The organism is Streptomyces sp. WAC 01529 (genome assembly GCF_003945545.1).
Taxonomy (GTDB): domain Bacteria; phylum Actinomycetota; class Actinomycetes; order Streptomycetales; family Streptomycetaceae; genus Streptomyces; species Streptomyces anatolicus.
On sequence record NZ_CP029617.1, the window covers coordinates 1380911 to 1495002 of the forward strand.

Below are 114092 nucleotides of genomic sequence, written 5' to 3' on the forward strand. Positions count from 1 at the left end.
AGGTCCTGGGCGCGGACGGCGGCCCGCCGTACCGCGTCCGGTTCGAGGACGGCCACGAGACGCTGATGTCACCGGGCCCCGACACCGTCGTACAGCACCAGGACCCGGCGAACTAGCCAAGGCACTCAGCGCGGCGGCTTCGCCGGCTCCTGGTAGTGGTCGGCGACCACCCGCGCCATCGCGCCGATCTTGTCGACGCCGACCTCCTTCGCCGAGAAGTAGATGTGCCCGCGCACCTCTCGGAAGCCCTCGGCGTAGGTGAGGTGGCGGGACAGCTCCGCGGGGTCCTGCCAGGCCGCGGGCTGCGCCGGGTCGCCCGCCTTGTACAGCGCCTCACCGATGTACAGGCGTACGCCCGTGCCGCGCACGACGTCGTTCCACCACGGGATCAGCTTGGCGTAGTCCGCGGCGGGGAAGCCGATGTTCCAGTACACCTGCGGCACGATGTAGTCGAGCCAGCCCTTCTTCACCCAGCCGCGCGTGTCCGCGTACAGATCGTCGTACGTCTGCACGCCGGCCCGGGTGTCCGAGCCGGTCGGGTCGGTCGCGATGTTGCGCCAGACCGCGAAGGGGCTGATGCCGAACTGGGTGCGCCCCCGGGTCTTCTTGATCCGGGCGGACATCTCGCGCACCAGCCGGTCGATGTTGTCGCGCCGCCAGGACGCGCGGTCCGGGAAGCCGCCGCCGTAGCGCGCGAAGGCCTCGTCGTCGTCGAAGGTCTGGCCCGCGACGGGATACGGGTAGAAGTAGTCGTCCCAGTGCACCGCGTCGATCGGGTAGCGGCGGACCGCGTCGAGCATCGCGTCCTGCACGAAGCGCCGCACCTCGGGCAGGCCCGGGTTGTAGTAGAGCTTCCCGCCGTACGGCACGACCCAGTCGGGGTGCAGGCGCGCGGGGTGCGTGGCGATCAGCCGTGAGGGGTCGGTGTGGGTGGCGATCCGGAAGGGGTTGAACCACGCGTGCAGCTCCAGGCCCCTGCGGTGCGCCTCCTTCACCGCGGTGCCCAGCGGGTCCCAGCCCGGGTCCTTGCCCTGCACGCCGGTCAGGTACTCCGACCACGGCTCGTACCGCGAGGGCCACAGCGCGTCCGCGGTGGGCCGCACCTGGAAGACGACCGCGTTCAGTCTGCGGTTCACCGCGGAGTCCAGAAAGGTCATCAGCTCGCCGCGCTGCTGCTGCGCGGTCAGCCCCGGCTTGGAGGGCCAGTCGCGGTTGACCACCGTCGCCAGCCACATGCCCCGCAGCTCGCGCTCCTTCTTCCGGCGCCGGTCGGGTGCCGCCCCCGCGTCCCCCGCCGTCGCCAGCCCCGCGACCGTCGCCGCGGCCACCACCGAGAAACTCCGACGTGACATACGCCTCATCTGTACGCCCCTCAGCTCGCTGTGTCCGGCGCCCTTCGCCGGGTTGCCGTCAGCATGCCCGACCCGGCACGCCATGGACCCCCGGTTGCGGAGTAACGTTCACGGCCGAGGCAGGGACCGCATCCATACGGGGGACCCTGCCCGCCCTGTTGATCAGCGAAAGGCACGAGGTGACCGACTCCATGACCGATATCGCACGCGTCGGAGTGGTGGGCTGTGGCCAGATGGGCGCCGGAATCGCAGAGGTCTGCGCCCGCTCCGGACTGGATGTGAAGGTCGCGGAGACCACCGGCGAGGCCCTGGAGATCGGCCGCACGCGGCTGTACAACTCGCTCTCCAAGGCCGCCGAGCGCGGCAAGATCTCCGAGGAGGAGCGCGACGCGACGCTGGCCCGCCTGAGCTTCACCACCGACCTCGGCGAATTCGCCGACCGTGACCTGGTCATCGAGGCCGTGGTGGAGAACGAGCAGGTCAAGACCGAGATCTTCCAGGTTCTCGACCAGGTGGTGACCCGGCAGGACGCGATCCTCGCCTCCAACACCTCCTCCATCCCGCTGGTGAAGCTGGCCGTCGCGACCTCGCGTCCCGACCAGGTCATCGGCATCCACTTCTTCAACCCGGCGCCGGTGCAGCAGCTCGTCGAGCTGATCCCGGCGCTGACCACGTCCGAGGGCACCATCAGCCGGGCGCAGGTCATGGTCGAGAAGGTCCTCGGCAAGCACGCGATCCGCGCCCAGGACCGCTCGGGCTTCGTGGTCAACGCGCTGCTCATCCCGTATCTGCTCTCCGCCATCCGGATGTTCGAGTCGGGCATCGCGAGCCGCGAGGACATCGACAACGGCATGGAGATGGGCTGCGCCCACCCGATGGGTCCGCTCAAGCTCGCCGACCTCATCGGTCTGGACACCGTCGCCTCGGTCGCCGACTCCATGTACGCCGAGTACAAGGAGCCGCTGTACGCCGCTCCCCCGCTGCTCCAGCGGATGGTCGACGCGGGCCGCCTCGGCCGGAAGACCGGCTCGGGCTTCTACCCGTACTCCTGACGGGATTTCGCCCGTACGAAACGCTCCGCACGGCGGGCCCGGCACTCCTTCGAGTGCCGGGCCCGCGGCGTTCGCACACCGTGTGCGCGGGAGGCTCGCATATGCCCATCGCACACTCTCCCGCCTTGCCCACCAGGCGAGTTGACTGCCGGTGCGGAAGAAGGGGGGACGCGCCACTACAGAGAGGAGTGGACTCGTGACCACCGATGGCGAGAGTGCCGTGGTCCCGGAAGAACTCGCGGAGCTACGCCGTAGCCTGGACGTGGGCCTGGCCCGCGTCGACGGACGGCTGGCGTTGCTGACGCAGCACGACCAGCAGACCGCCAAGAACGTGGAGGCCCTGCAGACCCGGGTCACCGCCTTGGAACACACGCGCTGGCCACTGCCCACGATCGTCGCTCTCGCGGCGGTCGCGGCGCTCGCCGTGGCGGTCTGGCAGGCCCTCGGCCACTAGCGCGCGTCCTGGCCGAGGCGCAGATGGTGCAGGAGGAGGAGCGCCGCGGCCATGTTGGCGGCCGGGACCTCCCCGCGGGCCACCATGTCGGGGACGAGCTTGAGAGGGACCCACTCGCGGCGGTCCGACTCGAAGTCGTCCTCGGGATGGCCGACGTATTTCCCTTCGTCGGACCAGTAGATGTGGTGCCTGGCGTCGGTGAGCCCGTTGGAGGGCTCGACGCTCATCAGGTGCCGCAGCGGGCCCGGCCGCCAGCCGGTCTCCTCCTCCATCTCGCGTGCCGCCGCGTACGCGATGTCCTCGCCGTCCTCGACGACGCCCGCCGCGAGCTCCCAGCCCCAGCTGTCGGTGATGAAGCGGTGCCGCCACAGCAGCAGCACTTCGTTGGCGTCGTTGACGACGGTGGCCACGGCCACGGGCCGCATCCGTATGAGGAAGTGGTCCAGATGCCGGCCGTCGGGTAGTTCGACGTCTGCGAGATTGACGGTGAACCACCGATTTCCATACACAGTTTGTTCACTCTGTTTCGTCCACTGCACGGTTCTGCCACCTTCCGCCGAGTAGATGGCAATATCGCAGCAGGGCGAACCGCGGAGCAGTGGGCGTCAGGGGGTCACAGCGGCACGCGCAGCGCCCCGTCGATGAGTTCGGCCGCCTCGGCCGTGCCCGCGCAGTCGCTGCGGACCAGGTGCTCGCGCACCGCGCGCAGCCGGTCGCGCAGCCGCTGCGACTCCATCCCCCGTGCCTGCTCCGCCATCTCCACCGCGGTGGCCACCGCCTCGTCGGTGTTGCCCTGACGCAGGTCGATCTGGCTGAGCATGGCGAGCCGGTGGACCCGGCCCCGGTCGTGCGCCGGAGTGTCCACGGCCGCCGCCGCGTGCTCGCGAGCCCCGGCCAGATCGCCGAGGCTGAGCAGGGCCTCCGCCACTTGTACGTTGACGAGGCCGGGCTGGACATAACCCGTCTCGTCCGGCTCACGGCCCCGCAGGATCCGCTCGGCGGCGGCCTCCGCACGCCGGATGCAGGAGAGCGCGCTCCTGCCGTCGCCCAGGTGTGCGTACGCCTTGGCCTGCATCGCGTACAGATCGGACGCGAGCGCCGGGGTGAGGTCCCGGCCCGCGGCCCGCAGCGCCGCCTCGGCGAACGCCACGGCCTGGCGGTACTCGCGCATGAACAGCGACTGGTTGACGAGGAGAGCGATGACGTACGCCCCAAGTCCCCTGTCCCCACTGGCCTTCGCCAGCCGCAGCGCCTGGTGGAAGTAGCGCTGGGCGAGGCCGTGCGCGTCGGAGTCGTAGGCGCAGATCCCGGCTATGGCCACCAACCCGCCGGTGCAGCGGTGGAGTTGGCGGCCCAGCTCGTCGGTGTAGCTGCCCCGAAGCAGCGGCGCGGCCTCCGCGTTGAGGAAGCCGACGATGCGGGTGCGGGTCGCGATGCCCCCGGTCTTGCGGTACATCTGCTCGTAGTGCGCGCGGGCGGCGCGCATCATCTCCAGGTCGGCGGTGCTGACGGGGTGGCGTCCGCCGCGGGACACGTCCACGTCCTCGGGCGGGTTCTCCCACTCCCAGACCGGCATCACCGCGGGCGTGCCGGTGACCGCGGGCGCGCCCAGCAGATGGGGGCGTTGCTGTTCGTCCGAGCGCCACAGGGCGGTGGCCCGCTCCACGAAACCGGAGAGGGTCGAGGAGGCCGAGCCGACGTGGGCGGCGGGGACACCGGGCAGCCCGAGGCCGATGTCGTCGAGGGTGACGGGCCTCTGGAGCCGGGCTGCGAGCACCTCGCAGATCAGATCGGGCACCTGGCCGCGCGGGCGCTGGCCCTTCAACCAGCGGGAGACGGCGGTGTGTTCGTAGCGCAGCGCGAGGCCTCTGGACTTCCCGGCCTGGTTCACATGTGCGGCAAGTCCCGCGTGCGAGATGCCCGCTTCGTCGAGGATCGCGTCGAGCAAGGTGTTGGGCTGCATGAATGCCCTCCGGTGGCTCGGTGCTGTTCAGGGTAGTGGAGGTGCCTTCACACGGGGTGTGAACGGAGTGCTCGAATCCGGGGGGTGTGCGCTCTGCCGCGTACCGTGTGGGCTCGCTTGACTGGGGTGCCTCGCCAGTCGAGGAGGCCGGCGGGCCGCCGGCTCCCCCCTCATTCAGTGCGGCGGCCCTCGCCGGTGCCGCCCGTCCCGCCGTCTGCCCGACAACTCCATGGCGGGGCGGGCGGCGCGTACCGGTCCGCCCGCCGCGACGGGGCGTCAGCTCATGGTGCGGGCATGCCGCTCGGGCTCCGGTTCTGGCTCCGGCTCCGGGGTCTCCGACTCCGGGCGCTCCGGTTCCGGGTGCTGGGCGGGGACCCTCCTTCGGTCGTTGCGCAGGACGAGCAGCGCCGCGTCATCGGTCGGCAACCGCCCGGTGTGGCGCAGGAGTTCGGCGTAGACCACGCGGATGAGGTTCTGCGGTGACACCGGCTGGACGCGGGCGGCCTCGGTGAGCGTGGCCTGGAGCGGGAAGAACTCCCCCGCCGCGTCGCGGGCGTCCTCCATGCCGTCCGTGTGCAGGACGATCGACTCGCCGGGCAGCAGCCGTCCGCAGTGCAGCACGGGCAGTTCGGCGGGGAGCGGAAAGGGGCCGAGCGGCGGCAGCGGATCGGCGTCGGTCAGCGGCCGGGCCTGGCCGCTCAGCAGAAAGGGCCAGGGGTGGCCGCAGTTGACCGCGGAGAGCTGGCCCTCCTGGCCGATCTCCAGGAGCAGTACGGTGACGAACTCCTCGGCCAGCGGGCTCTCCGGGGCCGCCCCGCCGTTCGCGGGGTGCTCTGCGCGTGACCGCTCCCGCAGGTGCCGCGCCAGTGCCCGCTCCAACCGGCGCATGACCAGCGGCAGTTCGGGCTCGTCGTGGGCGGCCTCGCGGAAGCTGCCGAGGACGGCGGCGACGGTCGCGAGGGCGGCGAGGCCGTGGCCCCGGACGTCACCCATGACGACCCGGACGCCGTACTCGGTGGCGGCGACCTCGTACAGATCGCCGCCGACGGAGGCGCCGCGCGAGGCGGAGAGCCGTCCGGCGGCGACAGCGAGGCCTTCGGTGCGCGGCGGCAGCGGTCTCAGCAGGACGTTCTGAGCGGCGCCCGCGACCTCGCGGATCTGCCGCAGCTCCCGCAGCAGCGCCCTGCGGACGTGCACGACGAGCCCGGTCCCGACGGCGAAGAAGACCGCGCTGCTGACGATCCGCGCGCCCATGCCGTCCTGCTGGGCGAGCGGGCAGGCCAGTTTGTAGGTGATGGCGACGGCGCCCCACACCGTGGGCAGGCCCAGCGTCAGCGCGCGGCGGTAGGGCTTGCGCTCCAGGCGGGGAAGCGGCCGGGGCACGGCTCGGGCCGCTCTGAGACGGACGAGCCGCTGCCGACGGCGGTCTCTGGGACCGCCGCCCCGCAGCCTTGCCACGAACAATGTCCGGCGGGGAGCCCCAGCCTTGGTATGGATCATGCCGACGGCCCCCCTAAGGCCCCGTTCAGCGCGCAGGCCGACCCCTACGGCCGGATTGATTCTGTCGACCGAGTGACCCGATAGGGCCAGGGTGAAGCCAGTTGTCACCCTAACGAGTGAGGGGCTCATCCGATGATCCGGATGAGCCCCTCTGTGCGCCTCAAGGTGCGCCTGTTGTCGCCTGCGGACGGTGACTACGCTCCGCGGAGCACCGCGCCCGTGCGCTCGGCCGCCAGGGCGACGGCCGCGTCGCGGGCCGCCGAGGCCTCGTCGACGGTGAGCGTGCGATCGGCGGCGCGGAAGCGCAGCGCGTACGCCAGGGACTTCTTGCCGGCGCCGATCTGCTCGCCCTCGAAGACATCGAACAGCCGGATGGACTCCAGCAGGTCACCCGCGCCGCCGGTCAGGTAGTACTCGACCACGGCGGCCGGCACCTCCTTGTCGACGACGAGCGCGACGTCCTGGGTGGCCACCGGGAACGCCGAGATCCGGGGTGCTCGCAGCACGCCTTCGCCGGCCTGCTCGAGACGGTCGAGGTCGAGCTCCATCGCGCAGGTGCGGGCGGGCAGCCCGAACGCCTTGACGACGCGCGGGTGCAGCTCACCGGCGTGCCCGACGGAGACGATGTCGCCGTCGATGACGACCTTCAGCTCCGCGCAGCGGCCCGGGTGCCAGGGGCCGTACTGCCCCTGGTCGACGATGAGTTCGGCACCGGCCTCGCGGGCCAGGGTGCGCGCCGCCTCGACGGCGTCCGCCCAGTCGGCCGGGCGGCCCTTGCCCCACCAGCCGGCCTGCTCGCGGGCGCCCGCGAGGACGACGGCGGCGTGCCGGGGCTGGACGGGCAGCGCCTCGGTGAGGGAGGCGATCTCCTCGTCGGTGGGGCGCCGGTCGACGGGCAGCCGCACCGCGACCTTCAGCTCATCCCGCGGGTGGAAGACGAGGCCGGTCTCGAAGAGGGCCAGGTCGTGCGAGCCGCGTCCGTCGTTGCGACGCAGGGCCGAGAGCAGCCCCGGCAGCAGCGTCGTACGGAGGGCGGGCTCCTCGTCGGAGAGCGGGTTGACGAGCTCGACCACGCGGCGGTTCGGGTCGTCCGCCTCCAGGCCGAGCTGGTCGAAGACGTTCTCCCCGATGAAGGGGTAGCTCAGCGCCTCGACGTACCCGGCACCGGCCAGCGCCCGCCCGACCCGGCGGTGCAGGCGCTGCCGCTCGGTCAGGCCGCGGCCCGCGGGGGGCTTCGGCAGGGTCGAGGGGAGGTTCTCGTACCCCTCGAGGCGGATGACCTCTTCGGCGAGGTCGTTCGGCTCCGCGAGGTCGGGGCGCCACGACGGCACGGTGACCGTCAGGTCGTCCTGGCCGTACACGTCGCAGCCGACCTGCTGGAGGCGGCGTACGACGGTCTCGCGGCCGTAGGTCACACCGGCGACCTTGTCGGGGTGATCGGCGGGCATGGTGATCGTGCGCGGCGCGGTGGGGGCGATGATCTCCGTGACGCCGGCCTCGGCGGTGCCGCCCGCGAGCAGCACGAGCAGGTCGACGGTCCGCTGGGCGGCGGCCGACGCGGCCTGCGGGTCGACGCCGCGCTCGTAGCGCTTGGCGGCCTCGGAGCCCAGCTTGTGGCGGCGCGCGGTGCGGGCGACGGAGAGCGCGTCGAAGTGCGCGGCCTCGATCACGACGTCGGTGGTGCCGCTCTCGGCGTCGTGGTCGGCGATCTCGGTGTTGGCGCCGCCCATGACGCCCGCGAGGCCGATGGGCCCGCGGTCGTCGGTGATGACGAGGTCCTCGGCGTCGAGGACGCGCTTGGCGCCGTCGAGCGTCGTGAGCTTCTCGCCCTGCTCGGCCCGGCGCACGCCGATCGTCCCCTGGATCTGGGAGCGGTCGTACGTGTGCAGGGGCTGGCCCAGCTCCAGCATCACGTAGTTCGCGATGTCGACGGTGAGCGAGATGGGGCGCATCCCGGCCTTCTGGAGGCGCCGCTTGAGCCAGATCGGCGAGCGGGCCTCGGGCTGGAGGCCGGTGACGGTGCGCGCGGTGAAGCGGTCGCAGCCGAGCGGGTCGCTGATCTTGACGGGGTAGCCGAAGGAGTTCGGCGCGGGCACGTCGAGGAGCGCCGGGTCGCGCAGCGGCAGGCCGTACGCGATGGCGGTCTCGCGGGCGACGCCGCGCATCGACAGGGCGTAGCCGCGGTCGGGGGTGACGGCGATGTCCAGGACCTCGTCGACCAGTTCGAGCAGCTCGATGGCGTCGGTGCCGACCTCGTGCTCGGGCGGCAGCACGATGATGCCGCCGCTGCCGTCGTCGCCCATGCCCAGCTCGTCGCCGGAGCAGATCATGCCGTGCGAGGTCTTGCCGTACGTCTTGCGCGCGGCGATCGCGAAGTCGCCGGGCAGGACGGCGCCGGGCAGGACCACGACGACCTTGTCGCCGACGGCGAAGTTGCGGGCGCCGCAGACGATCTCCTGCGGTTCGCCGGTGCCGTTGGCGGTGCCGACGTCGACGGTGCAGAAGCGGATGGGCTTCTTGAAGCCCTCCAGCTCCTCGATGGTGAGGACCTTGCCCACGACGAGCGGGCCCTTGAGGCCCCCGCCGAGCTGTTCGACGGTCTCGACCTCGAGGCCGACCTCGATCAGCTTGGCCTGCACGTCACGGCCGGTCTCGGTGGCGGGGAGATCCACGTACTCCCGCAGCCAGGAAAGCGGGACCCGCATCAGATCTCCATCCCGAACGGCCGGGTGAACCGGACGTCACCCTCGACCATGTCTCGCATGTCTTCGACGTTGTGGCGGAACATCAGCATCCGCTCGATGCCGAACCCGAAGGCGAATCCGCTGTACTTCTGGGGGTCGACACCGCAGGCGGTCAGCACCTTGGGGTTGACCATGCCGCAGCCGCCCAGCTCAATCCAGCCCTCGCTGCCGCAGGTGCGGCAGGGGCGGTCGGGGTTGCCGACGGACTCGCCGCGGCAGACGTAGCACACCATGTCCATCTCGGCGGACGGCTCGGTGAACGGGAAGTAGTTCGGCCGCAGCCGCGTCTTCATGTCCGGGCCGAAGAGCGCCTGGACCATGTGGTCGAGGGTGCCCTTCAGGTCGGCCATGGTCAGGCCCTCGTCGACGGCGAGCAGCTCGATCTGGTGGAAGACCGGGGTGTGCGTCGCGTCCAGCTCGTCCGTGCGGTACACACGGCCGGGGCAGACGATGTAGACGGGCGGCTCGCGGCGCTCGAGCAGCGCGCGCGCCTGCACCGGGGAGGTGTGCGTACGCAGTACGACACCGGACTCGTCGCCCGTCTTGCCCTCGGGGCCCTGGACGAAGAACGTGTCCTGCATCTGCCGGGCCGGGTGGTCGGGCGTGAAGTTCAGGGCGTCGAAGTTGAACCACTCCGCCTCGACCTCGGGGCCCTCGGCGACCTCGTAGCCCATCGAGACGAAGACGTCGGCGACGCGCTCCATCATCGTGGTCAGCGGGTGGCGGGCGCCGGCGGCCGTGCGGTCGTACGGCAGCGTGACGTCCACCGCCTCCTCGACCAGGACACGGGCGTCGCGCTCGGCCTCCAGCTCGCTCTGGCGGGCGGCCAGCGCCTTGCTGACGGCGCCGCGCGCCATGCCGACGCGCTTGCCCGCCTCGGCCTTGGCCTGCGGGGGCAGCGCGCCGATCTCGCGGTTGGCGAGGGCCAGCGGCGAGGTGCCGCCGGTGTGCGCGACCTTGGCCTCCTGGAGCGCGTCGAGGGAGTCCGCGGCCGCGAAGGCGGCGAGCGCCTCGTCCCGCATGCGCTCGATCTCTTCAGGTTTCAGTGCCTCGACCTCGACAGGGTCGTACGACTTGTTCGGTGCCGACATCTCTTCCCGTGCTTCCGGTTGGCTGGCGGATGGTCCCCGTCGACGAATCGGAGACGGAGTGTCCCAAGGTTGGGGACGCAAAGTGCCAACGACCGAGTCTAACGGGGGTGCGGTGATCGAATGCGCCCGCGGGCTGCTCAGGGCGGACCGTGCGGAGTCGAAGGACTCACTGGAGATACGCCGGGGCCCCCACGGGCAGCGTAAATCGGAACTCGGCACCGCCACCGGGCGCGCGGCCGACCGTGATGGTCCCGCCGTGCGCCTCCACGATGCCCTTCACGATGTACAGCCCCAGTCCTGTCCCGCCGCGCTTGCTGCCCCGCCAGAAGCGGGTGAAGACGCGACCCATCGACTCCTCCGGAATGCCGGAACCCTCGTCGCTCACGGTCACGGCGGTCTCGGCGCCGCCCCGCTCCCGTGGGGACGCGGCGGGCGCCACATCGATGGTGACCGTTCCCTCGCCGTGCCGCACCGCATTTTCCAGCAGGTTGCTCAGCACCTGGTCGATCTTGTCGGGGTCCGCCCAGAGGTCGGGCAGCGGCTGCTGGAGCCGCACGAGGAAGCGGGCGGCGTCCTGGCCGGAGGCGACGTACGACTGGATGTGGCGGCCGACGGCCGCGCCGATGTCGACGGGCTGGCGGCGCAGTTCGAGCCGTCCGGAGTCGATGCGGGAGATGTCCAGGAGCTCCGCGATGAGCCGGGTGACGCGGTTGGCGTCGGCGTCGACGGTCTCCAGCATCAGCTTCTTCTGGTCGTCCGTGAACCGCTCCCACTTGGCGAGCAGCGTCGCCGTGAACCCCTTGACGGAGGTGAGGGGGGAGCGCAGCTCGTGGGCGACGGTGGCGATCAGCTCGGCGTGGCTGCGCTCGGTGCGGCGGCGGGCCTCGGTGTCGCGGAGGCAGACCACGACCCGGCGTACGGGTCCGGTGCGGGTGGTGCGCAGATAGCGGGCGGAGACCAGGACCTCGCGGCCGCCCGGCAGGAGCAGATTGCGCTCGGGCTGGCCGACGCGGATGGCGAGGCCGCCGTAGGGATCGGTCAGCTGCCACCAGCGGCGGCCTTCCAGGTCCTCTAACGGAAGGGCGCGCTCCAGGGGCGCGCCCAGGGCGTCGTCGGCGCGGACGGCGGTGATGCGCGCTGCGGCCGCGTTGAAGCAGATGATCCGGCCCGTCTCGTCCGCGACGACGAGCCCGTCGGGCAGTTCGTCGGGGTCGAGCCCGAGGCCGCATGGATCACCGGGACCGCCACGGTCCGTGCGAGCACGGGCGATGTCCCTTACTCCCGGTGCTCTGCTGGTGCCGACGCTCATTCCCCGTACCCCACCTCTCGGACTGGCCCGTCACCCTACTAGCTCGATGTGACGGAGCGGCACCCTCCGGCGGCGCGCTGTGCACGAGCGGAGGCATAGAGGCACACGGCCGCGGCCGTCGCGAGATTGAGGCTCTCGGCTCTGCCGTGGATCGGAACACGCACCACGGCGTCGGCGAGTGCGCGGGTCTCCTCCGGCAGGCCCCATGCCTCGTTGCCGAAGACCCAGGCGGTGGGGGTGCCCATGGTGCCCTTGTCGAGTTCCGTGTCGAGGTCGTCCTCGCCCGCCCCGTCGGCGGCGAGGATGCGTACGCCCGCGTCCTTCAGCCCCTGTACGGCCCGCTCCACGGGGACGCCGACGGCGACCGGCAGATGGAAGAGCGAGCCGACCGAGGCGCGCACCGACTTGGGGTTGTAGAGGTCGACGGAGGCGTCGGTGAGGATCACGGCCTCGGCGCCCGCGGCGTCGGCGCAGCGCAGCACGGTCCCGGCGTTGCCGGGGTCACGCACATGGGCGAGGACGGCGACGAGCCTGGGCCGCGCGGCCAGGATCTCCTCGAACGGCGTGTCGAGGAACCGGCAGACCCCGACGAGCCCCTGCGGGGTGACGGTCGTCGAGATGTCGGCGATGACGTCCTCGTCGGCGAGGTGCACCCGGGCCCCGGCGGCACGGGCCTCCCCCACGATGTCGGCGTAGCGCTCGGCGGCGTCGACGGTGGCGAACAGCTCGACGAGCGTCTCCGCGTGCCCGGCGGCCTCCCGCACGGCCTGCGGCCCCTCGGCGAGGAACAGCCGCTCCTTCCCCCGGAAATTCCGCTTGGCCAGCCGCCGAGCAGCGCTGACGCGCGGCGACTTGGAGGAGATCAACTCGGGAGCGGCGGTCATGAACTCACCTTCGGGTAACTATGCGGGCGCCCCGCAGAGGAGCCCCGTAGGGGCGCGGGGAACTGCGCGACCAGCCGGTCACGGCCCGCGGACGGCAGACAAGAGAAGAGGGCAGACGAGAGCCCGAACGCAAGCGGACCCGTAAGCCAAGCGGCTTACGGGTCCGAAACAACGCTCAGCTCAGCGCAGCGTCACGCGGCCTTGGGCGCGTTGACGTCCGACGGCAGCGCCTTCTGCGCGACCTCGACCAGCGCGGCGAACGCGTTCTGGTCGTTGACGGCCAGCTCCGCGAGGATCTTGCGGTCCACCTCGATGTTGGCGGCGTTCAGACCCTGGATGAAGCGGTTGTAGGTGATGCCGTTGGCGCGGGCAGCGGCGTTGATGCGCTGGATCCACAGCCGACGGAAGTCGCCCTTGCGCTTCTTGCGGTCGTTGTAGTTGTAGACCAGGGAGTGGGTGACCTGCTCCTTGGCCTTGCGGTACAGGCGCGAGCGCTGACCGCGGTAGCCGCTGGCGGCTTCGAGGATCGCCCGACGCTTCTTGTGGGCGTTGACTGCCCGCTTGACGCGTGCCACTTGTTAACTCCTTGCAGCGGGGCCGTGGGTTGGACTCACACGACCCGGTTTCGATTGGGTCCCGGTCAGAGCTCGGGCGCGCGGGGCGCGCCCCGGCTCACTTGCCGAGAAGCTTCTTGATCTTCTTGGCGTCGCCCGGGGCCATCTCGGCGTTGCCGGTGAGGCGACGCGTCAGGGTGGACGACTTGCGCTCGAGCAGGTGGCGCTTGCCGGCGCGCTCACGGAGCACCTTGCCGGAGCCGGTGATCTTGAAGCGCTTGCTGGCACCGCTGTGCGTCTTGTTCTTCGGCATAGCGCCGTTCTCTCCTCGTCAGTGGCACTCCGATGCCCGGTCGTGAAACCGGGCATCCGGGAACCATATGTGTCAGTTGGCACCCTCTGGGCTTGCGCCCGGAGGATCAGGCCTCGGCAGGAGCCTCGGCCGGGGCCTCGGCGGGAGCCTCGGAAGGCTCTTCGTCCCCCTCGGCGGAGTTCTGCGAGCGACCAGGGTTGGCCTTCGCGTCCGCCTTGCGGGCCGCCTGGGCCTCACGGGCCTCGGCCATCGCCTCGGTCTTCTTCTTGTGCGGACCGAGAACCATGATCATGTTTCGGCCGTCCTGCTTCGGGTTCGACTCGATGAACCCGAGGTCCTCGACGTCCGAAGCGAGGCGCTGCAGCAGTCGGAAACCCAGCTCGGGGCGGGACTGCTCGCGACCACGGAACATGATCGTGATCTTGACCTTGTCGCCCTGCTTGAGGAACCGGACGACGTGACCCTTCTTGGTGTCATAGTCGTGCGGGTCGATCTTCGGCCGGAGCTTCATCTCCTTGATGACCGTGTGCGCCTGGTTCTTGCGCGCTTCACGGGCCTTCATGGCCGACTCGTACTTGAACTTCCCGTAGTCCATGAGCTTGCACACGGGCGGACGGGCGGTAGCCGCCACCTCGACCAGGTCGAGGTCGTACTCCTGCGCAAGTTCCAGGGCCTTGGCAAGCGGAACAATTCCGACCTGCTCGCCGCTGGGTCCGACAAGTCGCACCTCGGGAACGCGAATCCGGTCGTTGATGCGGGGCTCGGCGCTGATGGATCCTCCTCGGTAGCACCACGCGACCGTCTGGCGGACAGCCGCGTTACGTCTGTTTCTGGACCAACCGAGCGAGGTCATAAAAAATGCCCCGACCGATCACAGAAGGGGCTCCACGTACTACCGGAGCACCTCCGCGGTGATCGCGGGGCGCACATCGGGCGACCCGAAGCCGCAGGGCTTCGGTCGCCTGACCGGTGACCCGCCGCTCCGGGGAGCGGCCAGGTGGGAGATCGGAGCCTCCACTTGTGGGCCGGATCCTTGCGTTGGCACGCGGGTCTCCGGCCGGTCGTTACACAAGGTTAGCAGCTCCCCCGGGGCGGGGCGAACCGGCGGGCCCACCGGCTCCCGGGGACCGGTGGCCGCGGTGCTCGGCTTATCGTGTGGGACATGAGCGACGCGACCCCCACCCCCGAGTCCCCCATGGGCGACTCCCCCGACTTCGACACCTTGACCCGTGACATCGCGGACGTGCCCGCGGTCGAGGTGATCACCACGGTGGCGGTCCACCTGATGAGCGCCGCCGCGGTCAACCTCGGCCTCGCCGAGGGCGGCGAGGGCCACAAGGACCTCGACGAGGCCCGCAAGCTGATCCACTCGCTGGCCGGTCTGATGGACGCGAGCGCCACGGAGATCAGCTCCTTCCACGCGGCGCCGCTGCGCGACGGCCTGAAGTCGCTGCAGCTGGCGTTCCGCGAGGCGTCGATCGTGGCGGACGAGCCGGGTCAGGGCCCGGGCGAGAAGTACACGGGCCCGGTCTTCGGCTGAGCCCGCACGGCGTGAGCGCGTACGGTCACGCCGTACGCACGTAGAGGGGCTCGCCCGGTGGCGTCGCCTCGGCCGGCAGAAGTGCCAGGTCGAGGCCGCGCACCAGGCGGGCCCTCAGTGTTTCGTCGGCGGCGATGCGGCGGGCCACGCGCTGGGCGGCCTCGGCGGGGTCGGCGGCCGGGTCGAGGACCAGGGCGAGGGTGCCGTCGGAGCTGCCAGGGCCGAGGTGGGCGCGGAGCACGGCGGGTTCGGCGGCGACGGCCGCGCGCACCGCGCCGGTGACGGCGGGGTCGGCGAGCGGGTCGGCGCTCGCGCGGCCCTCGGCGAGGGCGAGCAGCGCGGCCCTGCCCAGCTCGTAGGGGACCGGGCCCGCGAGGTCGAGGACGATCGTGTCGGCCTGCTCGTGGGCGGCGGCCTGGAGCGCCTGGTGCAGGGGGACGGCGACGGGACGGGCCGCCGGGTCCCACAGGGCGAGGGCCTCGATGGAGGTGAAGGCGGGCAGTGCCTTGCGGTGGCCCGCCTTCAGCGTGGGGACGGCCATGTCGCTGGTCTTCTCGCGGCGGAGGCCGTTCTCGTCCTCCTCGACCTCGCCGAGGACGGCGACGACGGGGACGAGCAGCCGGGCCTTGGCCAGAGCTTCGAGTACGGGGCCGTGGGCCGTCCGGTCCTGCGACCAGGCGGTGAGCGCCGCGGCGAGCCGGGGATCGGCGGTGCCGTCGTCGTCGGAGAAGCCGGGGTCGGGAATGTTCTTGTTCGCCATGTTCGCCACGGTGTCGACCCTACAGAGGGCCGCCGGGCCGCCTTTCTCGCGGGCCGCGCCTGCCCTCCAGGAGCTGGGTCACGGCCTCGGGCAGCGGGCCGCGCCGCCCGCGCCACAGATAGATGCCGGCCGCGAGCAGGGCCACGCCGAGGCCGCCCGCGAGGGGTCCGACCCAGGCGGCGGGGCCGCTGTGTGCCGCTGCCGTGTCGGGGCCCGGGCCGAAGTACTTCTCTCCGTACGCCGCCGGGCGGAGCTTGTCCTGCTTGAGCTTGCCGGCGCGGGCGAGGGCGGCCGCCGGGTCGATGAGGCCGAAGCCGCGGGAGTCGTCGTGGCCGCCGGGCGGGGCGTCGCGGGCGGTGTTCTCCAGGAGCTGCTTGATCTGCGCGGGCGTGAGCCGCGGGTGGGCGGCGCGGATCAGGGCGACGGCGCCGGAGACGAAGGCGGAGGCGGCGCTGGTGCCCCAGCCCTCGTAGTACTTGCGGTCGGGGTCGGCGATGACGATGTCGTCGCCGGGCGCGGCGACGGTGGCGTACCAGCGGCGGGTGGAGAAGGAGGCGCGGTCGCCGTTCTCGTCGACGGCCGTCGCGGCGATCACGCCGGGGTAGGCGGCCGGGTAGGAGACGTGGTCGCCGCGCTCGCCGCCGTTGCCCGCGGAGGCGACGACGGCGACGCCCTTCTTGAGCGCGTACTGGACCGCGGCGTCCTCGGCGGGTTCGGGGTGGGCGGACTTGGAGTCGTCGCCGAGGGAGAGGTTGATGACGTCGGCGCCGTGGTCGGCGGCCCAGCGGATGCCTTCGGCGAGCGCGTTGCCGCGGGTGTTGCGGGCCTTCTTGCGGGCGGGGTCGCCGTCTTCGAGGATCACGCGGATCGGCAGGATCTTCGCTTCGGGCGCGATGCCGAGTACGCCGTCGGCGCGGCCCACGCCGTGTCCGTGGCCCGCGATGATGCCGGCCATGGCGGTGCCGTGCCGGGCCCAGGGGCGGTCGCCGCGGCGGGCGCCGAAGCCGACCATGTCCTTGCCCTCCAGGACGCTGCCCGCGAGGTCCGGGTGCTGGTCGTCGATGCCGGTGTCCAGGACGGCGACGGTGATGCCGTTGCCCTTGGTGGTCTGCCAGACCTGGTCGGTGCGCATGGCGTCAAGGGCCCACTGCTGGGCGCGGATGCCGTCGTCGGCGTGGGCCGGGGCGGCGGCGACGAGGGTCAGCGCGGCGGCGACCGCGGCGGTGACCAGTGTCCGACGGGGCCTCGGCGGGCGGCGGTTCCTCATCACGCCTTCTCCGCCTTCGCGATGGTCTTGCGCAGGCCTCGCTCGACGCGGTCGGCGATGCCCTTCGCCTCGTGGCCGAGGCCTGACTGGGCGGGCGCCGAGGCGGTGTTGCTGCCCATCGCCTCGGTGGCGGGCTCGGGGTCCGTGACGGCGCGGCCGTCGGCGAAGCCGGATACGGCGTACGCGACGACGGGCGCGTCCGGCAGTACGGAGACCGTCCAGGAGGCGCGCTGGGCGTCCCCGAAGTGCTCGGCGGCCGTGCCCTTGGCCGCGTACGGCCTCGGCATGAGGTCGGGGCGCCGGTCGAGTCCCTCTTCCGTGAAACGGTTCCGCAGCGCTCGCATGGCGTCTGCGTCCGCCTTGGTGAACAGCAGGCCCACGGTGGTGACATGGCTGCGGGTGGCGTCGGTGTAGGTGGCGCGGAGCAGGCGCAGGCAGCCGGCCGGGGCGAGGGCCTTGGCCAGCAGCGGGTCGAAGGCGGCCGCGCAGCCGCTGTCGGGGGCGACGGCGACGCGGGTCCAGGAGCGGTCGGCGCCGCCGGGGCCCGCGCCCTCGCCCTTGAGGGTGGCCGGGAAGAGCCGGTCGACGGGGACGCTGTGCCAGAGCCGGCCGGTGACGGCGTACGCGCTGCGGGTGCCGCCGGTGGCGGACGACTCCCCGGTCAGCCAACTCCCGGTGACGGCGCCTCCGATGAGCCCGAGCCCGAGAACGACGCAGGCCGCGGCGGCGGCCACGCGGCCTGCGGGGCGCGGTCGGGTGGTGGCGGTGTCGTCGTACGCGGCGGGCCGCGCGAAGAACACGAGCCGCTCGGCGCGGGGCCGGGGCGGCTCGTCGGTGTCGGAGCCGCGCGGGGAGTCCGCGGTCGAAGGCGGGGCGTCGGGGAGACGGGCGGAAGCGGGCGGGGGCGGCGGGGCTCCGGTGTCGGTGTGACCGGCCTCGCCGTCCTCGGCGAGGTGCTGCGATACGTCATCCGCGCCGAGAACGCCCAGGGCACCCGTGTCCGAGGGCACGGTGGCGGACCCGCGCAGGGAGCCTGGCGACGAAGGCGGGGCGTCGGGGAGGCGGGCGGAAGCGGGTGGGGGCGGTGGGGCGTCACCGTCGGTGTGACCGGCCTCGCCGTCCTCGGCGGGGCGCACTGATACGTCACCCAAGTCCAGGGTGGGGGCGGGTGAGGGGTCCGCCGTGGGCTCGCCCGGTGCCGGAGCGGTGGTCGTGCGGCGCCTGCCGCGGGCCGCCTCGGTGAAGGGGGCCAGGAGGTCCGCCACTCGGGATGCCTGGTCGGGGTGGCCGGGGGATGCCGTGGGGCGGGGGACGTCGAGGAGCCAGTCGTCGTCCACCGGGGGGCGTACGTCGGGGAAGCGGGCGGACGGCGCGGGCGGCGGCTCGTCCGGAGGGGACGCGGGGCGGGGCGGCGCGGTGGGGCGCGGGGGGATCGGGGTGCGTCCCGCCTCCGTGGTCATGCTCCCCCGTCTCCTCGCGCTCCGGCTGCCGGAACGCTCGGCCCGGCGAGGCTCCGTGCGCGTCACTCTACGGGCAGACGCGGGGCGTACGAGAACCCAGTCCAGGCCACCGGGCGATCTGCCCGGATCATCCCCCTACCCTCGGGTAATCGTGTCTGGCAGGCTTCGGCCATGACCGCCCGTGCCGCAGACCGTGCCGCAGACAGGGCCCGTTACGACCGGGCCACCGCACACCTCGACGCGCCCCTCGCCCTCGTCGACCTGGCGGCTTTCGACGCCAACGCCGACGACCTCGTGCGCCGGGCCGGGGGCAAGCCGATCCGCGTCGCCAGCAAGTCCGTGCGCTGCCGGGCCCTGCTCGAACGGGTCCTGGCCCGCGACGGCTTCGCCGGGATCATGTCGTTCACCCTCGCCGAGTCGGTATGGCTCGCGCGCTCCGGCTTCGACGACGTCCTGCTCGCCTACCCCTCCGCCGACCGCGCCGGTTTCGCCGAGCTGACCGCCGACCCCAAGCTCGCCGCCGCCGTGACGGTGATGGTCGACGACCCGGCGCAGCTGCGGCTGATCGACGAGGCGAGGGACGGCGGCACGGAAGAGGTGCGGGTCTGTCTGGAGCTGGACACCTCCCTCCAGGTGCTTGGCGGACGCGTACGGATCGGTGCGCTCCGTTCGCCGCTGCACTCCCCCGCGCAGGTCGCCGCGCTGGCCCGCGCCATCGTCCGGCGGCCCGGGTTCAGACTCGTGGGCGTGATGGCGTACGAAGGCCATGTCGCGGGGGTGGGCGACGCGGTCGAGGGGCATCCGGCGCGCTCGCGGGCGATCCGGATGATGCAGGCCGCCGCCCGCAAGGAGCTTGCGGAGCGAAGGGCGCGGACGATCGCGGCGGTGCGGGCCCTCGCGCCGGACCTGGAGTTCGTGAACGGCGGCGGTACGGGCAGCGTGCAGCACACCGCGGCCGAGAGCGCGGTGACCGAGATCGCCGCGGGGTCGGGGCTCTTCGTGCCGCGGCTCTTCGACAACTACACGTCCTTCAGCGGGCGTCCGGCCGCGCTCTTCGCCCAGCCCGTGGTGCGCAGGCCGGGTCCGGGGACCGTGACGGTGCTGGGCGGCGGCTATCCGGCCTCGGGGGTCGCGGGTCCCGACCGCTCGCCGGTCCCGTATCTGCCCGAGGGGCTGCGGTACGACCCCCAGGAGGGCGCGGGCGAGGTGCAGACGCCGCTGCACGGTCCGCCCGCGGACGATCTGGCGATCGGCGACAAGGTGTGGTTCCGGCACGCCAAGGCCGGGGAGCTGTGCGAGCGGTTCGAGACGCTGCGTCTGGTGGAGGGCGACAAGGTGACGGGGAGCGTCCCGACGTACCGGGGCGAGGGCCGCACCTTCCTCTGAGCCCCCTCCGGAGGCCTGTTACGGCGTCGCGCCGACGTCCTCGCCCACGCCCCCGCCCGTGGCGCTGTCGTCGGTCGAGCGGATCCCCTTGATGATGCGTTCCATGTCGGAGAGGGGCGGCGCGCCCTTGGCGACGTTGACGGAGAGGCGCACGATGACCATCGGTTCGGAGCCGATGCTCGACTTGAACGCCACCGACTGCACGTACCCTCCGGAGGCCTTTTCGGTCCGGACCCGCCAGCGCACGTAGTAGCCGCTGCGGCCCGCGACGGCCACCGTGCCCTCCGCGACCTTCTCGTGCCCGGTGATGCGGCCGTAGTACTCGTTGTCGAGGACGTCCTTGCCGTAGACGCTCTTGGTCGCGTCCTCGATGTCGCCGCGCGCAAGCGCCTTGGGCGAGGTCTCGTCGGTGGAGGTCACGGTCTGCGAGGTGACCCGGCCGTGGCGGCACATGCCCGAGTCGCCGGGGCAGTCGAAGGTGTCCGGCGTCTGGAGAGTCGGCGCGTCGTGGATGGTGTCCTCGGCCTTCTCCCATCCGTCGATGACGGGCAGCGTGATGCCGTTGAGGTCGTCGACGAGGACGTTCGGATCGGACGTCGGGGAGGCGGACTTCGACTCCGAGGCGGTCGGCGTCGGGGAGGTCTCGGCCGACGTGCTGGGCGCGGGACCGCCGCGCGGTTCGCCGTCGTCCTTGCCGAGGACGACGACGCCGGTGACGATCGCCGCGACGAGCACGGCTCCGGCGGTGGCGAGCGCGATGAACTTGGCTCGGCCACCGCCGGAGGACGCCGGGGCGATCACCGCGGTCGCGGCGGGGTCCGGCGGGCCGAAGCCCTGCCGCACCGGCGCCGCTTGGGGCTGCTCGGGTGCGCGCCGGTGCTCGGTCCACGCGGTGCCGTCCCACCAGCGCTCGACGGCGGGCTGGTTCGGGTCCGGGTACCAGCCGGGCGGAGGCGTCATGCTCATCCCGGCACTCTAGGACGTGCCCCGCCGATCAGTACACCGAGGCCCTTCGGTCAGTACACCGAGTCCCGCTGGTCGGGCACGACCGAGCCGTCCTCGCGGAGCACCGGGCCCTTGTCGCCGTCGTGTTCGTTGTAGGCGCTCGTCGAGCACGGGTAGCGGCCGGACTTCTGCGGCATCGGCTCGATGAACATCGGGTTCACGACCCAGCGGCCGTCGGCGTTGTCGTAGGCGCGGCACATGAACTCGCTCTTGTTGCGGTTCAGCACGAGGTGCGCGCCGGTGGCGTCGCCGACGAACGTCACGTCCGTGTCCGCGTCGCCGCCGCCGAGTGCGATGCGGTGGTGCCGGTCCTGCTTCTCCCAGGCCGACTTGCCCTTGACCTTGAAGATCTCCTGGTTGATCCAGCAGCGCTTGCCGTCGATGTACGGGATGGCCTCGCCCTTGTTCACGGGCACGCCGCCGCACCCCTGGTTCCAGGGCGTGATGCGGCCCTCGCGGTCCAGGACCGAGCGGATGGCGATGGTGTGCGCGCGGTCGACGCCCACGCTCTTGGACCACACCTCGGCGACCGGTTCGGAGCCCGCCGAGACGATGTAGACGTCGAATCCGGCCTTCTTGAGGGTGCGGATCAGGTCGCGCTGCTGGTCGTAGTAGCGGACGTACCCCGGGATCTTGTGGGTGCCGACGGTCTGCGTGGCGCCGACGGGGGCGGCGAGCGCCTCCTCGCGGGCCTTGGCGGCGTACGACTCCAGCTCCGGGACGGTGTGCCCGGCGAAGAGCTGCGGCACCCAGGCGTACTGCGGGACGGTGTGGCGGTGGTCCCACTTCCCCGCGAAGGCGGGGGCGCCGCTCATGGTCCTCCCGTCCTCGCGGACCTCGAAGATCTCGTCCGCGCAGGCGGTGTCCTTGGAGGTCGGCAGCGGCTTGCCGACGGGCACGTCGGTGCCGCAGGCCTTGGTGAGGGCGCGGTCGGCGTCGTCGGTGAGCCACTTGCTGGTGGACTTCCAGCTCTTGGGGCGCAGGATCTTGTCGTGCCGCAGGGACCAGGCGATGGTCGCGTCGGTGACGTCGTTCTTGACGACCGTGTTGTCCCAGTCGAAGGCGGCGACCGGGCGCTTTCCGCCGTGTCCGAGGCGGGGGTTGGAGCAGCGGCCGCGCTCGTCGATCATCCGCTGGAGCTTGGCGCGGTTGGCGCCGTACCAGTCGAGCTTCTTCGAGAGCTGCGGGCAATCTCCGCCGGTGGTGCGGGAGTTCGAGGGGTGCGCGGCCGTGGCGGCGGCCGCGGGGAGAGCCGCCGGCACGGCTGCCAGGGTGGCGGCCGCGGCCAGGGTCAGCGCCAAAATGTTTCTGTTACGCATGTGAGTGGACCGTACATCCTGTCTACGGGTCTGGCGATGCCGATGATCTAGCGTGTCGTGGACGCCTACGGCGTCCCGAACACGGTGTCGTTCTGGTCGGGGATGACGGAGCCGTCCGGGCGGCGCACCGGGCCCTGTCCGCCGTCCCGTTCGGTGTAGCCGGTGGTGGCGCAGGGGTAGGGGTCGGCCTTCTCGCCCTTGGGTTCGATGAACATGGGGTTGATCAGCCAGCGGCCGTCGCCGTTGTCGTAGGCGCGGCACATGAGTTCGTTCTTGTTGCGGTTCAGTACGAGCCGCAGGCCGGTGGCGTCGCGCAGGAAGGAGATGTCGGTGTCGGAGTCGCCCGCGGCGAACACCTGCCGCCTGGAAGCCGGTTGGACCTTCTCGGCGGCGGCGCCGCGCACGCCGTAGATCTCCTGGTTGATCCAGCACCGCTTGCCGTCGATGTACGTGATCATCGAGTCGTCGCCGTCCTCGACCGTGCCGCAGCCCTTGAGGTGCGCGGTCAGCTTTCCGCGCGCGGTGACGTTGCGGATGCCGATCGTGTGCCGGGCGTCGATGCCCACGCCCCGCGCCCAGACCTCGGCGACCGGCTCGGGCGACGCCGAGACGACGTACACGTCGAAGCCCGCCTTCTTGAGGGTGCGGATCAGGTCGCGCTGCTGGTCGTAGTAGCGGGCCCAGCCGGTGACCTCGCCGGTGCCGACGCGCTGCTTCGCCCCGATCGGCGCGGCGAGGTTCTCCTCACGGGCAGCGGCCGCGAACCGCTGGACCTGAGGGGTGGACCAACCGCGGGTGAGCTGGGCGAGCCAGGCGTACTGCGGTTCCATGCGGCGGTGGTCGAAGCCGTCGAAGGCGGCCTTGCCGGAGGTGGTGGTGCCCTCGCTGTAGACGGCGAGGATCTCGTCGGCGCAGGCGGTGCCCCGGGCGGTGTCGCGGTGGGTGGGCAGCGTGGTGCCGGTGGCCGGGCAGGCCTTGGCCAGGGCTTTGGCCGCCGGGTCGGTCAGATAGCGGCTCGTGGTGTGCCAGTCGCCGTGCTGGGGCGTCCGCACCTTGCCGTGGCGCAGCATCCAGAACATGGTGGCGTCGCCGACGTCGTTCTTGATGACGGTGTTGTCCCAGTCGAAGGTGGCGACGGGTCTGGCGCCGCCCTTATGGCCCCGGTCACCGCAGTGGCCGTACTCGTCGATCATGCGCTGGAGGCGCGCCTTGTTCTCGCCGTACCAGCCGCGCGAGACGGTGAGGTCGGGGCAGGCCGCGGCCCGCTCAGGGGGCGTGGTCTGGGTGGCCTCCGCGGTGGCCTGGACGGCGAGGAGACCGGCCGAGGCGACGGCGAGCACGGCTGCGGCCGCGACGGCGCGGCGCTTGAAGTTCACGAACACACTCCCGTGTCTACGCAGGTCAGCCGGGCGTCACGCGACGCCCGGCTGACCTGCGGGTGGCCGCTGGGTGAACTGCGCGGAGGTGCGGCAGGGACTACACCGGGGTGACGTACGCCCCGGAGATACCGCCGTCGACGAGGAAGTCGGTGGCGTTCACGAACGAGGAGTCGTCGCTGGCGAGGAACGCCACCGCGGCGGCCATCTCCTCGGCCTCGGCGAAGCGGCCCACGGGGATGTGCACGAGGCGGCGGGCGGCGCGCTCGGGGTCCTTGGCGAACAGCTCCTGGAGGAGGGGGGTGTTGACCGGGCCGGGGCAGAGCGCGTTGACGCGGATGCCCTCGCGGGCGAACTGCACGCCCAGCTCGCGGGACATGGCGAGGACGCCGCCCTTGGACGCGGTGTAGGAGATCTGCGAGGTCGCCGCGCCCATCCGCGCCACGAAGGAGGCGGTGTTGATGATCGAGCCCTTGCCCTGGCGCCGCATGTAGGGGATGGCGGCCTTGCAGCAGAGGTAGACGGAGGTGAGGTTGACCTCCTGTACGCGCTTCCAGGCCTCCAGGCCCGTGTCCAGGATGGAGTCGTCGTCGGGCGGGGAGATGCCCGCGTTGTTGAAGGCGATGTCGACGGAGCCGTAGGTGTCGAAGGCCGTCTTGAAGAGCGCCTCGACCTCCTCGGCGTCGGTGACGTCGACCTTCACGAAGGTCCCGCCGACCTCGTCGGCGGCGGCCTTGCCCGCGCTCTCGTCGATGTCGCCGCAGACGACGTGGGCGCCCTCGGAGGCGAGGCGGCGCGCGGCGGCGAGGCCGATGCCGCTGCCGGCGCCGGTGATGACGGCGGTGCGGCCGACGAGGCGGCGGCAGATGTTCTCTGACATGGGGTTCAGGCCTCCGTGCTGATGAAGACGTTCTTGGTTTCCGTGAACGCGGCGAGCGCGTCCGGGCCCAGCTCACGGCCGAGGCCGGACTGCTTGTAACCGCCGAAGGGGGTCCAATAGCGCACGCTGGAGTGCGAGTTGACGGAGAGGTTCCCGGCCTGGACGGCCTCGGAGACCCGCAGCGCCCGGCCCACGTCCCGGGTCCAGATCGAGCCGGACAGGCCGTACGGCGAGGCGTTCGCGAGGCGGATCGCGTCCTGTTCGTCGGTGAAGGGCAGCAGCACCGCCACGGGGCCGAAGATCTCCTCGACGGCCGCGGGCGAGTCGGGCCGCTCACCGGTCAGGACGGTCGGCGGGAACCAGAAGCCGGGCCCGGTCGGGGCGGTGCCCCGGATGCCGGGCGCGTCGGCGGGCACCAGCTTCGTCACGTTCTCGAGCTGACGGCGGGAGATCAGCGGGCCCATCTGCGTCTTCTCGTCCCGCGGGTCGCCCACGACGACCTTGCCGAGCGCCTCGGTGAGCAGCGCCGCGACCTCGTCGTACACCGATTCCTGTACGAGGACGCGGGTGCGGGCGCAGCAGTCCTGGCCGGAGTTGTCGAGGAAGGAGAAGGGGTCGGCTGCCGCCTTCAGGTCGGCGTCGGCGAAGACGATGTTGGGGCTCTTGCCGCCGAGTTCGAGGGTGAGGCGCTTGACCTGTGCCGCGCAGCGCTCCATGATCTCGCGGCCGGTGCGCGTGGAGCCGGTGAAGACGATCTTCGCGACGTCGGGGTGGTCGACCAGGGCGCGGCCCGTGATGTGGCCGTGGCCCGGCAGCACCTGGAGGACGCCCTCGGGCAGTCCGGCCTCCAGGGCCAGCTCGGCGAGTCTGAGCGCGGTGAGCGGGGTGGTCTCGGCGGGCTTGAGCAGGACGGCGTTGCCCGCGGCGAGCGCGGGGGCGAACCCCCAGGCGGCGATGGGCATCGGGAAGTTCCAGGGGGCGATGACGCCGACCACGCCGAGCGGTTCGCGGAAGGTGACGTTCCAGCCGCCGGGTACGGGGATCTGCTGGCCGGTGAGGCGCTCGGCGCCGCCGGCCGCGTACAGGAGCAGGTCCCGGACGTTGCCCGCCTCCCAGCGGGCGTTGCCGGGCAGATGGCCGGCCTCGCGCACTTCGAGGTCGGCCAGTTCCTCGGTGTGGCCGTCGACCGTGTCGGCGAAGCGGCGCAGGAGCCGGGCGCGGTCCGCGGGGGCGACGGCCGCCCACGCCCGCTGGGCGCTCACGGCCCGCTCGACGGCGCGGCGCACGTCGTCCGCGTCCGCGGCGGGGACGGTGGCGATGACCTCTTCCGTCGCCGGGTTCAGTACGTCGAGGTTCGCTTCTTCGGGGTTCGGTTCTTCGAGCAAGGGTGCCTCACATGCGTTCGAAGGAGCGGCGCAGCTCCCAGTCGGTCACCGCGGAGTCGAAGGCTTCCAGCTCGACCCGCGCCATGTTGCGGTAGTGCGCGACCACCTCGTCGCCGAAGGCGGCCTTGGCGATGGGGCTGTTCTCCCACAGCTCGGCGGCCTCGCGCAGGGTGGTGGGGACGTGTTCGTACTCGCCGGTGTAGGCGTTTCCGGTGCACTCGTCCGGCAGTTCGAGCTTGTGCTCTATGCCGTACAGACCGGCGGCGACGAGGCCCGCGACGGCGAGGTAGGGGTTCACGTCGCCGCCCGGCAGCCGGTTCTCGAAGCGCATCGAGCGGCCGTGGCCGACGACGCGGAGCGCGCAGGTGCGGTTGTCCAGGCCCCACGCGGCGGCGGTCGGCGCGAACGAGCCGGGCACGAACCGCTTGTAGGAGTTGATGTGGGGCGCGTAGAGGAGGGAGAAGTCGCGCAGCGCGGCGAGCTGGCCCGCGAGGAAGTGCCGCATGACGGGCGACATGCCGTCGGGGTCGTCCGCGCCGCCGGCCATGACGTTGGTGCCGTCGGCGTCCTGGAGCGAGAGGTGGATGTGACAGGAGTTGCCCTCGCGCTCGTTGACCTTGGCCATGAAGGTGAGCGAGACGCCCTCCTGGGCCGCGATCTCCTTGGCGCCCGTCTTGTAGATGGCGTGCTGGTCGCAGGTGACGAGGGCCTCGTCGTAGCGGAACACGATCTCGTGCTGGCCGGGGTTGCACTCGCCCTTGGCCGACTCGACGACGAGTCCGGCGGCCGCCATGTCGTTGCGGATGCGGCGCAGGAGCGGTTCGACGCGGCCGGTCCCGAGGACCGAGTAGTCGATGTTGTACTGGTTGGCCGGGGTGAGGTTCTTGTACCCGGCGTCCCAGGCCTGCTCGTAGGTGTCCTTGAAGACAATGAACTCCAGCTCGGTGCCGACGTGGGCGGTGTAGCCCAGTTCGGCGAGGCGGTCGAGCTGGCGGCGCAGGATCTGCCGGGGGGCGGCGACCACGGGTGAGGCGTCGCTCCAGGCCAGGTCCGCGACGAGCATCGCGGTGCCCTCGTTCCACGGGACGCGGCGCAGGGTGGACAGGTCGGGGTGCATGGCGAAGTCGCCGTAGCCGCGGTCCCAGGAGGACATCGCGTAGCCGTCGACGGTGTTCATCTCCGCGTCGACGGCGAGGAGGTAGTTGCAGCCCTCCGTGCCGTGTTCGAGGACGTCGTCGAGGAAGAAGCGGGCGGCGAACCGCTTGCCCTGGAGCCGCCCTTGCATATCGGGGAAGGCCAGGACGACAGTGTCGATCTCGCCGCTCGCGACGAGGGCCTTCAGCTCCTCGACGGTGAGCGGGGGTGTGCGGTCTGCCACGGGAAATGCCTCCTTGGGTCAGCCGGGAGCCATAAGGTATTGCGGAGAACCTTTGCTTGGGAAGGGGGTACTGGCATGTCGCACACGGAAGAGGGTGCCGCCCAGGGCGCCTCACCCGCGCCGGACGACGACCGGCTGACGCCAGTGCTGCGTCCGGTGCGGGCGGGCAACGGCTTCGAGGAGGCGCTGGAGCAGATCCTCCAGGTCGTCCGCCTCGGCCTGGTGCCCGGCGGTGAACGCCTGCCGTCGGAACGGGAGTTGGCCGACCGCCTCGGCATCAGCCGGGTGACGCTGCGGGAGGTTCTGAAGGTGCTCCAGGACCAGGGCCTGGTCGAGTCGCGGCGCGGACGGTACGGCGGCACGTTCGTACGGCCGCGTCCCGAGGCGTCGGGCGAGGACGAGCTGCGCCGCAGGGTCGCCGGGGTGGACGTGGAGGACGCGCTGCGCTTCCGCGAGGTCCTGGAGGTGGGCGCGGCCGGGCTCTGCGCGGCGCACGGCCTGGACGGCGAGCAGGCGGACCGGCTGCGGGCGGCGCTGGCACACACGCACGACGCCCCGCTGTCGGAGTACCGCCGCCTGGACACCCTGCTGCACCTCACGCTCGCCGAGCTGTGCGGCTCCCCCACGCTGACGGCGCAGTACGCGGCGGTGCGGGCCACCGTGAACGACCTCCTGGACTGCATCCCGCTCCTGGTCCGCAATCTGGAACACTCGCAGCGCCAGCACGCCGTGATCGTCGAGGCGGTGCTCGACGGGGACGCGGACGGGGCGCGGGAGATGATGCGGGAGCACTGCGCGGGGACGGCGGCGCTGCTGCGGGGGTTCCTGAGCTGAGCACCGCTGACCTGAGCACCGCTGGGCCGTCGGCGCGGAGTCAGCCGGGGCCGGCGGCGTGAGGACCGCTTAACCATCGCGTAACGCAAGGGTCTTGCTTTCTCGCGCCCCACACGGCAAAGGTATGGATCCGTTCCATTGGTCACCCCGCCGCCGAGCCAGAGTGTCGCCGCCGCATAGGAGCCGTGCCATGCCCGAGGAGTCCACCAAGCCAGGCCCCGCCGAACCGGCGGACGACTATCTGGAGCGCAGGACGCTCCGCCGGGGCAGCGCGGGCTGGCTGCTGCTCACCGGGCTCGGCGTCGCCTACGTCGTCTCCGGCGACTTCTCCGGCTGGAACTACGGCCTCGCGGAGGGCGGCTTCGGCGGCCTGGGCATCGCCATGGTGCTCATGGGCGTGATGTACGCGTGCATGGTCTTCTCGCTGGCCGAACTGTCGTCCGTACTGCCCACGGCGGGCGGCGGCTACGGCTTCGCGCGCCGGGCGCTCGGGCCCTGGGGCGGCTTCCTGACCGGCACGGCCATCCTCATCGAGTACATCCTGGCGCCCGCCGCGATCTCCATCTTCATCGGCGACTACGTCGAATCGCTCGGCCTGTTCGGCCTGACCTCGGGCTGGCCGGTCTACCTCGCCTGCTTCGTCATCTTCATCGGCATCCATCTGTGGGGCGTCGGCGAGGCGCTGCGCTTCAGCTTCGTGGTGACCGGGATCGCCGTGGCGGCGCTGCTGGTCTTCGCGGTCGGCGCGTTCATGGACTTCGACGCGTCGAAGCTGAACGACATCCCCGTGGAGGCGGATTCCTTCGGCGCCAACTCCTGGCTGCCGATGGGCCTGTTGGGAATCTGGGCGGCGTTCCCCTTCGGCATGTGGTTCTTCCTCGGGGTCGAGGGCGTGCCGCTGGCCGCCGAGGAGACGAAGGACCCGGCGCGCACGCTGCCGCGGGCGATCCGCTGGTCGATGGCGATCCTCGTCGCCCTCGCGCTCCTCACCTTCTTCGCGTCGGCCGGCGCGCGCGGCGCCGACGCGATCCAGGACGCGGGCAATCCGCTGGTCGAGGCGTTGCAGCCGGACGGCGACGCGACCGGTCTGAGCCGGGTCATCAACTACGCGGGCCTGGCCGGCCTCGTCGCCTCCTTCTTCTCCCTCATCTACGCGGGCTCGCGCCAGCTCTTCGCGCTCTCCCGCGCCGGTTACCTCCCCCGCTTCCTCTCCCTCACCAGCAGCCGCAAGGCCCCCTACCTGGGCCTGCTCGTGCCCGGCGCGATCGGGTTCGGTCTGGCCGCGGCGACCGGGGACGGCGCCCGCATGCTGAACGTGGCGGTGTTCGGCGCGACCATCTCGTACGCCCTGATGTCGCTCTCGCACATCGTGCTGCGCCGCCGCGAGCCGGGCCTGGAGCGCCCCTACCGCACGCCCGGCGGCGTCCTGACCTCGTCCGTCGCGCTGGTCCTCGCCTGCTCGGCGCTGGTCGCGACCTTCCTGGTGGACGTGACGGCCGCGCTCATCGCGCTCGGGGTGTACGTGGTCGCGATCGCGTACTTCGGGCTGTACAGCCGCAAGCACCTCGTGGCGCGCGCGCCGGAGGAGGAGTTCGCGGCGCTCGCGGCGGCCGAGGCAGAGTTGGCCCGCGACTGATGACCGGATGACCACCGGACGACCCCCGGACGACCCCCGGATCGGCACGAAGAAGGAGAACAGATTGAGCGCCAGGCCGCTGATCGGTGTCAGCACCTACCTGGAGTCGAAGGCGAGCTGGGGCGTGTGGGAGCTGCCCGCGGCCCTGCTGCCGGTGGGGTATCCGCGCCTGGTGCAGGCGGCGGGCGGCATCGCCGCGATGCTTCCGCCGGATGATCCGTCGTACGCGCGTTCTGTCGTCGCCCGCCTTGACGGCGTGGTGATCGCGGGCGGGCCCGATGTCGAGCCCGTGCGGTACGGGGCGGAGCGCGAGGCGCGCACCGGGCCGCCGGCGCGGGAGCGGGACGCGTGGGAACTGTCCCTGATCGAGGCGGCGTTGGAGTCGGGGACGCCGCTGCTCGGCATCTGCCGGGGCATGCAGCTGCTGAACGTGGCGCTCGGCGGGACGCTGATCCAGCATCTGGACGGGCACGCGGTCCGGCCGGGCGTCGTGGGCACCCACGCGGTGAAGCCGGTGCCGGGCACGCTCTACGAGTCGATCGTGCCGGACGCGTCCACGGACGTACCGACGTACCACCACCAGGCGGTGGACCGCCTCGGCAGGAACCTCACGGTCTCGGCGTACGCGGAGGACGGCACGGTGGAGGCCATCGAACTGCCCTCGCCCGCCTGGGCGTTGGGCGTGCAGTGGCATCCGGAGATGGGAGAGGACACGCGCGTCATGGCCGCGCTGGTCGACTCCACGTCCTGAACGCGCCGGGACCGGGCGCCCGGCCCCCGGGTCACCCCTGCTCCGCCTCGCCCGCCGTGCGCGAGACGAGCCGCTCGTACCGCTGCCGGGCCGCCTGCGGCGTGCCGAGGCCGAGACCGAAGGCGATCTCCGGCCAGGTCATGCCGCGGCCCCGGGCCATCTGGAGCAGCCCGGTCTCCAGCTCGTCCATCTCGCCCCTGGCCATCGGCAGCAGGCTCAGCGCCGCCGTGATGTCGGCCCGGTCCACCTCGGGCTCGCCCTCGTCCGGCTTCGCGGCCCCACTGAGCAGAAACGCCACGAGCCGCACCGCTTCGTGCGGCCCGAGCACGGTGGGGTGCACCTGCCGCCGCCGCTGCCGGTCGTCGGCGGCATGGCGCTCGGCGATCCGCATGAGCGAGGCGTACGCACGGTGGGCGCGGGCCTCTTCGGGGTGCGGGGGTGTAAAGGGGTCGCCGCCGGTCCGCCCGGCGTCGTCGGTGGTAGCCATGACGCCAGCATGCCGCCGCGCACGACATGACGTCAACGCTCCGTTGTGAACACTTTGTTTGCTGCTCTGTCGAAGATCTGGGAGCACGATCGGCACTGAAGGGCTCGCCCGTGCCGTTGTGGACCCTGATCCGTCAGGTCACGCCCTGGTTCGCATCCGCCCGGAGCCGATCTCGGTCGACCGGAACCGGACCGGCTGCGCAAGCCCCCGCTCAGGGCACCAAAGTTCCCTGGTGGAAGTACAAGCGCCAGCCCGTCTCCGTCAGCCGCCACAGCGAGCTGCGCCATGCCCGGCGCCCTCCGTGGTCGGCGAAGTACGTCAAGTGGACGATGCCCGGAGCGAGTACGGTCCCGGACATCTCGCTGACCTCGACCGGCGGCTCGGGGTCCACTGAAGCGGCGCTGGTCACGGTGAGGATCGATGTCGCGTCCCAGCGCCTGCCGGACGCGCCGATCTCGGTGAAGTCCGGGTCCAGAAGCTCCGAGACCAGCTCGGGGGAGGCCCGCACCGCCGGGTCGAGAAGCCGCATCTCCGCCGCGATGGCCGCCTGCACGGCCCGCTCATCCTCGTCTGCCATGCATGAATGCTAGAAAACCCGGGCCCCGGGCCGGTCACCGCGTCAACCCCAGCAGGTCCCTCCCCGGCCCCGACGGCCGATGCCCCGTCGGCCAGACCGCGCGCAGGGCCCGGCGCAGGCGGACGTCCTTCAGGGGGATCTCCACCAGGCGGCGCGCCGCCAGTTCCTCGCCCACCGCCAGTTCGCTCAGGACCGCGGGGCCCGCGCCGCTGACCGCGGAGGCCTTGACCGCCGTCGTGGAGGAGAGTTCGATCAGCGGGCGCGCCAGACCGCCGAGTGCCGTGTCCAGGACCTGGCGCGTGCCCGAGCCCTCCTCGCGCAGGATCAGCGGCGTCGCCGCCAGCTCCGCCGCGGCCAGCGGTTTCCCGCGCCGCGCCCAGGGGTGCCCGGGTGACGTGACGACGACCAGGCGGTCGTGGGCGATGACCACGTCGTCGAGGCCGGCCGGCACGGTGAGCCCCTCGACGAAGCCGAGGTCCGCCTCACCGGCCAGCAACCGGGCCGCCACGGCCGCCGAGTTGCCCGCGAGCAGCGACACCGCCGTGTCCGGCCGCTGGGTGCGCAGCGCGATCAGCCAGCCCGGCAGCAGGTACTCGGCGATCGTCATGCTCGCCGCGACCCGCAGCCGCGAGTCCCGCCGGTCGCGCAGCGCCTGCGCCCCCGCGTCGAAGGCCTCCGCCGCCTCCACGATCCGCCCCGCCCAGTCGGTGACGAGCGCCCCCGCGCCGGTGAGGCGCGAGCCGCGCGGCGACCGGTCGACGAGCGCGACACCGAGCTGGCGCTCCATGGCACGGACCCTGCTGCTCGCCGCGGGCTGCGTGATGCCCAGCTCCCGCGCGGCCCGCCCGAGGCTGCCGAGCCTGGCGACGGCCAGCAGCAGCTGGAGCGCCCCGAGGTCGGGGACGCGGTGCGCGAGCGGCACCTCCGCCGGGGCGGGCGTGGGAGCGGGAGAGGAGGGCTGACTCATAAAGCCAGCTTATGTCCTCATAGGATCACGCTCCCTGGTGGGGAGCCTGTTCCCCTACGAGGGTGGACCCATGGTCACCGCCGCCCACCCAGTGCAGACACCCAGCCCCGCCCGGATACCCCACCCCGCCCGGGCCTCCCACGCCACCCCCTCGGCGCCCGGCACCCGCTTCCCCGCGCTCCGCCACCTCGGCCCCAACTGGTACGCGACCGTCATGGGCACCGCCATCATCGCCAACGCCGGCGCCACCCTCCCCTACCAGTTCACCGGGCTGCGCACGGCCTGCACCGCCGTCTGGGCGCTCTCCCTCGTGATGCTCGCCGCGCTGCTCACCGCCCGCGCCGCGCACTGGGTCCACCACCGCGACCAGGCCCGCGCCCACCTCCTCGACCCGGCAGTCGCACCCTTCTACGGCTGTCTGTCGATGGCGCTGCTCGCGGTCGGCGGCGGCGCGCTGCTCGTCGGCGCGGACTGGATCGGCACCGGCGCCGCCGTCGCGGTCGACGCCGTCCTGTTCACCCTCGGCACCGCCATCGGCCTCGCCGCGGCCGTCGTCATCCCGTATCTGATGGTGGTCCGCCACCGCATCACCGCCGACCAGGCCTCCCCCGTGTGGCTGCTGCCCGTGGTGGCCCCCATGGTGTCGGCCGCCCTCGGCCCGCTGCTCGTCCCGCACCTGCCCGCGGGCCAGGCCCGGCAGACGATGCTGTACGCGTGCTGCGCGATGTTCGGCCTGAGCCTGCTCGCCACCCTGGTCATGCTGCCGGTGATCTTCGCCCGCCTGCTGACCGCGGGCCCGCTGCCCACCGCGCTCACCCCCACCCTCTTCCTCGTGCTCGGCCCCCTCGGCCAGTCGACGACCGCCGCCAACAAGTTCGCGGACGTGGCGCCCGGCGTCGTACCCGCCCCGCTCGACCAGGGCTTTCTCGCCCTCGCCGTGCTCTACGGCGTACCGGTGACGGGCTTCGCCCTGCTGTGGCTGGCGCTGGCGCTCGCGATGGTGCGGCGCGCCCGGCGCGGTGGCATGGGTTTCGCGATGACCTGGTGGGCGTTCACCTTCCCCGTCGGCACCTGCGTGACGGGCGCCGAGGGCCTCGGCAAGCACACCGGCCTCCCGGCGTTCGACTGGCTCGCGGCCGGGCTCTACGCCTTCCTCGTCGCCGCCTGGGCCGTGGCGCTCGCCCACACCGTGCGCGGCCTCGTCACCGGCAGGCTGCTCGCAGCGCCGCGCTGAGCACCGCGGGGGCCTCCGCCAAGGACGGTCCGTACCAGGTCAGATGGCGGCCGCTGACCAGCGCGACCGGCGTACGCGCCGAAAACGCCTCGGGGCCGTCGTCGCGCGTGAAGCGGTAGGGCTCGTCGGGCAGGACCACCAGGTCGAGGCCGGCCGCGCGCAGTTCCTCGACGGGGACGCGGGGATAGCGCTCGGCGTGCGCGGCGTACGCGTTGTCCACGCCCAGGCGGGCAAGGACGTCTCCGGCGAACGTGTCACGGCCGAGGACCATCCACGGCCGCCGCCAGATCGGGATCGCCGCCCGCAGTCGGGCCGTCGGTGCGGGGAGGTCCCCCCACGCCGCCTCCGCCTCATCCAGCCAGCGCGGCGCCCCGGCCCCGCGCCCGCTTCGGGCCGCGCACGCCGCGAGGACCCGCCGCAGCTCACGGAAGGCCTGCTCCAGCGTCCGCACCTCCGTCACGAGGACCTCGACGCCCGCCGCGCGCAGCTCCGCCAGGTCGGGGGCGCGGTTCTCCTCCTCGTTGGCGACCACCAGGTCGGGCGCGAGGGCGACGATCCGGCGCACATCGGGGTTCTTGGTGCCGCCCACCCGGGTGACGCCGAGGTTCGCCGGGTGGCTGCACCAGTCCGTGGCTCCGACCAGCGCACCCGGCACGGTCACGGCGACCGCCTCGGTCAGCGACGGCACGAGCGAGACGACCCGCGGCGGGCCGGGCGCGGGCGGCACGTCAGCGCCCCCCGTCGTCCACCGCCTCGACGTGGTCCCCCACGGCGACCACCAGGACCCGCGTGTCCGGCACCGTGGCACGCCAGCGATGGCGCACCCCGCCGGTGAGGAAGAGGCTGTCGCCGCGCCCCAGGCGGTAGGCGCGGCCCTCCGCCTCCATCTCGACGGCGCCCTCGACGATGTACATCAACTCGTCGTTGCGGTGCTGGAATTCGCGGCCCTCGTCGTGGTCTCCGATGAATTCCAGGGCGTGGAGCTGATGGTGCCCGCGGGCCAGTTGGCGCACCCGCGCCTCGGGCGTCGAGGTGTCCAGATCCGTGTCGTCGTCGGCGCGCACCACGTCGACGGTCCGCGCGGGGTCGGCGGCGGCGAGCAGCTCCACGTCGGTGGTGCGCAGGGCGTCGGCGACGCGCAGGAGGGAGCGCCTGCTCGGCCGGGCGCGTTCGTTCTCGATCTGGCTGAGGAACGGCACGGACAGGCCGCTGCGCTCGGCGACGACGGCGAGGGTCAGCTCCAGCTGGCGGCGGCGCCGCCGCACGGCCGAGCCCACCCGGAGGGTCTCCTTGTGCTCGTCCAACGCCTCGGCTCCCTTCAGCGCGTCGGTCCACTCTCCACCCTGAGGGGTTCCCGAGGGTTTCCTGAGGGGTTCTCTGCACCCTACGCATGTTCGCCAAACGGTTCTGCCCCGTTGCCCCGATGGCCGGGCGCCCGGATGCGCGGATGGCCGGATCACCCCGGGTGCGCGGGAGGGAGGCTACAGCCTGTGCCAGTACAGCAGCTGCCCGGCCTCCCCGGGCGCGGAACCCTCGCGCGGGACGAACAGGCTGACGAGGAGCGCGGGGCGGCCCCGCGGATCGGTCAGCAGGGTCGCGGAGGGGTTGGCGAAGGCGCGGCTGCCGCCGTGGGTGCGGATGTCGAGGCTGTCGGCGCGGCCGCTCGCGGGGTCGTAGGCGTACGTCCCCCAGCTGCCGAAGTCCGACCGGCGCCCCTGGCCCTCGACGAGGACCACGCGCTCTCCGCCGAGGTCGACGGGTGCCCGGTCGCCGATGTTGCCGCCGGTGCCCCAGGCGCGCACGGCGTGGTCCAGGCGCGGGTCGGGCTCGGCGTGCCAGTGCCGGAAGCCGGTGAGCGTGGCGCGCAGCTGGCGGTCGGTGTCGCAGTTCGCGCGGTAGTGCCCGGTGAGGTGGATGGTGGCGCCGCGCACGGACGTGATGCCCGGGGTGCCCTCGGCGCAGCGCGAGAGGGTCAGCGGGGCGTCGAAGGCCCGGTGGGCGCGGCCGGCGAGCAGCGCCGCCAGGTCCCGGTAGGCGCGGACCCCGATGTGGTTGCGCGGGTCCTTCTCGTACGCGAGGACGTAGCCGCCGCGCCCGTCGTGCGCGAGCGAGGCCTGGTGGGTGCCGGGCCCGAAGTCGTGGCGGCGCTGCCAGTGGCGCAGATCGGTGGAGGTGGCGACGGCGGCGTGGAAGCGGCCGTCGGCCAGGAGCGTGTGGTAGACGGCGAGATAGCGGCCGTCGGGGGCCTGCTCGATCTGTGCGGCGTCCATGGTGCGGCCGGTGTGGTCCCGTGCGCCGTAGCGGTGGCCGTCGGCGGCCGTCACGTCCCCGGCGAGCGCGGCCAGGCGCGCGGTGCCCGCCGAGGCGGGGGCGCCGGCGTCGGCGCGGGCCAGCCGCGATAGGAGCAGGGCGGCGGCGAGGGCGAGCACGGTGGCGGTGAACAGCGCCGTTCTCGGCTGCCTTGCGGTCACGGGTGGGGTCTCACGTTCAGTTGTCCTTGAGAAGGTGCCCGGTCGAGGCTAAGGAGTCGAGGCCCCCGCGGGAACGCCAAAAGGGGTGGGCTTCGCCACAAGGCGAGGCCCACCCCTCGGGAGACACCGGCCGGCCACCGGCGGGCCGGGGTTACTTCGCGGCCGTCATCTTCTCCTCGAAGCCCGGGTTCTTCTTCAGCCAGGCGTCGACGGCCTCGGGTTCATTGCCCTTGCCCGCCTTGTTGATCTCGTTCTCCAGGCCGGCCAGTTCCTTCTCGCTCATCTTGAAGGCCTTGAGCCACTTGGTGAGCCGCGGGTACTGCTCCGGGAACTCCTTGCTGGAGATCGTGCGGATCGTGTCGCCCTTGCCGAAGGCGACCTTGGGGTCCTTGAGCTTGGTCAGCTCGTACTCGTTGTACGCCCAGTGCGGCGACCAGAGCAGGACCGCGACCGGCTCCTTCTTGGCGTACGCCGACTTCAGCTCGGAGAGCATCGCGGGCGTCGAACCGGAGACGATCTTGTACTCCTCGTCGAGGCCGTAGCCGGGCAGGACCTTGTCCTTGAGCGCCGTCATCACACCCGTGCCGGGCTCGATGCCGATGATCTTGCCCTTGAACCTGTCGCCCTTGCCCTTGAGGTCCGCGAGCGACTTCACGTCCTTGACGTAGGAGGGGACGGCGACCTCCAGGGACGTCGGGCTGTACCAGGAGCCCAGGTCCTTGAGGTTCGCCTTGTTCTTCTCCCAGTACTGCTTCTGGGCCGTCGGCAGCCAGGCGTCGAGGTCCAGATCGAGGTCGCCCTGCGCGAGCGCGGTGTAGACCGGGCCCACGTCGGACGGCGTCAGCTTCATCTTGTAGCCGCGCTTCTCCAGGACACGCTTCCAGAGATTGGTGACGGCGATGTTCTCGTCCCACGCGAAGTAGGCGGCGTTCAGCGGACGCTTGGCCTCGGCGGGGGTGGAGTCCTCCGGCAGCGGGGCCAGCTGGTCGACGACACCCGGGTTCTTCTTCAGCCAGGCGCGGACGGCTTCCTGCTGCTTGCCCTTGCCCGCCTTGTTGATCTCCGCCTCGAGACTCGTGAGCTGCTTCTCGCTCATCTTGAAGTCCTTCAGCCACTTGGCGACCCGCGGGTTCTCGGCGGAGAAGCCCTTGCGCGCCAGCGTGTGCACGCCGTCGCCCTTGCCCCAGGCGCCCTTCGGGTCCTTGAGCTTCTTCAGGTCGAAGTCGCTGTACGCCCAGTGCGGCGACCAGAGCGTGGTGACGATCGGCTCCTTCTTGGCGTACGCGCGCTTCAGCTCGGCCAGCATCGCGGGCGTGGAGCCGTCGACGACCTTGTACTCCTTGTCCAGGCCGTACTCGCCCAGCACCTTGTCCTTGAGCAGCCCCATCATTCCGGCGCTCGACTCGATGCCGACGATCTTGCCCTTGAAGGTGCCGCTCTTGCCCTTGAGGTCATCGAGCGAGTCGACGCCCTTCACATAGGAGGGCACGGACAGCTCCAGCGAGGTCGGGCCGAACCACGGGCCCAGGTCCTCCAGCTTGTCGCCGTACTTCTTCCAGTACGAGGCGTGCGTCGTCGGCAGCCAGGAGTCGGTCTGGAAGTCGACGCTGCCCTGCGCCAGCGAGGTGTAGAGCGGGCCCGCCTCCAGCTGCTTGGTCTGCGGCTTGAAGCCGCGCTGCTCCAGGATCTCCTTCCAGAGGAAGGTGGAGGCCACGCCCTCGTCCCAGGGGATGTAGCCGATGTTGATCCGCTTGCCCTGGCCGACGTTCTTGCCGCCCGTGGCCGCTTCCCCGGACTTCGAGCCGCCGAAGACGCCCATGCCGCCCGCGACGAGCGCGAGGACGACCACGCCGACGACCGCGACGGCGGCCTGCGGGCGGTAGGTCCAGATGTTCAGGCCCTGCGCGGCACGCAGCTTCGCGGCGGCGCGGCGGCCGAGCGGGGAGACCTGGGTGCCCAGCGAGCTGGTCATCCGGTCCAGGTAGATCGCCAGGATGACGATGGCGACGCCCGCCTCGGAGCCGAGGCCCACGTTGAGCTGGCCGATGGCCTCGTTGACGTCGGCGCCGAGGCCCTCGGTGCCGACCATGCCCGCGATGGCGGCCATGGACAGGCCCAGCATGATGACCTGGTTGACACCGGCCATGATCGTGGGGAGGGCGAGGGGCAGCTGGATGCGGAGCAGGATGTTGCGCGGCGTGGTGCCGAACGCGTCCGCGGCCTCGACCAGTTCCTTGTCGACCTGGCGGATGCCCAGCTCCGTCATGCGGACGCCGGGGGCGAGGGCGAAGATCAGGGTGGCGACGATGCCCGCGGGGGCGCCCATCCCGAAGAAGAGGATGGCGGGGATGAGGTAGATCATCGCCGGCAGCGTCTGCATGAAGTCGAGCACCGGGCGGACGATTCCGCTGACCGTGCTGGACCGTGCCGCCCAGATGCCCACGGGCACGGAGATGACGAGCGCGATGACCGTCGAGACGAGCACCAGGGACAGCGTCATCATCGCGTGGTCCCACAGCTCCAGCGAGACGATGAACGCGAAGCCCGCGAAGGTCAGCACACCGGCGACCACGCCACGCAGCCAGAACGCGATGACGGCGAAGATGCCCGCGAGGAGCAGCGGCTCGGGCGCCTGGAGCACGTCGGCTATGCCGTCGTACGCGCCCTGGAAGACGGTCTTGAAGAAGTCGAACAGCCAGGACATGTGACTGAGGAGCCAGTCGACGCTGTCGTTGACCCACTCGCCGAACGGGATCCTAGGCACCGCTGACCACCTTCTTGCTCTCCTGCGACGCGTCCTCGGGGGCCATCGGCTCGCCGAGTACGGCCAGCAGCCGCGCCCGTGGCACGACGCCGACGAGCTTGCCGTCCGCGTCGGTCACGGCGACCGGCACCACGCTGGTGGAGCAGGGCGTGAACAGTTCGATGATCGGGGTGTCCTCGGTGACCGTGGCGGGGGCGTCGGCCCGCACGAAGCCGCTCTCCGGCTCGGCCATGATCGCGCCCGCGGTCAGCACCCGGGAGCGGTCGACGTCCTGGGTGAACGCGGCGACGTAGTCGTTGGCCGGGGTGACCAGGATGTCCTCGGCGTTGCCGATCTGGACGATGCGGCCGTCGCGCATGACGGCGATCTGGTCGCCCAGGCGCATCGCCTCGTTCAGGTCGTGGGTGATGAAGACGATGGTCTTCTTCAGCCGCTTCTGGAGTTCGAGGAGCTGGTCCTGCATGTCGCGCCGGATCAGCGGGTCGAGCGCGCTGAACGACTCGTCCATCAGGAGCAGGTCGGCGTCGGTGGCGAGCGCGCGGGCCAGGCCGACGCGCTGCTGCATGCCGCCGGACAGCTCGTCGGGCCAGGACTTCTCCCAGCCCTTGAGGCCGGCCAGCTCCAGTGCCTCGGTGGCCCGCTTCTCGCGCTCGGCGCGTGGGACGCCCTGCACCTCAAGGCCGTACCCGGCGTTCTCCAGGACGCTGCGGTGCGGGAAGAGCGCGAAGTGCTGGAAGACCATGCTGATCTTCTTGGAGCGCACCTCCCGCATCTCGCGCGCGCTCAGCCGGGTGAGGTCCTGGCCGTCGAAGCGGACGTGACCGGCCGTCGGCTCCGACAGCCCGTTGAGCATGCGCAGCAACGTGGACTTGCCGGATCCGGAGAGACCCATGACGACGAAGATCTGGCCCGGTTCGACCTCGAAGGAGGCGTCGATCACGGCGGCGGTGGTGCCGTCGGCGCGCAGCTCCTCCCGGTCGGCTCCGTGGCGGAGTTTCTCCACCGCGTCGATGGGTCGTCTGCCGAACACTTTGTACAAGTGCTCGGCTTGCAGCCTGGACACATACACCTCTCGGGTTGAACCAAGACGGCCCGCCTCCCCCGCCGGCGGGCCGTGGAACGCGGTGGCCTCTGCCCACTTGCCCGATCGAAATGTTGAATCCTCGACCGGGTCGGTTCCGGCTGCGCGCCTGCCCTGACTCGCGGAACCCAAACCCAGGAGTGTCCCAGCTCACACGCGTTGCGCTCAGGGCGCCCCCGCGCCACGATGCGCAACGCCTCCCGCACGGCGGGCGCCGCCATACCGGCCCGCTGTCGGCGGGGTGCGGCATGATGCGCACCGTGACTCAGCGAACACGACGGCTCATGCTTCTCGACACGGCCTCCCTCTACTTCCGGGCGTATTTCGGGGTCCCGGATTCCGTGAAGGCCCCGGACGGCACCTCGGTCAACGCCGTGCGCGGACTGCTCGACTTCATCGCCCGGCTCGTCCAGGACCACCGCCCCGACGATCTGGTCGCGTGCATGGACGCGGACTGGCGCCCCCACTGGCGGGTGGAACTGATCCCCTCCTACAAGGCGCACCGCGTCGCCGAAGAGGTCGAGCGGGGCCCGGACGCCGAGGAGATCCCCGACACCCTCTCCCCGCAGGTGCCGGTGATCGAGGCGGTCCTCGACGCGCTCGGCATCGCACGCGTAGGCGTACAGGCGTACGAGGCCGACGATGTGATCGGCACCTTCGCGGGCCGCGCCACGGGCCCGGTGGACATCGTCACCGGCGACCGCGACCTCTACCAACTGGTCGACGACGCGCGCGGCATCCGCGTCCTCTACCCCTTGAAGGGCGTCGGCACCCTCCAGATCACCGACGAGGCCTGGCTGCGCGAGAAGTACGGCGTGGACGGCCCCGGCTACGTCGACCTGGCCCTGCTGCGCGGCGACCCGAGCGACGGCCTGCCCGGCGTGCCCGGCATCGGCGAGAAGACGGCGGCCAAGCTGCTCGACGCCTTCGGTGACCTCGCCGGGATCATGGCGGCGGTCGACGACCCGAGGTCGAAGCTCACCCCCTCGCAGCGCAAGCGGCTCGACGAGTCCAGGGCGTATGTGGCGGTCGCGCCGAAGGTGGTCCGGGTCGCCGGTGACGTGCCGCTGCCCGACGTCGACGTGGCGCTGCCCCGCGAGCCGCGCGATCCGGTGGCCCTGGAGGAGCTGGCCGAGCGGTGGAACCTGGGCGGTTCGCTTCAGCGACTTCTCTCCACCCTCCAGACCTGAGGTGTTAGCTTAGGTAAGCCTAACTAACTATGGATCAGGGGAGGCCGTCTCCGATGGCAGAACGTCCGGCTCGCAAAGCGCCGAAGACCCACGTGGCGCAGGTCCTGCGCACGGAGCAGCTGACCCCGCACATGCGGCGCGTGGTGCTGGGCGGCGAGGGGCTGTCCGAGTTCACGGCGGGCGAGTGCACCGACCACTACGTCAAGCTGCTCTTCGACGCCGAGGGCGTCACCTACCCGGAACCCTTCGACATCCAGCGGATCCGCGAGGAGTTCCCGCGCGAGCAGTGGCCGGTCACCCGGACGTACACGGTGCGCTGGTGGGACCCCGAGGCCCGGGAACTCGCCCTCGACTTCGTGATCCACGGCGACGAGGGCCTCGCCGGGCCCTGGGCCCGTGACGTCCGGCCGGGCGCCACGATCCGCTTCCTCGGCCCCGGCGGGGGTTACGCCCCGGACGCGGGCGCCGACTGGCACCTGCTGGCCGGCGACGAGAGCGCCCTGCCCGCGATCGCCGCGGCGGCCGAGGCGCTTCCCGAAGGCGCCGTGGCCCGTGTCTTCGTGGAGGTCGAGGGTCCCGAGGAGGAGCAGAAGATCGCGACCGACGCGGAAGTGGTGTGGCTGCACCGCGCGGGCCGCCCGGTAGGCGGGCCCCTGGTCGAGGCCGTACGTTCCCTGGAGTGGCCGGAGGGCGACGTACAGGCCTTCGTCCACGGCGAGGCGGGCTTTGTGAAGGAACTGCGCCGCTATCTGCGCGTGGAACGCGAGGTGCCGCGCGAGCGCCTCTCCGTCTCCGGCTACTGGCGCCTCGGCCACAACGAGGACGGCTGGCAGGCGTCGAAGCGGGAGTGGAACGCGCAGGTGGAGGCGGAGCAGGAGAACGCGTAGCGCTGCACGGCGGGGTTTGCCGTCACACCGTCGACGCCGGGCCCGTCGGTTCCGCGATCCGCGCGTGCAGATGCATGTCGTGCCAGCCGTCCGCGTGCAGCACCGCACTGCGCTTGGTGCCCTCCGCGGCGAAGCCGGTCTTCGCGGCGACGCGGCACGACGCCTCGTTCGCCGTCGCGTGCGTCAACTCAAGCCGGTGCAGGCCCACTTCCTCGAAGGCCCACCGTGAAAGCGCCTCCACGGCACGCGGGGCGACACCGCGCCCGCGCGCCAACGGCATTGTCCAGTAGGCGACTTCGGCCTGCCCCTCGGGGAGCGTGATCAGCCGCAGGGCAGCCCGTCCGACCACCGCGTCCGTGGCGGCGTCGGCGATCGCCCAGTACGCGTCGCGCTCGTCGGCCCAGGCCTTGCGCCAGCCCTCGATCCAGCCGAGCGCCTCGCTCTCGGATTCGGCCACGCGCGCGTGCCAGCGCTGGATCACGGGGTCCTGGAACGCCTCGTACACGGCCGAGGCGTCGGCGGCCTTCCAGGGGCGCAGGACGAGAGCGCCGGGGACGGGGAGCACGGGCTGCTCCCGGCGGGCGAGGGTGCCGGGCGCGACGACGTCGGAGATCTTGAAGGGCATGCCCTCAGCGTGGCAGCAGAGCGCACGTGACGGCACTGGTTTTCCGGACCCCGGCGGCCGGCGCCCCGCCCTGACCTGCGGCGCCCCGTACGCTGGCCTCCTGATGAGACGCAAGCCCCGCATCCCGCCCGCCCCGCTCCCCCAGCGCGACGGCGTCGACCCCGTCCGGGTCAAGCTGCCGCCGGAGGGTGCGTGGGCGACGGTCCGCGACCACCTGGTGGAGCGGCTCGCGGCCGGGGACGGCGTCATCGACGCGATGCTGCGCGGCGGCGAGATCGTCGGCGCGGACGGCACGCCGATCGCGCCGGACGCGCCCTACGCGCCCGGATCCTTCGTGTGGTTCCACCGCGATCCCCCCGCCGAGGTGCCCGTGCCGTTCGCCCTCGACGTCATCCACCGGGACGACCACATCGTGGTGGTGGACAAGCCGCACTTCCTCGCCACCATGCCGCGCGGCAGCCACGTCACCCAGACCGCCCTCGCCCGCCTGCGCACGGAACTCGGCATTCCCACGCTGGGCGCCGCGCACCGCCTCGACCGGCTCACCGCCGGCCTGCTCCTGTGCACCGTGCGGCCCGAGGAACGCGGCGCGTACCAGACGCTGTTCCGCGATCGCCGCGTCCACAAGGAGTACGAGGCGGTGGCGGCGTACGACCCCCAGGTGCCGTTCCCCCGCACGGTCCGCAGCCACATCGAGAAGGAGCGCGGCGTCATCGCGGCGTACGAGATCGAGGGCGCCGAACCGAACAGCGAGAGCCACGTCGAACTCATCGAGCACCGCGCCGGACTCGGCCGCTACCGCCTGACCCCGCACACCGGCCGCACCCACCAACTCCGCGTCCACATGAACGCGCTGGGCCTGCCGATCCTCGGCGACCCGGTCTACCCGGTGGTGACCGGACCCGCGCCGCCGGACGATTTCCGGCGGCCCCTGCAACTCCTCGCGCGCATACTGGAGTTCACGGATCCGATCACCGGCGTCGCGCACCGCTTCGTCAGCGGGCGGACGCTGGGCGCGTGGTCGGCGTACGACGACTGGAACCAGTAGGCGGCCGCACGGCCCCGCTCAGTAGCCGCGCCACCAGGTGACGAAGCGCCGCCAGGCCCCCTGGGCCGGAACGGGCTCGGGCGCCGGCGCGGCCGGGGCCGCACGCACCTCGGGCGCGGACGGGGCGGGCTGCTGCGGACGCGGCGGCGTGGAGACCTGCCAGTCCTGGCGGGGCCTCGGCAACTGCGCCGACGGCCGGGCCGTGACGTCCTGCGGCGGCCGCGGCGCGAACCGCACCGGCAGCTCCACCAGATGGCGCGACAGGATCGAGGACGTCCACCGCAACTCCCGCTCGTCGACGTCCAGTTCGACATCCGGAAGCCGCATCAGGAGCGCGTCGACACCGGTGTCGGCGATGGCGCGGCCGATGTCCTGACCGGGGCACTCGTGCGGCCCGCCGCTGAACGCGAGGTGCGAGCGGTTGCCCTTCATGCCGGCGGCGAGGTCGGGGCGTACGACGGGGTCGACGTTGCCCGGCGCGATACCGAGGATCAGACCGTCGCCCGCCCGGATCCGCCGACCGCCCAGCTCGGTGTCCTGCTTGGCGAAGTAGCCGACCATGGCGCTGAACGGCGGCTCGTCCCACAGGGACTGCTCGACCGCCTCCGGGACCGTCATCTGGCCGCCGCTGAGCTGGGCGCGGAAGCGGGGGTCGGTGAGGACCATCCGCAGGACGTTCGCGATGAGGTTGGCGGTGGCCTCGTACGCGGCGATGAGCACGAGGCGCAGATGCGCGCCGACCTCGTCGTCGGTGAGCTGCGCCGGGTGCGCGATGAGGTTGCTGGTGAAGTCCTCCTCGGGCTGCGCGCGGCGCCGTGCCACGAGGCCCATCAGGACCTCCATGACGTACGCGTTGCTCGCGATGGCGGTCTCGGTGCCCTTGATCATGTCGCGGGCCGACTGCACCATCTTCTCGTTGTACTCCTCGGGCATGCCGAGGACGTGGCACATCACCATCATCGGCAGGTGCTCGGCGAACTGGCTGACCAGGTCGGCCTCGCCGTTCTGGCAGAAGTCGTTGAGCAGGTGGTTCGTATAGCGGTTGATGTAGCGGCGGATGCCGCGGTGGTCGATGCCCGACATGGCGCCGGTGACCGCGCCGCGCAGCCGCTGGTGCTCGTCGCCCTCGACGAAGCTGCACATGGGCTGCCAGCTGAAGACGGGCGCGAGCGGATGGTCCGGCCCGGCGGTGCCGTCCCGTACGGCACGCCAGATGCGCGAGTCCCGGGAGAACTGCGAGGGCGTGCGGACCATGTGGAGGTTCTCGCTGTGGCCGAGCACCGCCCAGATGGGCACGTCGTTGTGGATCAGTACGGGCGCGACCGCGCCGTACTCGGCGCGCAGCTTCTCGTACAGGCCGGCCAGGTCGGCGTCCGCCTCGGGGCCGTAGAGGCGGCGCAGGCCGCCGGGGCCCAGGCCGTGGGCGGGGCAGCCGGGCGGCGGCGCGGCAGCGTCGTCGGTACCGGGCCAGGAGGGGGAGGGAGTCGTCACGTTCGTCGCTCCGGGTTGGCGGAAGGGGTGGCGGGAGGGGGCGGGGACGTCAGACGCGGGCGGCCGCCACGGTCAGCGAGTGGAGGTAGCGCATCAGCGTCATCAGGACATCCCTGCTGGACTCCCTGAGGCGGGCGTCGCAGGCCATGATCGGCACTCCGGGCCCCAGGTCCAGGGCCCTGCGCAGCGTCTCCACGGGGTGGTGGGGCGCGTCCGGGAAGTCGTTGACGGCGATGACGAACGGCACGCCGCGCTCCTCCAGGCGGCCGATCACGTCGAAGCTGACTTCGAGGCGGCGGGTGTCGATGAGCACGACCGCGCCGAGCGCGCCTTCGAAGAGCCCGTTCCACAGGAACCAGAAGCGCTCCTGGCCCGGGGTGCCGAAGAGGTAGAGGACCAGCTCGTCGGAGATGCTGATGCGGCCGAAGTCCATGGCCACGGTGGTGGCCGTCTTCGTCTCGGAGCCGTAGTTGTCGTCGACGCCGATGCCCGCCTCGGTCATCGTCTCCTCGGTGGTCAGCGGGCGGATCTCGCTGACCGAGCCGACCATCGTCGTCTTGCCGACCCCGAACCCGCCGACGATCACGACCTTCACGGCGGCCGACGCCGTGTGCGGCAGGACGTCCTCGCTGCGCGGGCCGGTGATCGTATCCGTGTTCTTAGAGTTTCTGAAGTCCATGCATCACCGCTTCGAGAAGGGATCGGTCGGGGAGCGCGGAGCGGACGATGGGGGCGCGCGCCTGGACGAGCCCGGTGGCGAGTAACTCCGTCAGGACGACGGTCACCACACTGAACGGCAGCGCCAGATACGCCGACAGTTCGGCGACGGAGAGCGGCGTCCCGCACAGCCGCAGCACCGCGGAGTGCTCCGGCTGTGCCATGGGGGACGCCTCGCCCTGGGCCACGATCAGCGTCACCAGGTCGAGCGGCGCCCGCTCCGAGTCCTCGCCCGTCAGGATGTACAGCCGCTCCGGGTTCTCGGGGCTGCGGCGTTCGCGCTGGGGAGGGGCGTCCGGGTCGGGGGCGTCTCTGGCGGGGGCGTCCCGCCGGGAGGGCAGCTCCCCGTTCGAAGGGCCGTGCGCAGGGCCTTGCGGAGGAGTCATACGGCCTGCCCGTCACGCCGTGGCGGGCTCGTCAGATGGGCCCCGATGCGTACGACGAGGTCGCGCATCCGGGTCCCGACGAGGCCCGCGTCGACGGTCTCGTCGGCGAGCACCGCGAGGTAGGCGCCCGTACCGGCGGCCATCATGTAGAAGTAGCCGCCGTCGATCTCGATGATGACCATCTTCATGCCGCCGTCGCTGTGCGGGATCTCGGTGGCGACGGCGGCGGCCAGGCTCTGCAGTCCGGCGCAGGCGGCGGCGATGCGGTCGGCGGCGTCCGGGTCGCCGCCGTAGCGGGCGATGCGCAGGCCGTCGGCGGAGAGCACCACGATCTGCCGGGTCTGCGGCACCCCGTCGGCCAGCTCTTTCAGCATCCAGTCGAAATTGGCGCGCTGCTGGATCACTGCCAGCCCTCCTCGTCGGCCTTGCCGTGGTCGTTCCGGGTGGTTCCCTGGGGGGCCGACGGATCGCCCGCGGGGTCGTTCGGGTCGCCCTTGACGCCCTTCATGAACGCCTCGATCCACAGGCCCGGTTCGGCGCCCTCCTTCTTGGGCGGCGCCGGGGGCTGTGCGGTCGCGGCCGCGTGGGCCTCGGCGGCCCGCTGGGCCTCCGCCTCCAGGGCGTACCGCTCCTTGAGCGACATCGTGACGCGGCTGCGGCGCTGCGGCAGGCCGTTCTCGGTCCACTCGGTGACCTCTGGGACGTCGTCCTCCATGGTCGCGGTGGGCTGGGAGCGCAGTGGCGGGCCCGCGGTGACGACGCGGGGCTTCTTGCGGCGGATGTTGCGGGCGGGCTCCTCGATGAGCCGTCCGCCGTTGTCCACGCGGGGCACGGCGGAGGCGCCGATGCCGTGGGCGAGGCCGGGCGCGGGCCCGGTGGTCATCATGTCGCGCGGCACGATGAGCACCGCGCGGACGCCTCCGTACGCGGACTGCCGCAGGGAGATCTGCATGTTGTACATCTGCGAGAGGCGCCCGACGACCGCCATGCCAAGGCGCGGGGTCTCCCCCAGGTCGTTGAGGTCGATGCCCGCCTGTGCCTGGGCGAGCATGCGCTCGGCACGGGCGCGGGCCTCCTCGCTGAGGCTGACGCCGCCGTCCTCGATCTCGACGGCGATGCCGGTCTGCACCTCGACGGCGGTGACGTGCACCTTGGTGTGCGGGGGCGAGTACCGGGTGGCGTTGTCGAGGAGTTCGGCGCAGGCGTGGATCAGCGGTTCGACGGAGGTGCCCTTGATCGCCACGTTGGCGATCGAGTGGAGCTCCACGCGCGGGTAGTCGAGGATCCGGGACATCGCGCCGCGCAACACGCTGTACAGCGGTACGGGCTTGGGCCACTGGCGGCCGGGCCGGGCGCCGCCGAGCACCGCGATGGAGTCGGCGAGGCGACCGATCAGGGCGGTGCCGTGGTCGATGCGCAGCAGGTCGTCGAAGACCTCGGGGTTGCGGCCGTGGAACTCCTCCATCTCGCGCAGTTCGGCGGCCTGTTGGTGGACGATCGACTGGACGCGCCGGGCGATGTTCACGAAGGCGCGCTGCGCGGACTCGCGCATCGATTCCTCGCGGTCCAGGGTGTCGAGGATCGAGCGGAGCAACTCGCGGTGGGCGTGGGGCAGGTCGCGGTACGCCTCGTCCTTGTCGACGACGTTGCGGATCACTTCGACGGGTGATTCGCCCTGCCGCAGCCGCCAGAAGGCCTCGGGCAGGATCTCCTGGCCCAGACGGATCGTCTCGTGGTCGTGGGATGCGATGCGCCCTTCGAGCTGGGCGAGCCGCTGTGCGTACTGTGCGCGCTGGCCCCTGATGGTCCGGCCGCGCCGCACGGCTTCCGCGCCGACCAGGATGACCATGAGGGTCGCGACGGCGCCGCACCAGCCGACGGCGGTCCTGGCCGGCTCCGTCACCGCGGCGACGGCGGCTCCGGTCGCCGCGGCCATCAGCATGGCGGGCAGCAACAGCACACGCGCGTAAGGAACTTCTCGGCCACCGGGAGGCGATTGAACACTCACCATGTATGCCCTCTGAACACTCGTCTTGGGGACTATCGAAAGATTTATGAACAAACGCGCGAATCCATCGCAACTCGTTTCAACTCGCCGCGCTCCGGGCGAGCTTAGTCCGCCGAAATCATCGCCGAGTCATATTCGGCAACCCCCTGCCGCGACCTCGCCGACAGGAATACACTCGCCCCATTTACACGCGCGGCGATCAATCGAACACGTGGTGTGACCCCCTCGAACGCACAGAACCCCGCCCCCCCGAAGGGGAGCGGGGTTGCTTCGCGCTGTCGGCTAGCCCACCGAGCTGTACGCCACCACTCCGCGCAGCAGCTGGTCGACCGCCTTGCGGGCGTTCTTCGCGACCGTGCTGTCGCCGTCGCGGGGCGCCGCCGCCGCGATCTGCCCGAGCACGTCGATGACCTGCTTGCACCAGCGCACGAAGTCACCGGCCGGCATCTCCGCCTCGCGCAGCACCTCGTCCAGGCCCTTGCCGCCCGCCCACATGAACGCCGCCCAGGCGAAGCCCAGGTCCGGCTCGCGCTGGCCGACGCCCTCCGTCTGGCTGATCTTGAACTCTTCCTCGAGGGCGTCCAGGTGGCCCCAGATCCGCACCATCTCGCCGAGCGCCGCCTTCGCGGCACCCGAAGGCAGCTTCGGCGCGAGCGCGTCGTCACCGACCCGCGACTCGTACACCAGCGCCGAGACGCATGCGGCCAGTTCGCCCGGGCTCAGCCCCTCCCAGACACCGGCGCGCAGGCACTCGCTGGCCAGCAGGTCCAGCTCGCCGTAGAGCCGGGCGAGGCGCTTGCCGTGTTCGGTGACCTCGTCGCCCCGCAGATAGTCCAGCTCGGTGAGGAGCGCGACGATGCGGTCGAAGGTGCGGGCGATCGTGTTCGTACGCCCCTCGATGCGGCGCTCCAGCTGCGAGGTGTCCCGCTTGAGGCGGTGGTACCGCTCGGCCCAGCGCGCGTGGTCCTCGCGCTCGTCGCAGCCGTGGCACGGGTGGGCGCGCAGCTCCAGGCGCAGCCGGGCGATCTCCTGGTCGTCGGCGGCCGCCGCGCGCCCCTTGCGGTGCCGGTCCGGCACGACGTGCCCGGCCTTGGTGCGCAGCGCGGACGCCAGGTCACGGCGGGACTGCGGCGAGCGGGCGTTGAAGGACTTCGGGATGCGCATCCGCTCCAGCGCCTCGACCGGCACCGGGAAGTCCATCGACGCGAGCCGCTTGACCTGCCGCTCGGCGGTGAGCACCAGCGGCCGCGGCCCGTCGACGTGGTCGAACCCTCGGTGGCCGTTGGCCCGCCCGGCGGGCAGCCCCGGGTCGAGGACGAGCGCGAGACCCGCGTACTTCCCCGTGGGTACGTGGATGACGTCACCCGGCTTGAGCTTCTCCAGCGCGGCCGCGGCGGCGACCCTGCGCTGGGCCGCGCCCTGCTTGGCCAGCTCGGTCTCGCGGTCCTTCAGCTGCCGCCGCAGGCGCGCGTACTCCTCGAAGTCGCCCAAGTGGCAGGTCATGGAGGCCTTGTAGCCCTCCAGGCCCTCCTCGTTCTTCTGTACCTGCCGGGAGATCCCGACGACCGACTTGTCGGCCTGGAACTGCGCGAAGGACGTCTCCAGAAGCTCGCGCGAGCGGTGCCTGCCGAACTGCTCGACGAGGTTCACCGCCATGTTGTACGACGGCTTGAAGCTGGAGCGCAGCGGATACGTGCGCGTGCCCGCCAGTCCCGCCAGGTGCTCGGGGCTCATGGCGCGCTGCCAGAGCACGACCGCGTGGCCCTCGACGTCGATGCCGCGCCGCCCGGCCCGGCCGGTCAGCTGGGTGTACTCGCCCGGCGTGATGTCGGCGTGCTGCTCGCCGTTCCACTTGACGAGCTTCTCCAGCACCACGCTGCGCGCGGGCATGTTGATGCCGAGGGCGAGGGTCTCGGTGGCGAAGACGGCCTTGACGAGGCCGCGGACGAACAGCTCTTCGACGACCTCCTTGAAGGTGGGCAGCATGCCCGCGTGGTGCGCCGCGATGCCGCGCTCCAGCCCCTCCAGCCATTCGTAGTACCCCAGGACATGGAGGTCCTCGTCCGGGATGGAGGCCGTGCGGTCCTCGACGATCTCGCGGACCTTCGCCCGCGCCTCGTCGTCGTTCAGCCTGAGGCCCGCGTACAGACACTGCTGCACGGCCGACTCGCAGCCCGCGCGGCTGAAGATGAACGTGATCGCGGGCAGCAGGCCCTCGGCGTCGAGCCGCTCGATGACCTCGGGGCGGCCCGGCGTCCAGATCCGCGACCGCTGCCTGCGCTCCCGCTCGCGGTCGGCCTCGCGGACCATCTTGCCCTTGCGGCGGTCGCGCGGGTTGTACGCACGGCTCGCCTCCATGCGCGCCATGCGCGTGAGGTCGGGGTTGACGGCCTTCTTGTGGCCCTCGCCCTCCTCGAAGAGGTCGTACATCCGGCGCCCGGCGAGCACGTGCTGGAAGAGCGGCACGGGGCGGTGCTCGGAGACGATCACCTCGGTGTCGCCGCGCACGGTGTCGAGCCAGTCGCCGAACTCCTCGGCGTTCGACACCGTGGCCGACAGGGAGACCAGCGTGACCGACTCCTGGAGATGGATGATCACTTCCTCCCAGACGGCGCCGCGGAAGCGGTCGGAGAGGTAGTGCACCTCGTCCATGACGACATAGCCGAGGTTCAGCAGCGACTGCGAGCCCGAATACAGCATGTTCCGCAGGACTTCGGTGGTCATGACGACCACCGGGGCGTCGCTGTTGACGCTGTTGTCGCCGGTGAGGAGGCCGACCTTGTCCGCGCCGTAGCGCTTGGAGAGGTCGGCGTACTTCTGGTTGGAGAGCGCCTTGATGGGCGTGGTGTAGAAGCACTTCTTGCCCTGGAGGAGCGCGAGGTGCACGGCGAACTCGCCGACGATCGTCTTGCCCGACCCCGTGGGGGCGGCCACGAGCACGCCCTTGCCCGCCTCCAGCGCCTGGCAGGCCTCGATCTGGAAGGGGTCGAGGCCGAATTCGTACATCTCGCGGAAGGACGCGAGTGCGGTGGCCTGCTCGGCAGCGCGCTTGCGCGCCGCCGCGTACCGCTCGGCCGGTGAGAGGTCCTCTGTCATCGTGCTTTCGAGACTACCGGCCACCACTGACAACGGACGATCATTATCGTCGGCTCACACGGCCAGGACCCGCACCGCTCCCGGCACGCACTCGGCGCTCAGCGGCAGCGCGCCGAGCGGCTCCCCGTCGGCATACCCGGTGACGCCAGGGGCGGACAGCTCCACCGCGGCGGCCCGGTACACGGTGACCTTCGGATGGTCGAGGTGCGTGCCCCGGTAGACCCGCGGGAAGACCCTCAGCAGCGTCGTACGGCTGCACTGGCCCACCACCGTGATGTCGAAGAGACCGTCGCCCATGTCGGCGCCGGCGCAGATCCGCATGCCGCCGCCGTACGACGATCCGTTGCCGACCGCGACCAGCGTGGCCTCGATCTCGTGGACGTCACCGCCGTCCAGGGTGACGCGGTACGGGATCGGCTTGAGGGCGGCCAGCTCCGAGACCATCGCGAGGTCGTACTTGAAGCGTCCCGTGGGCCACCGCATCCGGTTGCCCCGGTCATTGACCCGCGAGTCGAAACCGGACGCGAGTACGGTCCCGAACCATGTGCCGCCGACCCGGCCGAGGTCGATGTCCCGCGTACGCGCCCCTTTGAGGGCCTCGGCGACGACCTCCCCCGCGGCGGCGGCCTCGCGCACCGGAAGCCCGAGGGCCCGCGCGAAGTCGTTGCCGGTCCCCACGGCGATCACCCCGAGCGGGGTGCGCGTCCCGGCGACGGCCTGGAGCGCGAGGCTCGCCATGCCGTCGCCGCCGACGGCTATCAGCGCTCCCGTGCCGCCCTCGACGGCCTCCCTGGCCCGCCGCAGCGCGTCAGGGGCGTCCTCCCCGATGACCGTACGCACGGAGAAGCCACGGTCCCGCAACGCGGAAGCGGCCGGGCGCGCTGCCTGAGCGCCCCGGCCGCGGCCCGCGGTGGGATTGACGAAGAGGGTGATCTCGCTGGTCACGGCGGGACCCTACAAGGTCAGGTCACATCGTCGAAACCGTTGACGCGGTGGTCGGCGCGGCCGGTGCCCGCCTGCTCGGGCAGGGCCTTGGGCGCGGGGACGGGTTCGATGCCGCCGATGGCCTCGGGGGTGAGGTCGAGGACGGAGGCCTCGTCGTCGTCGAGTTCGGCGTCGGGGTCCTTGCGGCGGCGGCGCCTGTCGTTCAGGAGGGAGATGCCGACGGCCATGAAGTAGAGGACGACGATCGGTCCCGCGAGGGCGATCATGCCCACGGGGTCGGTGGTCGGGGTCGCCACCGCGCCGAAGATGAAGACGCCCATGACGACACCGCGCCACCAGGTCATCATGCGGCGGCCGGTCACCATGCCGGTCATGTTGAGCATCACGAGGAGCAGTGGCAGCTCGAACGAGATGCCGAAGACGAGGACCATCCGGACGGTGAAGTCGAGGATCGTGTCCATCGGCAGGAGGTTCTCGGCGCCGTCGGGCGTGATGCCGAGCAGCACGCGCATGCTGACCGGCAGGATCGTGTACGCCAGCCAGCCACCGCCGAAGAAGAGCGGCACGGCGGCGGCGACGAACCAGTACGTGTACTTGCGCTCGTGCTTGTGCAGGCCCGGTGCGATGAACGCCCACAGCTGGTACAGCCACACCGGGCTGGACACGATGATGCCGACCATGAGGCTGACCTTCACCGTGGTGGTGAAGGGCGACAGGAGGTCGTTGAACGTGACCGTGGCGCAGTGGCCGCCGGTCTCCTTCACGCCGGGCTTGCAGCGCGGCACCGGATCAGCCAGGAACTCCATGAGCTGCTGGCTGTAGAAAGCCGCCACGATCGATACGACCGTGATCGCGAGGAGTCCCTTGGCGAGCCGGTTGCGGAGCTCGCGCAGGTGCTCCGCGAGGGGCATCCGCCCCTCGGGGTCCTTCTCCTTCGTGCGGGCAGACTTGAGCAACCCACGTCCTCATCTCGTGCGGCAGGCCGGCCGTCGCCGGCCTTGGATCAGCGCTTCGTCGTGTCGGTCGGCTCGGTGACCGGGCGCGAGCTGGTCACGTCGCCGGGGGCCGCCTGGATGGTGCGCTGCTGGACGACGGGGTCGCTCGGCGGGTCGGCCGGAGCGGCGGCGTCGTCCTTGCTCTCGGACTTCATCGCCTTGGCCTCGCTCTTGAGGATGCGGGCCGACTTGCCGAGGGAGCGCGCCATGTCGGGCAGCTTCTTGGCTCCGAACAGCAGGACGATGACGACGAGGATGAGAATGATCTCGGTGGGGCCGAGCCTACCCATAGCTGTTTACCTTCTTCACCGAGGCGACAGGAGTCTGGTTGCTTGGCAGACCGGACATACATCCGATCTCCGCGCTGTCAGCGATCGTAACCCCCCGGGGTAAACGCTCGGCAATCCCCGCGCGTACTCCGGGTGCGGCCCCCGCCTCGATCCCGGGCCGCGTTCGCAGCGTACCCGCACGTCTCGGGGAGTTGACAGGTCGCGGAGGCCTCGGAGGCTAAACGGCCTCGCGCCCCGCACGGGCCGCACCGGCCGCGGCTTTCTCCAGGTCTTCCGCGGCCTGGTTGATCCGCCGTGTGGTCTCACTCACCTGACGGCCGAGGCGCTCGGCCTCCACGAAAACCTTGATCGCCATTACGCCGAGGACGGCGAGGCCCAAGAAGCCCGCCGCGATCGCGAGCATCGCCCAGAACATGCGCCGAGCCTAGACGGTCGAGTGCAGACGCAGTGTCCGCACCCCGCCGCCGGTGAGGAGTTCGACGATGCGCTCGCCCGCGGGCTTGCGGACCGCGACCTCGCACTCGGGGCAGGTGAAGGAGTAGAAGGTGGTGCGGGGGCTGGCACCGATCGCCAGGCGCAGCGCCCCCGCGGAGAGCTCGAAGCGGGCGCGGCAGTCGGGGCAGGCGGCCGTGAACAGGACGGGGGCGAGCCGCGGCTGTGCCGGCACTCCCGGCAGTCCGGACATGGTCGGTGTGCTCAACGCCCTTGCTCCTGCCTGTCGTAGGCCTGGTCCTCGTCGTACTGCCCGCCGTACGGCCGGTCGCCGCCGTCCTGGTCGTCGGCATAGGCGGCGAGCGCCTCGCGGGCCGCCTGGCGCGCGCTCTCCGCCAGCTGGACCGGGGAGACGATCCGGCCGTCCCCGCCGAGCCGCAGCGCGAGGCGGCGCAGCGAGGCGGGCTCGGGGGTGCGCAGCGTGATCCGCAGACCGCCGTCGGGCAGCTCCTCCGCGCTGTCGTGGGGGTAGTACTCGGCGACCCAGCGGCCGCCGGGGCCGACCTCGACGACGACCTCGGGGTCCTCGGCGGCGGGCTGCACGAGCCCTTCGGAGAGGTCGCGCAGCTCGACCTGGGGCGGCGCGGACGGCTCGTCGAGGATCTTGATCTCGGCGACGCGGTCGAGACGGAAGGTGCGCCGCGCCTCGGAGCGGCGGCACCACGCCTCTACGTACGTGTGTCCGACGCTCACCAGGCGGATCGGGTCGATCTCGCGCTCGGTGACCTCGTCGCGGGCCGGTGAGTAGTAGCGGATCCAGAGCCTGCGGCGCTCGGAGATGGCCCGGTCGACGTCGGCGAAGACGCCGCCCTCGGACTCGAAGGTCACCGAGAGCCGTGCGCTGGCGCCCGCCGCCTCGCCCGCCGCGGTCTCCAGCTTCGCGGTGGCGCGCAGCAGCGCGAGGCGGTCGCTCTCGCGCAGGCCCGGCAGGGTGGCGACCGCGCGGGCCGCCACGAGCAGGGCGGTCGCCTCGTCGGCGGCGAGCCGCAGCGGGGCCGCCACGTCGTCGGGGTTGTGCCACCAGATGCGGTCGCCGTCGGTGTCGATGTCGAGCAGGTCGCCGCCGCGGAAGCTGGTGCCGCACAGCGGCAGCACGTCGAGGTCGGAGATCAGCTCGTCCGGGGTGATGCCGAAGGCGCGGGCGACGTCCTCGACGTGGGCGCCGGGGCGCTCGCGCAGATAGGTCACCAGCGACAGCATCCGTCGCGTCTGGTCGATGGCGTTCGAGGCCATTGGTCTTCCGTCCCCTCAGCCCTTGGCCACGGCGCGCAGCCGGTCCACGACGTCGGCCCGCAGTTCGGCGGGCTCGATGACCACCACATCGGGCCCGAACTCCACCAGCCAGGCATCGAGACCGTGCCCGTAGGGGATCTCCAACTCGTCCCAGCCGTCGCCCAGTTCCCGCACGGCGGCGGCCTTGGCCCGCAGCGGGTAACCGGCGCCCTTCCGCAGCCGGATCCGGGCCGTGCGGTCGGCGCTCTCCCCCGCCCAGCTCGCCACGGTCTCCCGCACGGTGACGACGTCCGGCACCTCGGCGGTGTACTTCCCCGCGCGGGCGCGGACCTTGCCGGTGATCCGCGAGAGGCGGAAGACGCGCTCGGCGCCCCGGTCGCGGTCCCAGCCCGCGAGGTACCAGTGGCCGCGCCAGCACTCCAGGGCCCAGGGTTCGACGTGGCGCTGCTCGGGGCGCGCGGCGGTGGCCTTGCGGTAGTCGAAGGTGACGGGGCGGCGGTCGCGGCAGGCCAGCATCAGCGGCTCGAAGGACGCCTCGTGCACGGGGATGCGGGGTTCGAGGGCGCTGTGCGCGCCGTACGGGTCGGCGTCCTCGGGCAGGCCGGCGGCGCGCAGCTTCTGCAGGGCGCCGCTGGCGGCTCCGGCGAGGCGGGCCTGCTGCCAGACCTTGGCGGCGAGGCCGAGGGCGGCGGCCTCCTCGGCGTCGATGGTGATGGGCGGCAGGCGGTTGCTGTCGCGCCGCGCGAGGTAGCCGACGTCTCCGTCGAGGTTCTCCACGGTCTCGATGACCAGGCCGAGCTCGCGCAGATCGTCCTTGTCGCGCTCGAACATCCGGTTGAAGGAGTCGTCGGAGCCCGCCGCACCTCCCGACTGGAAGGCCTCGACATACGCCTCGATCGACTCGCGCAGCTCCCGCTTGCTGAGTGGCCGCCGGGTCCCGAGCAGGCACAGCGCCAGGTTCATCAGCCGCTCGGCCTTGGCAATGGCCATCGACGCCCTTTCTCGGCTGTTCAGATTGTGCTTCCGACCGATGACCGTACCGCCCCGGGGTGTCCGGGCAAAAGCCGAGGGCCCATGCCAGACAGACATGGGCCCAAGGCGAAAGGATCAGGTCAAGGACGTCCTCAGACGGAGACCAGGTCGCAGACGAAGATCAGCGTCTCGCCCGGGGCGATGCGGCCGCCACCGGCGCCGCGGTCGCCGTACGCGAGGTTCGCGGGGATGATCAGCTCGCGCCGGCCACCCACCTTCATGCCCTGCACGCCCTGGTCCCAGCCGGCGATGACCTGACCGGCGCCGAGCTGGAACTGCAGCGGGGTGCCGCGGTTCCAGCTCGCGTCGAACTCCTCGCCCGTGCTGAAGGCGACGCCCACGTACTGGACCTTGACGGAGTCGCCCGCCTTGGCGACCGGGCCATCGCCCTCCCAGATGTCCCTGATCTGCAGCTCGGCCGGCGGCTCGCCACCCGGGAAGTCGACCTCGGGCTTCTCAATGCTCACGAATGTGCTCCTGCTTGGTACGGAAAGTCAGCGCGGACAGTCTTACATCCTCCGGGGCTCAGCCCTTGGCGAGGATGTCCACGCTGAAGACGAGCGTGGCGCCCTTCTTGATGGAGCTGCCCTGGGGCGGCTGGTCACCGTAGCCCAGCTTCGGCGGGATGACGACGAGGACGCGGCTGCCGACCTTCTTGCCGGTCAGGCCCTGCGCCCAGCCCTTGACGACCTGCGCGAGCTGGAACTGGGCGGGCTGGCCGCCCTTGTACGAGGAGTCGAACTCCTTGCCGTCCGCCCACTGCACACCCTTGTACTGGCACAGGATGCTGTCGGTCTCCTTGATCACGTCACCGTCGCCCTCCAGGATGTACGAGGAGACGAGCTTGTCCGGCGCGTCGGTCTTCGGGATGTCGACCGAGGGGGCCTTGCCGTCGGTGTTGGTGCCGACCTTGGGCAGGTCCTTGTTGGACTGCGCGATCTCCTTGCCCTTCGACGAGCTCTTGCCGTTGAAGGTGTCCACGAGGTCGACGACGAACACGAGCGTGTCCGAGCCCTTGATGCCCGCCTGCTTGTTGCCCTCTTCGCCGTACCCCATCTTCGGGGGGATGGCCAGCTCCACGCGGCTGCCGAGCTTCTTGCCGACGAGCGCCTGGTCCCAGCCCGGGATGACCCGGCCGACGCCGATCGGGAAGACGGTGGGGTTGCCGCGGTCGTAGGAGTTGTCGAAGACCTTGGCCGTCGCCCAGATCTGGCCGAGGTAGTCGGCCTGCAGGTAGTCGCCCTTGACGACCTCCTTGCCCTTGCCCTCGATCAGCGTCTTGACCGCGAGGTCGGAGGACGCCTTGCCGGGGCCCTTGGCGACGGTGGGCTTCTGGCCGAACTTGTCGCCCTTGGTGATCTCGGGGAGCGGTCCGGCCACGATCTTCGCCGTCGGCGCGGCCGAGGGGGAGTTGGCGGGGCTGTCGCTGGGCTTGGACTTGGCCTTGTCGGCCTTGTCGTCACCACAGCCTGCCAGCGTGAGCAGGCCGGCCGGGACAGCAAGAAGGAGTGAGCGTCGGCGCACGGTGGGGGCCTCGTATCGGTCGATCTTGTGGGTTGGCGTGCGCGCAACTCTACGGCGTGAGAAGGGCGCCGTACGAGGAACGTACGGCGCCCGCGTTGCGTTCCCACAACGCCACCGGCTTCACCCGGGCCACATTTTCATCCGGTCGGATGCCGGTTCGCCCGGTCGGATTCCGGTTCACCGACCGGATTCCCGTTCACCGGTCACATTCCGGCGATGAGCTTCTCCACGCGGTCGTCCACCGACCGGAAGGGGTCCTTGCACAACACCGTGCGCTGCGCCTGGTCGTTGAGCTTGAGGTGCACCCAGTCGACCGTGAAGTCACGGCGCTGCTCCTGGGCGCGCCGGATGAAGTCGCCGCGCAGCCGCGCGCGGGTCGTCTGCGGGGGCACCGACTTGCCCTCGAAGATCTTCAAGTCGTTGCAGATGCGGGCTGCTTGGCCCTTCCTCTCCAGGAGGTAGTACAGGCCACGACGGCGGTGGATGTCGTGGTAGGCGAGGTCTATCTGGGCGACCCGGGGGTGCGACATGGTCATGTTGTTCTTCGCGCGGTACCGCTCGATGAGCTTGTACTTCATGACCCAGTCGATCTCGGTGCCGATGCGGTCGAGGTCCTCGGACTCGATCGCGTCCAGCGTGCGCCCCCAGAGTTCGAGCACCTGCTCGACCGTGCCGGTGCGGATGCCGCGGCGGTCGACGAAGTCCACCGCCTTCTCGTAGTACTCGCGCTGCACTTCGAGGGCGGAGGCCTCGCGGCCGCTGGCCAGGCGCACCTTGCGGCGGCCCGTGATGTCGTGGCTCACCTCGCGGATGGCCCGGATCGGGTTCTCCAGGGTGAGGTCACGCATGACCGTGCCCGCCTCGATCATGCGCAGCACCAGGTCGGTGGCGCCGACCTTGAGCAGCATGGTCGTCTCGGACATGTTCGAGTCGCCGACGATGACGTGGAGCCTGCGGTAGCGCTCGGCGTCCGCGTGCGGCTCGTCGCGGGTGTTGATGATCGGCCGGGAGCGGGTGGTCGCGGACGAGACCCCTTCCCAGATGTGCTCGGCGCGCTGGCTGACGCAGTACACGGCGCCGCGCGGGGTCTGGAGCACCTTGCCGGCGCCGCACAGCAGCTGCCGGGTGACCAGGAACGGGATGAGGATGTCCGCGAGCCGGGAGAACTCTCCATGACGGGCCACCAGATAGTTCTCGTGGCAGCCGTAGGAGTTTCCCGCCGAGTCGGTGTTGTTCTTGAAGAGATAGACGTCGCCCGCGATTCCCTCCTCGTGCAGGCGGCGTTCGGCGTCGACGAGCAGGCCTTCCAGAATGCGCTCGCCTGCTTTGTCGTGGGTGACCAGCTCGGTCACGTTGTCACATTCGGGTGTGGCGTATTCCGGATGTGATCCCACGTCAAGGTAGAGGCGGGCGCCGTTCCGCAGAAAGACGTTGCTGCTGCGGCCCCATGACACAACACGGCGGAAGAGGTAGCGCGCCACCTCGTCAGGCGACAGGCGGCGCTGTCCCCTGAACGTGCACGTGACGCCGTACTCGTTCTCCAGCCCGAAAATGCGGCGGTCCATGACTGAACATTACGCCTGATGCCCGGCACTGAAACCGGGTTCGACGGCACCGTTTCGATCATTTTCCGATGAACCCGCAACGACCCCCGATTCACGGACCGGCACCAATACCCGCGCCGTGGCCAGCAAAACCACCAACGCGGCGGCTCCCGCCAGTCCCGGCACGGCGAACCCCCACACCGTCCCGCCCCACTCGACGACGGGCCCGGTGGCGGCGGTGCCGAGCGAGGCGCCGACGGTGAACGTCGTCACGAGCCAGGAGAACGCCTCGGTGACGGTGCCCCGCGGGGCGTGCCGGTCCACGATGATGAACGCGCAAGCCAGCGCCGGGGCGAGGAAGACCCCCGCGAGAGCGGTGAGCCCCGTCATGGCGAGGGCGTCCGGCACCAGCGTCAACGGCACGTAGCAGACCGCGAGCAGGGCCACCAGGACGGTCAGCCGCCGCTCGGGCACGCCCCGCCACTGCCGCGCCCCGTACACGGAGCCGCCGGCCAGCGCGCCGAGCCCGAGCGCAGCCATCAGCCAGCCGTACACCGCGTCCCCGCCGTGCCCGTCCGCGTACGACACACCGGCGACGGTGATCGAGCCGAGCGCCATGCCGATGAAGAGGAACGCGCCGAGGAGCGCGAGGAGTCCGGGCGAGCGCAGGGCCCCGAGCCAGTGCGCCTCCCGCGGCGCCGAGCGCCACGCGCGTGAAGGCTCGGACACCACTACGGAGAGGGCGCCCAGCACGCCGAGGGCGTTCACCACCAGCAGCGCCGCCTGCTCCGACCAGAGGGCCACGCAGCCCGTGACGAGCAACGGCCCGACGGTGAACATCACTTCCTGGGCGACGGCGTCCATGGCGTAGGCCGCGTGGACCTGCTCCTCCTTGCCGAGGACGCTCGGCCACAGGGCCCGCAGGCCGCCCTCCAGCGGCGGTGTGAACAGACCGGCGGCCGCCACCGTCACATAAGCGAGCGCGAGCAGGTCGGGCCCGGTGAAGGCGAAAGCCGCCATGGCGAGCGCCGAGAGCAGGGCCGCGGGCAGCTGTACGCGCGGCTGGCCGTACAGGTCCACCAGGCGGCCGAGCAGAGGCTGCCCCACCGCGTTGGCCACGCCGTACACCGCGGCGAGCGCGCCCGCCAGGCTGTAGGTGCCGCCCTCGGCCCGGATGAACAGCACGATGGCGATCGCGGCCGTGGCGTTGGGCAGCCGCCCCACCAGCGTCCCGGCCAGCAGCCGGGTCGCGTACCGCGTCCGGAGGATCTCCGCGTATCCCGAAGCCATGCCCTACCGCCCCTCCCCCGCGCCGCCGAGGCCGAGGTTTTACGTATAACGTCGAGCGTCATACGTACCATGAGCGCTGTCAGCTGTCCAAGGGATCACCGCGATCCCGTCCCGCGGGCACGACCAGGGAGGCAACAGTGGCCGGGCCACAGCAGGAAGCCGGGGCCCCTCGCCCCACCAGCCGCGACGTGGCACGTGCCGCGGGCGTCTCGCAGGCCACCGTCTCCCTCGTCCTCGGCGACAAGTGGCGCGGCCGGGTCGCCGAGCCCACCGCCGAGCGCGTCAGGACGGCCGCGCGGCAGCTCGGCTACCGCCCCAACCTCGCCGCCCGCAATCTCCGTCTCGGCAGGACGCGGACCGCCCTGCTCGTCGTCCCCGCGCTCACCAACGAGTTCTTCGCGCACGTCCACACCGGAGCCGCCCGCGTCGCCGCCCGGCACGGCTTCGGCGTCCTGCTCTACCCCTCCCCCGAGGGCGCGGGACCCGCCCGCGACCCCTTCGACTCGGCGCGCGCGTCACTGGACGGCGTGCTCGCCTCCTCCATGGCCTCCGACGCGCTCGCCACCATCCGCGGCGACGACCTGCCCCTGGTCATGCTCGACAGCGACCCCGCCCACAGCCTGGGCGCCACCACCGTCAACCTCGACCTGGCCGACGGGATGCGCCAGGTGACGGAACATCTGCTCGCCCTCGGCCACCGCGACTTCCTGCACCTCGCCGCGGCCGTGGACTCCTGGACCTTCGACGTACGCGCCGACGCCCTCGCCACGGCCCTGCACGGCACCGACACGGCCGTACGCCGCGTTACGGCCCCCCTGACCGTCGCCGCCGCCCGCACCGCCGCGGAGGCCGCCCTGGCCGCTCCCGGGCCCCGCCCCACGGCGGTCATCTGCGACGACGACTTCCTCGCCGCGGGCGTCTGCAAGGCCGCGCGACGGCTCGGGCTGCGCGTCCCCGAGGACCTCTCGGTGACCGGCTTCGACGATCTGACCCTGGCCACCGCGGTCGAACCGGAGCTGACGACCGTGCGCCTGCCCGCCGAGCGCTTCGGCGAGCGCGGCATGGAGACGCTGGTCGCCGTCGTCGAGGGCCGCGCCCCCGACGCCACACCGCTCCCCGTCGAACTCGTCATCCGCGACTCGACGGGCCCCGCCCGCTAGGGCGGTCACCCTCCGCACGCGAACGCCCCGCGTCGCGGCCGGAGGGCCGGGGCGCGGGGCGCGTCCGCAGGGGACTACTCGACGTCACCACCGGACCGCGGCGCGGGCCCGGTGTCCTCATCCGTGTCACTGGCCGCGTCCGTGGCGCCGCCCTCGTCGAGCAGCCGCGACAGCTGACGGCCCACGATCCGCTTGAATTTCCGCTGCTGCGGCCGCGTGCGGTCGAGCACCGCCACCTCCAGGCGCTCGGCGGGGATCTCCCGCTCGGTGCCGTTGGTGTCGCGGGAGAGCGCGCGCACGGCCAGCTTGAGGGCCTCCGCGAGCGTCATGTTGTCGTTGTGGTGCTGATCGAGATAGGTGCTGATCTGCTCGGCGTTGCCGCCCACGGCGAGCGAACCGTGCTCGTCGACGATCGATCCGTCATGCGGCAGGCGGTAGATCTGATCGCCCTCGCGCGTGGCCCCGACCTCGGCGACGACCAGCTCCACCTCGTACGGCTTCTCGGCCGCGCTGGAGAAGATCGTGCCCAGCGTCTGGGCGTACACGTTCGCCAGGCCGCGGGCCGTCACGTCGTCGCGGTCGTACGTATAGCCGCGCAGGTCGGCGTAGCGGACGCCGCCGATGCGGAGGTTCTCGTACTCGTTGTACTTGCCGGCGGCCGCGAAACCGATCCGGTCATAGATCTCGCTGAACTTGTGCAGCGCACGGGACGGGTTCTCGCCGACGAACACGATGCCGTCGGCATACTGCAGGACGACCAGACTGCGGCCGCGCGCGATGCCCTTGCGGGCGTATTCCGCCCGGTCGGCCATCTGCTGCTGGGGTGATACATAGAACGGCGTCGACACCGGATCCGTCCCTTTCTGTCAAAAAACTTCAGTCAGTGGCGAATGCGGAGCGATCAGAGCAGCGCGGCACGCGGGCCGTCCGGCTGTTCCAGCCGCTTCTCCAGGATCGAACGCGCGATCACGGAGGATTCCTCGTCGGTCAGCCGCCGGAATCCCTCGTCGGAGATGACGGTGACGATGGGGTAGATCCGGCGGGCCACGTCGGGGCCGCCCGTCGCCGAGTCGTCGTCGGCGGCGTCGTACAGCGCCTGGACCACCAGCGTCGTCGCCTGCTCCTCGGTCAGAGCGTCGTGGTACAGCTTCTTCATCGCGCCCCGCGCGAAGACCGACCCGGAGCCGGTGGCCGCGAAGCCGTGCTCCTCGGAGCGGCCGCCCGTGACGTCGTAGGAGAAGATGCGCCCCTTCTCGCGGTCCACGTCATAGCCCGCGAAGAGCGGCACCACGGCAAGGCCCTGCATGGCCATGCCGAGGTTGCTGCGGATCATCGTGGAGAGACGGTTCGCCTTGCCCTCCAGGGAGAGCGTGGCGCCCTCCACCTTCTCGAAGTGCTCCAGCTCCAGCTGGAAGAGCTTCACCATCTCCACGGCGAGACCCGCCGTACCGGCGATGCCCACCGCGGAGTACTCGTCCGCCGGGAAGACCTTCTCGATGTCCCGCTGCGCGATGACGTTCCCCATCGTCGCCCGGCGGTCACCGGCGAGCACCACGCCGCCGGGGAACGTCACGGCCACGATGGTCGTGCCGTGCGGAGCCTCGATCACACCCTGCGTGGGCGGCAGTTGGCGATTGCCGGGCAGGATGTCGGGCTGGTGCTCGGAGAGGAAATCCATGAAGGACGACGACCCAGGGGTCAGGAAGGCAGCCGGCAGACGCCCGGTGCTACGAGTGTTGGCTTCCACGCGTTTCCTTCCACGTATGCGGCGGCTCGCCTCATGGCGTCCGGCCGATCCTTGAACTGCCCCAGTGCCGCGTCGCAGCTGAAGCACAGTACGCCTCGGACCCTACCCGCCTCGTGGCGGTGATCCACATGTGCCGCCGGAACGGCCAAGCGGACGCGGCCGCCGCCGACTTGGGCAGCGCCATCCGGAGCGCGACGGTCGCCCTTCGGAAGCCGTCCGGCATGGCCGCCTTGCGGGCGAACTCTGCTCGCGGCCGGAGTTCCCGACACCGCGAGCAGCGCTTCGACTCATGAGAGCAGGAGACCCAACCTCCACCCTCACCCTTCGTTTCGAAGGAAAAGTCCGTCACTCGCCACCCTTTTGCACGAAGGAACGCACGAAGTCCTCTGCGTTCTCCTCCAGGACGTCGTCGATCTCGTCCAGCACGGAGTCCACGTCGTCGCTCAGCTTCTCCTGGCGCTCCTTGAGGTCCTCCGAAGCCTGCGCGTCCTGAGTCTGCTCCTCGGCCTCCTCGGTGGAACGCGTGGCCTTCTGCTGCCCGCCGCCGGTGTCCTTGGTCGCCATCTACCTCACCCCGCTCGCTCGGTTAGACGTTCTTGATCAGACCCTACAAGCAGGGTCCGACATCGGCCCCGCACTTCCCTCAACGTGCGGGACCCACCTCTGTGATTCCCCCGCCGGTGACCTTTCAGCCGCCGGAGAGCACCCGAACCAGTTCCTCCGCCGAGCGGCAGCGGTCCAGGAGCTCCTTGACGTGGTTCCTGGTGCCGCGCAGGGGCTCCAGGGTCGGGACGCGCTGCAGGGAGTCACGGCCCGGCAGGTCGAAGATGACCGAGTCCCAGGAGGCCGCGGCCACGTCGTCCGCGTACTGCTCCAGGCAGCGGCCCCGGAAGTAGGCCCGGGTGTCCTCGGGAGGCTTGGTGGTGGCCCGCTCCACGTCCGCCTCGTCCAGGAGCCGCTTCATCTTGCCGCGCGCCACCAGACGGTTGTACAGGCCCTTCTCGGCCCGTACGTCGGCGTACTGGAGGTCGACCAGGTGCAGCCGCGCGGCGTCCCAGTCCAGGCTGTCGCGGCGGCGGTAGCCCTCCATCAGCTCCCGCTTGGCGACCCAGTCGAGCTCTCCGGAAAGGCTCATCGGGTCGCTCTCCAGCCGCCCGAGCACGTCCTCCCAGCGGGCGAGGACGTCCTTGGTCTGCTCGTCGGCGTCGGAGCCGTACCGCTCCTCGACGTACTTGCGGGCGAGTTCGAAGTACTCCATCTGAAGCTGCACAGCCGTCAGTGAGCGGCCGCTGCGGAGCGTGACCAGATGCTGGAGCGTCGGGTCGTGGGAGACCTGGTGCAGGGTGCGCACCGGCTGGTCCACCGCGAGGTCCACGGCGATGAAGCCGTCCTCGATCATGGCGAGCACGAGCGAGGTGGTGCCCAGCTTGAGGTAGGTGGAGATCTCCGAGAGGTTCGCGTCACCGATGATGACGTGCAGCCTGCGGTACTTCTCCGCGTCCGAGTGCGGTTCGTCCCGGGTGTTGATGATGGGGCGCTTCAGGGTCGTCTCCAGACCCACCTCGACCTCGAAGTAGTCCGCGCGCTGGCTGAGCTGGAAGCCGTGCTCGTGGCCGTCCTGCCCGATGCCGACGCGGCCCGCGCCGGTGACGACCTGGCGGGAGACGAAGAAAGGCGTGAGGTGGCGCACGATGTCCGAGAAGGGGGTCTCCCGCTTCATCAGGTAGTTCTCGTGCGTGCCGTACGAGGCGCCCTTGTTGTCGGTGTTGTTCTTGTACAGGTGGATCGGCTGGGCCCCGGGGAGCTGCGCCGCGCGGTCGGCCGCCTCGGCCATGATGCGCTCTCCGGCCTTGTCCCACAGGACGGCGTCCAGGGGGTTGGTGATCTCCGGCGAGCTGTACTCGGGGTGTGCGTGGTCGACGTAGAGCCGTGCGCCGTTGGTCAGGATGACGTTGGCGAGGCCGATGTCCTCGTCGGTCAGCTGGCTGGAGTCGGCGGCCTCGCGGGCGAGGTCGAATCCCCGTGCGTCCCGCAGCGGGTTCTCCTCCTCGAAGTCCCAGCGGGCGCGTCGCGCCCGGTGCATCGCCGCGGCATAGGCGTTGACGATCTGGGACGAGGTGAGCATGGCATTGGCGTTCGGGTGGCCGGGGACGGAGATGCCGTACTCCGTCTCGATGCCCATTACTCGCCGTACGGTCATGCGGCCCTCCTTGCCCGGCGGCGCTCCCCTTCGGGAACGGCGCTCAAGTACCGCTGGTTCTCCGGTGCGTGTGCGGTGCCCGTCCCCGCACTGCGCGACTCGGCGGTACCGAAGAGCCTAGAACGCCTTTGCGCTGGTGGGGAGATCATTGCCTTCATTGAAAAGCAGACGGCTGCGGGTACCCATGAAGGACACCCGCAGCCGCCCCGCGTTACTACAGGTACTGACCGGTGTTGGCCACCGTGTCGATGGAGCGTCCGGTGTCCGCGCCCTGCTTTCCGGTGACGAGCGTGCGGATGTATACGATCCGCTCGCCCTTCTTTCCGGAGATCCGGGCCCAGTCGTCCGGGTTGGTGGTGTTGGGCAGGTCCTCGTTCTCCTTGAACTCGTCGATGCAAGCCTGGAGGAGGTGGGAGACCCTGATGCCCTTCTGGTTCGCTTCGAGGAAGGCCTTGATGGCCATCTTCTTGGCGCGGCCCACGATGTTCTCGATCATGGCGCCGGAGTTGAAGTCCTTGAAGTACAGGACCTCCTTGTCGCCATTGGCGTACGTCACCTCGAGGAAGCGGTTCTCCTCGGATTCGGCGTACATCTGCTCGACGACGGACTGGATCATGCCCTGGACCGTGCTGCGCCGGTCGGCGCTGTGCTCGGCCAGGTCGTCGGCGTGCAGCGGGAGCCGTTCGGTGAGGTACTTGGCGAAGATGTCCTTCGCCGCCTCGGCGTCCGGACGCTCGATCTTGATCTTCACGTCGAGGCGTCCGGGGCGCAGGATCGCGGGGTCGATCATGTCCTCGCGGTTGGAGGCGCCGATGACGATGACGTTCTCCAGCCCTTCCACGCCGTCGATCTCGGCGAGCAGCTGGGGGACGATGGTGTTCTCCACGTCCGAGCTGACACCGGATCCGCGGGTGCGGAAGAGGGATTCCATCTCGTCGAAGAAGACGATGACGGGGGTGCCCTCGCTCGCCTTCTCCCGGGCACGCTGGAAGACCAGGCGGATGTGGCGCTCGGTCTCGCCGACGTACTTGTTGAGGAGTTCGGGGCCCTTGATGTTGAGGAAGTAGCTCTTCCCCGCGGGCTGCCCGGTGACCTCGGCGACCTTCTTGGCAAGGGAGTTGGCGACGGCTTTGGCGATCAGCGTCTTTCCGCAGCCGGGGGGCCCGTACAGCAGGACGCCCTTGGGCGGCCGCAGTTCGTGCTCCTTGAAGAGGTCGGGGTAGAGGTACGGAAGCTCGACGGCGTCCCGGATCATCTCGATCTGGCCGCCGAGACCGCCGATCTTCTCGTAGCTGATGTCGGGGACTTCTTCGAGGACCAGTTCCTCGACCTCGCTCTTGGGCACGACCTCGTAGACGTAGCCGGAGCGGGGTTCGAGCAGGAGGGCGTCGCCGGGGCGGATCGTGACGTCGAGGAGTGGTTCGGCGAGCCGCACCACCCGTTCTTCGTCGGTGTGCCCGACCACCAGGGCTCGGTCGCCGTCCTCGAGGATCTCCTTGAGGGTGACGATGTCGCCGACGCTCTCGTACTCCATGGCCTCGACCACGTTGAGCGCTTCGTTGAGCATTACTTCCTGGCCGCGCTTGAGCTCTTCGAGCTCCACGCTGGGGCTGACGTTCACCCGGAGCTTTCGGCCGCCGGTGAAGATGTCCGCCGTGCCGTCCTCGTTCGCCACGAGGAAGACTCCGAAGCCGGCCGGCGGCTGTGCGAGCCGGTCGACTTCCTCCTTGAGGGCCACGATCTGGTCTCGGGCCTCGCGGAGCGTGTTGGCGAGCCGCTCGTTCTGCGCGGACACGCCGGCCAGGTTGGTCTGCAGCTCGACGATCCGCTCTTCGAGAATCCTCGTATGACGCGGAGAGTCGGCGAGCTTGCGTCGCAGGACGGCGATTTCCTGCTCGAGATAGGCAACCTGACCGGCGGGGTCCTCAGACCCTCTGCCCGGCCGGATGCCGCGGTTGATGTCGTCGTCGTGGGCTGCCACGGTCCTCACCTCCTCCAAGGGGAGCTGGACGCTTCCAGACCCTACCTGGGTGGGTGTCGATTGAAACCCCTAGATCACAAAGACGAGGGGGTGTGTCCGATCTTCACCCTTGCGCTCTCCCTCACACCAGCTCATTACCCACCCAACAACATCGGAAAGCGGGCGGTTGTATCGTCGAAGTGTTCAACACCCGTCAGAGCTGGCCGGACTTACCGATTGGTCAGGCCGCTCGACGCAGCGACCGGCAGGAGAGATGACCGTGCGGCACGACGCCGAGACCGGCAGTGAGGGCAGCGGCTGCGACGATCTGCTGGAGGTCTGGATCGACCAGGACCTCTGCACAGGAGACGGCATCTGCGCGCAGTACGCGCCCGAGGTCTTCGAGCTGGACATCGACGGCCTTGCCTATGTGAAGAGCGGCGACGACGAGTTGCTCCAGGCCCCAGGGGCCACGACGCCCGTGCCCCTGCCGCTCCTTCGCGATGTCGCGGACTCCGCGAAGGAGTGTCCGGGCGACTGCATCCACGTACGTCGGGTTTCGGACAGGGTCGAGGTGTACGGCCCCGACGCTCAGTGAGTCAGCGGCCTCCGTCGCCTCATACGCTCCGCGCCTCGGCGGGGGTCGTCCGCGCGAACGCGCCGTCCTTCCATCGCCACTTGGCGGCGTCCTCGCGGTCGGGGCAGCACCGGGGGACGGCGAGCGAGGAGTAGCCGAGGAGGGTCGCGGTGACCGCGCCGTCACCCACGGCGAAGTCGGTCACGGTCAGCCGGTCCTTCGGGTCGACGAGGGTGGCCACCACGCGTGGCTCGCCCGCCTCGGGGCGGGTGACCACATAGACGCCGTCGGGCGGGGTGCCCGAGCCGGCCCGGCAGTGCACGACGGCGACGGTCTCGGGCCTTTCGTCGCCGTCGAGGTCGCCGGTGGCCTTCTTCTCCACCACGGGCTTCACCGTGCCGCAGTCGAGGGGGAAGTCCACGGCGGCGGCGTCGGGCGCCGCGGCCGGTGCGGGCGCGCCCGCGGCGGCTCTGCTGTGCGTCTTGGGTCCGGTCTGGGCGGCGGTCGCGGGGTCCGGCTGCAGGAAGGCGGAGCCCGCGACGACTGCGGCCAGCGCGGCGGCGGTGGCCAGCCAGTGGACGGGGCGGGCGAGGGTGTGCGCCAGTTCCGGGACGGCGGGGTGCTGCACGAGGAGTGTCTCCTGTGAGGGCTGTGCCGGTGGGGTGGCCAGCATCGTGCCATAGGTCACAGAGAGGTGGAACACCGGGGTACGTGGGTACTCGCAGCTCTTTTGGTACGCGGCTGGTGCCCTGTCAACGAAACGGCGCCGCCGCCGAGTTCCCTGGTCGGTCAGGGAACTCGGCGGCGGCGCCTGCTCATTGGACGGGGCCCCTCGCGCGGGTCAGCGCGGGGTGCCGCCGTCGGCGTTCGGGCCGGAGTAGTCCTCGCCGTAGGCGCCCTTGGCGGGGCGGCGGCGGCGCATGGGCGGCTCGACGCCGTCCGCGAGGCGGCGGGCGGTGAGCAGGAAGCCGGTGTGGCCGATCATGCGGTGGTCGGGGCGGACGGCGAGGCCCTCGATGTGCCAGTTGCGGATCATCGATTCCCAGGCGGTCGGCTCGTTGAAGCCGCCGATCTCACGGATGGACTCGACGGTCCTGGCGAGCTGGGTGGTGGTCGCCACGTAGCAGCAGAGGATGCCGCCGGGGACGAGCGCCTTGGAGACGGCCTCCAGGCACTCCCAGGGGGCGAGCATGTCGAGGATGACGCGGTCGACCTCGGTGTCGCTGAGGTTGTCCTGGAGGTCGCCGACGGTGAGCTGCCAGGCGGGGTGGGGGCCGCCGAAGTAGCGCTCCACGTTCTGCTGGGCGATCTCGGCGAAGTCCTCGCGGCGCTCGTAGGAGTGCAGCATTCCCTGGTCGCCGATGGCGCGCAGCAGGAAGCTGCTGAGCGAGCCGGAGCCCACGCCCGCCTCGACGACGCGTGCGCCGGGGAAGATGTCGGCGAAGGCCAGGATCTGCCCCGCGTCCTTGGGGTAGACCACGGCGGCGCCGCGGGGCATGGACAGGACGTAGTCGGGGAGCAGGGGGCGCAGCGCCAGGTAGGCGACGTTTCCCGTGGTTCGGACAACACTGCCCTCGGGAGCGCCGATCAGCTCGTCGTGGGGGAAGGAACCCTTGTGGGTGTGGAAATTCTTCCCGGCCTCGAGCGTGAACGTGTAGTGGCGTCCCTTGGGGTCGGTGAGCTGGACCTGGTCCCCGACCTTGAAGGGCCCGCGACGGCGGGCGGCACCGGTCGGTTCGGACATGTGACCAGACTACCGGCCGCGGCGGGGCCCTCGGACCACCGCTTCACGAGCGGGCTCGAATATGCGTTCGTATGCGTTTCGAGGGTGTGCGATCGGTTTCGAGGGTGTGCGGTCAGTGGGGAACGCCGTACGCCCCGCGCGCCGCCGCCGCGTGGGCGGTGAACCGCGGATCCCTGGCCAGGCTCATGGCCCCCAGCACCGACGCGAACTGCGCGCCGGTCCGCGGGCCGACCACGATCCGTTGCAGCGAGGGGTCGGTGAGGCACCAGGCGAGCGCGCACTCGGCCGGCGGACGGGAGGAGAAGGGGGACGGGAGCGACGCGGCGAAGCCTCGGGCGCCGGCCGCCAGCGCCGAGCGGGCCTGCCGCGGCAGCCGGGAACGCCAGTCGTCGGCGGCGAAACGGGTGTCGGGGCCGTACCGTCCGGCGAGGAAACCGTAGGCGAGCGGCTGCATGCCCCAGACTTCCCAGCCTCGTCGGCGGGCGTGCGCCGCGGCGGGGACGGCGACCGTCCGGTTCACCGCGTGATGTTCCATCTGGACGACGGGGCTCGCGGCGTGCGGCTGCACCTGCGCCCCTGCCCGCGCGTCCAGCTCCGCCGGCTCCGGCAGATACGGCACCAGGTCGAGCCGGTGCGTGGCCACGCCGACTCTGGTCCCCGGCAACGCGGAGGCCAGCTCGCCGAGCACCTCGGCCAGCACACCGTCCCGGAAGGCTTCCTCCGGCGGGTCCTTGACCAGGACGGCGGCGGGCGGACCGACCAGTTCCGCCCCGGCGTCGATCTCCCTGCGCAGGGAGCCGACGCGCAGATCGCTGCGCGGGCCGCCGGGGCCGTGCGGGCGGCCCGGCTTCATCACCACCCGGAACGCGGCGCCGCGGCTGCGCTGCCACGCGGCGAGCCGGACGAGGCCGGAGCCCGCGCCATAGCCCGGTGCGGTGTCGACCCAGCGCACCCCCGCCCGGTAGGCGGCGTCCAGCACCTCGTCGAAGCAGTGGCTCGGCCTGCCCGGGTAGCCCGCGGGGCCGTCCGCCGCTTCCACCGGGCCGCTGAGGCCCCAGGTGCCGAGCACGATCCGCTCCTCGACGCACTCCTCTACCTGTACGTGCCGGTCGGCCGTCGGCTCACCGGCGGGCATCGATCAGCTCACGCTGAGTCCAGTAGCGGGGTTCGCCCTCCTTGCGTTGCAGCAACATCAGGAGGAGCGACTGCGGCAGCCGGAGTTCCGTGCGGACCTGTTCCGTGCGTTCCCTCGCCCACGCCATCGCCTCCTCGGCGGGCAGCTCGGGCTCCCGCTCGACCAGGTCGAGCGACTCGTCGACGATGCGTACGAACTTGTCGTTGACCGTCGCCTCGAACGCGTCCAAGGCCCTCGCGACCTCCGGATCCCGCCCGGGCACGACGCGTCGCCACTCGTAGGTGATGGCCGACTGGAGGGTCGCGATGATGTTCATGTACTCGCGGAACGCGTCCGCCGCCAGCTCCGCCACTCTGCGTACGGTGTGGACGCGCGGGTCGCGGTAGCGCATCGTCATCCGGGTGCCGTGGTCGTCGACCACTCCGGCGCGGTTCATGACCCGGGTGATGGGTGCGCCGAAGTGCGGGTCGACCGCGCTGTTCACGGTCACCGGTTTGCATTCGCCGATGGAGCGCAGGAACTCCATGTTGCGGCGCAACTGCCGGATGGACGAGTCGTAGTGGAACATCATGAAGCCGGGCTGGAAGGAGAGTCCCAGCTTCTTCACCAGCCGGACGGCCTGCGCGTTCTGGTCGGCCGACTGGCCCTTTCCGTAGAGCTTCAAGTCCTCGTCGACCCCGGACTCCAGGCCGATGAAGCAGTGCTGGAGGCCGCCCTCCATCAGGCGGGTGAGCACCGACTCCCGCGCGTTCTCGGCGCGGAAGGAGATGGTGAGACCGGCCGGCGCCCCGGCCCGGGAGAGCCGGTCCCCGAACTCCACCGCACGCTCGAACCCGACCTCGGATCCGCCGAAGAACTCGTCGTCGACGATGAGCAGTTCCAGCAGACCGAACCGTTCGTGCAGGTCCAGGACCTCGTCGGCCATGCTGTCGGCGGGCCGGCCGAGCCAGTCGCCGGAGGCCAGGCCCTTCCCGCCGCGCTCCAGGCCGTAGAACCTCGGGATGCTGCAGAAGTTGCAGCGGGCGTAGCAGCCGCGGCTGGTGGACATGGCGGCGAGGCCGTCGTTGTCGATGACCGCCTGGGTCAGGTCGCGGGCCGGGTTGCCGAGCAGGTCGACGTCGGTCACCCGCTGCACGCCTCTGCGGACGACGCCGCTGCCGCCGCGGGTGACCACCCCGGCCGTGGCCGTCCAGTCCGCCCCGTTCGCGATCGCGTCGGCGATGTCGGCGAGGGCCAGCTCGCCCTCGCCGCACACCACCGCGTCGACCACCGGCGCACTGGCCAGGATCCGGTCGGGGTAGAAGGAGACCGCGTGCCCGCCGACCACGATCGGCCCGGAGAACCCGCTTTCGCGCAGAAGCAGCGATATCTGCTCCACTTGCTCCGGAAAATGATTGAGCACCACGGTGAAGCCGACAATGTCGGGTTTGCTTTGGATTATCTCGTCCGCCGTTTTCTGCACGGACCAGTCGTAAAGCATGCCGTCGATCAGAACGGCCTCGTGGTGACGGGCCCGCAGGCCCGCCGCGAGATAGCCGAGAGCCAGGCATTCGACCGGCTTCGAGAACTTGTGGAGCACATCCACGGGTGGTCGGACCAGAGCAGCAGTCACGGACATAAACGCTCCCGTTGATCGCGGAAATATTGCGAGAATGCTGTGATGCGAGAGGGCTGACGAAGCGACGACACATGCTACCCGGGGCGCGCCCGAGGCAAACGGGATCTTCGCTCTCCCCGACATGGCGCAATGCTTTCCCTGACCGGATGTTTACTGCTTGACCTCCGGCCAGGTGGCGTCTTAGGGTCCCGAATCTGGCCAATGCGTATGACGCGGCCCACTGCGGAACCTCCGGCGGACGGTTCGCGGCGGAGGCCCGAAGGATCGCGCACGTAGACGGCGAGGGGGACGTATCAGTGGCTCACGAGCGTGCGGCTCTGTCCTCCACCCCCGAGCCCCCGCCGACCGACACGCGGGAAGTGCTGGGACTCCCCCGGCCCTTCTGGGTGCTCTGGTCGGGCACCCTCTGCAATCGCGTCGGTACGTTCGCCGCGCCCTTCCTGGTCATCTATATGACCGAGCGTCAGGGCATGTCGGTCGCCACGGCCGGTCTGCTGATCACCCTGCAGGGCGCGGGGATGATGGTCTCGAACATCGTGGGCGGCTTCCTCGCCGACCGCTTCCAGCGACGGCTGGTGATCGCCTCCGGGCTGTTCCTCACGACCGTCGTGCTGCTCCTGCTGGTCGCCGCGGACACCGTCGCCCAACTCGCCTGCGTAGTAGTGCTGTTGGGCCTGGTGGGCGACCTGCACCGGCCCGGCCTGAACGCGCTCGTCGCCGACCTCGTACCGGAGAACCGACGGGTTCGGGCCTACAGCATGCTGCACTGGGCGAGCAATCTCGGCATCCCCGTGGCGGGCGTGGTCGGCGGCCTGCTGAGCCGGGACCACCTCCCTCTGCTGCTGGTGGCCGACGCGGCCACGACCGCGCTGTTCGGCGTTGTCGTGCTGCTGGGAGCGGTGGGCCGGCCCGCCGGGAGTGAGCCGGTGCCCGACAGGACCGAGGGGCTCGGCCCCGTGCAAGCAGAGGGCGTCGACCCGAGCGCCACCGGAAGCCGCCGCGATGTGCTCCTCAGGGATCCGCTGCTGCTCGGCTTCCTCCTGGTGACGTGCGGCGTGTTCGCCGTGTACTTCCAGAACTTCACCACGCTGCCGCTCTCCATCGTCAACGGCGGCATGACGGCGGCCGACTACGGCTTCGCCATCGCGTGCAACGGCATCGTCGTCGCCGTATGCCAGCCGCTGGTGCTGCGGTTGATGGAGAAGCACTCCGAGACCACCGGGCTCGTCGTGTCGTACGCGCTCACCTGCGGAGGATTCGCCCTCACCGGGCTGGTCGGCAACCTGCCGCTGCTCATCGTCACCGTGGTGGTGTGGAGCCTCGGCGAGATCGGCTTCACCTCCCTCGGCCCGGCTTTCGTCTCCCGGCTGGCACCCGAGCGGCTGCGCGCCCGCTACCAGGGCATCTACGGCAGCGGTATCAGCGCCGCCGCCCTGCTCGCTCCCCTGGGCGGCGCGTCCCTGTACGGGCTCGGACCCGGCGTGCTGTGGGGGACCTGCGCCGTCATCGGCGCCGCCGCCGTCGTGACGCAGCTCTTCATCAGCCGCGCCGCCGACCGCCGCCTGCCCGCCGCAGTGAAGGAGGCCGCGTGACCCTGGCCACCGAGCAGTTGAGCCAACTCCCGCAGTACGCACGGGAGTTACGGGACAGTCCGTTGCGGCACGTCACCATCCCGGAGCTGCTTCCGCACTCCCGCGCCCTTCAGCTCAGCGCCGAGCTGTCGGACCGGGCCGCCTTCGACGACGCGTGCGGTCTCGTGCCCACGGACCCGCGGGCGCTGGCGGAGACCAAGGGACGCCATGTGACCTTGCGCGAGTTCCGTGCCGCGCCCGCCGAGGAGCGCTACTACTGGATGGGATCGACCCGTTCGTGGTCGTACCGGCCGGGGCAGCGGAGGCTGGACGGCTCGTGCCCGCTCACCATGGCCGAACTCGCCGACCTCCTGGACTTCTTCCGCGCCGTCAGCGGCTCGCCCCTCACCATGATCCGGGTCATGGGGCGGCAGTACGCCGAGGGCAACTTCATCGGCCCGCACAGTGAGGACCGGCTCGGCCGCGTGCTCAGCGGCCACCTCTTCCTCACGCCCGGCTGGTCCGCCGCCGAGTCCGGCGGTCACCTGGAGATCCAGGCGGGCACCGGCCGGCCGCTCCGCATCCACCCCGACTTCAACACACTCACCGTCTTCGACGTGCGGACCGTGACACGCAAGTCCATCACCCGCGTCCGCGCGCCCACTCCGCTCCACGAGCTCCAGTTCTGGTGTTACGCCCAGAGCACGTCCTGGGCCACCGCGGAAGGGACTGCCGGACCATGCTCTGGATAGACGACCTCGTATACCTCGACCCGGATTATCTGCGCACCAGGTTCCGGCCCGAGGCGCAGGGACTCGCACCGCGGGTGATCGCGACGGCGCTGACCGGCGCCAAGCCGCGGACCCGTGAGCATGTCCTGGCGCATCTCCCCGACGCCGACACCGACGCCGACGCCACGGCCGCCACCGCTGATGTCCTGACGGCCCAGACCCAGGTGCTCTCCGTCTACTTCTGGGAGATCGTTTATCGCAAGCACCCCCAGATCTACCGGCTCTTCTCGGCCTGTCAGGCCGTCCCGCTCCATGAGGCGTTCCCGCTCGGGGAGTTGAGGGGGAAGGACGTCGTCGACATCGGCACCGGGACCGCCAAGGTGATCGGCCACCTCGCCCCCGTGGCCCGCAAGGTGTGGGGGTTCGACCCCGCCGGTCCGCTGCTGGACATCGCCCGGGACGCGTACCAGGACCAGCCGCACGTCTCGTTCGGCATCGGCACCTTCGACGACATCCCGCTCGACGACGCCTCCGCCGACGCCGTGGTCTCCTGTTTCGCCTACCAGTCCTCCGAGGAGCGCGGCGGGCTGCGCGGCCTGGCCGAGATCCGCCGGGTGCTGCGGCCGGGCGGACAGGCCATGATCGCCGTCTCCAACTCCCGGACCGAGGCGTTCCTGCGCGCGCAGGGCATGGTCGAGCGGGTCACCCCGTCGCCGGTGGTGTGGAGCCGGCCGGCCGACGCGCCGCCCTTGCTCGACCGGCTCTTCGAGCTGGCCCATGTCCGCTTCGACGGCTCGCCCACGGCTGTCGGGGACCGCCTGCGGGTCTACGACTTCCCTCGCTGACAGCCCAGCCGCCTCCCGAAGGAGAGCCCACACCATGACGGCCACCACCCGGCACGCGATCCGGATCGCCGATCTCGGCGACGACTGGACCCGCCTCGCGGACAGCCTCTACGCGCTGCCCGCCTGGCTGGCCACGGCCGAGCGCCCCGAGGTGGACCGCCACTATCTGGTGTTCGACGGCCACAGCGAGGGTGCCGAGCCGACCGGTGGCCTGGTGGCCTATCCGACCGGCCCCGACGGCTGGGTCTTCAACAACCCGCTGGCACTGCTCTCCCAGCCGCAGCCCTCACTCGTGCCCCATCTCACCGCCGACGAACGCCAGGTGCTCGAAGGAGCGCGGCCCCAGCTGTCCGAGGCGCTGGCCGAGCTGTACCCCACGCTGGTCAGCGTGTTGCCCGGCGGCTATCTGCCCGGCCTGCTGCGCGACCGGACCGCGGGACCGGAGGTGATCGACGAACTCCTGTGCGCACTGGAGGACTTGGCGGACCGTCAGGGCGCTCCGAGCGTCGCGGTGATGCACGTGCCCGAGGCCGAGGCCGCGGGGGATCTCGGCCAGGCTCTGCTCGCCCGGGGCTATCTGCCGTTCGCCGCCGTCGGCGACTGTGCGCTGCGCACTCCCTGGCAGAGCCTGGACGGCTATCTGGCGGATCTCCACACCGACCGCAGGCGCAAGTACCGCAGCGAGATGCGGGCCTTTGCGCGCGCCGGGATGGAGCTGCGCGAAATCCCGCTGGCTGAATTCGGCGAGGCACACGCTTCACTGCACACCCTGCATATGAAGCGGTACGGCCACGAAACGGACGACGCGGCCTCCATGCGGCTCATCGAATCCATCAAGAAGCACTTCCCGGACAGTGCGCGCGTGCTCCAGGCGGAACGGGACGGACAGCTCTGCGGATTCGTTCTCTTCTACGCCGTGTCGGGCGCTTACCACCCCAAGATGATCGGCATCGCGGAAGGCGAGAAAAAGACTTTCACCTATTTCAATCTCTGCTATTACGGGCTCATCCAGCTGGCCGTCGAAGAATCCGTACGGGAAATCTTCTACGGTCCGGAGGCTTACGCCGCCAAAGCTCTTCGGGGCTGCGCGCTGGACGTCCGGGTCAGTTATCTCCGCGTCCCGGATTCCGTGCGCGATCTCGCGGCACCGGTTGCCACCGTCCTCGATGCCGCCCGGCGCCGCGAACTCGCGTCGTACCCCTGGGCGGCCGGCCCCGCCTCCGTCACGGCACAGCCATGAGCCACCCAGTCGCCCGATGACCCGCCGGCCAGGCGCCGGTGGCGGCACCGGGTGCGGAGGCCCTGCCTCCGCGGCACCGTCAGTGCGCGTCCGGAACACTCCGGAGGCGCTTTTCCTCAGGTATCGAAGGAGAGACAGATGGCGGATCTGCAGACCACTCCCGACCTCGAAGGGGTCGATGTCGCCGAGCTGATCGAGGCGATCAACGACCCGGCCAAGGCCCAGGGGCTCATGGACGCCCACGGGTGGACGCAGGACGACCTGCTCGCCCGCGCCGAGGCCGTCTCCAAGCAGCTGACCGCTGCCATCTCCAACGTCAACGTGGTCTGACGTAGGTGAGGTGACGTCCTGACGCAGTGACGTCCTGACGCAGTGACGTCCTGACGCGGTGACGTCCTGAGAAACACCGGCGGAGGGGCATGCCGCGGCGCGCCGCGGAGTGCCCCTCCGCTCCCCGGCCGGATTCACTTCGCAGCCTTTCGAAGGAAAACGTCTGTGACCACCCTGGAAGAGAAGGCCATCGGCAGTCGGCAGGCATTCGCGTCCTACGTCGCGGAGGTGCTGGCGACCACGCTGGCAGCCGGCACGCCCATGGCGAACGGATCGCCCCTGCACCCCCACGGATTCCGGCTCAGAAACCTGTTCGGCGACGAACCGGTGCGCCCGCTCGACCCGCGTACCACCGCCCTGCCTCTCCACCTGGCCCACCTCGAAGCGCTTCTGACGGTGACCTCTCCCCTAGACGGCGGCCTCAGCCTCCACGAGGGAGTGGCCGTCACCGGAGGCAGCGGTGCGGCCGTCGGGGACCACGTGGAGTGGGACCACCGCGCCGACGTCTCCCCCGACTTCGTCTTCTCCTACCCCGTGGCCGAGCCGGGCTGCGACCACGTCTCCGGCGACGAGCGGCCCCCCTACCCCGTCGCTCTCCTCACCGCCCTCCTCGACAGCGTGGAGCTGTGCGACGCCGAGGGCCGCGAGGTCTTCCCTGACGCCCTGCGCACCCCCGACGGCGTCTTCCCGATCGCGGTGGCACACCCCCGCGTCCCGCCGCCGCTCGGGCACCGCAGCGACGGCAAGAAGGGCACCGGGGAGCGCCAGCCACTGCACAGCGTGGCGGCCACCGAGGCGACGATCGTCACGCTCGCCCGGCACTGGGGCCTGCTCGCTCCGCAGCTGACGTTCCGGCACCGCGGCGAGCGCCCGTGCACCGTCGACGGCTTCCGGCTGCGCGACCTGAAGGACTGGGTGATACCCGCCGACGGCCACCCGGCGGAGGTCTACGAGTACCTGGCGCGGGTCTGCAACGTCTCCTGCGAGTTCTGCTACCTGTACGGCAATCCGCAGACCCTCGCGGTCGCCCGCGGCCAGAAGGTGATCAAGGACACCGAGCTGGAGACCCGCCTCAGGTACTACGACCCCAAGGGCCGGAGCGGGCTCTTCCACGCCCAGTGGGAGATCAACGAGTTCCTGGTCGACCCCAAGGTGCATCAGCTGCTGCCCGCCCTGCGGGAGCGGACCGACGACGCCCTGTACTTCATCACCAACGGCAGCCCGCTCAACGGCCGTGTACTCGACCTCCTCGAAGGGGTGCAGCCGGCCCACCTCATCGTCTCCATCAACAGCCTCGACGAGGACCTCCGGGGCTCCGTCATGAACGAGCGCAGCAAGCAGACGGGGACCGCCCTGACCGCGCTGCGGGAGCTGGCCGCGCGGAAGATCCCGTACGGCATCAGCCTCGCCGCCTTCCCGGACTTCCCGATCGAGGACCTGCGCCAGACGATCAAGATCGTCGACGGTCTCGGCGCCGGGTTCGTGCGGGTCAATCTGCCCGGCCACACCCGGAACCTGCCGTACCAGGGCAGCTTCGACACCGATGAGCTGTGGACCTCGGTCATGCGTGCCATACGGAAGATCCGTACGGAGGTCTCCGTGCCGGTCTTCTCCATCCCGAGCGCGCTGGAGGAGAACCACCACACGGACGACCCGCTCGCCGCCCGCGTGGTCGGCACCGTGCCCAACTCGCCCGCCGCCCGCGCCGGACTGCGCAGTGGCGACGTGATCCGCGGGATCAACGGTTTCCCGGTCCGTACGCGCGCGGACGTGGTCCCGCTCCTGATGCTGCTCAAGGGCAAGGCCGGGCTCCTGGTGGAACGGGAGGGCGAGGAGCTCCGGCTGGACATGGCCGAGCAGGACTGCGCTTACCCGTACGCCGGTCACGTGCTGTGCAAGTACCTGTTCCCGTGGGGGGTGGTGGTCGCGCCCTGCCTGAGCGCCTCGGCCGCCGCCCAGATCCGCTCCGAGATCGACCAGGTCTCGGCGGGCCGCACATGGATGCTCACCTCCGCGCTGATGCGGCCCGCCGCCGAGGCGCTGTTCCGCCGGTTCGACCCGGAACTCCTCGACCAGGTCGAGTTCGTGGAGTCCACCAACGAGTTCCTCGGCGGCAACATCCGGGTGATGGACATGTCCACCATCGGTGACATCTGCCAGGCCATCGAGGCGCGGGCCGTGACCGAGGGGCTGCCCGACCTGATCCTCATGGCCGAGACCGGGTTCAACCGGCACGGCCGCGATCTGCAGGGACGCCACTGGCGCGACATCGAACGCCACCTGGGGCGCCCCGTCCGGCTCATCAGGGCCAGCAGGTTCACCTTCTAGCCGGCTCACCACCAGGAGAAGCCATGGACTGGACCGCATTCGTGGCCGCGCTGGACGACGCGGCCGACCCCGTCAGCCTCGCGGACACGCTCTTTCGCGAACTCACCCACGTCGAGACCGATCTGGCGCGGATCGTGACCGAGGCGGACGAGGCCACCCAGCTGCGTGCCGTGCACAGGATCAGGGTGCCCGACACCGAACCGATGGCCTGGCCCGTGCTCAGCCGCCCCGGCCGGTACGACATCGTGCTCAACCTGTACGACCGGGACCGCTTCGACCGGATGCTGAAGGCCGGGTCCATCAGCCCCCACCGGCACCACTTCTCCTTCGCCTCGGTCGTCCTGCACGGTGGCTTCGCGCACTTCGTCTACGCCAACGACGGCGAAGTGGACGAGCCCGTGCTTCGGCCGCACCTGAACGAGTTCGTCGGACGCGGCGGACAGCTGCTGCTGCACTGGGCCACGTACCACTGCGTGCTGTCCCCACGCCCCGAGACCGTGTCACTGATGGTCCGCGGCGCCCCGGTGGCCGAGAACCCGTTCACCGGCGACGACACCTACACCGTGGAGCATCTGCGCCTGGACCGGGACCGGTTGGCCGAGGCCCTGCGCGTGGCCGACCCGGCGCGGGCGGCCCAGGATGCGTGAGCTCGTCGACTCCGCGGCGCTGCTCGCGGACCCGGAGGCGTTGCGCGGCAGGTTCGCGGAGGACGGATACGTATTCCTGCGCGGGCTCCTCGACCCCGCCGTCCTGGCGGACGTCCGCGGGCGGATCGCGGCGATCCTGGCCCGGCACGGCTGGGTCGACGACACGGAGGGCACGGCCCGGGTCACCGGGCGGCCCGAGGACCGCGCCGACTTCCTCCTCGCCTACCGCGAGATCCAGGCGCTGGAGCAGATGCACCGCGCCGCCCACGAGAGCGCCCTCACCGCGGCGGCCAGCGCCCTGCAAGGGGAGGACGTCTTCTGCCATCCCGGGAAGTTCGTCCGGGTGGGATTCCCCCAGCCGTTCCGGCAGATCGAGCCGAACCAGGAGTACCTGATAGCGCAGAGCACCCCGCGGATGGTCACCTCGTGGGTCCCGCTGGCGCCCTGCCCGCCCGGATCCGGCGGCCTCGCGGTGCTGCCGGGCTCCCATCTGGAGGGGTTGCGCCGACCGGACCTGCCGGTCACGCCGGAGTTCTTCTTCCACGTCGCCGACGACGACCCGCGCTGGACGAGCGCCTCCTACGAGCCCGGTGACGTGCTGATGTTCCACAGTCTGACCGTCAACGCCTCGCTGCCGCAGGAGTCCGGGCAGGCCTGCCTCGCCATGGAGCTGCGCCACCAGCCCGTGAGCCGTCCCCTGCGCAGCGGCCTCGCCCTGCCGCACATGTTCCCGAAGCTGCCCAACTGGAGCGTGCTGACCGAGGGCTGGTCCGACAGGGGCTGGGTGGAGCTGCCGCTCGGCGTGCGGGTGCGGACAGTGCCCCGGGAGACCGACTTCGAGAGGATCGAGTTCCAGCTGATGCTGGAGACGGCGCGCGAGGGGGCGTAACCGCATGGACATCTCACCGATCACCGACATCCCCGGCCGGGACCGGCTGCTCGTCGACGCGGCGAGCCCCAGCTTCACCGAGGACGTGGTGGAGCGTGTCAGGGCGTACGGGGTGGCGTTCGTTCCGGGCTGGCTGACGGACGTGAAGTCGGCCGCCGACGAGTTCGACACCGCCTTCCGGGTCGAGCAGGGCGAACCCGAGGGCCTGACCGACACCGGCAAGAACCTCTCCCGGCGCTACGGCAGGACGGTCACCGGCGAACAGCTCAAGCTGACCATGCCGGAGGTGGGTGAGCGGCACAAGGACATCGCGGAGATCTTCCGGTCGCCCGCGCTCGCCGACATCGCGAACGGGTATCTGGGCACGCCGAACACCCTCAACCGGTGGGTCATCCTCACCCACGACTACCGTGCCGCCGACGAGATCCTGGACTTCCACTTCGACGACATAGGGACCCTGAAGTTCCTCGTCTACCTCGACGACGTCGACGAGAACAACGGCCCCTTCGAGGCCATCCCCGGGACACATCTGCGCACCCGGGACATCCGCATCCAGGAGTGGCTGCGGCTCGACGACTACAACAAGATCCGTTTCAAGGTCTTCAGCTCGTTCTCGGAAGAGCTGTTCTACGTCCTCTACGGCCAGTTCAAGATGTTCCTGCGGGCCAAGCGGGTGCAGTTCACGGGCCCGGCCGGCTCGCTCGCCGTGTTCGACACCGACACCCTGCACCGCGCCGGGTATCTGGCGCAGGGCAGGCTCCGGAGGGTCGCGCGCTCCTCCACCTACCGGGGCTTCTACCCGTAGCCGTCCGGCGAACCGGCCCTCGATCCGCGCCTGTCCGGCTGTTCGCGACCGCGCACGCGACGGCGCGTGTCGTGGCGAATGCCGGGTGAGAGAGCACGGCTGAGGCTGATGCGGCGAAGTCGTGGCGGCACTTCCCACAAGGGGAGACATCAAGCCACTTGCCTCGGCATGCTGGGGGGACGCGACGCCGGGGAGGTGTCGGCCGGTGAGGGGTCCCTCGCAGTTCACGGTCGTGTCGATCTTCGTGCTGACCGTGTTGGTGGTTCCGTTGACCACCAACATCGCCAGCAACTCCGTGCCGGAGAAGATTCGGCCACACCTGTGGCTGGCCTGGCCCCTCGCCGTCGCGGCGGCGGGAATCGCGGCCGTGCTGGAGGCGCGCCGCCGCCAGGAGGCGGCGGCGCACCCGCACCCCGGGAGCGAAGGTGAGGAGCGGCTGCGCCACGCGGCGCAGGAGCTGGCGCAGACAGTTCACCGCCAGTGGAGTGCCGAGGCGCAGACACGCGTACTGCACCGCCCGCAACCGCTCCAGGTCAGTTGGTCGTCGACCGGCCGCCCGGTCACCGCGTCCGCCGCCGCGGTCCTCGGTGAGGGCGCGGTGGGCGGGCGGCCGTTGCGGCTCCGCCTGCGCGGCGGGGTCGAAGACGTGGCGGAGAAGTACCTGCGGCTGCCCCAGCGCCGACTGGTGCTGCTCGGCGCCCCGGGGGCGGGCAAGACCGTGCTGGCCATCCTGCTCACCCTGGGACTGCTGAAGCACCGAAGCGCCCACGGAGGGCCGGTCCCGGTGCTGTTGTCGCTCTCCTCGTGGGATCCGCGCACCGAGCACCTGCACGCGTGGGTGATCCGTCGCCTCGTCGAGGACTACCCGGCACTGGTGAACATCGAGATCTTCGGCCCCCAGGCAGCGTCCCGCCTGGTCACCGACGGCCATGTCGTGCCGGTCCTCGACGGCCTTGACGAGATCCCCGCCGAACTGCACACCGCGGCGATCGAGGCACTGGACCAGACCCCGCCCGGCTCCCCTTTGGTGATCACCTGCCGCAGTCAGGAGTACGAGGCCGCGGTGGCCGCCGACGGCACGGTGCTGACCGCCGCGGCGGTGGTCGAGCTCGAACCGGTCGGCGTGCGCGAGTTCGCCGCGTTCCTGACCGAAGGCGGCGTCGCGGGCGCGGACCGATGGACACCGGTGCTGGCCCACATGCGCGCGGCTCCCGACGGGCCGCTGGCCCAGGCGCTGTCCTCACCGCTCATGGCAGCCCTGGCCCGCGTCATCTACGCCCCGCCCGCAGCCGATCCCGCCGAGCTGCTCGACACCGCCCGATTCGGCGACCAGGCCGCCGTCGAGGGGCACCTGCTGGACGCGTTCATCCCCTCCGCCTACACCCACCATCCGCCCCCGCCCCCGCCCCCGGATGTCCGGCCGAGCAGCGATCTGCGCCAATACCCACCGGAACTGGCCTGCCGGTGGCTGACGTTCCTTGCCACCAAGATGGAGCGGCACGCGACGCGCGAACTGGCCTGGTGGCAACTGCACTGGATCGTCCCCACCACCGTGCGCCGAGCCATCGGCATAGTGCTGGAGCTGCTGACAGGGGCTGTCGCCGGGCTCGGTGTGGCAGTCGGGGCAGGCTTCTCCGTCGGCATGACGGCGGGACTCGCGGGCGGCTTCAGCGCGGGCCTGCTGGCCATGGCTCCCTCCCACCCCGGTTACGTCAACCTCCAAATACGCGGCCGGATAAGGCTGTTCGGCAGAAAGCTCGTCCTGGGCCTGGCCGTCGGCCTCACGATGGGAGCCGGAGCCGCCTTCGCCTTCGGCCTCGCGGCGGGCCTGGGGGTCGACATGGGAGGCGGGTTGGAGCCCGCGATGAAGACCTCCGGTATAGCGGGCCTGAGCGTCGGGATCGCCTTCGCGGCCATGATGTGGCTCAACACCCCGGCCGACACCATTCGCTCTCCCAGCGCCCAGGCCTCGCTGCGCAACGACCGGCTGGTCAGCGGCGTCAGGCTCGTCGTGGAATCCCTCAGCGCGGGCCTGCTGGCCGGCCTCGCCGCCAGACGGTACGGCTTCGGGGCCGACGCCGGCCTCACCTGGGCCCTGACCGCCGGACTCGGCGGCGGTTTCGCCGTGGGCGTGGCCGGGCGCCTCGCCGGGCGCTTCCAGACCGGCCTCGCCGCCAGTACGTGGGGCTGGTACTCGCTCAGCCGGGCCTGGCTCGCTCTGCGCGGCCACCTGCCCTGGCGGCTGATGCGCTTCCTCGACGACGCCCATCAGCGCGGTGTCTTGCGCCAGGCGGGAGCGGTGTACGAGTTCCGCCACGCCCGCCTCCAGGACCGGCTGGCCGATCGGCACAGGGCGAGGGCGGATTAAGGAGAGCGGCGCTCAGGAAGGCCGTGCCATCGCCTTGACGAAGGCGCGTTCCACGTCCGCGGCGGAGAGCACTCCGTAGATCTCGCCGGAGTCCTCGACGACGAGGTACTCCGTGGCGGGGGTGGCCCGCAGGGTGTCGAGGAGTTCCTCTCCGGAGAGCTCCGCGGAGATCCGCATGCCCTCGGTGATGTCCTGGGCGAGGCCGCTGACCGTGACCCAGGGGCGGCGGTGCTGGGGGACGGAGACGATGGCGGCCTCGCGGACGACCGCCATCGGGTCGCCGTCGGGGTCGACGACGACGAGGGCGCGGGCCCCGGCGTCGTTGGCCCGGCGCAGCGCCTCGGAGAGGGGCGTGTCGGACTCGACGGGGACGGCGCGGCGGGTCAGGGTGCGGGCGCGCAGCTCGGGCAGGTGCTCGCGCAGGCGGGCCATGCGCAGGCTGTTCCCGGCGCCGGTCCAGATGATCGCGGCGAGGATGGCGGCGAGCAGGGCGTCGGTCACGGTGTTCATGCCGCCGATCTCCTGGGCGTCGCCACCGAGGGCACCGGACTGGTTGAGCAGGGGCAGCCCGATCAGTACGGAGATGGCGAGGGCGCGGCCCACCCAGGCGGCGGCGATGGTGCCGCTCATGGGCTTGCCGGTGATCTTCCAGACGACGGCGCGCAGCATGCGGCCGCCGTCCAGGGGCAGGCCCGGCAGGAGGTTGAAGGCGGCGACGATGAGGTTGGAGATCATCAGTCCCGCGAGCAGGACGCCGGGGACGGTGCCGGGCTCGACGAGACCCATACCGGCGTAGAAGACACCGGCGAGCACGAGCGAAAGGAGCGGGCCGACGAAGGCGAGGACGAATTCCCGCCCCGGGGTCTCGGACTCCTTCTCGATCTCCGAGACTCCGCCGAAGAACTGGAGCTGGATGCGGCGCACCGGCAGCTTGAAGCGGAGGGCCGCGACGGTGTGGGCCAGTTCGTGGACCAGTACGGAGGCGTAGAAGGCGACGGCGAAGAAGAGCGAGACGAGGTAGCGGGTGCCGCCCAGCTCGGGCAGGACGCGGTCGAGCTGGGCGCCGAAGACCCAGGTGATGAGGGCGGCGACGAGGAACCAGCTGGGCGCGACGTAGACGGGCACGCCGAAGGGCCTGCCCATGAGCAACCCGCCCCCCGGCCCCTTGGGGGCCTTGCCGGGAGCCGGGGGCGGCGATCCCTTCCCGCCGCCCTTCTCGTGGGAGGCCCGTACCGGCGCGGCGGGGCGCGGTGCGGTCCGGTGGGTCTCGGGCGGGGTCTTCGTCAGGGAGGCGGGCCGGTGCTGCTCGGGCTTCCGGGGATCGCCGGGGGCCCGGCCCTCCTCCCCCTGCTGCCCGGCGGCGGGGGACGCGCCGGTGCCGCCCTGGTCCGGCTGGGCGGGGGACACATCGGTGCCGCCCGTCTCCCCCGCCTCGTACGTCTCGTATGTCTCGTACGTCTCACCGGTCTGACGCCGTGCCCCGGCCTCCGCGTCGGCCGGTCGCTTCGGCTCAGCGGGTCCGTCGGCCGGGACCGCGGGGTCTTCGGCCGTGTCGACCGGGCGCCCCGGCTCGGCGGTGCCGGCCCTGTCGCTCGGCCGCAGGCCCTCGGCGCCGTCGGACTGCGGCCTGCCGCTCTCGCCGCTTTCGTCCACGATGTCCCCTCGTTCGAAGCGTCCCTCGCCCCGGTATGGCGCGATTGCCTGCACGATCATGCAGGGCGAGAGGGTCTGCCGTCGATGGTATGCGGCTGTTGTCAGTGATGGGTCGTAGGGTCTGTCCTCATGGAAACCAGCACCGAAGGTGCCGCGGCGGCCGTGCGCCCGGCATCCCTGTCGCCCTCACGCGCGGGCGACTTCATGCAGTGCCCCTTGCTCTACCGGTTCCGGGTGATCGACAAGCTGCCCGAGAAGCCGAGCGAGGCCGCCACGAGAGGCACGCTGGTGCACGCCGTCCTGGAGCGTCTCTTCGACGCCCCCGCGAGCGAGCGCACGGCGCCGCGCGCCAAGTCGCTCATCCCCGGCCAGTGGGACCGGCTGCGCGAGACCAAGCCGGAGCTGACCGAGCTGTTCGCCGACGATCCGGAGGGCGAGCGGATGGCGCGCTGGCTGTCGGACGCGGAGAAGCTCGTCGAGCGCTGGTTCACCCTGGAGGACCCGACGCGCCTGGAGCCGGCCGAGCGCGAGCTCTTCGTGCAGGCCGAGCTGGAGTCGGGCCTGAAGCTGCGCGGCATCATCGACCGCGTCGACGTCGCCCCTTCGGGGGAGGTCCGCATCGTCGACTACAAGACGGGCAAGGCCCCGCGTCCGGAGTACGCGGAGGGCGCGCTGTTCCAGATGAAGTTCTACGCCCTGGTGGTGTGGCGGCTGAAGGGCGTGGTCCCGCGCCGTCTCCAGCTCGTCTATCTGGGCAGCGGTGACGTGATCACATATGACCCGGTCGTGGCCGACCTGGAGCGGGTGGAGCGCAAGCTGCTCGCGCTCTGGGAGGCGATCGAGCTGGCGACGGCCACCGGCGAGTGGCGGCCCCGGCCGACGAAATTGTGCGGTTGGTGCGACCACCAAGCGGTATGTCCGGAGTTCGGTGGGACTCCCCCGCCGTATCCGCTTCCGGTGAGGGCGCCCGAGTCCGCCGAGGGCGAGCAGGGCAGAATGGGCCCGGGCTAGCTAAGGAGTGTTACGTGGCCATCCGCGTCCTACTGGTCGATGACCAGCCGCTGTTGCGCACCGGGTTCCGGATGATTCTGGAGGCCGAGCAGGACATCGCGGTCGTCGGCGAGGCCGGAGACGGCCTGCAAGCTCTCGACCAGGTGCGGGCGCTCCAGCCCGATGTGGTCCTGATGGACATCCGCATGCCGCGGATGGACGGTGTCGAGGCGACCCGGCAGATCACCGGGCCCGGCCGCGACGGCCCGGCGAAGGTCCTGGTGCTGACCACCTTCGACCTCGACGAGTACGTGGTGGAGGCGCTGCGCGCCGGTGCCAGCGGCTTCCTCCTGAAGGACGCCCCGGCGAACGAGCTGGTGCAGGCGATCCGGGTGGTCGCCGGGGGCGAGGCGATGCTCGCGCCGAGCATCACGCGCCGCCTCCTCGACAAGTACTCCGCGCACCTCCCGTCCGGCGACGAGCCGGTGCCGGACGCGCTGCACACGCTCACCGACCGCGAGGTCGAGGTCCTGAAGCTGGTGGCCCGCGGCCTGTCGAACGCGGAGATCGCGGCGGACCTCTTCGTCAGCGAGACGACCGTGAAGACCCATGTCGGGCACGTGCTCACCAAGTTGGGCCTGCGCGACCGCGTGCAGGCCGCGGTGTACGCGTACGAGAGCGGTCTGGTGCGTCCCGGCGCGCAGTAGCCCGAGGGGCGTAACGACGACGGTGGCCGTCCCCGAGGGGGCGGCCACCGTCGTCGTTCACGGTCACCCGCGGTCAGCCCTTGCTGATCTCCCAGAAGCGGAAGACCGTCGAGGCGTCCAGGCAGGATTCGAGGCCGTAGACGCTGTCGCGGACGACCGCGTACTGCTTGGCCTGCCAGACCGGCAGGATCGGCAGCTGTTCGGCCACGATGTCCTGCAGTTCGGAGTACTGCTTGTCGGTCCTGGTGCGGTCGCTCTCGGTCGCCGTGCCGGGGATGATCTTCCCGGTGATCTCGTCGTTCTCGAAGTGGTTGCCGAGGACGTTGCCCTTGCCGAAGAAGGGCTGCGTGAAGTTGTCGGGGTCCGGGTAGTCCGGCACCCAGCCCTTCACGTAGACGCCGTACTTGCCGGCCTCGATGTCCTTCTCGTACTGCTCGAACTCCACCGACTTCACATCGGCGTCGAAGAGGCCGGACGCGTTGAGCTGCTTGGCGATGGCGTTCAGCTCCTGGTCCGTGGCCGGGCCGTAGCGCGAGGGCGTCGACCAGAGCGTGAGCTTGACCTTGCCGTCGACACCGGACGAGCGCAGCGCGGCGGCCGCCTTGGCGCGCTGCGGACGGGCGCCGTAGGTGTCGAAGAACGCGGTGTTGTGGCCGCCGACGCCCGCGGGGACGATCGAGTACAGCGGCGTGGCCGTGTCCTTGTAGACCTCCTGGACCAGCGCGTCACGGTCCAGGAGGTATGCGATGGCCTTGCGCACGCCGAGCTTGCCGGCCACCGGGTCCTTCATGTTGAAGACCAGGTGCTGGACCTCGGCGCTGGTGCCCTCGACGATGTCGACGTCCTTGCCGGCATCGGAGGTGTCCTGCTCGATGTCCGCGATGTCGGCGGCGGCGAGGCCTCGGTAGGCCAGGTCTATCTCGTTGTCCAGGAGCGCCTTCTTCAGGCCCTTCTGGTCGCCGTGGAAGAACTTGAGGGAGACGCCGTCGTTCTTGACCTTGGCGCTGCCCTTGTAGGAGGAGTTGACGGAGAAGCTCGCCTGCTCCTTGTCGAAGGAGTCGAGCTTGTACGGGCCGGAGCCGACCGCCTCGCCGTCCTTGCGCAGCGCGTTCATCTCGTACTCGCGGTGGTCCACGATGGAGCCCGCGCCCGAGGCGATCTTGCTGGGGAAGGTCGCGTCGGGGTACTTGAGCCGGAAGACGACGGTCTTGGCGTCCGGGGTGCGGACGCTGTCGAGCATCGGGAACATGATGGCCGGGCCCGCGTCGTCGCCGATCTTCCGCATGCGGTCGAAGGAGAACTTGACGTCCTTGGACGTGAGGGCGTTGCCGTTGCTGAACTTCAGCCCGTCACGCAGCTCGCACTTGAAGACCTTCGCCTCCATGTCCGTGAAGCCGCAGCTCTTGGCGGCCTCCGGCTCCGGCTCCGTGGCGCCCTTGGGGAAGCTCAGGAGGGACTGGAAGACGTTGTTGAACAGGAGCCACGACCCGGGGTCGTAGCCGGATGCCGGGTCGGTGGCGAGGACGTCGTCGGACATCCCCATCACGACCGCGTCGCCCGTCTCGCCCGCTCCGCCCGACTCCGATCCGCAGCCGGTCAGCAGGGCGGCGGCGAGCCCTCCCGTGAGGGGAAGGGCCAGCCACTGGTTACGACATTTCACGTACGTGCCTTTGGTGTTGTGGTCGTTCGTTGGGACCTGTGGGGGGCGCGGGAATCAGCCGCTCACGCCGCGGCCGAGTTCCCACAGCTGGAGGTTGGACGAGGAGTTGAGGGCCCACTCGACGCCCGTGATGTCGTCGCGCGCGGCGATGTACTGCTTGCCCTGCCACAGCGGGAGCACCGGGACGTCCTCGGCCACGATGTCCTGGATCTCGCGGATGCTCTTGGAGGCGGCCAGCCGGTCGGCCTCGCGGCGCGAGGTGGGGATCAGCTGGTCGTTGATGTCGCGGTTGACGTACGGCGAGCCGAGGAAGTTGTCCTTGTCGAGGAAGGGCGCGAGGAAGTTGTCGGCGTCGGGGAAGTCGGGGAACCAGCCCATGCCGTACACGTCGTACTTGCCGTCGCGCTCGGCCGCGCGGAACGTGCTCCACGGCGTGCCCTTGATCGAGACGTCGAAGAGGCCGGAGTCGTTCAGCTGCTTGCGCAGCAGCTCGAACTCCTTCTTCGTGCCGGGGCCGTAGTGGTCGGTGGTGTAGTGCAGCGTGAGCTTCACCGGCGTGGTGATGTTCGCCTTGCGCAGCAGCGAACGGGCCTTGGCCGGGCTCGGGTTGCCGTACTTGTTGAAGAACGAGTTGGCGTGGCCCGTGATGGTGGAGGGCACCAGCGAGAAGAGCGGGTCGGCCGTGGAGCCGTACACCGCGGAGGCCAGCGCGCCGCGGTCGACGACCTGCGCCATGGCCTGGCGGACGGCCTTGCTCTTGACCGACGGGGCCTCGGTGTTGAAGGCGAGGTAGCGGATCTCCAGACCCTGCATCTCGACCAGCTCGATCTTCTTGTTCGAGGCGCCGTCCAGCTCCTTGACCTGCTCGGGCGACATGGTGCGCGTCATCAGGTCGATGTCGCCGTCCTCGAGGGCCTTGCCCATGGACTCGGTGTCCGCGTAGTTGCGCAGCTCCACCTTGTCGCTCTGCGGCTTGAACTCGCCCTTGTACTTGGGGTTCTTGGTGAACACCGTCTTGACCAGGCGGTTGTCCTTGACCTCCTGCTCGGCGGTGTACGGTCCGGAGCCGGAGACCTCGAAGCCCTCGCGGAGCTTGTCCTTGCTGTAGTGGTCCTTGCTGACGATGCCGGCGGTGGGTGTGGCCAGCTTGTACGGGAACGTGGCGTCGGGAGTCTTGAGGTGGAAGACGACGTCGCGGGCGCCCTGGGTCTCGATCTCCTCCACGTTCGCGACGAGGCCGTCCGAACCGCTGGGGTCCTTGATCTTGATGTCGCGGACCCGCTCGATGGAGAACTTCACGTCGGCGGCGGTGAGCGGCTTGCCGTCGGAGAACGTCAGGCCCTTGCGCAGGGTGCAGGCGTAGCGCTCGTTGCCCGTGTCGGTGAAGCCGCAGCTCTCGGCGGCCTCGGGCTGCGGGTCGCCGCCGCCGCGGGGCATGGCCATCAGCGTCTGCACGGTCTGGCGCAGCAGGTTCCAGGACCCGGCGTCGTAGGCGTACGCCGGATCGAAGGGCGCCGGGACCTCCTTCGAGATGGCGAACGTGTCCGTGGTGCCGACGGCGATCGCGTCGTCACCGTCTCCGCTGCCCGCCCCGCCGCACGCGGCGAGTGCGGGGGCGAGCAGGCCGATGACGGCCGGCAGCACCAAAGTCTTGCGGTTCATGCTCGACGTTCTCCAGAGCTCTTGGATCCCGTGAATCCCGCAACGCGGGGTGTGGGTTGGTGGGGCACGGGGGTAGGGCGATGTTCTCCCGACGACATTAGTCCGCACCAGTTGGGCACCGGAGGGGGTGGGAGCGCGACCGCAATCACGCAGTGAAACCGGGCGTGGACGCACTGATAACCCGACACCGGAAGGTTTCGTGCACGCTCCCCCCAATCGGGACCAAACGCCACGCCCTCAGGGACCCCTCAAGAGGGCTCTGCACACACCGGACCCGCTGTCGACCCCCATCGGAGTGGGAAACGTCACAGCTTCGAGCGGGCTTGAACGGGCTGGGACCGGAACTGTCAGAGGGTCATCAGGCCTTGCAGGAAAGGCAGGTTGACGTGTTCGAGCGAGGGGACGACGGTGCGTCCCGCCGCCGCCGGGATGGGCGCGACCGACGGCACGGCCACCACCCGGCAGCCCGCGGCCTCCGCGGCGGCGACCCCGGTCGCGGTGTCCTCGATGACGGCGCATCTCGTGGGGTCGGCGCCGATGCCCGCGGCCGCCAGGAGGTAGGGGTCGGGGTGGGGCTTGGTGCGGGCCACCTCGTCGCCCGCGACGGTCAGTTCGAAGTGGTGGGCGCCGATCGAGCCGAGGACGCGGTCGATGATGCGCCGGTGCGAGGCGGAGACCAGGGCCATCGGGACGCCGTGCGCGGCGAGTTCGGCGAGCAGGCCCGCGGCGCCCGGCATCATCGGCAGGGTGCGGCCGATGCGGTCCTCGAAGCCGTCGTTGAGCAGCACGGTCAGCTCGTCGACGGTGATGTCGGCGCCCGTGGAGTCGATGAGGAAGGCCGCGCTGCGCGACATGGGGCCGCCGACCACGACATCGCGCCAGGCCTCGTCGAGCGTGTGGCCGAGCCGGGCGAAGACCTCGACCTCGGCGTCCCACCAGAAGCCCTCGGTGTCGACGAGCGTGCCGTCCATGTCGAGGAGGACGCCCTGGAGCGCCGAGCCTTCGGCCGTCCGGGTGCCGAGCGCGGGAACCGTACTGGTCATGCGACCACACCTTCCATGAGGGACGAGAAGGCCGGCTGCCCGCTTGTGACAAGGAGGCAACCGGCCTGCGTGGGACCGACCAGTCTACGACTGACCCGGATCAGCGCGCGTTGAAATATTTCGCCTCGGGGTGGTGGATGACGATCGCGTCCGTGGACTGCTCGGGGTGGAGCTGGAACTCCTCGGAGAGGTGGACGCCGATCCGCTCCGGCTGGAGGAGTTCGGCGATCTTGGCGCGGTCCTCCAGGTCGGGGCAGGCGCCGTAGCCGAGCGAGAAGCGGGCGCCGCGGTACTTCAGGGCGAACATGTCCTCGACGTCGGCGGGGTCCTCGCCGCCGAAGCCCAGCTCGGCGCGGACGCGGGCGTGCCAGTACTCGGCGAGGGCCTCGGCCAACTGCACGGACAGGCCGTGGAGTTCGAGGTAGTCGCGGTAGGAGTCGGCGGCGAACAGCTTGGCCGTGGCCTCGCCGATCCTGGAGCCGACGGTGACGACCTGGAGGCCGACGACATCGGTCTCGCCGGACTCCTCGGGGCGGAAGAAGTCCGCGAGGCACAGGCGGCGGCCGCGGCGCTGGCGCGGGAAGGTGAAGCGGGTGCGCTCCGAGCCGTCTTCGTTGAGGAGGATCAGGTCGTCGCCCTTGGACACGCACGGGAAGTAGCCGTGCACGACGGCCGCCTCCAGCAGGTTCTTGGTGTGCAGCTCGTCCAGCCAGCCGCGCAGCCGCGGCCGCCCCTCGCTCTCGACCAGTTCCTCGTACGAGGGTCCGTCGCCGGTGCGTGCCTGCTTCAGGCCCCACTGGCCCTTGAAGAGCGCGCCCTCGTCGAGCCAGGAGGCGTACTCCTTGAGCTGGATGCCCTTGACGACGCGGGTGCCCCAGAACGGCGGGGTGGGCACGGGGTTGTCGGTGGCGACGTCGGAGCGGGCGGGCCCGTCGGCCTCGTCGACCTCCAGGAGTGCCGTGGTGGCCTTGGTGGGGACGCGGCGCTGCTTCAGCTCGGGCAGGGTCGCGCCGGGCACGCCGCGCTTGACGGCGATCAGGGCGTCCATCAGGCGCAGGCCCTCGAAGGCGTCGCGGGCGTAGCGCACCTCGCCCTCGTAGATCTCGTGCAGGTCCTGTTCCACGTACGCCCGGGTGAGGGCGGCGCCGCCGAGGATCACCGGGAAGTCGGCGGACATGCCGCGCTGGTTCAGCTCCTCCAGGTTCTCCTTCATGATCACGGTGGACTTGACCAGGAGGCCGGACATGCCGATGACGTCGGCCTTGTGCTCCTCGGCGGCGTCCAGGATCGCGGAGACGGGCTGCTTGATGCCGAGGTTGACGACGTTGTAGCCGTTGTTGGACAGGATGATGTCGACGAGGTTCTTGCCGATGTCGTGCACGTCGCCGCGGACGGTGGCGAGCACGATGGTGCCCTTGCCCGCCTCGTCGCCCTCGACCTTCTCCATGTGCGGTTCGAGGTAGGCGACCGCGGTCTTCATGACCTCGGCGGACTGCAGGACGAACGGCAGCTGCATCTGGCCGGAGCCGAACAGCTCGCCGACGACCTTCATGCCCTCCAGGAGGATGTTGTTGACGATGTCCAGGGCGGGCATGTCCTGGAGGGCCTCGTCGAGGTCGGCCTCCAGGCCGTTCTTCTCGCCGTCGATGATGCGGCGCTTGAGGCGCTCGTCCAGGGGCAGGGCGAGGAGTTCCTCGGCCTTGCCCGCCTTCATCGACTTCGTCGAGACGCCCTCGAAGAGCTGCATCAGCTTCTGGAGGGGGTCGTAGCCCTCGGCACGGCGGTCGTAGATGAGGTCGAGCGCGGTGGTGACCTGCTCGTCATCGAAGCGGGCGATCGGCAGGATCTTGGAGGCGTGCACGATCGCGGAGTCCAGGCCCGCCTTGACGCACTCGTCGAGGAAGACGGAGTTGAGCAGCACGCGGGCGGCCGGGTTGAGGCCGAAGGAGATGTTGGAGAGACCGAGGGTGGTCTGCACGTCCGGGCGGCGCCGCTTGAGTTCGCGGATCGCCTCGATGGTGGCGATGCCGTCCTTGCGGGACTCCTCCTGGCCGGTGCAGATGGTGAAGGTCAGGGTGTCGATGAGGATGTCCGACTCGTGGATGCCCCAGTTGCCGGTCAGGTCCTCGATCAGGCGCTCGGCGATGGCGACCTTGTGCTCGGCGGTGCGGGCCTGGCCCTCCTCGTCGATGGTCAGCGCGATCAGGGCGGCGCCGTGCTCCTTGGCGAGCGCGGTGACCTTCGCGAAGCGCGACTCGGGGCCGTCGCCGTCCTCGTAGTTGACGGAGTTGATGACCGCGCGCCCGCCGAGCTTCTCGAGACCGGCCTGGAGGACGGGGAGTTCGGTGGAGTCGAGGACGATGGGCAGGGTGGAGGCGGTGGCGAAGCGGCCGGCCAGCTCGGCCATGTCCTTGACGCCGTCGCGGCCCACGTAGTCGACGCAGAGGTCGAGCATGTGCGCGCCCTCGCGGATCTGGTCGCGGGCCATCTCCACGCAGTCGTCCCAGCGGCCTTCCAGCATGGCCTCGCGGAACTTCTTCGAGCCGTTGGCGTTCGTGCGCTCTCCGATCGCCATGTAGGCGGTGTCCTGGCGGAACGGCACGGTCTGGTAGAGGGACGCGGCGCCCGGCTCGGGGCGCGGGTCGCGGGCCGGGGCCTGCACGCCGCGCACCCGCTCGACGACCTGGCGCAGGTGCTCGGGGGTGGTGCCGCAGCAGCCGCCGACCAGGGAGAGGCCGTATTCGCGTACGAAGGACTCCTGGGCGTCGGCCAGCTCGGGCGCCGTCAGGGGGTAGTGGGCGCCGTTCTTGCCGAGGACGGGCAGGCCCGCGTTGGGCATGCAGGAGATCGGGACGCGCGAGTGGCGGGCCAGATAGCGCAGGTGCTCGCTCATCTCGGCGGGGCCGGTGGCGCAGTTCAGGCCGATCATGTCGATGCCGAGCGGCTCCAGGGCCGTCAGGGCGGCGCCGATCTCGGAGCCGAGCAGCATGGTGCCGGTGGTCTCGACGGTGACCGAGCAGATCACCGGGAGGTTCGCGCCGGTGGCGTCCAGGGCGCGGCGGGCGCCGAGGATGGCGGCCTTGGTCTGGAGGAGGTCCTGGGTGGTCTCGACGAGGAGCGCGTCGGCGCCGCCGGCGATCATGCCCTCGGCGTTGATCTGGTAGGCGTCGCGCAGGGCGGTGTAGGGGGCGTGGCCGAGGGTGGGCAGCTTGGTGCCGGGGCCCATGGAGCCGAGGACCCAGCGCTGCTGTCCCGTCTTGTGGGTGTACTCGTCGGCGACCTCGCGGGCGATGCGGGCACCGGCCTCGGACAGCTCGAAGTTGCGCTCGGGGATGTCGTACTCGCTCAGGGCCGCGAAGTTCGCGCCGAACGTGTTGGTCTCGACGCAGTCGACGCCGACCGCGAAGTACTCCTCGTGCACGGAGCGCACGATGTCGGGGCGGGTGACGTTCAGGACCTCGTTGCAGCCCTCCAGGTTCTGGAAGTCCTCGAGGGTCGGGTCCTGTGCCTGGAGCATCGTGCCCATGGCACCGTCGGCCACGACCACGCGGGTGGCGAGGGCTTCGCGCAGGGCGTCGGCTCGGGCCCTGCTCTCGGGCGATACGGGCGTGGGCTGCGAGGACGGGGTTGGCGACGAGGCCATGAAAGAGCTCCCTGGAGTGCGACGGCTGTCGGCTTTGCGCCTTCTGCTGGAGGGCGCACTCGGCCAGGGTAGCCGGGACCAAGGTCCCGTTGTGAAGGCGTCCACGGGGCGGACGGGGGGAACACGAGGTGTCCGGTCATTGGCTAGAGGTCGACAACGACCGATAGTGTTCAGCATTGTCGAACGTCAAGTGATGCCAGGGGACGGAGGTCGGGGCTGCGATGGCACGCAACATCCAGTCGCTCGAAAGGGCCGCGGCGATGCTGCGACTGCTCGCGGGTGGCGAGCGGCGGCTCGGTCTCTCGGAGATCGCCTCCGCGCTCGACCTCGCCAAGGGTACGGCCCACGGCATCCTGCGCACCCTCCAGGCGGAGGGCTTCGTGGAGCAGGACCCCACCTCGGGCCGCTACCAGCTGGGCGCCGAGCTGCTGCGCCTCGGCAACAGCTATCTGGACGTGCACGAGCTGCGGGCCCGCGCCCTGGTGTGGACCGACGACCTGGCCCGCTCCAGCGGCGAGAGCGTCCACCTCGGCGTGCTGCACCAGCAGGGCGTCCTCATCGTCCACCACGTCTTCCGGCCCGACGACAGCCGCCAGGTCCTGGAGGTGGGCGCCATGCAGCCGCTGCACTCCACGGCGCTCGGCAAGGTCCTGTCCGCGTACGACCCGGTCGCCCACAACGAAGCCGTCGAGGTCGAGCGCGAGGCCTTCACCGTGCGCACCGTGACCGGCCCCGAGGAGTTCGAGGGCGTCCTCGACCTCACGCGCGCGCGTGGGTACGCCTCCGACGTCGAGGAGACCTGGGAGGGCGTCGCCGCCGTCGCCGCCCCCATCCACGACCGGCGCCGCATGCCGGTGGGCGCGGTGGGCGTCACCGGGGCCGTGGAGCGCGTCTGCAAGGACGGGGAGCTGCGTCCCGAGCTGATCGCCGCCGTTCGGGACTGCGCGCGCGCCGTCTCCAGGGACCTGGGCGCCGGGCGCTTCTGAGCGGCGCCGGGCCCTCTCGGGCTGCGAGAACACCGATAACGCGGAACGATCAATAACGATCGTGTTTTCAATAACAGAACTCTTGACGGGCGAGTAACCCCAGGGCGAGACTCGCGTCCATCGGTCGGCATTGTCGAACACCTAACGGCATTAAGCGTTAGAGTGTGACAAGGCCAAGGGCCGGCAACGACCTCACCTGAGGTCGCGGACCACCGGAGGGACCCGGGGTTCGCCTTCCCCTGGACGAAGGACAAAGGAGTCGCGGGTGTCCAGCTCCGACATCTTCATCGGCGAGACCATCGGTACCGCCGTGCTCATCCTGCTGGGTGGCGGCGTGTGTGCCGCCGTCACGCTCAAGCGCTCAAAGGCCAAGGACGCCGGCTGGCTCGCGATCACCTTCGGGTGGGGCTTCGCCGTTCTGACGGCCGCCTACCTCGCGGGGGGCGTCTCCGGCGCCCACCTGAACCCGGCGGTCACGCTCGGGCTCGCGATAGAGGGCGGCACCAAGTGGGGCGACGTTCCGCTTTACCTGGCCTCGCAGCTGCTCGGCGCCATGATCGGTGCCGTCCTGGTGTGGGTCACGTACATGGGTCAGTTCAAGGCCCATCTGACCGACCCGGAGATCCTCGCGGCGCAGCCCGCCGTAGAGGGCATGGTCGACCAGAAGGCGGCCCCCTCGGCCGGCCCGGTGCTCGGCATCTTCTCCACCGGCCCCGAGATCCGGAACTACGTGCAGAACGTGGTCACGGAGATCATCGCCACGGTCGTCCTGGTCCTCGCCATCCTCACGCAGGGCCTCAACGACGGCGGCAACGGCCTCGGTGTGCTCGGCGCCCTGATCACCTCCCTCGTGGTGGTCGGCATCGGCCTCTCGCTCGGCGGCCCCACGGGCTACGCCATCAACCCCGTCCGTGACCTCGGTCCCCGCATCGTCCACGCGCTGCTCCCGCTGCCGAACAAGGGCAGCTCGGACTGGTCGTACGCCTGGGTGCCGATCGTCGGTCCGCTGATCGGCGGCGCCATCGCCGGCGGTCTCTACAACGTCGCCTTCAAGTAGCCGTTCAAGTAGACCCGCGACAGCGACCGATGACCGCATAAGACGGATGACCGCCACAGACGCTTGAGAGCCGTCAGCAAAGAAATTCTGGAGCACACCGTGACCGACGCACACACCGCAGGCCCCTTCATCGCGGCCATCGACCAGGGCACCACCTCTAGCCGCTGCATCGTCTTCGACAAGGACGGCCGGATCGTCTCCGTCGACCAGAAGGAGCACGAGCAGATCTTCCCGAAGCCGGGCTGGGTCGAGCACGACGCCACCGAGATCTGGACCAACGTCCAGGAGGTCGTCGCCGGGGCCGTCTCCAAGGCCGGCATCACCCGCGACGACATCAAGGCGATCGGCATCACCAACCAGCGTGAGACCACGCTGCTGTGGGACAAGAACACCGGCGAGCCGGTCCACAACGCCATCGTCTGGCAGGACACCCGCACCGACTCGCTCTGCAAGGAGCTGGGCCGCAACGTCGGCCAGGACCGCTTCCGCCGCGAGACCGGCCTGCCGCTGGCCTCCTACTTCGCGGGCCCCAAGGCCCGCTGGCTGCTCGACAACGTCGAGGGTCTGCGGGAGCGCGCCGAGGCGGGCGACATCCTCTTCGGCACCATGGACTCCTGGGTCATCTGGAACCTGACGGGCGGCGTCGACGGCGGCAAGCACGTCACGGACGTCACCAACGCCTCCCGCACCATGCTGATGAACCTCCACAAGATGGAGTGGGACGAGCGGATCTGCGAGTCCATCGGCGTCCCGCAGCAGATGCTGCCCGAGATCCGCTCCTCCGCCGAGGTCTACGGCGAGGTCACCGGCGGCTCGCTCGGCGACCTGCTCGGCGGCATCCCCGTCGCCTCCGCGCTCGGCGACCAGCAGGCGGCCCTGTTCGGCCAGACCTGCTTCGCGGAGGGCGAGGCCAAGTCCACCTACGGCACCGGCACGTTCATGCTGATGAACACCGGTGACAAGGCCATCAACTCCTACTCGGGCCTGCTGACCACGGTCGGCTACCAGATCGGCGAGCAGAAGCCGGTCTACGCCCTGGAGGGTTCCATCGCGGTCACCGGTTCGCTGGTGCAGTGGATGCGCGACCAGATGGGCCTGATCAACTCCGCCGCCGAGATCGAGACGCTCGCGTCGTCGGTCGAGGACAACGGCGGCGCCTACTTCGTGCCGGCCTTCTCCGGTCTGTTCGCCCCGTACTGGCGCTCCGACGCCCGCGGTGTGATCGCCGGTCTCACCCGGTACGTCACCAAGGCGCACATCGCGCGCGCCGTACTGGAGGCCACGGCCTGGCAGACCCGTGAGATCACCGACGCCATGACGAAGGACTCCGGCGTCGAGCTCGCGGCCCTCAAGGTCGACGGCGGCATGACCTCCAACAACCTGCTGATGCAGACCCTCTCGGACTTCCTCGACGCACCCGTGGTGCGCCCGATGGTGGCCGAGACGACCTGCCTCGGTGCCGCCTACGCCGCCGGTCTCGCCGTCGGCTTCTGGTCCTCGACCGACGAGCTGCGCGCCAACTGGCGCCGGGCCGCCGAATGGACCCCGAACATGGACGCGGGCACCCGCGACCGTGAGTACAAGAGCTGGCTCAAGGCCGTTGAGCGGTCGATGGGCTGGCTCGATGAGAGTGGCGAGGAGTAAGACAATGACCACCCTGCAGAGCGTCCCTGCCCTCGGGACGCATCCGGCTGCCGGCCTCAACCCGAGCCGCGCCGAGACCCGGGAGCAGCTCTCCAAGGCGACGTACGACCTCCTGGTGATCGGCGGCGGGATCCTGGGCATCTCCACCGCCTGGCATGCCGCGCAGTCGGGACTGCGGGTGGCCCTGGTGGACGCCGGTGACTTCGCCGGCGCCACCTCCTCCGCCTCCTCCAAGCTGCTCCACGGCGGTCTGCGCTACCTGCAGACCGGCGCGGTGAAGCTGGTGGCGGAGAACCACTTCGAGCGTCGCGCGGTCTCCCGCCAGGTCGCCCCCCACCTGGCCAACCCGCTCACCTTCTACCTGCCGGTCTACAAGGGCGGCCCGCACGGCGCCGCCAAGCTGGGCGCGGGCGTCTTCGCGTACAGCGCGCTCTCCGCGTTCGGCGACGGCGTCGGCCACCTGCTCTCGCCGTCCAAGGCCGCGCAGGACGTGCCGGAGCTGCGGACCGACAACCTGAAGGCCGTCGCCGTCTACGGCGACGACCAGATGAACGACGCCCGCATGGCCCTGATGACGGTCCGCGCGGCCGTCGAGGCCGGTGCCGCCGTCCTCAACCACGCCGAGGTCACCGGCCTGCGCTTCACCAAGGGCCGGGTCACGGGCGCGGAGCTGAAGGACCGTATGACCGGCGACGAGTTCGGCGTCAACGCGCGCCTCGTGCTCAACGCCACCGGGCCGTGGGTCGACCACCTGCGCAAGATGGAGAACCCGGACGCGGCGCCCTCCATCCGCCTCTCCAAGGGCGCGCACCTGGTCCTCAAGCGCACCGCTCCCTGGAAGGCCGCGCTGGCGACGCCGATCGACAAGTACCGCATCACCTTCGCCCTCCCCTGGGAGGACATGCTCCTGCTCGGCACCACCGACGAGGAGTTCGAGGGCGACCCGGCGGACGTCACGGTCACCGAGTCCGACACCGCGCAGATCCTGGACGAGGCCGCGTTCTCCATCCGCGACCAGCAGCTGTCCCGCGATCTGATCACGTACTCCTTCGCGGGTCTGCGGGTGCTGCCCGGCGGCCCCGGCGACACGTCGAAGGCCAAGCGCGAGACGGTCGTCACCGAGGGCCGGGGCGGCATGCTGTCGGTCGCGGGCGGCAAGTGGACCACCTTCCGCCACATCGGCCGTACGGTGATGAAGAAGCTGGAGTCGCTGCCGGGCCACCCGCTGGGCGACGACTACGAGCCGATCTCCGAGCTGCCGAAGAAGCTGCCGCTGCCCGGTATCGCCAACCCGCGCGCCGTCGCCCACCGCCTCCTGGTGGACGGCCCGGCGCCCGGCCCGCGCATGGCCGCCGACACCGCCAAGCACCTGGCGACGCACTACGGTTCGCTCTCCTTCGACATCGCCCGCCTGGCGAACGAGAACCCGGAGCTGGCCGAGCGCGTCCACCCGGACGCCCCGGAGATCTGGGCGCAGGTCGTCTACGCCCGCGACCACGAGTGGGCCGAGACGGCGGACGACGTGCTGCGCCGCCGCACGACGCTGACGATCCGCGGCCTGGCCACGGACGAGGTGCGGGGCAAGGTCGAGGACCTGCTGGGCAAGAAGGCCTGACGGTTCGTCGGTAGAAGCGCGTAAGGGGCGGCCTCCTGGGAGGCCGCCCCTTACGCGTCCTCATGCCCGTACGCGCGCGGGGAACCCGGTGTTACTCTCACCGCCGTCCAGGGCGACCGACGCGGCCCCCTACGTGGTGCCCCTGCTCGGCCCTTGGCCCGAGCCCTCGGACCCCGAGCCCCTGGTAGGAGCCTCCTCATGACGTCGCTCACCGACGCGCTGCCGATCACCCGCGTCCCCCGCACCGGTCTGCCCGCCCACGCGGTCGTGGTCGGCGACCCGGGCCGCGCGGTAGTCGTCGCCGACCTGCTGTCCGACGCGAAGGAGGTCTCGTACCACCGCGAGTACCGCACCTTCACCGGCACCTGGCAGGGCACCGAGGTCGTCGTCGCCTCGCACGGAGTCGGCGCGCCCGGCGCGGTCCTCCTCTTCCAGGAGCTGGCCGAGGCCGGCGTCCGCACCATCCTGCGGCTCGGCACGGCGGGCGCGATCCGCCCCGGCATCCGCGACGGAGACCTGGTCATCGCGGACGCGGCGGTACGCGACGACGGCGTGACCCAGCAGCTGATCCCCGCCGAGTACCCGGCGTTCGCCGCCCCCGAGGCGGTCATCGCCCTGCAGCGCGCGGCCCGGGACGCGGACGCCCCGTACCACCGGGGTGTGGTGTGGACGCGGGCCGCGTTCCAGCCGGGCTTCCTGCCGCTGCCCGGCGAGGCCTACGCGGCCGCGGGGATCGCCGCGATCGAGATGGAGCTGTCCGCGCTGTACGTCTTCGCCTCGACGCACGGCCTGACCGCGGGCGGCGCCCTGGTCGTGGACGGCGCGAACGCCGACGAACTGGTCGACGAGGAAGACCCCTTCTCGACGGCCGGCTACGACCCGCACCGCGACGTGGTCGCCCGAGGGGTCGACCGGGGCGCCCGGATAGCCTTGGACGCGCTGCGTCTGCTGGCCGCGGCCGAACACTGAACGCAGCGGCGACCAGGGAGTACGGAACACATGCGCACCACCGACCTGCCGGCCCAGGCGCGCGGCGGCCCCATCGATCTGCTGGTGCACGGCGGTGACGTGCTGACCGTCGACGCCGCGGGCACGGTCGTGCCGGACGGCGCGGTGGCCGTGCGCGCCGGAAGCGTCGTCGAGGTGGGCCCCGCCGAGCGGCTGCGCACCGCGTACGAGGCGGCCGAGGAGATCGACGCCCGCGGCTGCCTCGTCCTGCCCGGCCTGATCAACACGCATACGCACCTCGCGATGAACCTGATGCGCGGCATCGCCGACGACGTCACCTTGCAGGGCTTCCTGGCCCGGGTGATCCCGCGCGAGGCCGAACTCCTCTCCCCGGCCACGGTGGAGGCCGCCCTCGGCGCCGCGATCGCCGAGTCCGTACGCGGCGGGGTCACCACCGCGCTCGACATGTACTGGTTCCACGAGGCCGCCGAGGCCGTGGCCCGCGACGCCGGGTGGCGGCTGCTGACCGGGCCCACCTTCATGGACGTACCGGGCCCGCCGGACGGCCGCCCCTACGGGGAGCGGCAGGCCTGGGCGGCCGCCGACCTGGAGGCCCGCTCCCCCGCGCCCGGCACCCGCCGTGTCGTCTTCGCGCACTCCGCGTACACCCTGGACCCCGGGCAGCTGACGGAGATCACCGCACTCGCCCGCGCGCACGACGCCCTGCTGCACCTGCACGCCGCCGAGAACGCGGGCGAGGTGGCGATGGTCACCGAGCGGTACGGCATGCGCCCGGTGGAGCTGCTCGACTCGCTCGGCGTGCTCGGCCCCGACACGCTGCTCGCGCACGCCGTCGACCTCACCGACGCGGAGATCGCGACGCTGGCCCGCACGGGTACGGCCGTCGCGCACTGCCCGGTGTCGAACCTGAAGCTGGGCTGCGGCATCGCGCGCGTACCCGATCTGCTGGACGCGGGCGTCACGGTGGGGCTCGGCACGGACGGCGCCGTGAGCTCCAACACACTTGACCTGCTCGGCGCGGTGAAGGTCGCCGCGCTGGTGCACAAGGCGGGCGGCGACCCCACGGCCGTCGGCGCCGAGCAGGCCGTGCGGATGGCCACGATCGAGTCGGCGCGGGCGCTCGGCCTCGACGGTCAACTGGGCTCGCTGGAGGCGGGCAAGCGGGCGGACCTGATCGTCCTCGACCTGGACCGGCCGCACCTGGCGCCCCGCCACGACCCGTGGTCGACGCTGGCGTACGCCGCCTCGGCCGGTGACGTGCGGGACACCGTCGTCGACGGGCGCGTCCTGATGCGCGAGCGCGTCCTGCGTACGCTGGATGAACCGGCTGTCCTGCGTGCCCTGCGGGACGCGGCGACCACCCCCGACCTGACGAGCACCGCATGACCTCCGAACCCCGCACGACGCCCGAGGCTGCTTTCGAGCCCGCCGAGGCCCACGAGCCCGCCGAGGCCTACGAGGCTTCTTTCGAGCTCGCCGAGGCCTTCGAGCCCACCCGCGGCTTCACCGGCCGCGCCCGCGCCGCCGACCGCGACCCGCGCCTCCCCCCTGGCCAGTACGACGCCCGCGACGGCTGGCCGGTCCTGTCCGCCGAGGTGACCCCGCGCCTGGCCGCCGCCGACTGGACGTTCCGCGTCGACGGGCTCGTCGCGGCGCCGCGCACCTGGAGCTGGGACGAGGCGCACGGGCTGCCGTCCTCCGAGTACCGCGGCGACATCCACTGCGTGACCAGCTGGTCCAAGTTCGGGGTGCGCTTCGGCGGAGTGAGCCTGGACACGTTCCTGGCCGCCGCCCGCCCGCTCCCCGGGGCCACGCACGTCGTCGCGTACTCCCACACCGGCTACACCGCCAACCTGCCGCTCTCCGATGTGACGGGCGGCAAGGCGTGGATCGTCTGGGAGTACGAGGATGGGCCGCTGCCCGCCGAGCACGGCGGCCCGGCCCGGCTGATCGTCCCCCATCGCTACTTCTGGAAGAGCCCCAAATGGGTCGCGGGGCTGCGCCTGCTCGACCGCGACGAGCCGGGCTTCTGGGAGCGGAACGGCTACCACCACCGGGGCGACCCGTGGGCCGAGGAGCGTTACGCAGGTGACTGAGACCCCGTACGACGACGAGGGCGCCTTCGTGCCGCCGACGCGCTTCGCCGTGCCCGGCCGGATCGCCGTCAACAACGGCGCCGCGGCCCTGTGGCAGCGCGCGCTGATCACGGAGATCCGCCGGGAGACCCCGGCCGCGTCGACGTTCCGGCTCAAGGTCCCCGACTGGCAGGGGCACCTGCCCGGCCAGCACCTCATGCTGCGGCTCACGGCGGCGGACGGCTATGTCGCCCAGCGGCACTACTCGATCGCCTCCGCGCCCGACGGGAGCGGCGAGATCGAGCTGACCCTCGACCACGTGCCCGGCGGCGAGGTGTCGGGCCATCTGCACACCGTCGCCCGCGTCGGCGACACGGTCGAGGTGCGCGGCCCGCTGTCCGGCTTCTTCGCCTGGCCGGGCGACCGTCCCGCGCTGCTGCTCGGCGCCGGGTCGGGCGTGGTGCCGCTGATGTCGATGGTCCGCCACCGCCGCCTCGCGGGTCTCGGCCTGCCGTTGCGCCTGATCGTCTCGGCCCGCACGCCCGAGGACCTGATCTACGCCGACGAGTACGGCGAGGAGACCACCGTCGTCCTCACCCGCTCCGAAGGCCGTCTGAACGCCGGGCACTTGGCGTCCTTCCTGGGTGACGAGGGCCGGCCCGACGGCGGCTGGGAGGCGTACATCTGCGGCTCCAACGGTTTCGCGGAGCACGCCTCGCGGCTGCTGGTCGAGGCCGGTCAGCCCGTGGACCGGATCAGGATCGAACGCTTCGGCTGAGGCCACGCCACGCAGAGGACATAATCGGCTCACACATCGGATGTCTGTTGGTTCTCTGATTCCTGAGGCGAGGTCCCCATGGCTGTCACCGACGAGGCCATCGAGAAGATCAAGGGAATGATCGTCTCGGGTGCGCTGCGCCCTGGCGACCGGCTGCCCAAGGAGAGCGAACTCGCCGCCGGCCTCGGCCTCTCCCGCAACTCCCTGCGCGAGGCGGTCCGCGCGCTGTCGCTGATCCGCATCCTCGACGTACGCCAGGGCGACGGTACGTACGTGACGAGCCTGGACCCCCAACTCCTCCTGGAGGCGCTGAGCTTCGTCGTCGACTTCCACCGCGACGACACGGTCCTGGAGTTCCTCGCGGTGCGCCGCATCCTGGAACCGGCGGCCACCGCGATGGCCTGCGCCCGGATCAGCGAGGCCGAACTGGACACGCTGGCCCGGCAGCTGGACGACTTGGGGGACGCGCCGTCCGTGGAGGAGCTGGTCGCCTGCGACCTGGAGTTCCACCGCGGCATCGTCCAGTCGTCCGGCAACTCCGTCCTGTGCTCGCTGCTCGACGGCCTCTCCGGGCCCACCACCCGGGCCCGCGTCTGGCGCGGCCTGACCCAGGAGGACGCCGTCAGCCGCACGCTCCACGAGCACCGCGCGATCCTCGCCGCGCTCCGCGACCGCGACGCGGAGGCGGCGAGGTCCTGGGCGACCGTGCACATCGCCAGCGTCGAGCAGTGGCTGCGCTCCACGCTGTGACCGTTTCCCGGCGCGGGGCGTGGGCAGTGATCACGCACTCCCCCTCGCAAGGGGGCTGCGGAGGGCCCCCGCCGACGCCGTAAGGTTGGGGCGTACGCAAGGGAACGTCGGAAGGAGGCCTGGGTGATCGAGCTCGAGGGGGTACCCGAGCTGGTCGACCCGGTCATGGTGGCCGCGTTCGAGGGCTGGAACGACGCCGGCGACGCCGCCTCCGCCGCGGTCGCGCATCTCGACAAGGAGTGGAAGGGCGAGGTGTTCGCGGCGCTGGACGCCGAGGACTACTACGACTTCCAGGTCAACCGCCCGACCGTCTGGCTCGACGACGGGGTCCGCAAGATCACCTGGCCGACGACCCGGCTCTCGGTGGTCCGCGTCGGCGGCGACAAGCCGCGTGACCTCGTCCTGGTCCGCGGGATCGAGCCGTCCATGCGCTGGCGCTCGTTCTGCAACGAGATCCTCGGCTTCGCCCACGAGCTGGGCGTCGAGTTGGTGGTGATCATGGGTGCGCTGCTCGGCGACACCCCGCACACCCGTCCGGTCCCGGTCAGCGGTGTGACCTCCGACGCGGACCTGGCGCGCACGATGGACCTGGAGGAGACCAAGTACGAGGGCCCGACGGGCATCGTCGGCATCCTCCAGGAGGCGTGCACGCACGCGGGCGTCCCGGCCGTCAGCCTCTGGGCCGCCGTACCGCACTACGTCTCGCAGCCGCCGAACCCGAAGGCCACGCTGGCGCTCCTCAACCGCCTCGAGGACCTGATCGACCTGCGCATCCCGCTGGGTGAGCTGGCCGAGGACGCGCGCGCCTGGCAGCTGGGCGTCGACCAGCTGGCCGCCGAGGACAGCGAGGTCGCCGAGTACGTCCAGTCCCTGGAGGAGGCGCGGGACACCGCCGAACTCCCGGAGGCCTCGGGCGAGGCCATCGCCCGGGAGTTCGAGCGCTATCTGCGCCGGCGCGACGGTGGCGGCCACGCGACGGAGGGCGGCGAAGGGGCGGCGTATCTGCGCGACTCCCCGAGCGACCGCACCCGTCCCCCGAAGCCCAAGCCCACCCAGCGGCCCGGGCAGGGCGCCGAGGGACCGGCCGGTGAGGCGCCGGCCGCCGGGGACGAGACCGAGGACGGAACCGACGGCGAGGGTGCCGGACCCGCTGATTCCTCGGAGGACTGAGGGCTTCCTCGGACGACTGGGCGGACGCCGCGTCCGCACCGGAAGGGGACGACTCCCGCAGGGGAGCCGTCCCCTTCCGGCTTTCCTGGCCGGATTGCACGGGGTTCCCGCTTCAACTACGTCTCAAACACCGTTGCTCAAAACAGGGGTGGACGGTTCGGTCCCGGAGGAGCAGGGTGTGCCCCGAAGGCGCGGCACAGCGCCCGGCACGGCACCCGAAGGACCGAAGGGAGCGGTGAAAGCGATGACCGACCAGGCAGACCCGGCACGGGGACCAGGAGCCGGCGGGCCGGGCCCCGACGGGGCGGGCTTCACCTACCGAGGAGCCGAGCAGGAGCTGATCGTCGTGGCCCGGCCCGAGGCCCGGCTGCGCGCCGCCGAGCAGGAGGTCCGCTCGGCGTCCGGCTCCGACGTGTCGGCCCTGAACATGTTCCTCTCCGACGAACAGCTCGCCCTGGAGCCGCTGTTCGGCAACGAGGACCGGCTGCGGGCCGCCGCCCCCGCGGCCACCGCCGAGGACGACGTGCCCGACCTGGCCCTCTTCTACCGGGTGCGCGGCGGCGAGGACCGGGCGCAGGAGCTGCGCTCGCGGATCGCGGCGCTGCCCGGCATCGACACGGCGTACGTCAAGCCGGGCGCCGTCCCGGCCTCCATCGACCCCTCGCCCCACGGAATGTCCGACCTCGACGACACGTCCTCGCGCCGCAAGGAGGGCATGCCGGCCACGCCCGACTTCACCGGCCGCCAGGGCTACTTGAACCCGGCACCCGAGGGCGTCGACGCCCGCTGGGCCTGGCAGCGGCTCGGCGGCTCCGGCGAGGGCGTCACGGTCATCGACATCGAGGGCGCCTGGCAGCTGCGCCACGAGGACCTCGCCGCCAAGCTCGCGGGCGTCGTCCTCGGCACGCCGCTCCAGGACCTGGCCTGGCGCAACCACGGCACCGCGGTGATCGGCGTCATCGGCGGCGACCGCAACAGCCTCGGCATCACCGGTATCGCGCCGGAGGCCGTGACGGCGGCCGCGTCGTTCCAGCCGCTGGGCACGGCGGCCACCATCCACGCGGCGGCCGACCGGCTGAGCCGCGGTGACATCATCCTGCTCGAACTGCACCGGCCGGGGCCGAGGTTCGACTTCGAGGCGCGCGACGACCAGAAGGGCTACATCGCCCTCGAATGGTGGCCGGACGACTACGCCGCGGTGCGCTACGCCACCGCGAAGGGCGTGCTCGTGGTGGGCGCGGCGGGCAACGGCGCCGAGTCCCTCGACGACGCGGTCTACGAGCGCGGGCCGGAGGGCTTCCCCTTCTGGTGGCGCAACCCGTTCAACCCCTCCAACCGTTCCTCGGGCGCGGTCCTGGTCGGCGCGGGCGCACCACCGCCCGGCACGCACGGCCGCGACCACGGGCCCGACCGCTCGCGCCTGGCGTTCTCCAACTACGGCGCCCGCGTGGACACGCAGGGCTGGGGCCGCGAGACCACCACGACCGGCGGCTCCTGGGACCGGCCGGGCGACCTCCAGGGCGGCACCGAGGAGATCGCCTGGTACACCGACACGTTCTCCGGCACGTCCTCCGCGTCGCCGATCGTGGTCGGCGCCCTGGCCACGCTGCAAGGCATGCTGAAGGCCGCGGGCCAGCAGCCGATGACGCCGGAGCGGGCCCGCGCGGTACTGCGTTCCACGGGCGCGCCGCAGCAGGACGCGCCGGGCAGGCCCGCGTCGCAGCGGATCGGCAACCGCCCCGACATCAAGGCGGCGGCCACGAACCTGCTGCCGTCGGCGGTGAGTTCGGGGCGGGCCGAGCGGTACTGGGACGAGCTTCTGCCGTACCCGCCCGAACTCCCGCCGAGGCTCCGGCTCTTCGTGGCCGGGGAGTGGCGCAACCTCGACAACCCGTCCCCCGAGACCCGCCAGGCGGTATACGCCGCCTTCACCGGGGGCCGGCCGGACGTACGCGTCTGGTACATGGACGACGAGATCGTCGGCCTGGTCGTGACGGGCTGACGCCACGAATCGCACGGGCCACACGAGCCGCACGAGCACGAACCACGCGAGCCGCACCAGCCGCACGAGCCGAATGACACAACCATTGAGGGAAGGTGGCACCCGCATGAGCACCACCCCGCAGATGAGTCAGTCGGGCCAGCAGCAACAGGGTCCGAGCACGGCCCCGCCACAAGAGGGGCAGCAGCAGGCCCAGCAGCAGTTCGGCCCCCAGCAGGGCATGCAGGGCCAGGGCGCGCAAGGCCAGGGCATGCAGGGCCAGGGCGCGCAAGGCCAGGGCATGCAGGGCCAGGGGATGCAGGCCGGCGGCCAGGGCATCCAGCACATGCCGCCGCAGCTGCGCCGGCAGATCCAGCAGCTCGGTCAGCAGCAGCCGTTCCAGCACCTGCTCCAGCAGTTCGGCCAGGAGCAGCAGTCCGGCCAGGGGCAGCAGCAGGGCCTCGGGCAGCAGATCCCGCAGGCACAGGCGCCGGAGATCTCCACGCAGGCGCTCGCCTCGAACGTGGCGACGGCGTTCTGGGACGTCATCGAGCCCCTTCCGGGCCAGCCGTCGACGCTCTATCTGTACGTCGACGACTCCTGGCGGGCGTTCATCGACCCCAGCCCGCACACCCACGACGAGGTCCAGGAGGCGTTCGCCTTCGGACAGCAGGTGATCGGCTACTACGACTCCGCGAACCCGGCGTACCTGCTGGCCATCGTGGTCGCGAGGTAGCGCTCACCCTCCCCGCGTGAGAACACGGCGGCGCCGGGCGGTGCACTCCCCGCCCGGCGCCGCTGTGCTCGTGCCCCTGCTCCTCCTACGCGCAGGCGAACTTGGCCCCGGCCCAGTCCGCGTGGTCCCCGCTCTTGGAGCCGTTGGTGTCCGTCACCTTCAGCTCCACGTGCCGGGCGCCGCGCACATCGACGTCCACCGGGACGGTCGCCGAGGCGCCGGTCACCTTCGGCGAGGTCCACAGCACCTTGCCGTCGGCCTCGACCGAGAAGGCCACCTCTCCGTAGCCGTTGATCTCGTCGTCGATGCCCACATCGGCGGTGAACTTCGAGCACCGCCCGCCCGGATAGACCTCGATGACGGAGTCGGCGTGCGTGCCGATCCCCTTCTCGTACGTCTTTCCCGCGAGGGTCAGCGTGCGGCCGTCCCCGGCGCCCGACTCGCCGTTGCTGCGGTCGCGTTCGGCGGGCCCGTAGCCGTTGGTGGACTTCAGCCACACCATGTCGCTCGCCCAGGTGTCCTTGTCGGGCGCCTCGGGCATCACGCCGAGCGCGAACCGCTGGCGGGCGGTGTGTTCCTGGCCTGCCGAGCGGTAGCGGGCGGTCGCGGTGAGCGCCTGTTCGCCCGGGTCCGCGCCCTTGGCCGGGGTGACGGCGACCTCGACGCGGCGCGTCGTGCCCGCCGGGATCCGCTCGGCCTTCGCAGGTGTGACGGCCCATCCCTCGGGTGCGTCGAGCGTGACATCGACGCCGGTGGCGTCCCTCGTGCCCGCCGTGACGTCGACGGCGACCTTGCCGGGCGTCCCCGCGCCGAGTTCCTGGCCCGCGGGGACGCTCACGGAGGCGGCCGCTCCGGGTACGGCGCCGCCGACCGCGCTCGTGTCGTCGAGGGCCAGTTCGAAGGCGCGGTCGGTGCGCCGGGACTCCGTCTTGATCCGCACCACGCCGCCCCGGTCGACCCGGTCGTAGAACCAGCCCTGCCCGGCCTTCTCGTACGCGCCCTTGGTCGCGAACCGCGGCAGCGTACGCCCGTCCAGCTCGACGCGGCTCGGCGCGTCCCCGGTGTGCAGCGTGAACGCGTAGGGGCGGCTGCGCTGCTTCCCCTCGAACTCGCCCTCGCTCGCGCCGATCCGCACCCGCACATCGCCCGCTCCGGAGCGCGGCGCCCGCACGTCGGCGCGCTGTGTGGCGTACGCGCCGTCGCGGTGGTGCCGGGTCACGCCGTCGTCCTCGTACAGCTCGAAGGAGGACTTCCCCTGCGGGTAGATGTCCCAGGCGAGCGGCGAGTGGGCCCCACGGTCCTCATAGGAGCGTATTCCGCCCGGCCACATCGGCACGCTCGCACCGCCCTTGACGAACAGCGGCAGGGTATCGAGGGGCGCGCTGTACCCGTCGACCGTGGTCGGCCCCCGGTAGGTGCGCCCGCTCCAGTAGTCGGTCCAGGTGCCCTTCGGCAGATAGATGCCGTCGCGGGTGGCGGCGTCCTTGTAGACGGGCGCGACGAGGAAGTCCTCGCCGGTCAGGAACTCGTACTTGGCGGCGTCGGTCGCCGCCTTCGGGTCATCGGGGTACTCCAGGGCCAGCGGCCGCACGGCGCCCACACCGGTCCGCGTCGCCTCATGGGCGTACGAGTACAGATAGGGCAGCAGCGACTCGTGCAGCTTCAGGTACTTGCGGTTGATCGAGGTGTACGGCTCTCCGTACCGGAAGGGCTGCTTATCGCTGGCGGCCCAGCCGTCCATCGTCATCGTGACGGGCAGGAACATCTTCCACTGGAGGTCGCGTACGTACGTCTTGGGGCTGCCGCCGAAGATGCCGTCGACGTCACCCGTCGTGTACGCCATGCCGGACATGGTGGACCCGGCGTATGTGGGGATCTGCCAGCGGATGTACTCCCAGCTGCCGCTCTGGTCGCCGGACCACTGCACACCGCAGCGCTGCGCGCCGGACCAGCTCTCGGGGGCCCAGGTGAAGCCGCGGGCGTCGCTGTTGTCCTCGATGCCCTTGTACGCGTCCTTGCAGCCGTCCAGCGCCTTCTTGTAGCCGTCGCCGACCCAGGCGACATCGAGCTTGGCGACACGCTGGCCCGCCTTGACCTGCTCGGCGATCTTGTCGAGGCCGTCCTCGGTCCACAGGCCCATCTTCATCTTGCGCGCGGCGAGGCCCTGGGAGGTCTCGGGCAGGTCCTCGTAGCCGCAGCCGTAGCCGTCGTTGACGAGCATCCAGCCGTTGGGCATGTCGTGCTCGACGTATCCGTCGGCGACCTTGAGGGCGTCCAGGGTGCGGCGCTCACCGCGGTTGGCGTTGTGGAGGTAGCAGTCGGCGTCGCCGATCTCCATGCCGTAGACGGGCGGCAGGAAGGGTTTGCCCGTGAGCTTGGTGTACTGCCCGATGACGTCCTTGGCCGCGTCGCTCCCCTTCCCGGCGAAGTAGTAGGCGTCGAAGCGCTGTTCCTTCGCGGTGGCGGTCACGGGCTCGGCGAAGTCGTACGTGCCCGGGGCGTAGGTGTTCCGGAAGACGCCGTAGCCCGCCGACGACAGGTAGAAGGGCACGGAGTTGGGGTGCCCCCCGTCGTCCCAGTTGTAGTCGACGCTGACCTCGACCTTCTTGCCCCGGTGCGAGGTGTTGCCGCGGCCGTTCTGCATCCCGGCGCCGTAGAACTGCTCGTCGGCGCCGCGCGCGAGGCTCTGCGTGGTGGCGTCCTCCGTCCAGCTCAGCCCCTTGGACTCGGCCCATACCCGGGTGCCGTCGGCGCGGTACAAGGCGAAACGCAGCGGCGACTTGTAGGCGCGGAGCGTCACCTTGGAGGTGCTCAGCTCGTAGCGGTCGCCCTTCTCCCTCCACTTGGTGCGCGGCGCCTTCCCCTGGGGCAGGACGATGTCGTCACCGGTGGGGTCGGTGAACTTCCCGTCCGGGGCGAGTTCGAGCCGGAAGGTCTCCGCGGAGACGAAACTGACGCGGGCGACGGCGGCGCCGGCGGTCAGCCGGTAGACACCCCCTCCGGCGTCGAATCCGGTGACGTCCCCGACGGTGGTCGTGGTCTCGTCGGCGGCCCCCGCGGACCCGCCCCCGGGCACGGCGAAGACCACGAGCAGCCCCAACAGGACACCACCGACGGCCGCTCTGAAGCGCGTAGGAGATCTCATGCGGGAGGTCTAGCGCGACAACGGGCCCCGAGGCCATGGACTTTGCCGGGCCACTCCTGGACTTCCGGAGCGGCCCACGCAAGACGCGAAGACGCAAGGGTGAGGTTTCAAGCCTGTCCGGCGATTGAGGACGAGCCCGAAGGGCGACGGACCGAGCCGAAGCAGACCTACAGGGCCACGCCAAGCAACGCGTCGACGGCCCGCGACACCACCCCGGGCGCCCCCTCGTCCGTACCGCCCTCGGCATCCTGAAGACCGACCCAGCGATCGACGGCAGCCAGCGCGGCCGGCGCGTCCAAGTCGTCGGCGAGGGCCTCCCGCATCTCCTCGACGACCGTCTCTGCGGACGGCCCGTCGGGACGGGACACGGCCGCACGCCAGCGACCGAGCCGCTCCACGGCCTCCGTGAGGACGGAGTCGGTCCACTCCCAGTCCGCGCGGTAGTGGTGCGCGAGGAGGGCGAGGCGGATGGCCGCGGGGTCGACGCCGTCGCGCCGCAGCTTCGAGACGAAGACGAGGTTGCCCTTGGACTTGGACATCTTCGCGCCGTCCAGGGCGACCATGCCCGCGTGGACGTACGCCTTGGCGAAGGGGTACTCGCCGGTCAGCGCCTGGGCGTGCGAGGCGCCCATCTCGTGGTGCGGGAAGGCGAGGTCGGAGCCGCCGCCCTGCACGTCGAAGCCCATGCCCAGGTGGTCGAGGGCGATGGCCACGCACTCGATGTGCCAGCCGGGCCGCCCGCGCCCGAGGGAGGCGCCGTCCCAGCTCGGCTCACCGTCGCGGGCCGCCATCCAGAGCATCGGGTCGAGCGGGTTCTTCTTGCCCGGCCGCTCCGGGTCGCCGCCGCGCTCGGCCGAGAGCAGCTTCATGGCGGCCGCGTCGAGCCCGGACACCTCTCCGAAGTGGGGGTCGGACTCGACGGAGAAGTAGGTGTCGCCCTCCAGTTCATAGGCGGCGCCCATGTCCCGCAGGCGTTCGACGAGCGGCACGATGCCGGGTATCGCCTCGACGGCTCCGATGTAGTGCTGCGGCGGCAGGAGCCGCAGCGCGGTCATGTCCTCGCGGAACAGAGCGGTCTCGCCCTCGGCGAGCTCGACCCAGTCCTTGCCGTCGCGGTTGGCGCGTTCCAGGAGCGGGTCGTCCACGTCGGTCACGTTCTGGACGTAGTGAACCTGCCGCTTGGTGTCGAGCCACACGCGCTGTACGAGGTCGAACGCGTTGTAGGTCGCCGCGTGACCCATGTGGGTCGCGTCGTACGGAGTGATGCCGCAGACGTAGATACGGGCGACGGGACCGGGGTCGAGGGTGACGAGCTCACCGGTCGCGGTGTCGTGGATCCGGAGGTCGCGGCCCTTGCCGGGAAGGG

Annotated in this window: 101 protein-coding genes (2 of these 101 running past the window's edge); 38 read left to right on the forward strand and 63 right to left on the reverse strand. The window is 71.1% G+C overall.

Annotated elements, in window-relative coordinates; genetic code table 11:
• Nucleotides 1-116: the 3' portion of a DUF1918 domain-containing protein gene (locus DMA15_RS06225; protein ID WP_125511646.1), read on the forward strand. 79 nt of this gene lie to the left of the window's left edge; the window shows 116 of its 195 coding nt (coding positions 80-195); the start codon falls outside the window, past its left edge; its stop codon occupies nucleotides 114-116.
• 9 nt (nucleotides 117-125) lie between these two features.
• Here DMA15_RS06225 and DMA15_RS06230 read toward each other — a convergent pair whose 3' ends face one another.
• Complete coding sequence (locus tag DMA15_RS06230) at nucleotides 126-1361, reverse strand: family 10 glycosylhydrolase (RefSeq protein ID WP_125511647.1); 1236 nt, start codon at nucleotides 1359-1361, stop codon at nucleotides 126-128.
• Between the two features lie 182 nt (nucleotides 1362-1543).
• On the opposite strand from DMA15_RS06230, the gene DMA15_RS06235 reads away from it, so the two are divergent.
• A complete protein-coding gene (locus tag DMA15_RS06235; protein ID WP_125511648.1) occupies nucleotides 1544-2404 on the forward strand; it encodes a 3-hydroxybutyryl-CoA dehydrogenase in 861 nt (286 codons plus the stop codon).
• A 196-nt stretch (nucleotides 2405-2600) separates the two neighbouring features.
• Nucleotides 2601-2858 carry a hypothetical protein gene (locus tag DMA15_RS06240; RefSeq protein WP_125511649.1) on the forward strand — a complete coding sequence of 86 codons (258 nt, stop codon included), beginning with the start codon at nucleotides 2601-2603 and terminating at the stop codon, nucleotides 2856-2858.
• Here DMA15_RS06240 and DMA15_RS06245 read toward each other — a convergent pair.
• The 10 genes from DMA15_RS06245 to infC all read right to left on the reverse strand — a co-directional run bounded on the left by DMA15_RS06245 (nucleotide 2855) and on the right by infC (nucleotide 14069).
• Nucleotides 2855-3397 carry an NUDIX hydrolase gene (locus DMA15_RS06245; RefSeq protein WP_125511650.1) on the reverse strand — a complete coding sequence of 181 codons (543 nt, stop codon included), beginning with the start codon at nucleotides 3395-3397 and terminating at the stop codon, nucleotides 2855-2857. The two genes, DMA15_RS06240 and DMA15_RS06245, sit on opposite strands and share 4 nt — an antisense overlap.
• Before the next feature lie 74 nt (nucleotides 3398-3471).
• The gene (locus DMA15_RS06250) at nucleotides 3472-4821 is read right to left on the reverse strand and encodes a transcriptional regulator (protein ID WP_125511651.1); all 1350 of its coding nucleotides are present in this window, start codon (nucleotides 4819-4821) and stop codon (nucleotides 3472-3474) included.
• Between the two features lie 276 nt (nucleotides 4822-5097).
• Nucleotides 5098-6135: a PP2C family protein-serine/threonine phosphatase gene (locus DMA15_RS06255; RefSeq protein ID WP_240660164.1), complete on the reverse strand. Its 1038-nt coding sequence runs from the start codon at nucleotides 6133-6135 to the stop codon at nucleotides 5098-5100.
• 380 nt (nucleotides 6136-6515) lie between these two features.
• Entirely contained in the window at nucleotides 6516-9026 is a 2511-nt protein-coding gene (gene pheT / locus DMA15_RS06260; protein ID WP_125511653.1) for a phenylalanine--tRNA ligase subunit beta, read from the reverse strand.
• Nucleotides 9026-10156 carry a phenylalanine--tRNA ligase subunit alpha gene (pheS, locus tag DMA15_RS06265; RefSeq protein ID WP_125511654.1) on the reverse strand — a complete coding sequence of 377 codons (1131 nt, stop codon included), beginning with the start codon at nucleotides 10154-10156 and terminating at the stop codon, nucleotides 9026-9028. Before pheS ends, pheT begins: the two co-directional genes overlap by 1 nt.
• A 166-nt stretch (nucleotides 10157-10322) precedes the next feature.
• Nucleotides 10323-11465 (reverse strand): ATP-binding protein, encoded by a 1143-nt coding sequence (locus DMA15_RS06270; protein ID WP_125511655.1) that lies wholly within the window; start codon nucleotides 11463-11465, stop codon nucleotides 10323-10325.
• A gap of 38 nt (nucleotides 11466-11503) precedes the next feature.
• A complete protein-coding gene (locus DMA15_RS06275; RefSeq protein WP_125511656.1) occupies nucleotides 11504-12349 on the reverse strand; it encodes an RNA methyltransferase in 846 nt (281 codons plus the stop codon).
• Nucleotides 12350-12540: 191 nt separating this feature from the next.
• Nucleotides 12541-12924 carry a 50S ribosomal protein L20 gene (gene rplT / locus DMA15_RS06280; protein ID WP_125511657.1) on the reverse strand — a complete coding sequence of 128 codons (384 nt, stop codon included), beginning with the start codon at nucleotides 12922-12924 and terminating at the stop codon, nucleotides 12541-12543.
• Nucleotides 12925-13021: 97 nt separating this feature from the next.
• A complete protein-coding gene (gene rpmI, locus DMA15_RS06285) occupies nucleotides 13022-13216 on the reverse strand; it encodes a 50S ribosomal protein L35 (RefSeq protein WP_125511658.1) in 195 nt (64 codons plus the stop codon).
• Between the two features lie 106 nt (nucleotides 13217-13322).
• The gene (gene infC / locus DMA15_RS06290) at nucleotides 13323-14069 is read right to left on the reverse strand and encodes a translation initiation factor IF-3 (RefSeq protein WP_125511659.1); all 747 of its coding nucleotides are present in this window, start codon (nucleotides 14067-14069) and stop codon (nucleotides 13323-13325) included.
• 309 nt (nucleotides 14070-14378) lie between these two features.
• On the opposite strand from infC, the gene DMA15_RS06295 reads away from it, so the two are divergent.
• Nucleotides 14379-14756 carry a DUF1844 domain-containing protein gene (locus DMA15_RS06295; RefSeq protein ID WP_125511660.1) on the forward strand — a complete coding sequence of 126 codons (378 nt, stop codon included), beginning with the start codon at nucleotides 14379-14381 and terminating at the stop codon, nucleotides 14754-14756.
• Between the two features lie 25 nt (nucleotides 14757-14781).
• On the opposite strand, the gene DMA15_RS06300 is transcribed toward DMA15_RS06295, so the two are convergent.
• The 3 genes from DMA15_RS06300 to DMA15_RS37330 are packed head-to-tail and all read right to left on the reverse strand — an operon-like array spanning nucleotide 14782 to nucleotide 18243.
• A complete protein-coding gene (locus DMA15_RS06300; RefSeq protein WP_125511661.1) occupies nucleotides 14782-15516 on the reverse strand; it encodes an SseB family protein in 735 nt (244 codons plus the stop codon).
• Between the two features lie 19 nt (nucleotides 15517-15535).
• A complete protein-coding gene (mycP, locus tag DMA15_RS06305; RefSeq protein WP_125511662.1) occupies nucleotides 15536-16783 on the reverse strand; it encodes a type VII secretion-associated serine protease mycosin in 1248 nt (415 codons plus the stop codon).
• Nucleotides 16783-18243 (reverse strand): hypothetical protein, encoded by a 1461-nt coding sequence (locus DMA15_RS37330; protein ID WP_240659692.1) that lies wholly within the window; start codon nucleotides 18241-18243, stop codon nucleotides 16783-16785. Before DMA15_RS37330 ends, mycP begins: the two co-directional genes overlap by 1 nt.
• A 171-nt stretch (nucleotides 18244-18414) precedes the next feature.
• On the opposite strand from DMA15_RS37330, the gene DMA15_RS06315 reads away from it, so the two are divergent.
• Nucleotides 18415-19629, forward strand: a complete 1215-nt coding sequence (locus tag DMA15_RS06315; protein ID WP_125511663.1) for an amino acid deaminase/aldolase — start codon at nucleotides 18415-18417, stop codon at nucleotides 19627-19629.
• A gap of 18 nt (nucleotides 19630-19647) precedes the next feature.
• Here the strand turns inward: DMA15_RS06315 and DMA15_RS06320 are convergent, their stop codons facing one another.
• From DMA15_RS06320 to DMA15_RS06345, 6 genes are all read right to left on the reverse strand, one after another.
• Nucleotides 19648-20595 carry a DUF2510 domain-containing protein gene (locus DMA15_RS06320; protein WP_125511664.1) on the reverse strand — a complete coding sequence of 316 codons (948 nt, stop codon included), beginning with the start codon at nucleotides 20593-20595 and terminating at the stop codon, nucleotides 19648-19650.
• Between the two features lie 50 nt (nucleotides 20596-20645).
• Entirely contained in the window at nucleotides 20646-21953 is a 1308-nt protein-coding gene (locus tag DMA15_RS06325) for a haloacid dehalogenase-like hydrolase (protein ID WP_125511665.1), read from the reverse strand.
• Between the two features lie 65 nt (nucleotides 21954-22018).
• Complete coding sequence (locus DMA15_RS06330; RefSeq protein ID WP_125511666.1) at nucleotides 22019-23329, reverse strand: haloacid dehalogenase-like hydrolase; 1311 nt, start codon at nucleotides 23327-23329, stop codon at nucleotides 22019-22021.
• 100 nt (nucleotides 23330-23429) lie between these two features.
• The gene (locus DMA15_RS06335; RefSeq protein WP_125511667.1) at nucleotides 23430-24209 is read right to left on the reverse strand and encodes a 3-oxoacyl-ACP reductase; all 780 of its coding nucleotides are present in this window, start codon (nucleotides 24207-24209) and stop codon (nucleotides 23430-23432) included.
• Nucleotides 24210-24214: 5 nt separating this feature from the next.
• Nucleotides 24215-25594, reverse strand: a complete 1380-nt coding sequence (locus DMA15_RS06340; RefSeq protein ID WP_125511668.1) for an aldehyde dehydrogenase family protein — start codon at nucleotides 25592-25594, stop codon at nucleotides 24215-24217.
• Nucleotides 25595-25601: 7 nt separating this feature from the next.
• Nucleotides 25602-26972 (reverse strand): glutamine synthetase family protein, encoded by a 1371-nt coding sequence (locus DMA15_RS06345; protein WP_125511669.1) that lies wholly within the window; start codon nucleotides 26970-26972, stop codon nucleotides 25602-25604.
• A 75-nt stretch (nucleotides 26973-27047) separates the two neighbouring features.
• Between DMA15_RS06345 and DMA15_RS06350 the strand changes: the two genes are divergently transcribed.
• The 3 genes from DMA15_RS06350 (at nucleotide 27048) to DMA15_RS06360 (ending at nucleotide 30193) form a co-directional block, all read left to right on the forward strand.
• A complete protein-coding gene (locus DMA15_RS06350) occupies nucleotides 27048-27806 on the forward strand; it encodes an FCD domain-containing protein (protein ID WP_125511670.1) in 759 nt (252 codons plus the stop codon).
• Between the two features lie 190 nt (nucleotides 27807-27996).
• Nucleotides 27997-29442: an ethanolamine permease gene (eat, locus tag DMA15_RS06355; RefSeq protein ID WP_125511671.1), complete on the forward strand. Its 1446-nt coding sequence runs from the start codon at nucleotides 27997-27999 to the stop codon at nucleotides 29440-29442.
• Between the two features lie 7 nt (nucleotides 29443-29449).
• The gene (locus tag DMA15_RS06360) at nucleotides 29450-30193 is read left to right on the forward strand and encodes a gamma-glutamyl-gamma-aminobutyrate hydrolase family protein (RefSeq protein ID WP_125511672.1); all 744 of its coding nucleotides are present in this window, start codon (nucleotides 29450-29452) and stop codon (nucleotides 30191-30193) included.
• 31 nt (nucleotides 30194-30224) lie between these two features.
• On the opposite strand, the gene DMA15_RS06365 is transcribed toward DMA15_RS06360, so the two are convergent.
• The 3 genes from DMA15_RS06365 to DMA15_RS06375 form a co-directional block, all read right to left on the reverse strand.
• Complete coding sequence (locus DMA15_RS06365; protein ID WP_125511673.1) at nucleotides 30225-30680, reverse strand: DNA-binding protein; 456 nt, start codon at nucleotides 30678-30680, stop codon at nucleotides 30225-30227.
• A 211-nt stretch (nucleotides 30681-30891) separates the two neighbouring features.
• Entirely contained in the window at nucleotides 30892-31257 is a 366-nt protein-coding gene (locus DMA15_RS06370; RefSeq protein WP_125511674.1) for a DUF4440 domain-containing protein, read from the reverse strand.
• 34 nt (nucleotides 31258-31291) lie between these two features.
• Nucleotides 31292-32224 carry a LysR family transcriptional regulator gene (locus DMA15_RS06375; protein ID WP_125511675.1) on the reverse strand — a complete coding sequence of 311 codons (933 nt, stop codon included), beginning with the start codon at nucleotides 32222-32224 and terminating at the stop codon, nucleotides 31292-31294.
• Nucleotides 32225-32294: 70 nt separating this feature from the next.
• Here DMA15_RS06375 and DMA15_RS06380 point away from each other — a divergent pair, with 70 nt between their 5' ends.
• Entirely contained in the window at nucleotides 32295-33458 is a 1164-nt protein-coding gene (locus DMA15_RS06380) for a TDT family transporter (protein WP_125511676.1), read from the forward strand.
• Here DMA15_RS06380 and DMA15_RS06385 read toward each other — a convergent pair.
• The 5 genes from DMA15_RS06385 to DMA15_RS06405 form a co-directional block, all read right to left on the reverse strand.
• A complete protein-coding gene (locus DMA15_RS06385) occupies nucleotides 33427-34185 on the reverse strand; it encodes a helical backbone metal receptor (RefSeq protein ID WP_125511677.1) in 759 nt (252 codons plus the stop codon). The genes DMA15_RS06380 and DMA15_RS06385 overlap by 32 nt on opposite strands.
• Nucleotide 34186: 1 nt before the next feature.
• The gene (locus DMA15_RS06390; RefSeq protein WP_125511678.1) at nucleotides 34187-34762 is read right to left on the reverse strand and encodes an XRE family transcriptional regulator; all 576 of its coding nucleotides are present in this window, start codon (nucleotides 34760-34762) and stop codon (nucleotides 34187-34189) included.
• Between the two features lie 177 nt (nucleotides 34763-34939).
• Nucleotides 34940-35929: a hypothetical protein gene (locus tag DMA15_RS06395; protein ID WP_125511679.1), complete on the reverse strand. Its 990-nt coding sequence runs from the start codon at nucleotides 35927-35929 to the stop codon at nucleotides 34940-34942.
• A gap of 151 nt (nucleotides 35930-36080) precedes the next feature.
• Nucleotides 36081-38693, reverse strand: coding sequence for an ABC transporter permease/substrate binding protein (locus DMA15_RS06400; protein ID WP_125511680.1), 2613 nt, complete (start codon nucleotides 38691-38693; stop codon nucleotides 36081-36083).
• Nucleotides 38686-39756, reverse strand: a complete 1071-nt coding sequence (locus DMA15_RS06405; protein ID WP_125511681.1) for a glycine betaine/L-proline ABC transporter ATP-binding protein — start codon at nucleotides 39754-39756, stop codon at nucleotides 38686-38688. Before DMA15_RS06405 ends, DMA15_RS06400 begins: the two co-directional genes overlap by 8 nt.
• Nucleotides 39757-40058: 302 nt before the next feature.
• Between DMA15_RS06405 and DMA15_RS06410 the strand changes: the two genes are divergently transcribed.
• Nucleotides 40059-40964 (forward strand): 5'-3' exonuclease, encoded by a 906-nt coding sequence (locus DMA15_RS06410; protein WP_240660165.1) that lies wholly within the window; start codon nucleotides 40059-40061, stop codon nucleotides 40962-40964.
• A gap of 53 nt (nucleotides 40965-41017) precedes the next feature.
• Entirely contained in the window at nucleotides 41018-41851 is an 834-nt protein-coding gene (locus DMA15_RS06415) for a siderophore-interacting protein (protein ID WP_125511683.1), read from the forward strand.
• A 22-nt stretch (nucleotides 41852-41873) separates the two neighbouring features.
• Here DMA15_RS06415 and DMA15_RS06420 read toward each other — a convergent pair whose 3' ends face one another.
• Complete coding sequence (locus tag DMA15_RS06420; RefSeq protein WP_125511684.1) at nucleotides 41874-42476, reverse strand: GNAT family N-acetyltransferase; 603 nt, start codon at nucleotides 42474-42476, stop codon at nucleotides 41874-41876.
• A gap of 103 nt (nucleotides 42477-42579) precedes the next feature.
• Here DMA15_RS06420 and DMA15_RS06425 point away from each other — a divergent pair, with 103 nt between their 5' ends.
• Complete coding sequence (locus DMA15_RS06425) at nucleotides 42580-43524, forward strand: RluA family pseudouridine synthase (RefSeq protein ID WP_125511685.1); 945 nt, start codon at nucleotides 42580-42582, stop codon at nucleotides 43522-43524.
• Nucleotides 43525-43542: 18 nt separating this feature from the next.
• Here the strand turns inward: DMA15_RS06425 and DMA15_RS06430 are convergent, their stop codons facing one another.
• The 17 genes from DMA15_RS06430 to DMA15_RS06510 form a co-directional block, all read right to left on the reverse strand.
• Nucleotides 43543-45015, reverse strand: coding sequence for a cytochrome P450 (locus DMA15_RS06430; protein ID WP_125511686.1), 1473 nt, complete (start codon nucleotides 45013-45015; stop codon nucleotides 43543-43545).
• Between the two features lie 49 nt (nucleotides 45016-45064).
• Nucleotides 45065-45694, reverse strand: a complete 630-nt coding sequence (locus tag DMA15_RS06435) for an ATP/GTP-binding protein (RefSeq protein WP_125511687.1) — start codon at nucleotides 45692-45694, stop codon at nucleotides 45065-45067.
• Nucleotides 45675-45980, reverse strand: a complete 306-nt coding sequence (locus DMA15_RS06440) for a DUF742 domain-containing protein (RefSeq protein ID WP_240660166.1) — start codon at nucleotides 45978-45980, stop codon at nucleotides 45675-45677. The genes DMA15_RS06435 and DMA15_RS06440 overlap by 20 nt, the downstream gene beginning before the upstream one ends.
• Before the next feature lie 134 nt (nucleotides 45981-46114).
• Nucleotides 46115-46522 (reverse strand): roadblock/LC7 domain-containing protein, encoded by a 408-nt coding sequence (locus tag DMA15_RS06445; protein WP_125511689.1) that lies wholly within the window; start codon nucleotides 46520-46522, stop codon nucleotides 46115-46117.
• A complete protein-coding gene (locus DMA15_RS06450) occupies nucleotides 46519-48129 on the reverse strand; it encodes an ATP-binding protein (protein WP_125511690.1) in 1611 nt (536 codons plus the stop codon). The genes DMA15_RS06445 and DMA15_RS06450 overlap by 4 nt, the downstream gene beginning before the upstream one ends.
• Nucleotides 48130-48408: 279 nt before the next feature.
• Nucleotides 48409-51222 (reverse strand): DEAD/DEAH box helicase, encoded by a 2814-nt coding sequence (locus DMA15_RS06455; protein WP_125511691.1) that lies wholly within the window; start codon nucleotides 51220-51222, stop codon nucleotides 48409-48411.
• Nucleotides 51223-51276: 54 nt separating this feature from the next.
• A complete protein-coding gene (locus DMA15_RS06460) occupies nucleotides 51277-52167 on the reverse strand; it encodes a diacylglycerol kinase (RefSeq protein ID WP_125511692.1) in 891 nt (296 codons plus the stop codon).
• 17 nt (nucleotides 52168-52184) lie between these two features.
• Nucleotides 52185-53078: a twin-arginine translocase subunit TatC gene (tatC, locus tag DMA15_RS06465; protein WP_125517358.1), complete on the reverse strand. Its 894-nt coding sequence runs from the start codon at nucleotides 53076-53078 to the stop codon at nucleotides 52185-52187.
• A 92-nt stretch (nucleotides 53079-53170) separates the two neighbouring features.
• A complete protein-coding gene (gene tatA / locus DMA15_RS06470) occupies nucleotides 53171-53452 on the reverse strand; it encodes a Sec-independent protein translocase subunit TatA (protein WP_125511693.1) in 282 nt (93 codons plus the stop codon).
• A 217-nt stretch (nucleotides 53453-53669) separates the two neighbouring features.
• Nucleotides 53670-53867 (reverse strand): hypothetical protein, encoded by a 198-nt coding sequence (locus DMA15_RS06475; RefSeq protein WP_125511694.1) that lies wholly within the window; start codon nucleotides 53865-53867, stop codon nucleotides 53670-53672.
• A gap of 9 nt (nucleotides 53868-53876) precedes the next feature.
• Nucleotides 53877-54137 (reverse strand): hypothetical protein, encoded by a 261-nt coding sequence (locus DMA15_RS06480; protein ID WP_125517360.1) that lies wholly within the window; start codon nucleotides 54135-54137, stop codon nucleotides 53877-53879.
• An 11-nt stretch (nucleotides 54138-54148) separates the two neighbouring features.
• Nucleotides 54149-55177: a WYL domain-containing protein gene (locus DMA15_RS06485; RefSeq protein WP_125511695.1), complete on the reverse strand. Its 1029-nt coding sequence runs from the start codon at nucleotides 55175-55177 to the stop codon at nucleotides 54149-54151.
• 15 nt (nucleotides 55178-55192) lie between these two features.
• A complete protein-coding gene (locus tag DMA15_RS06490) occupies nucleotides 55193-56167 on the reverse strand; it encodes a WYL domain-containing protein (RefSeq protein WP_125511696.1) in 975 nt (324 codons plus the stop codon).
• 134 nt (nucleotides 56168-56301) lie between these two features.
• On the reverse strand, nucleotides 56302-56676 hold the full coding sequence (locus tag DMA15_RS06495) for an FKBP-type peptidyl-prolyl cis-trans isomerase (protein WP_125511697.1): 375 nt from the start codon (nucleotides 56674-56676) through the stop codon (nucleotides 56302-56304).
• Nucleotides 56677-56734: 58 nt separating this feature from the next.
• The gene (locus DMA15_RS06500) at nucleotides 56735-57733 is read right to left on the reverse strand and encodes an FKBP-type peptidyl-prolyl cis-trans isomerase (RefSeq protein WP_125511698.1); all 999 of its coding nucleotides are present in this window, start codon (nucleotides 57731-57733) and stop codon (nucleotides 56735-56737) included.
• A gap of 203 nt (nucleotides 57734-57936) precedes the next feature.
• Complete coding sequence (pafA, locus tag DMA15_RS06505) at nucleotides 57937-59298, reverse strand: Pup--protein ligase (protein ID WP_030782913.1); 1362 nt, start codon at nucleotides 59296-59298, stop codon at nucleotides 57937-57939.
• Nucleotides 59299-59307: 9 nt separating this feature from the next.
• Nucleotides 59308-60567 carry an MFS transporter gene (locus tag DMA15_RS06510; RefSeq protein WP_125511699.1) on the reverse strand — a complete coding sequence of 420 codons (1260 nt, stop codon included), beginning with the start codon at nucleotides 60565-60567 and terminating at the stop codon, nucleotides 59308-59310.
• Nucleotides 60568-60704: 137 nt separating this feature from the next.
• On the opposite strand from DMA15_RS06510, the gene DMA15_RS06515 reads away from it, so the two are divergent.
• The gene (locus DMA15_RS06515) at nucleotides 60705-61727 is read left to right on the forward strand and encodes a LacI family DNA-binding transcriptional regulator (RefSeq protein WP_125511700.1); all 1023 of its coding nucleotides are present in this window, start codon (nucleotides 60705-60707) and stop codon (nucleotides 61725-61727) included.
• A gap of 74 nt (nucleotides 61728-61801) precedes the next feature.
• Here DMA15_RS06515 and prcA read toward each other — a convergent pair whose 3' ends face one another.
• The 6 genes from prcA to arc all read right to left on the reverse strand — a co-directional run bounded on the left by prcA (nucleotide 61802) and on the right by arc (nucleotide 67655).
• A complete protein-coding gene (gene prcA, locus DMA15_RS06520; RefSeq protein WP_125511701.1) occupies nucleotides 61802-62575 on the reverse strand; it encodes a proteasome subunit alpha in 774 nt (257 codons plus the stop codon).
• Nucleotides 62576-62628: 53 nt separating this feature from the next.
• Complete coding sequence (gene prcB, locus DMA15_RS06525; protein WP_125511702.1) at nucleotides 62629-63474, reverse strand: proteasome subunit beta; 846 nt, start codon at nucleotides 63472-63474, stop codon at nucleotides 62629-62631.
• Nucleotides 63426-63743, reverse strand: a complete 318-nt coding sequence (locus tag DMA15_RS38115; RefSeq protein ID WP_346428904.1) for an endonuclease domain-containing protein — start codon at nucleotides 63741-63743, stop codon at nucleotides 63426-63428. The genes prcB and DMA15_RS38115 overlap by 49 nt, the downstream gene beginning before the upstream one ends.
• A gap of 76 nt (nucleotides 63744-63819) precedes the next feature.
• A complete protein-coding gene (locus DMA15_RS06535; protein ID WP_121404181.1) occupies nucleotides 63820-64038 on the reverse strand; it encodes a ubiquitin-like protein Pup in 219 nt (72 codons plus the stop codon).
• A gap of 124 nt (nucleotides 64039-64162) precedes the next feature.
• Complete coding sequence (gene dop, locus DMA15_RS06540) at nucleotides 64163-65674, reverse strand: depupylase/deamidase Dop (RefSeq protein WP_125511703.1); 1512 nt, start codon at nucleotides 65672-65674, stop codon at nucleotides 64163-64165.
• Nucleotides 65675-65888: 214 nt separating this feature from the next.
• On the reverse strand, nucleotides 65889-67655 hold the full coding sequence (gene arc / locus DMA15_RS06545; RefSeq protein ID WP_125511704.1) for a proteasome ATPase: 1767 nt from the start codon (nucleotides 67653-67655) through the stop codon (nucleotides 65889-65891).
• Nucleotides 67656-67908: 253 nt separating this feature from the next.
• Here arc and DMA15_RS06555 point away from each other — a divergent pair, with 253 nt between their 5' ends.
• Complete coding sequence (locus DMA15_RS06555; RefSeq protein ID WP_125511705.1) at nucleotides 67909-68232, forward strand: ferredoxin; 324 nt, start codon at nucleotides 67909-67911, stop codon at nucleotides 68230-68232.
• A gap of 19 nt (nucleotides 68233-68251) precedes the next feature.
• Here the strand turns inward: DMA15_RS06555 and DMA15_RS06560 are convergent, their stop codons facing one another.
• The 4 genes from DMA15_RS06560 to DMA15_RS06575 all read right to left on the reverse strand — a co-directional run bounded on the left by DMA15_RS06560 (nucleotide 68252) and on the right by DMA15_RS06575 (nucleotide 72702).
• A complete protein-coding gene (locus tag DMA15_RS06560; RefSeq protein ID WP_125511706.1) occupies nucleotides 68252-68839 on the reverse strand; it encodes a hypothetical protein in 588 nt (195 codons plus the stop codon).
• Nucleotides 68840-69052: 213 nt separating this feature from the next.
• On the reverse strand, nucleotides 69053-69955 hold the full coding sequence (locus DMA15_RS06565) for a tRNA (adenine-N1)-methyltransferase (protein WP_125511707.1): 903 nt from the start codon (nucleotides 69953-69955) through the stop codon (nucleotides 69053-69055).
• A gap of 112 nt (nucleotides 69956-70067) precedes the next feature.
• Entirely contained in the window at nucleotides 70068-71090 is a 1023-nt protein-coding gene (locus DMA15_RS06570; protein WP_125511708.1) for an aldo/keto reductase, read from the reverse strand.
• Entirely contained in the window at nucleotides 71077-72702 is a 1626-nt protein-coding gene (locus DMA15_RS06575) for a radical SAM protein (protein ID WP_164551697.1), read from the reverse strand. The genes DMA15_RS06570 and DMA15_RS06575 overlap by 14 nt, the downstream gene beginning before the upstream one ends.
• Before the next feature lie 302 nt (nucleotides 72703-73004).
• Here DMA15_RS06575 and DMA15_RS06580 point away from each other — a divergent pair, with 302 nt between their 5' ends.
• The 10 genes from DMA15_RS06580 to DMA15_RS06625 all read left to right on the forward strand — a co-directional run bounded on the left by DMA15_RS06580 (nucleotide 73005) and on the right by DMA15_RS06625 (nucleotide 84462).
• The gene (locus DMA15_RS06580; RefSeq protein ID WP_164551698.1) at nucleotides 73005-74300 is read left to right on the forward strand and encodes an MFS transporter; all 1296 of its coding nucleotides are present in this window, start codon (nucleotides 73005-73007) and stop codon (nucleotides 74298-74300) included.
• Nucleotides 74297-75031 (forward strand): 2OG-Fe(II) oxygenase, encoded by a 735-nt coding sequence (locus DMA15_RS06585; RefSeq protein ID WP_125511711.1) that lies wholly within the window; start codon nucleotides 74297-74299, stop codon nucleotides 75029-75031. The genes DMA15_RS06580 and DMA15_RS06585 overlap by 4 nt, the downstream gene beginning before the upstream one ends.
• Nucleotides 75019-75855: a methyltransferase domain-containing protein gene (locus DMA15_RS06590; protein WP_125511712.1), complete on the forward strand. Its 837-nt coding sequence runs from the start codon at nucleotides 75019-75021 to the stop codon at nucleotides 75853-75855. The genes DMA15_RS06585 and DMA15_RS06590 overlap by 13 nt, the downstream gene beginning before the upstream one ends.
• 34 nt (nucleotides 75856-75889) lie before the next feature.
• Nucleotides 75890-77095, forward strand: a complete 1206-nt coding sequence (locus DMA15_RS06595; protein ID WP_164551699.1) for a peptidogalycan biosysnthesis protein — start codon at nucleotides 75890-75892, stop codon at nucleotides 77093-77095.
• A 138-nt stretch (nucleotides 77096-77233) separates the two neighbouring features.
• A complete protein-coding gene (locus tag DMA15_RS06600; protein ID WP_125511714.1) occupies nucleotides 77234-77425 on the forward strand; it encodes a hypothetical protein in 192 nt (63 codons plus the stop codon).
• Between the two features lie 165 nt (nucleotides 77426-77590).
• On the forward strand, nucleotides 77591-79753 hold the full coding sequence (locus DMA15_RS06605) for a PDZ domain-containing protein (RefSeq protein WP_125511715.1): 2163 nt from the start codon (nucleotides 77591-77593) through the stop codon (nucleotides 79751-79753).
• A 23-nt stretch (nucleotides 79754-79776) separates the two neighbouring features.
• Nucleotides 79777-80400, forward strand: a complete 624-nt coding sequence (locus DMA15_RS06610; protein ID WP_125511716.1) for a hypothetical protein — start codon at nucleotides 79777-79779, stop codon at nucleotides 80398-80400.
• On the forward strand, nucleotides 80393-81289 hold the full coding sequence (locus DMA15_RS06615) for a phytanoyl-CoA dioxygenase family protein (RefSeq protein WP_125511717.1): 897 nt from the start codon (nucleotides 80393-80395) through the stop codon (nucleotides 81287-81289). Before DMA15_RS06610 ends, DMA15_RS06615 begins: the two co-directional genes overlap by 8 nt.
• Nucleotides 81290-81293: 4 nt before the next feature.
• A complete protein-coding gene (locus tag DMA15_RS06620; protein ID WP_125511718.1) occupies nucleotides 81294-82094 on the forward strand; it encodes a phytanoyl-CoA dioxygenase family protein in 801 nt (266 codons plus the stop codon).
• A 205-nt stretch (nucleotides 82095-82299) separates the two neighbouring features.
• Nucleotides 82300-84462, forward strand: coding sequence for an NACHT domain-containing protein (locus tag DMA15_RS06625; protein WP_164551700.1), 2163 nt, complete (start codon nucleotides 82300-82302; stop codon nucleotides 84460-84462).
• A gap of 12 nt (nucleotides 84463-84474) precedes the next feature.
• Here the strand turns inward: DMA15_RS06625 and DMA15_RS06630 are convergent, their stop codons facing one another.
• Nucleotides 84475-86175 carry a site-2 protease family protein gene (locus tag DMA15_RS06630; protein ID WP_240659694.1) on the reverse strand — a complete coding sequence of 567 codons (1701 nt, stop codon included), beginning with the start codon at nucleotides 86173-86175 and terminating at the stop codon, nucleotides 84475-84477.
• 69 nt (nucleotides 86176-86244) lie between these two features.
• Between DMA15_RS06630 and DMA15_RS06635 the strand changes: the two genes are divergently transcribed.
• On the forward strand, nucleotides 86245-87126 hold the full coding sequence (locus DMA15_RS06635; RefSeq protein WP_125511720.1) for a RecB family exonuclease: 882 nt from the start codon (nucleotides 86245-86247) through the stop codon (nucleotides 87124-87126).
• A 14-nt stretch (nucleotides 87127-87140) separates the two neighbouring features.
• The gene (locus tag DMA15_RS06640) at nucleotides 87141-87812 is read left to right on the forward strand and encodes a response regulator transcription factor (RefSeq protein WP_125511721.1); all 672 of its coding nucleotides are present in this window, start codon (nucleotides 87141-87143) and stop codon (nucleotides 87810-87812) included.
• A gap of 73 nt (nucleotides 87813-87885) precedes the next feature.
• Here the strand turns inward: DMA15_RS06640 and DMA15_RS06645 are convergent, their stop codons facing one another.
• The 4 genes from DMA15_RS06645 to metH all read right to left on the reverse strand — a co-directional run bounded on the left by DMA15_RS06645 (nucleotide 87886) and on the right by metH (nucleotide 95820).
• Nucleotides 87886-89472: an ABC transporter substrate-binding protein gene (locus DMA15_RS06645; RefSeq protein WP_125511722.1), complete on the reverse strand. Its 1587-nt coding sequence runs from the start codon at nucleotides 89470-89472 to the stop codon at nucleotides 87886-87888.
• A gap of 54 nt (nucleotides 89473-89526) precedes the next feature.
• The gene (locus tag DMA15_RS06650; RefSeq protein WP_125511723.1) at nucleotides 89527-91134 is read right to left on the reverse strand and encodes an ABC transporter substrate-binding protein; all 1608 of its coding nucleotides are present in this window, start codon (nucleotides 91132-91134) and stop codon (nucleotides 89527-89529) included.
• 347 nt (nucleotides 91135-91481) lie between these two features.
• Entirely contained in the window at nucleotides 91482-92177 is a 696-nt protein-coding gene (locus DMA15_RS06655; protein ID WP_125511724.1) for an HAD family phosphatase, read from the reverse strand.
• 100 nt (nucleotides 92178-92277) lie between these two features.
• Complete coding sequence (gene metH / locus DMA15_RS06660) at nucleotides 92278-95820, reverse strand: methionine synthase (RefSeq protein WP_125511725.1); 3543 nt, start codon at nucleotides 95818-95820, stop codon at nucleotides 92278-92280.
• A gap of 221 nt (nucleotides 95821-96041) precedes the next feature.
• On the opposite strand from metH, the gene DMA15_RS06665 reads away from it, so the two are divergent.
• The 12 genes from DMA15_RS06665 (at nucleotide 96042) to DMA15_RS06720 (ending at nucleotide 109581) form a co-directional block, all read left to right on the forward strand.
• On the forward strand, nucleotides 96042-96806 hold the full coding sequence (locus DMA15_RS06665; RefSeq protein WP_125511726.1) for an IclR family transcriptional regulator: 765 nt from the start codon (nucleotides 96042-96044) through the stop codon (nucleotides 96804-96806).
• A gap of 265 nt (nucleotides 96807-97071) precedes the next feature.
• Nucleotides 97072-97863 carry an MIP/aquaporin family protein gene (locus DMA15_RS06670; protein ID WP_125511727.1) on the forward strand — a complete coding sequence of 264 codons (792 nt, stop codon included), beginning with the start codon at nucleotides 97072-97074 and terminating at the stop codon, nucleotides 97861-97863.
• A gap of 99 nt (nucleotides 97864-97962) precedes the next feature.
• Complete coding sequence (gene glpK / locus DMA15_RS06675) at nucleotides 97963-99507, forward strand: glycerol kinase GlpK (protein ID WP_125511728.1); 1545 nt, start codon at nucleotides 97963-97965, stop codon at nucleotides 99505-99507.
• 4 nt (nucleotides 99508-99511) lie between these two features.
• A complete protein-coding gene (locus DMA15_RS06680) occupies nucleotides 99512-101122 on the forward strand; it encodes a glycerol-3-phosphate dehydrogenase/oxidase (protein ID WP_125511729.1) in 1611 nt (536 codons plus the stop codon).
• A 198-nt stretch (nucleotides 101123-101320) separates the two neighbouring features.
• Entirely contained in the window at nucleotides 101321-102091 is a 771-nt protein-coding gene (locus DMA15_RS06685; protein ID WP_125511730.1) for a purine-nucleoside phosphorylase, read from the forward strand.
• Between the two features lie 30 nt (nucleotides 102092-102121).
• Nucleotides 102122-103477 (forward strand): amidohydrolase, encoded by a 1356-nt coding sequence (locus DMA15_RS06690; protein WP_125511731.1) that lies wholly within the window; start codon nucleotides 102122-102124, stop codon nucleotides 103475-103477.
• A complete protein-coding gene (locus DMA15_RS06695; protein ID WP_125511732.1) occupies nucleotides 103474-104187 on the forward strand; it encodes a sulfite oxidase-like oxidoreductase in 714 nt (237 codons plus the stop codon). The genes DMA15_RS06690 and DMA15_RS06695 overlap by 4 nt, the downstream gene beginning before the upstream one ends.
• Entirely contained in the window at nucleotides 104180-104944 is a 765-nt protein-coding gene (locus tag DMA15_RS06700) for a ferredoxin reductase (protein WP_125511733.1), read from the forward strand. Before DMA15_RS06695 ends, DMA15_RS06700 begins: the two co-directional genes overlap by 8 nt.
• Nucleotides 104945-105022: 78 nt before the next feature.
• Nucleotides 105023-105694: a FadR/GntR family transcriptional regulator gene (locus DMA15_RS06705; protein WP_125511734.1), complete on the forward strand. Its 672-nt coding sequence runs from the start codon at nucleotides 105023-105025 to the stop codon at nucleotides 105692-105694.
• Between the two features lie 123 nt (nucleotides 105695-105817).
• Nucleotides 105818-106864 (forward strand): PAC2 family protein, encoded by a 1047-nt coding sequence (locus DMA15_RS06710; RefSeq protein WP_125511735.1) that lies wholly within the window; start codon nucleotides 105818-105820, stop codon nucleotides 106862-106864.
• A 244-nt stretch (nucleotides 106865-107108) separates the two neighbouring features.
• Nucleotides 107109-108866 (forward strand): S8 family peptidase, encoded by a 1758-nt coding sequence (locus tag DMA15_RS06715; protein WP_125511736.1) that lies wholly within the window; start codon nucleotides 107109-107111, stop codon nucleotides 108864-108866.
• Nucleotides 108867-108972: 106 nt separating this feature from the next.
• Nucleotides 108973-109581: a hypothetical protein gene (locus tag DMA15_RS06720; RefSeq protein WP_125511737.1), complete on the forward strand. Its 609-nt coding sequence runs from the start codon at nucleotides 108973-108975 to the stop codon at nucleotides 109579-109581.
• A gap of 85 nt (nucleotides 109582-109666) precedes the next feature.
• On the opposite strand, the gene DMA15_RS06725 is transcribed toward DMA15_RS06720, so the two are convergent.
• Nucleotides 109667-112726: an NPCBM/NEW2 domain-containing protein gene (locus tag DMA15_RS06725; protein ID WP_125511738.1), complete on the reverse strand. Its 3060-nt coding sequence runs from the start codon at nucleotides 112724-112726 to the stop codon at nucleotides 109667-109669.
• A gap of 167 nt (nucleotides 112727-112893) precedes the next feature.
• On the reverse strand, nucleotides 112894-114092 hold the 3' portion of the coding sequence (gene mshC / locus DMA15_RS06730; protein WP_125511739.1) for a cysteine--1-D-myo-inosityl 2-amino-2-deoxy-alpha-D-glucopyranoside ligase. 31 nt of this gene lie beyond the right edge of the window; the window shows 1199 of its 1230 coding nt (coding positions 32-1230); its start codon lies beyond the right edge, outside the window; its stop codon occupies nucleotides 112894-112896.

Excerpts from the sequence above, each read along its gene's own strand:
- DMA15_RS06230 (WP_125511647.1), bottom strand. The coding sequence starts at position 1,361 with ATGAGGCGTATGTCACGTCGGAGTTTCTCGGTGGTGGCCGCGGCGACG.
- DMA15_RS06235 (WP_125511648.1), top strand. The coding sequence starts at position 1,544 with ATGACCGATATCGCACGCGTCGGAGTGGTGGGCTGTGGCCAGATGGGC.
- DMA15_RS06250 (WP_125511651.1), bottom strand. The coding sequence starts at position 4,821 with ATGCAGCCCAACACCTTGCTCGACGCGATCCTCGACGAAGCGGGCATC.
- pheT (WP_125511653.1), bottom strand. The coding sequence starts at position 9,026 with ATGCGGGTCCCGCTTTCCTGGCTGCGGGAGTACGTGGATCTCCCCGCC.
- pheS (WP_125511654.1), bottom strand. The coding sequence starts at position 10,156 with ATGTCGGCACCGAACAAGTCGTACGACCCTGTCGAGGTCGAGGCACTG.
- DMA15_RS06270 (WP_125511655.1), bottom strand. The coding sequence starts at position 11,465 with ATGAGCGTCGGCACCAGCAGAGCACCGGGAGTAAGGGACATCGCCCGT.
- DMA15_RS06275 (WP_125511656.1), bottom strand. The coding sequence starts at position 12,349 with ATGACCGCCGCTCCCGAGTTGATCTCCTCCAAGTCGCCGCGCGTCAGC.
- rpmI (WP_125511658.1), bottom strand. The coding sequence starts at position 13,216 with ATGCCGAAGAACAAGACGCACAGCGGTGCCAGCAAGCGCTTCAAGATC.
- infC (WP_125511659.1), bottom strand. The coding sequence starts at position 14,069 with ATGACCTCGCTCGGTTGGTCCAGAAACAGACGTAACGCGGCTGTCCGC.
- DMA15_RS06295 (WP_125511660.1), top strand. The coding sequence starts at position 14,379 with ATGAGCGACGCGACCCCCACCCCCGAGTCCCCCATGGGCGACTCCCCC.
- DMA15_RS06300 (WP_125511661.1), bottom strand. The coding sequence starts at position 15,516 with ATGGCGAACAAGAACATTCCCGACCCCGGCTTCTCCGACGACGACGGC.
- mycP (WP_125511662.1), bottom strand. The coding sequence starts at position 16,783 with ATGAGGAACCGCCGCCCGCCGAGGCCCCGTCGGACACTGGTCACCGCC.
- DMA15_RS37330 (WP_240659692.1), bottom strand. The coding sequence starts at position 18,243 with ATGACCACGGAGGCGGGACGCACCCCGATCCCCCCGCGCCCCACCGCG.
- DMA15_RS06315 (WP_125511663.1), top strand. The coding sequence starts at position 18,415 with ATGACCGCCCGTGCCGCAGACCGTGCCGCAGACAGGGCCCGTTACGAC.
- DMA15_RS06320 (WP_125511664.1), bottom strand. The coding sequence starts at position 20,595 with ATGAGCATGACGCCTCCGCCCGGCTGGTACCCGGACCCGAACCAGCCC.
- DMA15_RS06325 (WP_125511665.1), bottom strand. The coding sequence starts at position 21,953 with ATGCGTAACAGAAACATTTTGGCGCTGACCCTGGCCGCGGCCGCCACC.
- DMA15_RS06335 (WP_125511667.1), bottom strand. The coding sequence starts at position 24,209 with ATGTCAGAGAACATCTGCCGCCGCCTCGTCGGCCGCACCGCCGTCATC.
- DMA15_RS06350 (WP_125511670.1), top strand. The coding sequence starts at position 27,048 with ATGTCGCACACGGAAGAGGGTGCCGCCCAGGGCGCCTCACCCGCGCCG.
- eat (WP_125511671.1), top strand. The coding sequence starts at position 27,997 with ATGCCCGAGGAGTCCACCAAGCCAGGCCCCGCCGAACCGGCGGACGAC.
- DMA15_RS06360 (WP_125511672.1), top strand. The coding sequence starts at position 29,450 with ATGACCACCGGACGACCCCCGGACGACCCCCGGATCGGCACGAAGAAG.
- DMA15_RS06365 (WP_125511673.1), bottom strand. The coding sequence starts at position 30,680 with ATGGCTACCACCGACGACGCCGGGCGGACCGGCGGCGACCCCTTTACA.
- DMA15_RS06370 (WP_125511674.1), bottom strand. The coding sequence starts at position 31,257 with ATGGCAGACGAGGATGAGCGGGCCGTGCAGGCGGCCATCGCGGCGGAG.
- DMA15_RS06375 (WP_125511675.1), bottom strand. The coding sequence starts at position 32,224 with ATGAGTCAGCCCTCCTCTCCCGCTCCCACGCCCGCCCCGGCGGAGGTG.
- DMA15_RS06380 (WP_125511676.1), top strand. The coding sequence starts at position 32,295 with ATGGTCACCGCCGCCCACCCAGTGCAGACACCCAGCCCCGCCCGGATA.
- DMA15_RS06410 (WP_240660165.1), top strand. The coding sequence starts at position 40,059 with ATGCTTCTCGACACGGCCTCCCTCTACTTCCGGGCGTATTTCGGGGTC.
- DMA15_RS06415 (WP_125511683.1), top strand. The coding sequence starts at position 41,018 with ATGGCAGAACGTCCGGCTCGCAAAGCGCCGAAGACCCACGTGGCGCAG.
- DMA15_RS06420 (WP_125511684.1), bottom strand. The coding sequence starts at position 42,476 with ATGCCCTTCAAGATCTCCGACGTCGTCGCGCCCGGCACCCTCGCCCGC.
- DMA15_RS06425 (WP_125511685.1), top strand. The coding sequence starts at position 42,580 with ATGAGACGCAAGCCCCGCATCCCGCCCGCCCCGCTCCCCCAGCGCGAC.
- DMA15_RS06435 (WP_125511687.1), bottom strand. The coding sequence starts at position 45,694 with ATGGACTTCAGAAACTCTAAGAACACGGATACGATCACCGGCCCGCGC.
- DMA15_RS06450 (WP_125511690.1), bottom strand. The coding sequence starts at position 48,129 with ATGGTGAGTGTTCAATCGCCTCCCGGTGGCCGAGAAGTTCCTTACGCG.
- DMA15_RS06455 (WP_125511691.1), bottom strand. The coding sequence starts at position 51,222 with ATGACAGAGGACCTCTCACCGGCCGAGCGGTACGCGGCGGCGCGCAAG.
- tatC (WP_125517358.1), bottom strand. The coding sequence starts at position 53,078 with ATGCCCCTCGCGGAGCACCTGCGCGAGCTCCGCAACCGGCTCGCCAAG.
- tatA (WP_125511693.1), bottom strand. The coding sequence starts at position 53,452 with ATGGGTAGGCTCGGCCCCACCGAGATCATTCTCATCCTCGTCGTCATC.
- DMA15_RS06475 (WP_125511694.1), bottom strand. The coding sequence starts at position 53,867 with ATGTTCTGGGCGATGCTCGCGATCGCGGCGGGCTTCTTGGGCCTCGCC.
- DMA15_RS06480 (WP_125517360.1), bottom strand. The coding sequence starts at position 54,137 with ATGTCCGGACTGCCGGGAGTGCCGGCACAGCCGCGGCTCGCCCCCGTC.
- DMA15_RS06485 (WP_125511695.1), bottom strand. The coding sequence starts at position 55,177 with ATGGCCTCGAACGCCATCGACCAGACGCGACGGATGCTGTCGCTGGTG.
- DMA15_RS06490 (WP_125511696.1), bottom strand. The coding sequence starts at position 56,167 with ATGGCCATTGCCAAGGCCGAGCGGCTGATGAACCTGGCGCTGTGCCTG.
- pafA (WP_030782913.1), bottom strand. The coding sequence starts at position 59,298 with ATGGACCGCCGCATTTTCGGGCTGGAGAACGAGTACGGCGTCACGTGC.
- DMA15_RS06510 (WP_125511699.1), bottom strand. The coding sequence starts at position 60,567 with ATGGCTTCGGGATACGCGGAGATCCTCCGGACGCGGTACGCGACCCGG.
- DMA15_RS06535 (WP_121404181.1), bottom strand. The coding sequence starts at position 64,038 with ATGGCGACCAAGGACACCGGCGGCGGGCAGCAGAAGGCCACGCGTTCC.
- dop (WP_125511703.1), bottom strand. The coding sequence starts at position 65,674 with ATGACCGTACGGCGAGTAATGGGCATCGAGACGGAGTACGGCATCTCC.
- DMA15_RS06555 (WP_125511705.1), top strand. The coding sequence starts at position 67,909 with ATGACCGTGCGGCACGACGCCGAGACCGGCAGTGAGGGCAGCGGCTGC.
- DMA15_RS06565 (WP_125511707.1), bottom strand. The coding sequence starts at position 69,955 with ATGTCCGAACCGACCGGTGCCGCCCGCCGTCGCGGGCCCTTCAAGGTC.
- DMA15_RS06570 (WP_125511708.1), bottom strand. The coding sequence starts at position 71,090 with ATGCCCGCCGGTGAGCCGACGGCCGACCGGCACGTACAGGTAGAGGAG.
- DMA15_RS06590 (WP_125511712.1), top strand. The coding sequence starts at position 75,019 with ATGCTCTGGATAGACGACCTCGTATACCTCGACCCGGATTATCTGCGC.
- DMA15_RS06595 (WP_164551699.1), top strand. The coding sequence starts at position 75,890 with ATGACGGCCACCACCCGGCACGCGATCCGGATCGCCGATCTCGGCGAC.
- DMA15_RS06600 (WP_125511714.1), top strand. The coding sequence starts at position 77,234 with ATGGCGGATCTGCAGACCACTCCCGACCTCGAAGGGGTCGATGTCGCC.
- DMA15_RS06610 (WP_125511716.1), top strand. The coding sequence starts at position 79,777 with ATGGACTGGACCGCATTCGTGGCCGCGCTGGACGACGCGGCCGACCCC.
- DMA15_RS06615 (WP_125511717.1), top strand. The coding sequence starts at position 80,393 with ATGCGTGAGCTCGTCGACTCCGCGGCGCTGCTCGCGGACCCGGAGGCG.
- DMA15_RS06620 (WP_125511718.1), top strand. The coding sequence starts at position 81,294 with ATGGACATCTCACCGATCACCGACATCCCCGGCCGGGACCGGCTGCTC.
- DMA15_RS06630 (WP_240659694.1), bottom strand. The coding sequence starts at position 86,175 with ATGATCGTGCAGGCAATCGCGCCATACCGGGGCGAGGGACGCTTCGAA.
- DMA15_RS06635 (WP_125511720.1), top strand. The coding sequence starts at position 86,245 with ATGGAAACCAGCACCGAAGGTGCCGCGGCGGCCGTGCGCCCGGCATCC.
- DMA15_RS06650 (WP_125511723.1), bottom strand. The coding sequence starts at position 91,134 with ATGAACCGCAAGACTTTGGTGCTGCCGGCCGTCATCGGCCTGCTCGCC.
- DMA15_RS06655 (WP_125511724.1), bottom strand. The coding sequence starts at position 92,177 with ATGACCAGTACGGTTCCCGCGCTCGGCACCCGGACGGCCGAAGGCTCG.
- metH (WP_125511725.1), bottom strand. The coding sequence starts at position 95,820 with ATGGCCTCGTCGCCAACCCCGTCCTCGCAGCCCACGCCCGTATCGCCC.
- DMA15_RS06665 (WP_125511726.1), top strand. The coding sequence starts at position 96,042 with ATGGCACGCAACATCCAGTCGCTCGAAAGGGCCGCGGCGATGCTGCGA.
- DMA15_RS06680 (WP_125511729.1), top strand. The coding sequence starts at position 99,512 with ATGACCACCCTGCAGAGCGTCCCTGCCCTCGGGACGCATCCGGCTGCC.
- DMA15_RS06685 (WP_125511730.1), top strand. The coding sequence starts at position 101,321 with ATGACGTCGCTCACCGACGCGCTGCCGATCACCCGCGTCCCCCGCACC.
- DMA15_RS06690 (WP_125511731.1), top strand. The coding sequence starts at position 102,122 with ATGCGCACCACCGACCTGCCGGCCCAGGCGCGCGGCGGCCCCATCGAT.
- DMA15_RS06695 (WP_125511732.1), top strand. The coding sequence starts at position 103,474 with ATGACCTCCGAACCCCGCACGACGCCCGAGGCTGCTTTCGAGCCCGCC.
- DMA15_RS06705 (WP_125511734.1), top strand. The coding sequence starts at position 105,023 with ATGGCTGTCACCGACGAGGCCATCGAGAAGATCAAGGGAATGATCGTC.
- DMA15_RS06715 (WP_125511736.1), top strand. The coding sequence starts at position 107,109 with ATGACCGACCAGGCAGACCCGGCACGGGGACCAGGAGCCGGCGGGCCG.
- DMA15_RS06720 (WP_125511737.1), top strand. The coding sequence starts at position 108,973 with ATGAGCACCACCCCGCAGATGAGTCAGTCGGGCCAGCAGCAACAGGGT.
- DMA15_RS06725 (WP_125511738.1), bottom strand. The coding sequence starts at position 112,726 with ATGAGATCTCCTACGCGCTTCAGAGCGGCCGTCGGTGGTGTCCTGTTG.